This is a genomic window from Martinezella dioscoreae (assembly GCF_009176305.1).
GTDB lineage: Bacteria > Pseudomonadota > Alphaproteobacteria > Rhizobiales > Rhizobiaceae > Rhizobium > Rhizobium dioscoreae.
Genome location: NZ_BLAJ01000003.1, coordinates 617,877 through 732,342 on the forward strand (window position 1 = coordinate 617,877; position 114,466 = coordinate 732,342).

Here is a 114,466-nt window from a genome sequence, read left to right on the forward strand (position 1 = left end):
TGGCTCTTGCCTGGCTGCTGGAGCGTGCCCCCAATATCCTGCTCATTCCCGGTACGTCGTCGCTTACGCATCTCAAGCAGAATATCGCGGCTGCGGAACTCAAGCTGCCGGAGGATGCGATTGCCGAACTCGATCGCATCGCCAGCACCAGCCACGCCTGACGCCCCTTCACCGATCCGAGGGGAATCGAGCAGGCAACTCGAGCCGCGTCTCTATGCCGATATTGTCGAGAAACACCTCATCGTGGCTGACGACCAGAAGCGAGCCGTCATAGGCCCGCAGCCCGGCCTCGACCGCCGCGATCGAATCGATATCGAGATGGTTGGTCGGTTCGTCGAGGATCAACAGCGATGGCGGCACCGTGCCGCCGAGCACGCAGGCAAGCCCGGCGCGCAGAAGCTGGCCGCCGCTCAGACTGGAGGCGGTCTGCAACGCGGCATTAGCCCGGAACATGAAGCGCGCCAGGGCAGCCCGGCAGGCATTTTCATCCGCATAAGGGTTGATCCTGCGGAAATTGTCGCGGATCGAAATCGATGGATCGAGAAGGCTGACCCTTTGGTCCAGTAAAGCGGAATGGACGACCCGCACCGTGCCGCTCCAGGGTTTTAGCGCGCCGGAGACCAGCGCCAGCAGTGTCGTCTTGCCCGAGCCGTTCGGCCCGGTGACGGCAACGCGTTCCGGCCCCGTCATGATGAAATTGAAGTCGCGCAGGATTGGCCGCTCTGGCTCGTAGCCAGCAGTGACGCCTTCCATCTTGAGGACGATCCTGTTTGCTGGCAATCCTGATGTCGGCAGCTTCACGGTCAGCGGCTGTAGAACCTCTATCTTCTCGCGGGCGGCAGCGGCATCCTGCAGAGCCTGGGCGCGGCGGCGTTCGGCGAGCCGCGTATTCTCCGCGCTTGTCATTTCAGCCCGCTCCTTCAAGCCGCCGAGCATGATGCGCGGAATACCGCCCTTGGCCGCCATCTTCCGGCCCGCCTTGTCTCGCCGTGCCTGCCGTTCGATGGCCGCCTGGGCGCTTCTTTCGACTTCGGCGACACGCTTCTCTGCCTCGGTAAAATCATGTTCGGCGGCGGAAAGCTCCAGCGCCTTGCGTTCGCGATACTGCGTCCAGTTGCCGCCGTAACGGGAGGCGCCGAGCGATGTCAGTTCGACAATCGCATCCATGGTGTCGAGCAACTCGCGATCGTGGCTGATGACGATGGCACCTGCCCTCCAGCCCGCAAGCAGATCGATGACAGCTGCGCGGCCGTCGCGATCGAGATTGTTTGTGGGTTCGTCGAGAATGAGAAAATCGGGATCGTCGACGATAAGGGCAGCAAGACCGCAACGGGTGCGCTGTCCCCCCGACAGGGTCACGAGAAGCGTTTCCGGGACGACGTCCAGCCCAACACGATCAAGAGCCGCGGCAATGCGTGACTCGAGCGTCCAGTCAGCCAAGGCGAGTTCATCATTGGTCGCCTCGCCGGCTTCCGCCCGCTTCAGGACAGCAAGGGCTTCGCTTGCACCGACGAGATCGGCGACGGTTTCGTCCGCCTCCACCTGCACGCTCTGGCGCAGGATTCCCAATCGGCCGTTGAACGAGATGCTGCCGGATTGCGGCTGCAGCTCGCCGGAGATCAGCTTGGTCAGCGTCGTCTTGCCGACGCCGTTGCGTCCGACAAGGCCGGTGCGCTCGGCGCCGAAGCTCAGATCGAGATGGGAAAGAAGCGGCCGGCCGTCAGGCGTGGACCACGAGAGATTGGATAGAACGATGGATATGGGCATGAGCAAGAATGTCCTCGATGGCAAGGCTGAACGGCATTGCGGTCGAGATGGAATCCATTGCTGCACACATCCTGTTGGTATCAACGATGCTCATAAATTAGGCGAGCGGCATCATCAGTTCAAGTCCTGCGAGTGAAGATGCAGGCATTTCACGTATTGGCATCGATGGCGCCAAGGAAGTCGATGACACGCTTCCAGGTGAGATCGGCGGCCTGGGCGTTATAATCCGGCAGGCTGGCATCGGTGTATAGGTGGCCGCCGCCCGGATACCGAAAGATTTCTGCCGCGATGCCGGACTTGGTGACGCCTTGCCGCCAGGTGGCAACGTCTTCCTCCGGTTCGAATGGATCGGGATCTGCCAGATGAAGCTGCAGGGGCAGACCCTTGCGGGCATTTTCGGCGATGGAGGCAATGCCATGCAGGAACAGGATGCCGGCGGTCTTTTCCCGCTTGGGCCAGAGGCTGGCGGCGACGGCGGCGCCCATCGAAAAGCCGGCCAGCACGGTCGAGGCCGGCAAACCGGCCAACGCCCATTCGGCGCGCTCGCAGATCGTCGGCCAGCCGATCTCGTCCTTGAATTCGAACCCTTCTTCGATCGACCGGGCGATCAGGCCGTCATAGAGATCCGGCGCGAAAGCCTTGTGGCCTGCCGCCTGCACACGCTCGACCGCCTCATGCTCGAGTGAGCGCAGACCATAGACGGAATGGAAGAAGATCACAGTTGCCATCATCGCTTCCCTATTATCGGATCTGGTCGTTAGATAAGACAGTTGCCGCCGGAAGCAACTTGCCCGCGCATGATCTATGGCGGAAACACGGTCTTCAGAAAGAAAAAACCCGGTGTTGGCCCTTGGGCCGAACACCGGGAAAGAGGCAGGGCTTATTGGCTATCACCCTGCGGGGAAACTATTGTCCGCCATCAGCCTCTTAAGCTGCTGGAGGCAGAGAGGCGCGTGCAGCGACGCGCGGAATTGGTGAGATGGCCGGACGGATCCCCGAAGAAGGTCGAGGTGGTCAGCGCAGCGTTCAGATCCTGCCTGGTGAGGCCGATATCGTGCAGCTGACTGTCGTTCAGCTCATTCAGATATTCGATTTCCTTGCGATTTCGGATTGCGCGCCAGATCGATGCGACATTGCTCAAAGCAAGCATAACCCGTGCCGTCAGCGACAGCGATGGCGTTGCTAGGCCGAGGTCAAGGGTCCGATCTGTCGTGCGCATTTCCGTATTCCTTTTCTTTGGGCACACGCGAGCCCAGCCCCTTTTCGGCGATCCGGAAAAGGGGCGTAGGCCGGGAGGAGTTCGACAGGTGTTTCTGTTCGATTGGTATGCTGAATTGCATTCGGAAGATGCCAAAGGCCTATTGATCAGTCCAACGAATGTTTCTAATGATAACTATCAAACTCCTTTATAGGTGAGCCCATGTCCGCGCCGCTTGATATCGATCAGTTGCAGACCTTCATCGCAATCGTGGATTCCGGAAGCTTCACCAAGGCGGCCGACCGGGTGTTCAAGACACAATCGGCCGTCTCCATGCAGATGCGCCGGCTGGAAGAGCGCGTCGGCAAGCAGCTTTTCATCAAGGATGGACGCGGCAACCGCCTGACGGCGGAAGGCGACAAGCTGCTGAACTATGCCCGCCGCATCATTCGCCTGAACAACGAGGCCATCGCCGCTTTCGATGACAACCGTCTCGAAGGCACGCTGCGCATCGGCACACCGGACGATTATGCCGATCGCTACATGCCCGAAATCATCGGCCGTTTTGCGAAGACGCATCCGAATGTCGAGCTCTACATCGTCTGCGAGCCCTCGGTCGACCTTGCCGAGCGCATGCATCGCGGCGAGCTCGATATCGCGCTCGTCACCCACAATCCGCGCGAACGCATGTCGGACGTCGTTCGAACGGAGCCGCTCTGCTGGGTCGGCTCGGCCAACCATCCGCTGCGCGATGATGCGCCCATTCCGCTCGCCGTCGGCCGTCGCGACTGTCAGTGGCGCCAGCTCGCCTGCTCGGCGCTTGATGCCGGCGGCCGCGACTATCAAATCCTGTTCACCAGCTGGTCCTGCACTGTCGTTGCCGCGGCCGTACTTGCTGGCATGGCGGTTTCGGTCATGCCGGAATCGGCGCTCAGGACCGGCATGAAGGTACTGACCCAAGCCGATGGCTTCCCACCGCTGCCGCCGGTGCAGATCGGCATCATGAAGCGGGCCGGCCTTTCCGTATCGCTGATGAACGCCATCACAGCGCATATCTCCGCCTGCCTCGACAACATCACGCCGGCTGCGGTGGATGACGATCTTGATGGCGAGGTGAAAACCTACACGCGCTTCTATCCGCGACTGCGCGCCGGGCACATTCTACCGGGCTGGTGAGCTCGAAGCGCACCAGCCTGTTACTTTCGAGTGGTTACTGCTCCGGCTCCGCCAGCAGGGTGGCGCGGATCACCTGCTTCCATTCGTGCAACATGCGCTTTGCCATCTCGTCGTCGCTCATGATGGCAAAGCGGACGGATGCGCCGATCAGATGGCTGAACAGCTGCGTGCGCGCCTCGAGGTCGATGCGGCTTTCAGCCGGCAGAAAAGGCCGAATGCTGTCCAGGAAAATTTCGGCGACACGATTGCTGTGTTGAATGTTGAGCTGAAGGATATCCCTGTCGATGTCCGTACCTAGCCAGACGCCGAGATAGGCGGGATCGCTGCGAAACTCGCGATAATACCAATCGATCATGGTGCAGACGAGCTCGATGGCGTGATCGAGCGATGTCACGAAGGCAAAAGCCTCTCCCACCTTTAGCCTGATGCGGCTGGAATGCCGTTCGAGCAAGGCACGGACGATCGCCGCCTTGTCCGGAAAATACTGATAGACGGAGCCGATCGGGATCGCGGCAACCGCAGCCAGCTCGGTCATCTTCATCGCGCTCACCCCCTTCTCGGCGATCAGCGCGGCCGCGACCGACAGAATGGCATCGACACGCTGGATGCTTCGCTCCTGCTGTGGCCTCTTTCGGAACGTAATGCGGTCGGGACTATCCGGATTCATGCTCTTCCCGTTTCATTCTCACACTGAACGGCGCTCAAGCGCGCAGACGCTATGACACCAGACGCGTTCAATGCGCGTAAACGGGAAAAGCTCAATTTTAATCATCACTTAGGAGCCGTAATCAGACTCCGGAAAACGAGGCCGAAACATGGTTTCGCCCTCGTAACCAACCGATCGCCGACACGTCAACGTCGGCGATTTGTGTCGTTCTAGGACACGTATTTCTTCAAGAATTCCACCGTCCTTCCCCAGGCGAGATCGGCTGCCTTCTTGTCGTAACGGGCGGCCGAGGTGTCATTGTTGAAAGCATGATTGACGCCTTCATAGACGAAGATTTCGAAGGTCTTACCGCCTGCCTGCAACTCCTTGCGATAGGCATCGATACCGGCGTTGATGCGATCGTCGAGGCCGGCATAGTGTAGCAATAGGGCCGCCTTGATTTTCGGAACCTCGCCCGCGGGCGGCTGCGCGCCGTAATAGGCAACGCCTGCCTTCAGCTCCGGCGAGATGGTCGCAAAACGGTTGACTAGGCCACCACCCCAGCAGAAGCCGACGGCACCGACCTTGCCGTTGGCGCCATCCGTCTTTGCGAGGTAAGTCAGGCTCGCTTCGGCATTGGCGGCCGTCAATGCCGGATCGAGATTGGTGAACATGTCGCGCGCCTTGTCCTCATCCTCGGGCGTGCCGCCCAGCGGAGACAAGAAATCCGGCGCCAGCGCCACGAAACCTTCCAGCGCTACGCGGCGGGCGACATCGCGGATATGCGGGTTGAGGCCTCGGTTCTCGTGGATGACGATGACACCACCGAGCTTGCCGGCCGCATCTTTCGGGCGGGCGAGATACCCCTTCATCTCGCCCTTGCTGCCGGCAAAGGTCACGTCCTTCGTGTCCAGCCTGCTATCGTCGGCGGCAATGATCTCGGCACTCGCCTTGTTGGCGGCAAGCAGCGGCGCGATGGCGGCGGCGGCCCCGGCCGAGCCTGCGAGCTTGGTCAGCTTTTCCATGAAACCCCGACGATCGAGCGTCAGATGCGTGTATTCGTCATAGGCGTTGATCATCGCCTGCGTCACAACCGGCTTTTCCGTGCTCATGATCCTGTTCTCCCTGTTTCCCCGGCAGCAGGCAACAAACGACCGGCCACCCGCTGACAAGATAGGTCAGCGGATCTCACCGCAATGGGAAAGGAAAAACACAAACGCGTTACCGCAGGTTGCGGCTGCGGTCGTCATCCTGCATCAGGAGAAGGTGAGCCAGATGCCGAGCCAGCCCCACATGCAGACCAGGGCTGCAAAACCAAGGGCGAAGAGCGGACTGCGATAGCGCAGATCGTTGCTGGTCACATGCACGAAGGCATGAGCGTAGCGTGCCGCGACAAAAATCCAGGCGAGGATCACGGCCGCCAGATTATCGGCCTGTGTGGTGTAGAGTACGATGCAGCAGGCATGGAAGAGCAAGGGAAGTTCGAACTGATTGGCGAGGCTGTTTCGCACTACCAAGCTTTCCGCTGGCTCATCGGCTGCATGATTTTCGCGGAATTGCTCTGGCTGAATGCGGCCGGCCTTCACCAGCACACGGCGGCGCCATCCCAGGAGCGCATAGAGGATGAAAACCAGTACCGCATGCGCCACCATGGGCCAGAACATTTCATAGCCTGTCACGCGGCCAACTCCTTTGGAACTTCCGAAAGCTATACAGTAGATCTGAAATGCTGCAGCGACCTTTGCGCGTCGCATATGACGCGCGGCACTGTAGTCGATCAGGACGGTTTGGAACTGTCGCGCGATAGGTAGCGAAAAATCGCAAAACGGACCAGCAGAATCACTGTCACAACCAGCGTCAGAAATTTCAGCCTGATGATGATGGGCAGGAGGGTCGCAAGCAGCGATACCGTGGCATCGGAGGGCATTGCCGGCGGATAGAGCATCAGGCCGGCGATATTCTCGGCATAATCGACAAGCGTATAAAAGATCGGCAGGCAGAAAATGACCGTGGTCCCACCCGGTGGGATCGGCCGGCCGAAGAAAAAACCGCCGGGGCCGACCAGCCGCATCAGGCAAAACAGCAACCCGCCCAGCACCAGCGGGAAGATCAGCTCCGGCCCGAGATACATAGAATGCAGGATCGCGGCCGGATCGGGATGCTCCCGGAGATAGCGCAGCATGGCGATGACATCTTCGCTCTCATAGCCGCCGATGCGCACATCGAGCATCGACTGGCCGGCGGCGGCATCGCTGAATGCTCTTGCGAAGCCGGCATAGATCCAGGCGAAGAGTGCCAGCGAAAGAGCCGCAAGGATCGCCGCCAGGCCCTGTAAGGACCTGGCGTTGCCCGAAGCGCGATCTGCCATCAATCAGCCGCCTGCGCCCGGATAGTTCGGGCTTTCGCGGGTGATCGTGACGTCATGGGCATGGCTTTCGCGCAGGCCCGCGCCGGAGATGCGCACGAAGGTCGCGCGCTCCTGGAAATCCTTGAGGTCGGCACCGCCGACATAGCCCATGGCCGCTTTGAGGCCGCCTGCGAGCTGATGCAGCACGCCGGAGACAGGCCCCTTATAGGGAACCTGGCCTTCGATGCCTTCCGGCACGAGCTTCAACGTGTCGCGGACCTCGGCCTGGAAGTAGCGGTCGGCCGAGCCGCGCGCCATGGCGCCGACGGAGCCCATGCCGCGATAGGCCTTGAAGGAGCGGCCCTGGTAGAGATAAACCTCGCCCGGGCTTTCATCCGTACCGGCAAGCAGCGAGCCGATCATCGCTGCGGAAGCGCCGGCGGCGATCGCCTTTGCCAGGTCGCCGGAGAACTTGATGCCGCCATCGGCGATGACGGGAATGTTCTGAGCCTGCGCAGCCTCGACCGCCGACATGATGGCTGCGAGCTGCGGCACACCAACACCAGCGACGATGCGGGTCGTGCAGATGGAGCCGGGGCCGATACCGACCTTGACGGCGTCAGCGCCGGCATCGATCAACGCCCGCGTGCCGTCATAGGTGGCGACATTGCCGGCCATGATGCGGACGGAGTTGGACAGCTTCTTGACGCGGGTGACGGCATCGAGAACGCGCTGCGAGTGACCATGGGCGGTATCGACGACCAGAAGGTCGACGCCAGCCTCAATCAGGCGTTCGGCACGTTCGAAACCGTCATCGCCGACGCTGATGGCGGCGGCAGCGCGCAGGCGGCCCTGAGCATCCTTCGAAGCGTTCGGGTTCAGCTGCGACTTCTCGATATCCTTGACGGTGATCAAACCGACCAGACGGCTGTCAGCGTCAACGACAAGCAGCTTTTCGATGCGGTGCTTGTGCAGCAGGCGCTTGGCTTCCTGTTGCTGGACGCTTTCTGCGACCGTGACCAGATTTTCGCGGGTCATCAGCTCGAAGATCTTCTGGGAGGGGTCGGAGGCGAAGCGGACGTCGCGATTGGTGAGGATGCCGACGAGGCGGTGCGACTTTTCGACGACCGGGATGCCGGAAATGCCGTGGGCCTTCATCAGAGCAAGCGCTTCGGCAAGCGTGGCGTCGGGGCCGATGGTGACCGGATTGACCACCATGCCGCTTTCGAACTTCTTGACCTGGCGGACCTCTTCGGCCTGCTGCACCGGTGTCAGATTGCGGTGGATAACACCCATGCCGCCGGCTTGGGCCATGGCGATCGCAAGACGGCTTTCCGTGACCGTATCCATGGCGGCGGAGAGGATCGGCAGGTTGAGCTCGATGTCCTGGGCGATGCGGGTGGCGATATTCGTCTGGCCCGGCATGACCTCCGAGTGTCCCGGCTGCAGGAGCACGTCGTCGAATGTGAGGGCATCCAACCCGGTTGACGTTTCAATAATGCGTGCCATGGCCAATTCCTTCGTCTGTGAAAAACAGGAAAGCCCGGAACGAATCGTCTACCGGGCGATCTTGCAAGTGTTGCTTGGAAGTTGGCGAGGGCTGGTAACACGTTCATGACAGGAAGGGAATAGCAAAAAGCGAGGGGCAGATATGCTAAGCCTTGGCTTCAGCGCGGGATTCGGCTGCAATGTTCAGAGATTTTTACGCTAGATGTTGGCGTGGCCATCGACAAAGGCCTCGATGAAGCGGACCCGGTTATTCGGCTCCACGTCGTCGTCAGGCGCTTCCGACAGGGGCAACGGCGGCAGTCTATTCCGGAAAATTGTGCCATGACATATTGTGCCATGACATAAGGTATCACGGTCGGCCGGACGCAGGAGCCCTTGGGCCTGCTTGTTGAAGAAATGGTCTTTCAATGCTCAAAAGCCCGGTTACGTGCGAAGTTCGCTACCGCATCGATCACCATAGAATTTCGGAATTCGAAGCTTACAGCCGGATTTGGATCGAGCTCATCGAACGCCATGGCGGAACGCATCACGGCTACTTCATACCCAGAGACAAGCCGGCGGAGGCGGGAGTGAGCTTTCCGGGCATAGGTGAAGAAGGCCCCGGCGACATAGCGGTCGCACTATTTACATTTCCAGATGAGACAACCTACCTGCAATACCGCGAGCGTGTTGCAGCCGATCCGGACGGAATTGCCGCAAACGAACGCTTCGGTAGGAGTCCACCATTCATCAGCTACGAGCGAACTTTCTTGCGGCCGGTGCTACGGGTAAAGTCTTAAACAGAGGTGACACTCATGGGTTTCTGGATAGCAAGCGTCGCGGGATTGGCGATCGCCTATCTCTTGGGCTCCATACCCACGGGCTATCTGGCGGGGAGACTGCTCAAGGGCGTTGATATTCGGGAACTCGGTTCCAAATCGACTGGCGCAACGAACGTATTGCGGACCCTTGGGAAGTGGCCAGCCTTGGTGGTGCTCCTGGTCGATGTGCTGAAAGGAGCCGCGGCAATCGTCTTTGCCCGTTGGTTCTATCCTTGGCTCCAAACATTGCCATCCATATCGCCGCCGATTGCGCTTGATCAGCAAAACTTCGTTTTGTGGGCGGTTTGCTTAGCGGGACTCGCGGTTCTGCTGGGGCATAGCCGCCCGATCTGGCTGAATTTTAAGGGCGGCAAATCCGTCGCAACGGGACTTGGCCTGTTGCTGGCGATAGCCTGGCCGGTGGGATTAGGTGCAGTGACCGTTTTTGGCATTACGCTGGCTATTTTTCGGATTGTTTCTCTCGGCTCAATCCTGGCAGCTTTGACGGCGATTGCCCTTGTCTGCGGCTTGGAGCAGCCGTTGCCATATCGATTGCTGGTGATTGCCGGTAGCCTTTATGTGATCGTGCGCCATCGTATGAATATTCAGCGACTGCTGACAGGAACGGAACCTCGTCTCGGGCGAAGTGCCGTGATCCGGAATTGAATGCGCGGAGCTTTTGCGAATTTCGGTTGTGACCTGGAGCCGGTTTTGCCATGCTGAAATGCCTCTCGGATGCACCATTGATCGGTAGAGGAATGCCACATGAAGACAGTCACAGCCGGCGTTCTGGAAATCGCTTATCGGGAAAGCGGGCCGCCCGACGGCCAGCCGGTGATCCTTTTGCACGGCTTCCCGTATGACATTCATGCTTACGATCAGGTGGCCGAGCGACTCGCTGGAGATGGATGGCATTGCTTCGTGCCGTTCCTGCGTGGATTCGGCTCGACGCGATTCCTTTCCGACGAAACCTTCCGGTCAGGAGAGCAAGCCGCTCTCGGTTCGGACCTTCTGGCTTTCATGGACGCGCTTGGTATTTCTTCGGCGACGCTTGGCGGCTATGATTGGGGTGGCCGGGCAGCCTGTATTGTCGCTGCCCTTTGGCCCGAGCGTGTTCGCGGTTTGGTAAGCTGCGGGACGGGATACAACATCCAGAACATCACCGCCGCCGGCCAACCCGCGTCGCCCGAAGAGGAATATCGCTATTGGTATCAATATTACTTCCATTCGGAGCGTGGCCGAAGAGGACTGAGCGAGAAACGCTGCGAGCTTTGCCGTTTCATCTGGAAGCTATGGTCTCCCACATGGAGTTTTGTTGACGCAACTTACGAACAGAGCTTTGCGGCATTTGAAAATCCGGATTTTGTGGATGTCGTCATTCATTCCTATCGACATCGGTTCGGCGGTACTCCCGGAGATCCAGAGCTGCAGTCCATAGAGGCAGAACTAGCCAAGCAACCTGATATCGTCGTGCCAACCTTTGTTCTGCAAGGTGCCGACGACGGTGTCGATCCACCTGATGCAATCGACCATGCCGCGCCGCATTTCAAGGCCGCGTTTTACCAACGACGTATTATTGCAGGGGTTGGACACAATCTGCCGCAGGAGGCGCCTGCTGCTTTTGCAGGCGCCATCCGTGCCGTTATGCATCAAGATAATGGTCCCTTTCGCGACCGTTCTTGAGCTTACATCTCGCCATCAAGTCGCTGTCTTCAAACATCGAACTGGTAGCTTTTCGGAATGTAGCGAAAACCTTCCGACTGTTTTTCGACGAAGCCAACGGCGGGGAAAGGCATGTGGAAGCCGAGGAAGGGGATGCGGTCGGCGGCGATCATATCGAAGATGCGGCGGCGGGTTTTCGCGGCCTGCGCCTTGTCCGCATCGAAGCGGACTTCCCAATCCGGGCGGCCGAGCGATAGGACATAATGGTTGGCGGTATCGCCGGTCATGACGAGTTGGCTGCCGCCGGATTCTAGGTGGAAGACGAGATGGCCGGGCGTGTGGCCGGGCGCCAGCATGGCGGTCATGCCGCTGACGATCTGGTCGCCATCCCTAAGGAAGGTCATCTTTTCGGCGAAGGGCACGACATTGGCGAGGACGGCCTTATGGCCGCCTTCCGCCGGTGTTCCCTCACGCGCCGTATCGGTCCAGAACCCATATTCGATCTCGCCGGCAACGTAGCGAGCATTCGGAAAGGCCGGGCCATCCTCCTCCATCAATCCATTGATATGATCGCCGTGCAGATGCGTCAGAGCGACGACCGTGACCTGCTCAGGCGTGTAGCCGACCGCCTTCAGCCCTTCGCGAAAGCGGCCGAGGCCACGAGCGCGACCGGCGGCACCAAAGCCGGTATCGACGACGATCACGTCGGAGCCGGTGTCGATGATGGCGGGCGCATAGCTGTTGACGAATTTTTCCGTCGGCAGGAAATTCTGCTCCAGCAGTTTGCGAACGGTGTCCGGCGTCTGGTTCGAGCCGAAAGTCTCCCAGGGGTTGTCTATGATGTTAGCGCCGTCCTTGACGACGGTGACGGTGCAGGATCCCAATTTGAACCGATGCGTATCCGGGGGCAGGACGGCAGTCATGAACTCACTCCTTATGTTGATGCGCAGCGTAAGCTGCGCCTATCGCAGCCTCCGGTGACGGCGGCCTGGAAGTTGCGCGTCTACGACCGAAAATTTGGTCATGACAACACAATCCAAATCCGCTAATAGACCGGACGACGTTTTATGCGTTTAGCATTTCCATGCTCTTAGCATATGTCAAATCCTGCGTCCCACCCGATGCGGCAGTGGATATCACGAAGACGTGATCCCCAAGCGCTGATGGAGCAAAATCCAGGATTGGCAGCAGCCTCGCATAGGACTACAGAGCGGCTGATCGCACCCTGAGCGGCGGCTTTCCGAAGACAGACCTATCAAGGCGGATGCCCATGAATCGCATCGTTCCATTGATCCTCGCCGTAGCCCTTTTCATGGAACAGATGGATTCCACCGTCATCGCGACAGCGCTGCCGGCCATCGCCAATGATCTGCATGTCGGCCCGATCACGCTAAAGCTGGCGCTGACCTCCTACATGGTATCGCTGGCCGTCTTCATCCCGATCAGCGGCTGGATGGCGGATCGCTTCGGCGCGAAGAACATCTTCCGTGTTGCCATCTGTGTCTTCGTCATCGGCTCCATCATGTGCGCCTTCTCGGGCGGCCTCGTGGAATTCGTCTTCGCCCGCTTCCTGCAGGGTGTCGGCGGCTCGATGATGACGCCGGTCGGGCGCCTTGTGCTGGTGCGCACCACGCAGAAGAGCGATCTGGTGTCAGCGATGGCGCTGCTCTCCATTCCCGCGCTCGTCGGCCCGCTTGCCGGTCCTCCGCTCGGCGGTTTCATCACCACGTATGCCTCCTGGCACTGGATCTTCCTGATCAACGTGCCCGTCGGCATCCTCGGCGTGATCTTGGCGTCAATCTTCCTGCCCGACGTGGAAGCGACAATGCCGCCGAAGCTCGATGTCATCGGTTTCCTGCTGACCTCTTTCGCCGCATCCGGAATCGTCTTCGGCATGTCCGTCATCAGCCTGCCGGCACTGCCGCCCTATATCGGCATCTCCGCCGTCGTCATCGGCTTCGTCTGCGGCTTTCTCTATATCGGCCATGCGCGCCGTCACCCGGCCCCGATCCTCGATCTCACGCTGCTGAAGAACGCCACCTTCCGCGCCTCGGTCACCGGGGGCACGCTGTTCCGCATCTGCATCGGTGCCATGCCCTTCCTGACACCCTTGATGCTGCAGCTCGGCTTCGGCCTCAATCCATTCCAGTCCGGCCTCATCACCTTTGCCGGCGCCATCGGCGCGATCTCGACGAAATTCATCGCTCGCCGGGTCTTTACCGCCGTCGGCTTCAAGACAGCGCTGCTTTCGGCCGCGGCCATCACCACCCTGACGACGATCTGCACCGGCTTCTTCCAGCCCTGGACGCCACACCTCATCATTGTCGGCATCCTGCTGATTGGCGGCTTCTCGCGCTCCTTCTTCTTCACCGGCATCAATGCGCTCGCCTTCGCCGATATCAACGACAAGCAGGCAAGCCAGGCGACATCGATGAGCTCCGTCATGCAGCAGATCAGCCTGGCGCTCGGTGTCGCCGTCGCCGCCATGATCCTGGAAACCTCGACCTTCTTCAGCGGAACGGAACTGCAGGTCCGCGATTTCCATATCGCCTTCTTCTGCATCTCGGTTCTGACCGTACTTGCGACCATCCCCTTCATCCGGATGGATCGCAGTGCCGGTGCCATGGTCTCCGGCCATAAGGCCGGTCTCAAGCGCGTCGCCGCCCTTCAGCCGCAGGTGCAGCAGCCGGCCGCAAAATGACAACACGATCCCTACGCTTGGGCAACGCCGTAGCGTAATCGAGATCTCGCCGATTCATGGATCGAGAGCCGCCGAACTTAACGCACGGCGGCGGCTTCCGCCTCTTCTGTCTCGCCTTCCGGCTTCCGGCCCTTGAAGCCCTTCGCCAGCAGGAACATTTCCACCGACTCGGCTCTGGATGCGCCGGGCTTCACATGGATGACCTGACGGAAATTCTGTTTCAGGAAGGTCAAGAGGTCGCGCTCGGTGCCGCCCTGGAAGGTCTTGGCAAGAAAATGTCCGCCTTCCGCCAGCACCTCGACGGCGAAATGCGCAGCCACTTCGCAAAGATGCATCGTGCGCAGATGGTCGGTGCGGTGATGGCCCGTCGTCGGCGCCGCCATATCGGATATCACGAGATCCGGCGTGCCGCCGACGGCATCGATCAGCCGCTGCGGCGCTGTCGGATCGAGGAAATCGAGCTGCAGGATACTGACGCCGGGTATCGGCGCCATTTCGAGGAAATCGATGGCGGCGACGCGGATATCCTCCTCGGTCGAGTCGGTCACCTTGGCGGCGATCTGTGACCAGCTGCCCGGAGCGGCACCCAGATCGATGATGCGTCGCGCGCCCTTGAGGATCTGATGCTTCTCGTCGATCTCCAGCAGCTTGAAAGCGGCGCGGGCACGATAGCCTTCCAGCTGGGCGCGCTGCACATAGGGATCGTTGATATGGCGCTGCAGCCACTGCCGCGACGAGGCCTTCAGCTTCTTTTTCTTGACGCGCTGACCGAGTTTGCGGCCCGTGCGGTTGCCGGCGATGGTTGGCTTGGTCACGTCTGCGGCCCCTTCATATCCCTCGGTCGATGACCCCGGCGCGAGCGGCCTCGCCGCCAAACGCCGTCGTCTGCCATCATGTCGGTCAGCAGTCCCTCGCGCAGGCCGCGATCAGCAACGCGCATGCGCGGGCTCGGCCAGCGGCGGCGGATCGCCTCTAGAATGGCGCAACCCGCCAGTACCAGATCGGCACGATCCGGCCCGATGCAGGGATTGGCGGCGCGGCCGGCAAAATCCCAGGACAGGAGCTTCGCCTGCATCGCACTCACTTCATCATCCGACAGCCAGACGCCATCGACCCGGCGCCGATCGTAGCGCGGCAGATCGAGATGGACGCCTGCAAGCGTCGTTACCGTGCCGGAAGTCCCGATCAGGTGGAAGTCGCCGCTGTCACGTGCGGCGCCATGAACCGGCGGGCAATCGAAACGCTCGAGCATGCGCTGAACCTCACACACCATCGTCTCGAACAGCTCCGGCGTCACGTCGCGACCGCCATGCCGCTCGGAGAGCGTGACGACACCGACGGGCAGCGAGGTCCAATGGGTGATGTGATTGGCCAGCCGGCTGGAGCGATTCTCGCCGATGCGGATGACGGCAATTTCCGAAGAGCCGCCGCCAATATCGAACAGCACGACCGAGCGCGCTTCCGGCCCCACAAGCGACGAGCAACCGGAAACGGCAAGCCGCGCCTCGGTTTCGCGGTCGATGATTTCGAGCTGCAATCCGGTCTCTTCGGTCACCCTTGCTAGAAACGCTTCGCCGTTGTCAGCGGCGCGGCAGGCTTCGGTCGCGATCAGCCGCATGCGCCGGATCTCGCGGGTCTTCAGCTTAGCCGCGCAGATGCGCAGCGCTTCCACGGCGCGGTCCATGGCATCGCTGGAGAGGCGGCCACTGGCGCCGAGCCCTTCGCCAAGACGCACGATGCGGGAAAATGCATCAACCACTCGGAACTGACCCGGACGAGTCGGCTGTGCGATCAGCAGACGGCAATTGTTGGTGCCGAGATCGAGAGCGGCATAGAGATCGAGCGGACGGGAATCAGCCTCGGCATAATGGTGCTGCCCCTGGCCTTCACGTCGCGGCTGAGGCTGCCGGTTCTGACGGTGATCGTCGTGGGTCGGAGCGTGGACATTCGCCTGCGTATTCGCTGGAGCGACGATCTGCGCCGTCTTCTCATGCACGAGAGGCCGACCCTGCAGGCCGCGCTTGCTGCGATGCTTGCGCCGATTCTTGCCGCTCTTATGCGAGGAGGGATGGCCATGCTCAGTCGAAGCGCGATGCTCCGCCTGTGATGAAAACTGCTGTGTTGACGAAGAAGGCTGCGCGCCACCCTGGGCTGCGCCGCGTGCACGGCGGCGGCGCTTGCGCTTTCTAGCCGGCGAGCCGGCCTCATCCTCTGCTGGGCGCTGCGCCACCTGGCTGGACTTACCTGCCTGGCTAGCCTCCGCAGAATGAGCGTTCGGGCGGCCATGACCGCGCTTACGCTTCGCGCGCCGGGAGGATTTACCCTTCCTGCGCTCTGCTGCCGGCGCCCCGTCTGCCTGCGGCGCTAGGCCGCTTTCGGGGTCACTCACGTATCTTTTCCACCGCACCGCGCAAGGCCTTGGGGGCATGCTGCTGGCGCTCGTTCGATTTTCGTTGGGCAAAGAATACCAGCAGGATGGGTTTTCGCCAAATTCTTTTTGATTCACGCCATTTTAGTCGCGCCGGAAACAGCCCTCAGGCGATGAGGTGCGCCCTAACATCAGCTGCAAGTTGCTGCATCCGATCGATCGGCGCGTGACCGATCAGCATGAAGGCGTGTGTGGCGCTCGACCAATAGACGACATTCATGCCGCGACGATTTTCCATGTCCGGAGCGGCCATACCCCTGGTGGACTGAACGATGCAGAGTGCCATCGGGCCGCTTTCCGGATCGAGATAGGCGATCTGGGCAAGTGGCTTGCTGTCATAATTCAGGATCTGAGCACGCTTGAACTCTATGCCCGGCATGGCAATCGCTTCGGGCGCCAGCGACAGATCCAACTTGGCACCGACCTCATTCAACTGCGCGACCTGCTGCGCATGGTCTCCGGCCGGAGCACTCAGTGTATCCGCCGTATAGAGCGAAAGATATTCCGCCACGACGGCACGCCATTCGGTATCCTCGTCCGGCTTCGAAAGCTTACGGCCGATGCCGATCACCGCGCGGTCGATGGCGATGGCGGCTACGAAACTCGCAGCCATTGCGGCCAGGAAACCGCGGCGGCCAATGCCAGCGGCGCGGACCTTGCTTTCCTTTGACGAGGCAATGGCGGCAAGCATGGCATCCAGCTTCGCAGCCGGCGCCTCGGCGAGCATCGGCTGAAACGCTTCAGAAAAGGGCAGCGTGCTGCGCGACAAAAAATCGAAACGCTCCGCCACGTGCTCGTCGCTGGCGATTAGCCCCTCGATCCTATCGCGGTCGGCAGCATCCAGCTCGCCATCGATGAAGGCGGTGAGCTGTTCGTCCGTAACCATCTGTCCTTTGTTCAATTCACTCATTTCCATTCCCCAGTCGCCCACCTCCGGACGCTTTTCCGTCAGCCGCCACCCCCATGCCATCAGCGAGCTTCGCCCGCGCTGCCGCCAACCGGCTCATGACGGTTCCGATCGGCACATCGAGAATTTCAGCCACTTCACGATAGGAAAGCCCCTCGACATAGGCCAGGAACACGGCAGTGCGCTGTGCTTCCGGCAATGCCTGCACGCGCTGCAAGACCTGCCCGGCGAGAACACGCGTTTCGGTTTCCTGTGCGCCGTCAAATACGAGCGTCTCGTCGGCATCGACGAAGCCCTGCCCCATACGCACACGGCGCGAACGGACCTCGTTCAGCCAGATCGAGTGGAGGATGGCAAACAGCCAGCGGTCGAGCCTCGTGCCGGCGGTAAACTGCGCCGCCCGCTCCAAAGCTCTGACGCAGGTCGCCTGCACGAGATCATCCGCCACGTCGCGCTGGCGCGACAGCACCACGCCGTAGCGCCACAACCGCGTCAGATGCTGGGACAGGCCTGCCCTGATATCCTCTTCGCTCGCTATGACATCCTCCGCGGCATTCGCAGGTCCGGAAACCGCCGACCTTTTCGGCGGCTCCGTTGCTGTCAGACTATAAGCAGAAATAGCACCACGAGCGACCGGCATCACTCCCATATCTCTCGCAAAGCTCCCCGCTTGCCGTCTTTATCACTGACCCGGATCTGCGATCACAGGCTGGACGGATTCATGATCGCGGCGTGGAGATCGCGATACTCCTCGCAGCTCGTATTGCCGCAGAGCGTCTTGATCGTGTTCAGCTGATCCTTGGCGAGGTCCATCTGGCCCTTGATGACGTAGGCTTCGCCGAGATATTCACGAACCAGCGTGTACTTCGGATCCATGGCGACGGACTTCTGGTAATAGGAAATGCCTTCGTCCGTACGGCCGAGCTTGCGGGTAACATAGCCGCGATAGTTCAGCGCTTCTGCCGTATTCGGGTTCTTCATCGTGTCGAGAACCGCCAGGGCTTCCTCGTAGCGATGATCCTTCTTGGCGAGCGAATAGGCGTAGTCGGCGCGGTTTTCGTCGGTGACATTGGCGCTCTGCTGCTTGACGCACTTCTTCGCCTTCTGATCGTAGATCTCGCCCTTCTTGCAGGTCGGCGTCGTGCTGGAATCGTCGCCGGCGGCGAAGACGGGAACGGCGAAAGCGCCGACGGTCAGGCCTGCACCGAGGGCGATGGAAGCCAGGCGAAATGCTTTGGTCGTCATGGAATGTCTCCTTGGCAAAATGAACGTTGCGAGGGGAGAACACACCGTCTGTATATTTTATTCGAACGACCCGAGAATTTTTTCGACGCATCCTATGTCGAGACGCCGTCACTCTTTCGTGACTGCTCCGGCATCGAATAGACCACCTCTATCGCGTGTTTCAACCGACATGCCCCTCAAGGGCACAGGAGAAACTCGTGACCGATACCGTCAAACTTCTAGGCCTTGCCGTCGCAACGCCCGACAACATCATCCTCCAGCCCGACGCTGCCGAGACGGCGGGCCGTCTGTTCTCGGACCGTTTTCAGGATTTCAAGTATCTCGCGCGCGTGTTCGAGAGCACCGGCATTCGCAAGCGTCATGTGGCGCGGCCCCTTTCCTGGTTCGAAGAGCCGCATGGCTGGCAGGATCGCATGGCTGCCTATACGAAGGTGGCCTCGGAGCTTTTCCGCCGTTCCGCAACAGCAGCGGTACAGCGGGCCGGTATCGAGGCCAGAGAGGTCGACTGCATCGTCACGGCTTCGTCCACAGGGCTTGCGACGCCGAGCCTCGAGGCACGGCTTGCCGGCGAAATGGGCTTCCGTAGCGATATCGAGCGCGTGCCGATCTTCGGGCTCGGCTGTGCCGCCGGCGTGTCCGGCCTTGCCGTTGCGACGAAAATGGCAAGAAGCCGGCCAGGCGCCGTCGTGCTCTTCGTCGCGATCGAACTCTGCTCGCTCGCCTTCCGCCTAGACGAACTGACACGGCCCAACATTATAGCCACCGCGCTGTTCGGCGATGGAGCAGCAGCCTGTGTGCTGCGAGCCGGCGAAGGCGGCATTGCGGAAATCGAATCGACAGGCGAACATCTTTTCCCCGACAGCCTCGGCATCATGGGCTGGAAGATCGACGATACCGGTTTTGGCATCATCCTCGAACAATCACTGCCGGTCTTCGCCGAAACGCATCTGAGGCGCGCGGTTGCCGGGATTCTGGAGCGATCCAGGCTTTTGATCTCCGATGTCGACCGCTTCATTTGCCATCCCGGCGGCGCCAAGGTGCTGTCTGCCCTCGAGAAGTCGCTCGGCCTTGAAGAAGGTTCGCTCGATATCGAGCGCGAGGTGATCGGCGACTATGGCAACATGTCCTCTCCCACCGTGCTGTTCGTGCTGGAGCGGGTGATTGCGGCCGGATTGCCGGAGCGTTCCGCCCTACTCGCCATGGGGCCGGGATTTTCGGCAAGCTGCATTACCCTGAGGAGGGTTGCGTGATGCTGTGGCCATCGATCGCGCTTCTGACCTTCGTGACGCTGCAGCGGCTGGCAGAGCTCGTCTATGCCAGGCACAATACCGCGGCGCTCCTTGCCCGCGGCGCTCGGGAACATGCGCCGGAGCATTATCCCTTCATGGTGGCGATGCATACGACATGGCTGATAGGATTGTGGTTGCTCGCCATCGGCCGGTCGGTCGATCCCGCCTGGTTTGTGCTCTTCATGGTGCTGCAGGGACTGCGTCTCTGGGTGCTGGTGACACTCAAGGATCGTTGGACGACACGCATCATCATCCTGCCCCGCGCGGCGCTGGTGACCAAAGGACCCTATCGCTTCCTCAGCCATCCGAACTATGCCGTTGTCGTCGGCGAGATCGCCGTCTTGCCGCTCGCTTTCGGCATGCCGCTTTATGCCGCGATCTTTTCTCTGCTCAACGGCATCATTCTTGCTATCCGCATCCGCGCCGAAAACGCCTGCCTGCGACAGACTGCAAGCTGATCCGCATTTTTCAATTGCGCCACTGAAATTTGGCAGGCATTTTCGATGCTTAGAGCGCGGTCAGGCAATGCGGAACGACCGGGTGGCAATGCAATGAGCATGCGGATAGCAGGGTGAGATGACAAAGAACGCAATCGTTCTCGGTGCTGGTATCGTCGGGGTTTCGACGGCAATCCATCTGCAGCGGCGGGGACGGCAAGTCGTCCTCGTCGATCGGCAGCCACCGGGCCGTGGGACCTCGTTCGGCAATGCCGGCCTTATCCAGCGCGAGGGCGTGGTGCCCTATGGCTTTCCGCAGCAATTCGGCCTGCTGCTGCGCTATGCCTTCAATAACCGCATCGACGCGCATTACCATCTGCGCGCGCTGCCGGCGCAGATCGCCTTCCTCGCGCGCTATTGGTGGAACTCCAATACCAAGCGCCACGAGATGATCTCGCGCGCCTATGCGCCGCTCATCGAACATTCCGTCAGCGAGCACAATGACCTCATCGAAGCCTCGCATGCAGAGGAGCTCATTCGCAAGAATGGCTGGATGGAGCTCTTCCGCTCGAACGAGAAGCGGGATGCCGAGTTTGCCGAGGCGGAGCGCCTCAGCCGCGAATTCGGCATCGGCTATGACGCGCTGAACAGCGCAGAGATCGCAAGTGCCGAGCCGCATCTGAGAGGCAGCTTTGCCGGAGCACTTCGCTGGCGCGATCCCTGGTCGGTGCTGGACCCGCACGGATTGACGGCCGCCTATCGGCAATATTTCGAAAGCATTGGCGGCCGTGTGACGACCGGAGACGCGGTTTCGCTCGGCATGGCAGGTTCGGCCTGGAGAATGGTGACGGCGGAGGGATCGATCGAGGCGGAGGATGTTGTCGTCGCACTCGGCCCCTGGGCCGATATCGTCACGAAACGCTTCGGCTATGCTTTCCCGCTCGGCGTTAAGCGCGGCTACCACATGCATTACGCCGCCGAGGGCAATGCCATCCTCAACAACTGGATGCTGGATGCCGAGCGTGGCTATCTGCTGGCGCCGATGAGCCGGGGCATCCGGCTGACGACCGGCGCCGAATTCGCCCTGCGCGATGCACCGAAGACCCCGGTGCAGCTCGACCGTGCCGAGGCCGTCGCGCGCACCACCTTTCCGCTCGGCGAACGGCTCGATCCGGAACCCTGGATGGGCGCTCGCCCCTGCACGCCCGACATGATGCCGATCATCGGCAAGGCGCCGCGCCACAACGGCCTATGGTTCGCTTTCGGCCATGCCCATCATGGATTGACGCTCGGCCCGGTGACCGGCCGCGTGCTTGCCGAGCTCATCACCGGCGAGACGCCGTTCATCGATATTTCGGCCTATGCTCCTAGCCGATTTGCGCCCTGAGCCTTTGGCTTAGAGCGGTTCAGCTTTTCACGGAATCTCCGAACCGCTCTATCTCTTTGGTTGCACGCAATTCCGGACGGAAAACCGCTACCCACTTTTCCTGGAATTGCTTTAGAGGATTGCCCGGAGACTTTTGACAGAGGCATCGACGATCTCTTCGATCGTGGCGTCGATGTCGACGGTCACGACGCCGGGCTCGCCGGTCGGCACTTCCAAAGTCTGCAGCTGGCTTTCGAGCAGTGACGCCGGCATGAAATGCCCCTTGCGCTCGCCCATGCGCTTCGTCAGCAGCTCCTTCGAGCCTTCGAGATAGATGAAATAGAGATGGCCGCCGGCAGACGCCCGCAGGCGTTCGCGATAGACACGCTTCAGCGCCGAGCAGGTAACGACAACTCCCTCGTTTTTCGCAAGGCTTGCCGATATTTCCTGACCGATCTTTTCGAGCCAGGGCCAACGATCCTCGTCCGTCAGGGGGATGCCCTTGCTCATCTTCTCGACATTGGCGGCCGGATGCAGCGCGTCGCCTTCGATAAAATGGATGCCAAGCTTGGCCGCGACACCCTCACCGATTGAGGATTTGCCACTGCCGCTCACACCCATGACGATGATGGCAAGGGGAACGTCTTGATTATCGTGCATAAGGCCTGTCCGGAATGATTGACTTGAACGGGGCACGACCGGTCTCGCCAGCCGTGCCCGATTCACAACTTGGATCAATCCAGCGGAAAGAAACAGGAAAATTTATGCGTTCCCTCGCCTGCGAGTTCCGGTTCGACCTGCCGGCACTTGTCCTGGGCACGCCAGCAGCGCGGATTGAAGTGACATCCCTTCGGCGGATTGAGCGGGGACGGCAATTCGCCCTGAAGGCGGATACGGTTCTTTTCGCGATCCGGATCGGCGATCGGCGTCGCCGACAGTAGGGCGGCCGTATAGGGATGGCGCGGCCGGGTGAAGACCTCTTCCGCCGTGCCGGTTTCCACCGGGCGTCCGAGATACATAACCATCACATCGTCTGCGATATGACGGACGACGGAGAGGCCATGCGAGATAAAGAGGTAGGCAAGGCCCATCTCTTTCTGCAGGTCCATCAGCAAGTTCAGGACCTGCGCCTGAATCGACAGATCGAGTGCGGACACCGGCTCATCGAGCACCAGCACCTTCGGCCGCAGCATCAGGGCGCGTGCGATGGCGATGCGCTGGCGCTGGCCGCCCGAGAACATATGCGGATAACGATCGTAGTGTTCCGGGCGCAGACCGACGCGCGCCATCATCTCCTCCACCTTGCGGCGGCGTGTGGCGGCATCATCATCCGTGTTGATCTTCAGCGGCTCTTCCAGGATAGAGCCGACCTTCTGACGCGGGTTCAGCGAGCCATAGGGGTTCTGAAACACGATCTGCACGGCGCTGCGCAGGCTGCGGTCGCCGAGTCTGGCGGGCTTGCCGTCGATCAGCAATTCGCCCGCCGTCGGATTTTCGATCATCGTCACCAGACGGGCGAGCGTCGATTTACCGCAGCCGGATTCGCCGACGACAGCGAGCGTGCGGCCCGACTGCAGGCTGAAGCTGACGCCGTTCAGCGCCTTGACGGTCGCTTCCGGTTTGAAGGTGCCGCGCTTGACGGTGTAGAAACGGGCGAGATCGCGCCCTTCGAGAACAGCGCCGGTCATGCGGCACCTCCTGCTTTTTGCGTGGCGGCAATCCCGGGGTGGCCGAGCGGCTTGCCATGTTGCAGCGGATAATTGCATAGGGCTACGCCCAATTCAGGCCCCTGACGCTTGACGCCCTTATCGCATTCCGGCGTGGCAAAGGAACAGCGGGGCGCAAAGAGACAGCCCGTCGGGCGATCATGCTGACCGGGAACGACGCCGGCGATCGATGGCAGGCGCTCGCCGACTTCGGCACGTTCCGGCAGAGCCGAGAGAAGGGCTGCCGTATAGGGATGATGCGGATCGCGGAACAGCGCCTTGACCGGCTGCTCCTCGACCTTCTGGCCGGCATATTGCACCTGCACGCGCTCCGCCGTTTCGGCGACGACGCCCATGTCATGGGTGATGAGCACGAGCGCCATGCCCTGCTCCCGCTGCAGGCGCACGAGCAGGTCGAGGATCTGCGCCTGGATCGTCACGTCGAGCGCGGTCGTGGGCTCATCGGCGATCAGCAGTTTCGGATTGCAGGCGAGCGCCATGGCGATCATGACGCGCTGGCTCATGCCGCCGGACATCTGATGCGGGAAGTTCGACAGCCGATCCTCGGGCGCGGGAATGCCGACAAGATTCAGCAGTTCGATCGAGCGTTCGCGACGCGCCTTGCGGTCAAGCCCCATGTGGATGCGCAGTGTCTCGCCGAGCTGGAAGCCGACCGTGAAGCACGGATTGAGGCTCGACATGGGTTCCTGGAAGATCATTGCCATGTCCTTGCCGATGATCTTACGGCGCTGGCGCGAGGAGATGCCGCGCAGATCCTTGCCATCGAACATCATGCGGTCGGCGGTGATCTTCGCCGTCCAGGGCAGAAGGCCCATCATGGCCAGCATGGAGACGGATTTGCCGGAACCGGATTCGCCGACGATCGAGAGGATTTCTCCCTTGTCGCAGGTGAGCGAAACGCCATCGACCGCCCGGAACAGGCCGGACGAGGTCTGGAATTCAACGGATAGGTTTTCAATATCGAGGAGTGCCATTACGACCTCTTCAGCTTCGGGTCGAACGCATCGCGCAGGCCGTCGCCCATCAGGTTGATGGCGAGCACTGTGATCAGGATGCAGAGACCGGGGAAAGTAACGAGCCAAGGGTTGCTCTGGAAGAATTCACGCGAATCCGCGAGCATCGTACCCCATTCCGGCGTCGGCGGCTGCGCGCCCTGGCCGAGGAAGCCGAGGGCTGCAGCATCGAGAATGGCGGCCGAAAAGGCAAGCGTCGCCTGCACGATCAGCGGACCGAGGCAATTCGGCAGGATCGTCTTGAACATCAGCCGCAGAGGACCGGCGCCGGCAACACGCGAGGCGATGACATATTCCTTGTCGCGCTCGGCCATGACGGAAGCGCGGGTCAGACGAACGAAATGCGGCTGGTTGACGATGGAGATCGCGATCATCGCATTGGTCAGGCCCGGTCCGAGGATTGCCACCAGCACCAGGGCAAGCAGCAATGACGGGATGGCAAGAATGATGTCCATGATGCGCATAATGATCGTATCGATGCGGCCACGGGCGTAGCCGGCGACAAGGCCGATCAGGATGCCGGCGATCGCCGAAAGCGAGGCAACGACGAGGCCGATAAACAGCGAGAAGCGCGTGCCATAGATGAGGCGCGACAGGAGATCGCGACCATTGGCATCGGTGCCGAGTAGGAAACTGCTATTGCTGCCCTCCGCCCAGGCTGGCGGCAGACGCTGCATGTCGCTGCCGTAAGCGGCATCGGGATTGTGAGGCGCCACGACGCCGGCAAAGATTGCCAGAAACAGGACAAAGAGGAAGATCGCAAGGCCGATGACGGCGCCCTTGTTGCGAGAGAAATAATACCAGAACTCCGCAAGAGCGGAAGGACGGTCGGATTTGACACTAACCGTTTTGACGCTAACCGTGCTCATGGGGCCGCTCCTAGTGACGAATGCGTGGGTTGACGAAGCCGTAGAGCAGGTCGACAGCAAGATTGACGAGCATGACGATGCCAGCGATCAACAACAGGCCACCCTGCACCACCGGATAATCGCGCTTGAAGACGGCGTCGATCATCCATTTGCCGATACCGGGCCAGGAGAAGATGCTTTCCGTCAGGATGGCGCCGCCAAGCAGCACGCCGACCTGCAGGCCGATCGTGGTGACGACGGGGATCATCGCATTTCGCAACGCATGCACGGAAACGACGCGCAGTGGCGACAGGCCCTTGGAGCGCGCCGTGCGCACATAATCCTCGCCCAGCACTTCCAGCATGGCGGAGCGCGTCTGGCGCGCAATGACGGCGAGCGGAATGGTGCCGAGCACGATGGTCGGCAGGATCAGCGAATTCAAAGCGGACCAGAAGGCGCCCTTCTGAGCGGAGAGGAGGCTGTCTATCAGCATGAAGCCGGTGATCGGCTTGAAGAAATAGATGAGGCCGATGCGGCCGGAAACCGGCGTCCAGTGCAGATAGCCGTTGAAGACGATGATCAGCAGCAGGCCCCACCAGAAGATCGGCATGGAATAGCCGACAAGAGCCACACCCATGACGCTTTGATCGAACCATGTGCCGCGCTTGACGGCGGCGAAAACGCCGGCCGGAATGCCAAGACAGATCGCAAGGATCATGGCGCAGATCGACAATTCGAGCGTTGCCGGGAAGAAAGTCAGGAAGTCGGTCAGCACATCGCGCTTGGTGGTGATCGAGGTACCGAGGTCGCCATGCAGGGCGTTCCAGATATATCGGCCGTACTGTACCACCATCGGCTGGTCGTAGCCGAGATCGTGGGAGATTTGCGCATGACGTTCCGGCGACATGACGCGTTCGCCCGACAGCAGCATGACGGGATCGCCGGGAAGCAGGCGGATGAAGGAGAAGGCGACGATCGATACGCCGAGAAATGTCGGGATCAGCACCGCTAGCCGGCTGAGAAGAAATCGCAACATGGCAGATGTCCAAATTTTTCCGGCGGTCAGACAGGGTGTCTGACCGCCGGGTCGCCCGGTCTTAGCCGGGCATTCTCACAGATTTTTCGTTATTCGGCGATATCGACGCCATCGAAGCGGTGAACGCCGACCGGATCCTGGAAGTAGCCGGAGACATTCTTCGTCATCGGGATGAACTCTTCCGAATGGTCGATGGTCATCCAGGGAGCTTCGCGCTTGAAGACGACCTGAGCCTGTTCGTAGAGCTTGGTGCGCTCCTTGACGTCGGCTGTCTGCTTGGCCTTCTTCACGAGATCGTCGAATTCCTTGTTGCACCACTGCGCGCGGTTGTTGCCGCCGACGGCATCGCAGCCGAGAAGCGTGTCAAGGAAGTTGTCCGGATCGCCGTTGTCACCCGTCCAACCGAGGATGGCCGCACCGTCGCGGTCCTTGGCGGAAGAGAGCTTCAGGTACTGAGCCCAGTCATAGGTGACGATCTCGACCTTGACGCCGATCTTGGCCAGGTCTGCCTGCATGAGTTCGGCAGCGCGGCGGGCGTTCAGCATGTACGGACGCGAAACCGGCATTGCCCAGATCTTCATGCTCAAATCCTTGACGCCAGCCTTTTCAAGCAGCTTCTTGGCTTCGTCCGGATTGTAGGCGTCGTCCTTCACGTCCTTGTTGTAGGACCACATGGTCGGCGGGATCGGGTTGGTCGCAACCTTGCCGGAACCCTGGAAGACGGCATCAACGATGGCCTGCTTGTTGACGGCCATGTTGATCGCCTTGCGAACTTCGACCTTGTCGAACGGCGCAACGAGCGTGTTGTAGGCAAGGTAGGAAACGTTCAGGCCGGCCTGTTCGAGAACCTTGAGGTTCTTGTCAGCCTTCAGATCCTTGATGTCGGCGGCGTTCGGGTAAGGCATGAGGTTGCATTCGCCGGACTTCAGCTTCTGCGCGCGGACGGATGCATCCGGCGTAATCGCGAAGACGAGATCGTCGATCTTCTCCTTGCCCTTGAAGTAGGTTTCGTTCGCCTTGTAGCGGATGACGGCATCCGGCTGGTAGGCGACGAAGGTGAACGCGCCGGTGCCGAGCGGCTGCTGGTTCATCTGCTCCATCTTCTTGTCGGCCTGCAGCTTGTCTGCATATTCCTTCGACAGGATCGAGGCGAAGTCCATGGCGAGGTCGGCGAGGAACGGAGCTTCCGGACGGTTCAGAACGAACTTGACGGTGAGGTCATCGACCTTGTCGATCGACTTGATGAGCTTGGGGAAGCCCATGCCGTCGGCATATTCATAGGAACCGCCGGCAACATACTTGGCCCACGGATTGTCCGTACCGAGCTGACGGCCGATCGAGAAGATGACGTCGTCGGCATTGAGGTCACGCGTCGGCGTGAAGAAATCGGTCGTCTGGAACTTCACGCCCTTGCGAAGCTTGAAGGTGTATTCCTTGCCGTCGGGGGAAACGGTCCAGCTTTCGGCGAGGCCGGGTTCGATCTCGGTGCTGCCGTGCTTGAATTCGACAAGACGGCTATAAACCGTGCGCGAGGAAGCATCAAATGTGGTGCCGGCGGTATAGATGCCGGGATCGAAACCTTCCGGCGAACCTTCCGAGCAATAGACAAGCGTTTTCGACCAGGCGGACGTCGCCATGACCGAAGCCAAGGCTGTCACTGCCAGCAGGACAGAAATCTTTTTCATGATATCGTTTCCCAGATTTGTTATTCTTTTGAAGCCGTGGACACCACCAGAGGTTCCCATCCGGATCGCGCCGATGGAACTTTATTTTAAGTTTGAAAGCAACAAGCGCCGCCTAAAATTTTTCCAATTTCTATAGTTTGGAAATTTTTGGGCGAAAAAACCTTTGAATTGGTAATTTTCTGGCAAAAAATTACGTGCTTTTGGTTGATTCAGAATGATTTGCCGTTTTCCTCTTTCCATCCGCCAACGGCCTATTGCCCGGATAGGAGGCAATACAAACGAAAATCCGCAGCTACCGGCGGTAACTGCGGACCAAAACATGACCGAACTTCGGATAACCGATTAGGCGGCCGGGGCCGCGACCACCGGCTTCTTCGCAATCGCCTTGTGATCTTTGTCGGTGAGGCCGAGCAGGAAGTTGATCTGCGGGCGGGCCTTGACGAGGTCGTCGATGGAATATTCGGTCAGAACGTCGAAGAAAGCATTGAGCGCCTTGCGCAACGCCGAGTTGAGGCCGCAGCTATCGACTAGCGGGCATTCCACCACCCCATCCTCGAAGCACTCCGCCATGGCGAAACTGTCCTCGGTGACGCGGACAACGTCGAACAGGCTGATATCGGTCGCCGGCTTCGCAAGCCGCACACCGCCATTGCGGCCACGCACAGTTTCAACGAGACCTGCCTTGGTCAGCGGCTGCAGGATCTTGAAGAGGAACAGCTCGGACACGCTGTATGCCTTGGCGATCTCCGGGATGCGGCTGAGATGGCCTTCATTGGCGGCGCAATACATCAGCATGCGCACGGCGTAATTGGTCTGCTTGGTCAAGCGCATGCCGATCTCCTGGAATCAAGGCTGCTTAGGGGCTGACCCCGTATATAGTGGCTTTCTTAGTTTTGAACAATTCCAAAATATGAAATTCATATTCAGCTTATTTAGAAAGCCTGCCCTCCAGCCCCTGCCGACCTCCAATCGGCGATGCCTCGAAGCTCATGGCACGGAAATCCAGACCGCCATTTCGCAGCCGCCCGGCTCGCGGAAATGAAACCGACGGCCGCCCGGAAAATCGAAAGCCGGACGGGTGATGACGCCGCCGGCAAATTCGACGGCGCGCTGTGCGGCCTCCAGATCGGTGGTGCGCACGACGGGCAAAGGCGTGCCGGCCGCCTCCCCCGCATCTCCGTCAATGCCGGCATCTATTCCGGCCGCCTCGATGACATGGTAGGTCGGCCCATAGCTGACGAAGCTCCAGTCGAAGGCTTCCTCGAAGAAGCGGCGGGTCTTCAGGCCATCTTTCGACGGAAATTCGAGATAGTCGATCTGATAGGTCATGGCCATCGCTCAGCCCTCCCGTTGTTCTTGTTTTGTTCTAGATGAAAACAGCGGCCCTGACAAGATGACTCCATCGAAAACAAACGCAATAAAAAAGCCGCCGCCCGAAAATACCGGACGACGGCTGATACGAGCCGGTGATTGCGATGCTTACTTCATCGTCGGCATCACGAATTCCGCACCGTCCTTGATACCCGACGGCCAGCGGGCAGTGATCGTCTTGGTGCGCGTCCAGAACTTAATCGAATCCGTGCCGTGCTGGTTGAGATCGCCGAAGCTCGATGCCTTCCAGCCACCGAAGGAGTGGTAAGCGAGCGGAACCGGGATCGGAACGTTGACGCCGATCATGCCGATATTGATGCGCGAGGCGAAGTCGCGGGCCGCATCGCCGTCGCGGGTGTAGATGGCGACGCCGTTGCCGTATTCGTGCTTCATCGGCAGATCGAGCGCTTCTTCGTAGTTCTTGGCGCGAACGACCGAGAGAACCGGTCCGAAGATCTCGGTCTTGTAGATATCCATGTCCGGCTTGACGTGATCGAACAGCGTGCCGCCGACGAAATAGCCGTCCTCATAGCCCTGCAGCTTGAAGCCGCGACCGTCGACGACCAGCTTGGCACCTTCCTCGACGCCGCGGTCAATCAGGCCATTGACGCGGTTATAGGCATCCTTGGTGACGAGCGGGCCCATGTCGGCCTTGTCATCGGTATAGGGGCCGATGCGCAAGGATTCGATCTTCGGCACCAGCTTCTCGACGAGACGGTTAGCGGTCTCTTCGCCGACCGGAACTGCGACAGAGACCGCCATGCAGCGTTCGCCGGCAGAGCCGTAGCCGGCGCCCATCAGGGCGTTGACGGCCTGGTCCATATCCGCGTCGGGCATGATGATCATGTGGTTCTTGGCGCCGCCGAAGCACTGGGCGCGCTTGCCGTTCATCGCGGCCGTGCCATAGACGTAGCGGGCGATCGGCGTGGAGCCGACGAAGGAAACGGCAGCGATATCCGGATCGGTCAGGATGGCGTCGACAGCGGCCTTGTCGCCGTTGACGACGTTGAGGATGCCGGCAGGCAGGCCGGCTTCGATCATCAGTTCGGCCAGGCGGAGCGGCACGGACGGATCGCGCTCGGACGGCTTCAGGATGAAGGCGTTACCGCAGGCGATTGCCGGGGCGAACATCCACATCGGGATCATGGCCGGGAAGTTGAACGGCGTGATGCCGGCGCCAACGCCGACAGGCTGGCGGATGGAATACATGTCGATCGCCGGGCCGGCGCCTTCGGTAAACTCACCCTTCTGCAGATGCGGAATGCCGCAGACGAATTCGCAGACTTCGAGGCCGCGGACGATATCGCCCTTGGAATCCTCGACCGTCTTGCCGTGCTCCTTGGAAAGAAGCGTCGCCAGCTCATCCATGTTCTGGTTCAGAAGTTCGACGAATTTGAAGAAGACGCGGGCGCGGCGTTGCGGGTTGGTGGCAGCCCATTTCGGCTGAGCGGCCTTGGCATTTTCGACGGCTGCGCGCAGTTCCTCGACGCTGGCGAGCGCGACGGTTGCCTGCACTTCGCCGGTTGCCGGATTGTAGACGTTGCTCGTGCGTCCGCTCGTGCCGGCGACGTGCTTGCCGCCGATGAAATGACCGATCTCACGCATGGATGTGCCTCCTCGTTTTCTTGGATGATGACAGGATCGCACTTCAATTTGCACAAATCAATGAGCTGCTATAAGCAACCGTTGTGCAGAAATTGAAGTCCTTCTTGTGCAAGAGAGGGTGTGTGAATGGATTGGGATGATGTCCGGATGTTTCTGGCTGTGGCCCGCACGGGCCAAATCCTGGCCGCTTCGAAACGGCTCGGCGTCAACCACGCCACCCTCTCCCGTCGCGTGACGACGCTGGAAGAGCGCTTGAAGACGCGGTTGCTCGTGCGCCGCACCAATGGCTGCGATCTGACCGCCGAAGGCGAGATCTTCCTGCACGCGGCGGAGCGCATGGAAACGGAGATGCTGCGCGCGCAGGCGAGCGTCGGCCACCTCGACAGCGCGATCACCGGGACGGTGCGCATCGGCGCGCCTGATGGCTTCGGCGTTTCCTTTCTCGCGCCGCGGCTCGGGCGGCTGATCGCCCGTTATCCGGAGCTGCGTATCCAGCTTGTGCCTGTTCCCCGCTCTTTCTCGCTGTCGCAGCGCGAGGCCGATATCGCCATCACGCTCGAACGTCCCGAGCAAGGTCGCCTGGTCTCATCGAAGCTGACGGATTACACGCTCGGGCTCTATGCTTCCAAAGCCTATCTGGAACAGGCCGGATTGCCCGACAGCGTGGAAGCACTAAAGCTGCATCCGCGCGTGGGCTATGTCGAAGACCTGATCTTTACGGCTTCGCTCAATTTTTCCGGCGAGATCATGCGCAGTTGGGACGCCTCCTTCGAGATATCCACAGCGATTGGCCAAACGGAAGCGGTGCGCTCCGGCGCCGGCATCGGCATCCTGCATGATTACATCGCCAGGCAGTTTCCGGAGCTGACGCGCATCCTGCCCGATATCTCCATTAAGCGTGCCTATTGGACGACCTACCATGAAAGTGCCCGCGACCTGGTGCGTGTGCGCACCGTCGCGGACTTCCTGCAGGAGCTTGTCAGCGAGGAGCGGCGGATCTTCCTGTAAAATGATGCCGATAGACGCGCTTCCTGCTCGCAGGCAGAGGTCACGGCATCAAGCTACACCACCATGACGGCGCATGCGGCGGCTGAGTTTCCGCATGCTTCGGCGGTTCCTCATTCTCATCCGGATTGGGAACGGGAACTTCATCCGGCAGCCTGTCCGGATCCGGCTCCTCGACAGGCGGCTTCGGTGTCCAGCCGGGTTCGGGCATCGGAGGCGTCTCGGGGATCGGCTCGTTCGGTACAGACATGTCCGCTCCTTTCGTCTCGTTGCCGATATGGACACAACGACCAGCAATGCGGACGGTTCCAAGATATTTCGGCATGCGGCCCGCATTTGTGGCGTGGGCGGGTCCGGCACTCCTCCCCGTTCGTCCCTCGCCGCTGGACAAAGGCCGGACGAAGCCTAGTATTTTAGACAGAGATCAGGGAGCCAGGACGATGAGCGACAAGAAGCAGCAGAAACTGGACGAGAAAAAGCACAAGGAACAGGACGATTATCTGGAGGAAGCGCTGGAAGAGACTTTTCCGGCAAGCGATCCGATATCGCCAGGTCACGTGTCCAAGAAGCCTGAAGACAAGAAATAATCCCACAAGGCTAAAGGCGTCGGTATCTTGTAAAGGATGGATCGGGAGAGAATGGTACGGTTGAGTGGGGTCGAACCACTGACCTCAGGTGCCACAAACCTGCGCTCTAACCAACTGAGCTACAACCGCACATGATCGCGTTGCCGCGTCAACGGGGGTCACATACGAGGACTTTGAAATTATTTCAAGTCCTATCTCCCCGCAATATAAAAAAGCTTTGCAGATATCCAAATGATGATGCTGGGCCGGATATCGGCCAAGCCGGCTTGAGCTGCAAATGAAAAGTCCCGCCCCAGGGTTTTCACCTGGGAACGGGACATTCATGCCTTGGGAGGCTTATTGGAAATGATCAGGCCTTGAAGGAGGCCATTGCCTTTTCAGCGGCGTCCTTGGCGGGCTTTGCCAGCTTTTCGGCAACCTTCTTGGTGGTGTCCTGAATGGACTTGGCCTGCTCGACGGTGACTTCGGCCTGCTTGCGGATGAAGGCGGTCTGAAGTTCGAAGAGTTCTGCAACGGACTTGACGCGAAGCAGGGCTTCCATGTGAGCCAGCGAGCTTTCGGCATTGGTGCGCAGAACGTCGATGGCCTTGAGGCCGATTTCGACCGAGCCGGCCTGTGCGGTCTGCACGGTTGCCTCAACCGTCTTGCCGGCTTCCTCGGTGGCAGCCTTCAGCTTGGCAAAGGCTTCCTTGGACTGGGCAGCACCCTTTTCCGCGAAATCGCGGAAGGATTCGGAGAACTTGGACGGATCGAATGCAGCCGTTGAAAAAACGTCGTCTTTCTTTACAGTAGCCATGATTACGCTCCTAAAAGGGCCCTCCCTGAGGCGCCCGTCGTGAACTTGTGTGAGGGGTATATAATATAAAATATTGTGCAGTGCAACATATTTGTGCGCCGCACAATACGTTAACCTTTCCGGCCGAAAAATGGGCCGCTCGCTGGACCGAAAAGCGGGGCGCCGTTATTAATAAACTGTTAAATCACGAGAGGCGATCACGCCCGCAAAACAGGTTGGAAAATGCCCGCAATTCAATATCCGTTCATTGACATTGCCGTGCATCCGCGCGTTCGGGAGCGTTTCGCGCGCGGTGAAGCCATGGTCATGTTCTCGACCGGCATGGATCGCGTGCTCTGGGCCAATGGCGCCGGCGCCAACCTTTTCGGCTATGATGTCATTTACGATTTCGTCGAACAGGGACCGAAGCCAGGCGACGTCTCGTTCCGCCAGATCGAGGCGACGGCGCGCGGCCTTGGTACTATCGGCGATCAGCGCACATTCCTGATCCGCATGGCTTCCGGCTTCCAGCGGGCTGTCGTCAATGCCGCCGTCGAGCTGATCCGCATTCAGGCCGGCGAAGAGGCTGTGCTGTTTTCCTCTCCGGTCTCTTCGAAGCCGCTTTCCTCGGCCGAATGCGCCAAGCGCATGATCGACGGGTTCGACGATCCTGATACCCATATTGCCGTCATCGGCCGCGACGGCGAAATCGTTACCGCCTCTGCTGGCTTCAGAACACTCGGCGTAACGCCGCAGACCGCACGGATGCTGACGACCATGGCCGGCGCCCAGCCGGACCGGCTGATCAAGCGGCCCATCCCGACCGGACGTGGCTATCTGCCTGCCGCCATCGGCAAGCTCTCCGAAATTCCGGCCCTACACCTGCTCTTCGTTGTCGAAACAGTGCTTGGCCATCTCGACCCGACGGGAAGCCTTGCCGAGGAGACCAGCCTTGCCGCCGTCGAGCCGCAGGCGGAGGAAGTCCGTAAGGAGCTGGAGGCAGCGGCGCCGGACGAGGAGCCGAAAGCTGCTCCGGCCGCACCTTTCGGCGATGTTATCGATGCGGTAGCCGGCATCGAAGAGCTGGACGAAACGCCGGAATATCGCGAGGACGAACAAGCGGAGGCGACCCCGGCCAACGGAAGCTCCGGTGAGACCGGAACGGACGCGACCGCCGATGCGGATGGCACGCCCGGCGCAGTTGCCGAGACCGAAGTTCACGCCAATGAGCATCAGCCGGAAACCGTGCCGGATAGCGAAGATAAGGCCGCCTCAGAGACAAAGACGGCAGCGGAACCGCCTCCGCCGGAAACTCACACCAATCCGGAAACCCGCACCGATATTGAAAACACCCCTGCGGAAGGTTTCAGCTTCAAGCACAACGGGCGCGCCACCCGTTTCGTCTGGAAGATCGATGCCGCCGGCCATTTCAGCGAGGTTTCCCGCGAATTTGCCGATGCCGTGGGACCGCATGCCGCCCAGATTGCCGGCACGGCCTTTGCCGATGTCGCCCGCCGCTTCAATCTCGATCCGGACGGCAAGATCGCGGAACTATTGGCGCGGCGCGACACATGGTCCGGCCGCACGATCTACTGGCCGGTGGAGGGCACGAGCCTGACCGTGCCGGTCGATCTCGCCGCTTTGCCGACCTATACCCGCAGCCGCGAATTCGATGGCTTCCGGGGCTTTGGCGTCGTCCGCCTGGCGGATGCCATCGAAGATCCGATGAAGCGCGGCATGACCCTCGGCACCCATGCAGTTGGAGACGCCGCGCCCATCGCCGAATTGCCCCCCGAAGTGGAAACTGCATCCAACGAGCAATCACCCGCTACCGAAGCTGAACTATCCCCAGCGACGGAAGAGATTGAAAATCCGGCTCAGGATAGCGCAGAATCCGCCCCGATCTCGCATTACGAACCGCCGGCACTGCGGATTTCCGAGACGCCGAACCGTCGCGAGTCGGACAAGGTCGTTCGTCTGCACGAGCGTCGGACATTGACGCAGACTGCCCTTTCGCTGAGCGAACAGGCAGCCTTCCGCGAAATCGCACGACAGCTCGAACCTTTCGGCAAGCGCACGGAACCGCCGGCGGAGCAGCCTCACGACGGGCAGCATGAGCATGAGGAGGGTACAGACACTCCTCCACAACCGAATGCGGCCGACGAAATCCTCTCCGAGGCATCCGAAACAACGGACGGACACGGCCATGCCGATGACCAGCCGCCAGCAGCGGCAATTGCGGAAGAGAACGTCGCGACGCCAGTTGTGACATTCGTCGAGGCTGCGGATGATAAGAGCGCAAAAGCGGCTGACGGAGCCGCAGCCGAAGCATCGCCGGCATCGGCCGAGCCGGAGGAGGATTTCGACCCGCTGGATGTCCTGAACAACGCGATTCCGCCGCGCGTGAAGATGCGCACCGGCCTGTCGCCGGACATCATCGACCAGCTGCCGCTCGCGATCCTCATCCACGCCGGGGATCGCCTGATCCACGGCAATCCGGAATTCCTGCGGCTGACCGGCTATGACAGCCTTGATGAGCTCGAGCAGGTCGGCGGACTTGATGCGCTGCTGCAACGCAACGATCTCGAAGGCAAGACCGAGCAGCCCGGCACGATGATGGTCGTGCGCGCCGACGATGCACTGGTGCCGGTGACGGCTCGGCTGCAGTCGATCCGTTGGGAAGACGGCACAGCCTTGATGCTGGCGTTGATGCCGGTGGAAAGAAGCGAGCCGCCAGCACCGCCGCCACAACCAATTCCTGAAGAGGCTCGCCCGGAGCGCATCCTCGAAAAGGTCGCGAAGCTGCAGGTCGAGATCGAGGAACTGCGCTCGACGCTGGAAACGGCGACGGATGGCGTGATCATCATCGGTCAGGACGGCGAGATCCGCTCGATGAACCGCTCGGCGAGCGCCCTCTTCAACTATGACGACCAGGAGACCCGCGGCAAACCCTTCGTCATGCTGTTTGCGCATGAAAGCCAGAAGGCAGTGCTCGACTATCTCGGCGGCCTTTCGGGCCATGGCGTCGCCAGCGTGCTGAACGACGGCCGCGAAGTGATCGGCCGCGAGGCTTCCGGCGGTTTCGTGCCGCTGTTCATGACCATGGGTCGGCTGAATTCCTCGAACGGTTACTGCGCCGTCATCCGCGACATCACGCAATGGAAGCGCACCGAAGAAGAGCTGCGCAACGCCAAGCGTGCCGCCGAAACCGCCAACGCGCACAAGACCGACTTTCTGGCTCGCGTCAGCCATGAAATCCGCACGCCGCTCAACGCCATCATCGGCTTTTCCGACATGATGGCCGGTGAGCGTTTCGGGCCGATCGGCCATTCGCGCTATGTCGAATATGCGACCGATATCGGCCGCTCCGGTCGCCACGTGCTGGACATCGTGAACGACCTTCTCGACATCTCGAAGATTGAAGCCGGCGAGATGGACTTGGATTTCGCATCGGTCGGCCTGAACGAAGCGATCACCGAAGCGGTGTCGCTGGTGCAACCGCAGGCTAACAGCCAGCGCGTCATCATCCGCACCGCACTTTCTCAGGCTGTGCCTAATGTCGTGGCCGATTTGCGCTCGATCAAGCAGATTGCGCTCAACATTCTCTCCAATGCCATCCGCTTCACGCCATCGGGCGGGCAGATCGTCGTGTCGACTGCGTATGAGGGCAATGGCAGCGTCGTGATGCGCATCCGGGATACCGGCGTCGGCATGACACGCTCGGAGCTGGAGCAGGCCATGAAGCCGTTCCGGCAGGTGTCCACCAATTCCCGCAAGCGCGGCGACGGCACCGGCCTCGGCCTGCCACTGACCAAGGCGATGGTCGATGCCAACCGCGCGACCTTCTCGATCAATTCCGCCCCGAACGAGGGCACGCTGGTCGAGATCACCTTCCCCTCGCCGCGGGTGCTGGCAAACTGAGACAGTCTCGGCTCGCCATCAAAACCAAAGATCGCGCACGCATCGTCCGTCGGAAGGAAGATCTTCAAACGTGTCGAGCCCATCGAAATGATCGATCGGGAGGTCGGCAACGAGATCCGGCGGCGCCAGCCGAACATTGACCGCCATGCGCCGGCGGCCATCCTTTTGCAGCCTTAAGCCCCGCCAGCTCACGACGCAGGCGCAGGACGGGCAGAACAGTATTTCGAGAGAGGGCTTGTTCTTGCCGACGCGGGTATAGGAGGCAGTCTGGCCCGTGACGGAGACCCGCTCCTCTTCGTAGTCATAGGCCCACAGCGCACCGTAACGCCGGCAGAGCGTGCAGTTGCAGGCTGTAATTGAGCCTGGATCGCCTTCAAGCGTCCAGCCCGCCTTGCCGCAATGACAGGAGCCGATCAGCATGGGTGCACCACTCCATTCGCTGCCTGGTCGAAGGAGCGGCATTCTGCCTTAGTCACGAGATCCCTGCAAATGCGCGGGAGAACACGAATTCTCACTCCCGGCCACCGACGCGACGAATGCTCGGCTTTCAGGAAACGAGGACAGTCCAGCCAACACCCAAAGCGGCAGATGCCAACAAGGTCGATATTACTGACATCTTCAGGCGAAAAATGGCCATCGCTGCCAACAGGGTCAGCACCAGCGAGGGTAATGAAAGCGACGTCAGGACGGGCACATCCATCGCCCAGGAGCCATAGGTGAAACTCGTGGTCTCACGGAACAGCACATGGAGCCCGAACCAAATCGCGAGATTGAGGATGACGCCCACCACCGCTGCCGTTATTGCCGACATGGCGCCGGTCAGCGCGACATTCCCGCGCATCTTCTCGATGAATGGCGCGCCTGCGAAAATCCAAAGGAAGCTCGGCAGGAAGGTGACCCATGTTGTCAGCACCGCGGCAAAGGTTGCTGCCGCAAGAGGGCTGAGGGTGCCGGGATTACGATAGCCTGCCAGGAAACCAACGAACTGCGTGACCATGATCAGCGGTCCAGGCGTCGTTTCCGCCATCCCTAAACCATCGAGCATCTCGCCCGGCCGCAGCCAGCCCAGCTGCTGCACGGCCTCCTGCGCGACATAGGCCAGCACGGCATAGGCGCCGCCAAAGGTGACAACTGCCATCTCGCTGAAGAATATGCCGATTTTGGAAAAGACGTTATCGGGGCCGAGCGTAACCAGCAGGGCCGCGACTGGAATGAGCCACGCGGCCGCCAGCGCACCTGACGTCTTCAAAGACCAGGCGAGGTTCGGTCGCGCGTGCAAAGGGATCTCCTCGCCAAGAACGGAGTCCTTATCTTCCAGAATTGCCCCGGAGCCCGACTTGTGTCCGCCGCCCATCCTAAAGGCCGCGACCCCTGCCTGGGAGGCCAGGTAGCCGATAAGTCCGGCTCCAACGATGATGACGGGGAATGGAACATGCAGGAAGAAGATCGCCACAAAGGCAGCGGCGGCCAAAGCGACCATAGCCCTGCTTTTGAGGGCTCGACTCCCGATGCGAAAGACCGCCTGGACGACGACCGCCAGCACGGCGCATTTGAGCCCGAAGAACATCCCTTCGATAAAGGTCAGGCTCCCGAACAGGACGTAGACATAACTGAGCGCAAGGATTGCAATGAAGCCCGGCAGGACGAATAGAATGCCGGCGATCATGCCACCCAGCGTCCTGTTCAGCAGCCAGCCGATATAGATAGCGAGCTGATGCGCTTCGGGGCCTGGCAGCAACATGCAGTAGTTCAGGGCATGAAGGAACCTGTGCTCTCCCACCCATTTCTTCTCATCGACGACGATGCGGTGCATGACGGCGATCTGCCCCGCCGGCCCGCCGAAGCTCAAGGCGGCAACGCGGGTCCAGACCTTGACGGCCTCATGAAGGGGGACGATGTCCCGATCAGCCGCGCTTGATCGCTCGGCTGTATTTTTTACGAGATCGGTCATAGTCGGTTATATCTTCCTTGGATTTGGCCAGTTGTGCGTCTCTTCTGTCGCGTCACGACACCAACGATAGAAGGCATCATAGAGCGTCATGCCGGCTTCCAGCTGTTGCAGGTCGTCGTTGAACATTCGCGAAAGGCCAAGCGAGGCCGCAAGCAACCCCGGCACTTCAGGCGCGAGCTCGGGCCGGGCGGTATCGGCTCCCCGAACGATGGTTGCAAGATGAAGGAGAGGTTCAGTGCCGAGACCGAATTCCTCGATCATGACATCGAAGGTGCATAACTCGCCACGATGGCTCCAGAAGACGTCTTCGATATCGAATGGTGTTGCCTTGAAGCGATCGGCAACAGGCGCAACTTCGGTTGCCGGAACGAACAGGAAGATCGCTGACGGATCGATAAAGCGCCGGATCAGCCATGGGCAGGCGATGCGATCGATCTTCGGCCGTGCCCTCGTTACCCATACGGTTCGCCCCTTGGCATCGCGGAGAGGCAGCTTTTCCTCGGCGACCAACATGTACTTCGCGCTGCGCCACGCTTCGAACCCACCTTCAAGGACCTCCGCCTCCTTTCCGACGACACGCAGATGGGCAGCAACTCCGTGAGCGAGTTTCTGTCCTTTCTGGCAGAGTATGATGGCAGGTCCCGCCAGTTCGTTCGCCCAGTCCGCTACCCTTCGATAGTCGCGGCGGATGGAGCCGGGAATAAGACGGGGATCGGCGGCGAAATCCTCGTCATTGCGGACATCGATAATCGTCGGCAAACCGGGCGTGCCGATAATACGATTAAGCTTGTCGGGTGTGATTTCCAGAAATGACGGCATGGCGCGTCCTCCGTTGGCTCGGTTTTAAGGACGCGATTCTTCAGCCGTAGCCTCGTGGGGTGATCGCAACCCCATAATTAATTTTCTGCCTGACGCGTTCCAAATGTCAAGCCGAATAACCGCGTGCTGCACCGGCAGGCATTTTTCGGCTTCTGCAGCCACTTACAGATTACCTATGACGTCGTGGTGTCGCGAAGTTCTGCGGCAACGATGAAAGACCGCGCTGCCGATCAAGAATATCTGATGTACCTCTGAAGTATTATCGACGACAAACTTAAAGTCCGTCGCCTTTTGTGAGATAATTCATCGTTGCGACCGACTATTCCGGTCGGTCATTGGGCACATAAGGGGGGATCCAATGTCAACGACGGCAGTAGAAGCAGACGTAGGCGAAGTTTCACCTAATCTAGTGGTCGATGCGATGTTTGCGTGCCGAAAGACGGCCGCCATCGTAGCCGCCATAGAACTCGATCTTTTTACTCTAATCGGTGACGGCAGCAATGCGGCATCCTTGGCGGCCGCAGCAAATGCAGCCGAAAGAGGCGTGCGCATTCTGTGCGACTATCTTGTTGTGAACGGCTTTCTCACGAAAACAGGCAATCAATACGCTCTGACACCATCCAGCCGGGTCTTCCTCGACCGGCATTCGCCAGCCTATATGGGCGCGGCCATCGAATTCCTGGCCGCACCGGAAATCCTCAAGCAGATCCTAGACAATCCGGCTTCCTATGTCCGCAACGGCGGATCCATTGGATTGGCAAATATGTCTCCGGACAATCCGGTTTGGGTGAAATTTGCTCGCGGCATGGGCTCGTTCACAGGCGGCAGCGCCATCAGCCTCGCTGCCGAAATGTCCAATTTGCCCATGCAGCCAAGGAAAATACTTGATATTGCCGCAGGGCACGGACTTTTCGGGATCGAGATGGCGAAGGCTTTTCCTTCGGCCGAGATCGTTGCGGTCGATTGGGGCTCCGTTCTGGAATTGGCCAAACATAATGCGCAGCAATTTGGCGTCGCCGAGCGCTACAAGGTCATTCCGGGCAGTGCATTCGAAGTCGACTGGGGCACGGATTATGATCTTATCCTGCTGCCGAACTTCCTGCATCACTTCGACCTGGAAACCTGTGCAGGATTGCTGCGGAAGAGCCGAGCCAGCCTGAGCACCGAGGGTAAGGTGGTTGCGGTGGAATTCGTGCCGAACGATGATCTCGTATCCCCGCCCTTCCCCGCCGCTTTCTCATGGGAGATGCTGGCCAGTACGCCAAAAGGCGAGGCCTACCCGCAGAAGGACCTGGCTGAGATGGCTAGGCGTGCCGGTTTTCATAATGTGAGGATAAAGCCACTACCACCGTCGCCGGCAAGCCTGATCTTCTTCGAGTAGCAATGCCGGGAGTACCGGTCTCCTCTTGCCGGCAGATGCGGAGATAGCGCCGAGGGGGCCGCCGCCCCCTTGAACTCGCTGATAGAAGTTAATTGTCCTGCGCCCGCGCGGCCTTGCGCTTGGCCCTCGAATTCGGCTTGCCTGCTGGCGGGCCGTCGTTCTTGGCGAAGCCCGGTTTGCCGGGCTTTTTCGCCCAGGGCTTCTTGTCGGAACGCTCGGAAATGCCGCCCTCGCCCGCATGCGCCCGTTCCGGCTTGCGGTCGGACTTCCATTTCGGCTTGGGCGTGTCGTTCGAGCGGGCGCCCTTGTCGGCAAAAGGCTTCTTCTTTGCGAAGCCGCCTTCCCGCTTGGCCTGGAAATCCGGCACGCCGGCAAGCGGCTTGACACGGATGCCGCGCTCGAGGGTCTTGTCGGGGCCGATGGCCGCGAGGAAGCGCTCGAAACTCTCCTGCGAGAGCTCGACGAAGGTCTCCTCGGGCTGCATCTTGATGGCGCCGATGTCGCGCTTGGTCAGATTGCCATTGCGGCAAAGCATGGGGATCAGCCAGCGCGGTTCGGCATTCTGCTTGCGTCCGACAGAGAGCGATACCCAGAGGCCATCGGTGAAGTCGTTGCGTCCCGCAGACGAGCCCTCATCGCGTGGCGTGACCGGAAAGTCATCCCGACGTGGCTTTCTGCGCTCGCCTTCGGCCGGCACGTCCTGCAGCTCCTCGGGCGCAGAATGGCCGGCGCGATATTGCCGCAGGAATGCAGCTGCCACCTGCTCGGCGCCATGGCGCTCCAGCAGCTGTTGAACGATCGACTGCTCGTCTTCGGCAAGCGGCGCTGTAAAGACCGGATCGGCGAGAAGACGCTCATCATCCCGCTGGCTCACCTCGTCGGCTGACGGCGGCTTTGCCCAGGTGGCGCGGATACGGGCGGCTTCCAGCAGGCGCTCCGTGCGGCGACGGGCGCTCAGCGGCACGATCATGGCGCTGACGCCCTTGTTGCCGGCGCGGCCAGTGCGGCCGCTGCGATGCAGCAGCGTTTCCGGATTGGTCGGCAGATCGGCATGGATGACCAGTTCCAGGCCCGGCAGATCGATGCCGCGGGCCGCGACGTCGGTTGCGATACAGACGCGGGCGCGGCCGTCGCGCATGGCCTGAAGGGCGTGCGTGCGCTCGTTCTGGCTGAGCTCGCCCGAGAGAGCGACAACCGAAAAGCCGCGATTGTTGAAGCGGGCCGTCAGATGATTGACGGCGGCGCGCGTCGAACAGAAGACGATGGCATTGCGCGCCTCATAGTAGCGCAGCACGTTGATGATGGCGTTTTCCCTGTCGCTCGGAACCACGGTCAGCGCGCGATAGTCGATATCGACATGCTGCTTGGCTTCGGAAGCCGTGGCGATGCGGACAGCGTCGCGCTGGTAGTTTTCGGCAAGCTTGGCGATCGAGCGCGGCACCGTGGCGGAAAACATCAGGGTGCGGCGCTCGGAGGGTGCTGCTTCCAGGATGAATTCCAGATCCTCGCGGAAACCGAGATCAAGCATCTCGTCCGCCTCGTCGAGCACAACGGCCTTGAGTTCGGAGATATCGAGCGAGTTGCGGCGGATGTGATCGCAGAGACGGCCGGGTGTGCCGACGACGATATGAGCGCCGCGCTCGAGCGTGCGTCGCTCCGTGCGCATGTCCATGCCGCCGACGCAGGACGCAATGGTCGCACCCGTCAGCCCATAGAGCCATTCCAGCTCGCGCTGCACCTGCAGCGCCAGTTCGCGGGTCGGTGCAATCGCCAGCGCCAGCGGAGCACCTGCGCGGCCAAACCGTTCCGCGCCGTCAAGGAGGCCGGGCGCCAGCGCCAAGCCGAAGGCAACCGTCTTGCCCGAGCCGGTCTGAGCCGAGACAAGCGCATCTTTGCCAGCGAGGCCGGGATCGAGCATGGCCTTTTGCACCGGCGTCAGCGTTTCATACCCGCGCTTCGCCAAAGCCTGGGCGATCGCAGGAGCGATGCCTTCGAATTCAGTCATCATCTGTCTTTCGGAATTCTTCGCACACCATCAGGTGGCGATCATCGTGGTTCGCACGTCGCGAACCTCTTCTTCAGGCGTGCACATACTTGCTCAATGCGTCAATGTACAGAGCAGACACGGATTCGTGACGAGGAAACGAAAAAAAGGCAGCGAACCGCGCTGCCTTTGAAGTTTATGCTGTCGAAAGCAAGCTCGAGTCGGGGAACTTCATGTCTCGGGAGCCGAGAGTGGCTCCAATCCGCTCCAGCTCATGCGAACGGCCTCAAGTTAGCCTTTACTTTTGACCAAGCTTTCTTAACGCGAGGTTAGCAAACGATGGTCATCGTTTGCCCCTCAATTTTAAGGCTCACCTTAACTTTTGAGTTCTTCCAGCCCGGCAAAGAGATCCAGCGCTTCCGGATTGGCGAGCGCCTCCTTGTTCTTGACCGGACGGCCATGCACCACCTCGCGCACCGCAAGCTCGACGATCTTGCCGGATTTCGTGCGGGGGATATCGGCAACGGCGATGATCTTGGCCGGCACATGGCGCGGTGAGGCGCCGGTGCGGATGCGGGTCTTCATCGCCTTGACGAGATCTTCGGTCAGGGAGACGCCGGCGGCAAGGCGAACGAAGAGCACGACGCGGACATCATCATCCCAATCCTGACCGATACAGAGCGCCTCCAGAACCTCGGGAATCTGCTCGACCTGGTTGTAGATCTCGGCCGTGCCGATGCGCACGCCGCCGGGATTGAGCGTGGCGTCGGAGCGGCCGTGAATGATGAGGCCGCCATGCTCTGTCCACTCTGCGAAATCCCCGTGGCACCAGATATTGTCGAAGCGCTCGAAATAGGCAGCCCGATATTTGGCGCGCTCCGGATCATTCCAGAACATGACCGGCATGGAGGGGAAGGCTTTGGTGCAGACAAGCTCGCCCTTCTCGCCGCGCACCGGCTTGCCTTCGTCGTTCCAGACATCGACGGCAAGTCCGAGGCCCGGCCCCTGGATCTCACCGCGCCAGACCGCTTGCAGCGGATTGCCGAGCACGAAACAGGAGACGATATCCGTGCCGCCGGAAATGGAGGCCAGCTGGATATCGTCCTTGATGCCCTCATAGACGAAGGTGAAGCCCTCGGGCGACAGCGGCGAGCCGGTGGAGGTCATCAGCCGCAGGCTCGAAAGATCATGCGAGGTCTTCGGCGTCAGGCCGCTCTTATGGACTGCGTCGATATATTTGGCCGAGGTGCCGAACAGCGCGAATTTCTCTTCTTGCGCATAGTCGAACAAAATGTTGCCATCGGGGGCGAAGGGGGAACCATCGTAAAGGCAGAGCGTCGCGCCGGCGGCAAGGCCGGTCGCCAGCCAGTTCCACATCATCCAGCCGCAGGTGGTGAAATAGAAGACCTTTTCGCCGGGCACGACGCCGCAATGGAGGCGATGCTCCTTGAGGAGCTGCAGCAGCGCGCCTCCGGTGGAGTGCACGATGCATTTCGGAACGCCTGTGGTGCCTGAAGAAAACAGGATGAATAGCGGGTGGGAGAAGGACACGGGCACAAACTCGACCGGCTTCGCCTCGAAGGGCGCGACTAGATCACCAAGGGTCCTCGCGCCCGGTGTCGCTGCCACGACGGCTTCGGCATTGCCGGCATAGGGCACGATTATGGTAGGCGCTTTCAGGCGCTGGGCGATGGCGCTGACCTTTGCTGTGACGTCCTGCAGCTTGCCGCTGTACCAATAGCCGCTGCACGCGATGAAGAGCTTCGGCTCGATCTGGCCGAAACGATCCATGACGCCCTGCTCGCCGAAATCCGGCGAACAGGAGGACCAGATCGCACCGATCGACGCGGCCGCCAGCATGCAGGCGATGGTTTCGGGCATGTTCGGCATCATTGCAGCGATGCGGTCGCCCTTGCCGATACCCTCGGCGCGATAGGCCTGCTGCAGGCGGGAGACCATGGCGGCCAGCCGATCCCACGACCAGCGATCGCGCACCTTGTCCTCGCCCCAGAACACAAGCGCATCGCCCTCGCCGCTTCGCGAGAGCAGGTTTTCCGCGAAATTCAGCTCGGCATCGGGAAAGAAGCGGGCATCCAGCATGACATCGCCATGGATTAACGCCCGTTCACCGCGCTTGCCCTTCACACCGCAGAAATCCCAGACCGCCGACCAGAAGTTCTCACGGTCGGCGATGGACCAGGCGTGGAGGCTGGCAAAGTCGGACAGCGGGAGGTCGAAACGGCGGTTGCATTCCTGCATGAAAGCGAACATCGGACTCTGGCGGCGAAACGTTTCCGATGGTGTCCAGAGCGGCTGCTGATCCTGCATATTTCTCTCCCCGCGTTTCGCTCTATATATAGCGATGTTGCAGCGCATTATAAAACATGGTGTTGTGGGCATTGCCAGTGCGTGACGTTTGCATCCGACAAACATTTCCTATATCCGGCAAACTCAGGCAGATTATCCCTATCAGTTCAAGAGTCTCCTCGGGATCATGAGTGCTTCGAAAAACAACAAGTGGCGGTTGACGATGCGTTCGGCCTCGCGCTGGCTGCCTGCTGTTGCTCGCACGACCGGCATCATTCTTCTCACGATCCTCATCGTGTTCGCTGTCTTCAGAGCGACCGCGCCTTTCCTGATTTCAAGCGGTCTGGTGCGCTCCGGCATCGAGAAGGCATTATCGGACTGGACGGGATATCGAGCCCAGATCGAAGGCGACCCGACGCTCGAATTCTGGCCGACCCCGCGCGTGACGCTCAATCAGGTCACCATCCGTGAGCCGTCGCGAAACGGCAAGGTCCTCGGCCATGTCGACAGCCTCTCCGCGGATTTCTCGCTATGGTCGGCGATCCGCGGGCATGCGCATTTTCACGAATTCCATTTCCTGCGCCCGATCCTCTATATCCGCCGCGACGAGAACGGCCTGATCGACTGGACGAACGAAGGCCGCCTTTCCAAGGCGATCGAACAGGCCGAAACCTCCTCCGGCCAGGGCATGCGGATGAGCAAGGAACAGGATGCCGCCATCGGCATGCTGACTATCGAGGACGGAAGCGTCGAAATGACCGACGAGCGCAGCGGCAGCATCTACAAGCTGAACGCCGTCAATGCCGACATCGCCTGGCCGCGGCTTTCCCAGTCGCTGAGCGCTGTCATTCTTGCCCGCTTCAACGGTCAGGACATCAAGCTGAACTTCGACTCGACGCAGCCCCTGCTCTTCTTCGCCGGCAAGAATGTGAACACCACGACCAGCTTCGTTTCGCCGCTGATCAGCTGGACCTATACAGGCATTACCAGCATATCGGATTTTTCGGCACTTTCGGGCAATCTGGATCTGAGTGTGCCCAACGTGCCCTCCTTCATCGCCTGGAGCGGGCAGCACCTGCCGGCAGCCGACGCCCTTAAGAATATTTCGCTCAGCGCCAATATCGCAGCAATCGATAATGGCCTGCGCTTCAACAACCTCAGCTTCAAAGTCAACGATTCCGCCGCTTCCGGCATCATGGATCTGAACTATACGAAATCGGGCAAGCCGAAGATTTCCGGTACGCTTGCCTTCGACCAGATGAACCTCAATCCGTTCCTGGCCGCCTTCTCCATGCGTCTGGCCGCGGAAACCGCGATTGATGCGCTGTTGAACGGCAATCCGCTGCAGCGGCTCGATCTCGATATGCGGCTGTCGTCGAGCAAGGCAGCTCTCGGCCCCTTCCAGTTCGAGAATATCGGCGCCAGCCTGCTGGTGGCAGGCGGCAAGGCGAAATTCGACATAGGCGACAGCAGCTTCGAGAGCGGTTCGCTGACCGCGCATCTGGAGGTCGCACCAGGCGATTTCGATGGCGGCGGCAAATTGCAGATATCGATCCGCAACGCCGATTTTGGTGGCCTCTTCACGCGCCTGAAGCTGGTAGGCCCGTTGCCGATGCCCTCATCGGCTTCACTGGATCTTTCGCTCAGCACCTCGAAGCCGATCTGGGTTGCCACACTCAGCGACGTCGCCGGCACGCTGCACTTCACCTCGTCGGCAGGATCGTTTCGCCAATTCGATATCTCGACCTTCCGAACGCTCGCCGCCGAGAAGGCTTTCTTCCGGATGAGCGATATCGCCGATTCTTCTTTCGACTTCGATAGCATCAGCGTGGATGCCAGTTTTGCGAAGGGGTCCGCCGAGGTGCAGAACGCAGCCATTGCGGGCCGCAACGAAACGATCAGCTTCAACGGCGTCGTTCCGTTCCGCACCAACGGGCTGGCACTCTCCGGCGCGCTCGAGGCGACCTCGCCCTCCGACGCGGACGAACTGCCGATGCTGCCCTTCTTCATCGGCGGCAGCTGGCCGAATCCGGTGATTTCGCCGGTCGCAACGCTTCTGCAGAAGCCCATGCAACAGCCGTAGTTCTTTCACGCCGTTCAGCCGCAGCACTTCAAGCTGCTGCAGCCGCCTGCTCGTCCCTCTGCCGTTGGACCTCCCGGCGCTTCGTCGCGATGGAGGCGCAGATAACGCCCACGGCGACCACGCCGATCAGGATGGTGCAGATGGCGTTGATTTCCGGCGTCACGCCAAGCTTCACCTGACTATAGATCAGCATCGGCAGGGTCTTGGCGCCGGCACCCGAAGCGAAAGTGGCAATGACCAGATCGTCGAGCGACAGGGTGAGTGCCAGCACCCAGCCGGAGAAGACCGCCGGTGCGATGATCGGCAGCGTCACCTCGAAGAAGGTGCGCACCGGCGGCGCACCGAGATCCATCGCCGCTTCCTCGATCGAGCGATCGAAGGTCAGCAGGCGCGACTGCACGACAACGGCGACGAAGCACATGGTGAGCGTCGTATGCGCCATGACGATCGTCCAGAAGCCGCGATCGACGCCTGACGTGACGAAGAGCAGCAACAGCGACAAGCCGGTGATGACATCTGGCATGACCAGCGGCGCATAGATCATGCCCGAAAACAGAATGCGGCCGCGGAAGCGCGTATAGCGCACAAGGGTAATGGCCGCGAGCGTGCCGAGCACCGTCGCAATCGTCGCCGAGAGCAACGCGATGCGCACTGTAAGCCAGGCGGCGCTCAGCATCGTATCATTGCTGAAGAGGTGCACGTACCATTGCGTCGAGAAGCCGCCCCAGACGGTGACGAGGCGCGAGCTGTTGAATGAATAGATGACCAGCAGCAGGATCGGCAGGTAGAGGAAGGCCAGACCGAGGGTGACCGAGACGATGTTGAAGCGGGACCAGCGGATCATAAGTTATCTCCCCTTCTCATCGGCTTTCGCCTGGAAATGCTGGAAGAAGACGATGGGCACCACCAGCACCAGAAGCAGGATGGTCGCCACCGCCGAGGCGAGCGGCCAGTCTGTATTGCTGTAGAATTCCGTCCAGAGCACCTTGCCGATCATCAGGGTTTGCGAGCCGCCGAGCAGGTCGGGGATGACGAACTCACCGACAGCTGGGATGAAGACCAGCATGCAGCCGGCGATAACACCAGGAACCGAGAGCGGAAAGGTGACGCGCCAGAAGGCGCCGATCGGCGTGCAGCCGAGATCCTGCGCGGCCTCTATCAGCGTGCCGTCCATCTTTTCCAGCGCGGAATAGAGCGGCAGCACCATAAACGGCAGGTAGGAATAGACCATGCCGATATAGACGGCGGTATTGGTGTTCAGGATGACGAGCGGCTCATGGATGATGCCGAGCGCCATCAGCAACTGGTTCAACAGGCCCGTCGTGCTCAGGATCGACATCCAGGAATAGACGCGGATCAGAAAGCTCGTCCAGAAGGGCAGGATGACCAGCATCAGCAAGGTCGGCCGGATCGTGCGCGGCGCCTGCGCCATGCCATAAGCGATCGGATAGGCGATGATCAGCGTCAATAACGTAGAGATGCCGGCGATCTGCAGGCTCTCGATATAGGCGTTCATATAGAGCGGGTCGCCGGCAAGCCATGTGTAATTGTCGAACGACATGGTCTGCAGCTTGTCCCACCAGTCGCTGAAACTGTCGCTCCAGGCGAAGGACGGGTCGTAGGGCGGCACCGACAAGGCCTTCGTCGACAGCGAGATGCGGAAGACGATGAGGAAGGGCGCGAGAAAGAAGATCAGCAACCAAGCATAGGGAACGATGATCACGAGGCGCTGATAGATTAGGGAACCGAGCGCTTTCATGATCAATCCTTCAGCAAGACGCCGGCATTTTCGTCGAAGGAGACCCAGACGTTCTGGTCGTAGGCGAATGGCTCTTCCACGGCGCGGACAGCGTTCAGCGACGAGGCCTTGACCACCTGCCCGCTCTTCAGCTTGACGTGGAAGACGGTCATGTCGCCGAGATAGGCGATATCCCATATCTCGCCTTCGGCCGCATTGACCGAGGCATTGGCCGGCGGGCGCGGCGTCACTCTGAGCTTCTCCGGACGGATGGCGAGGCTGGCTCGGCTTCCCGCCGAGGGCGTGTCTCCGGAAGCCGTGCGCACCGTGAAGCCCGATTCGACCGCTATCTCGACGATGCCGGATTGTGCCGAGGTGACGTTGCCGTCGAGGATGTTCACATCGCCGATGAAGTCTGCAACGAAGCGGCAATTGGGCGCCTCGTAGATCTCGGCCGGCGTTGCCACCTGCACCACCTTGCCGTGGCTCATGACCGCGATGCGGTCGGCCATGGTCATTGCTTCTTCCTGGTCGTGGGTGACGACGACGAAGGTCAGCCCCAGGCTCTGCTGCAGATCCATGAGTTCGAACTGCGTCTCTTCGCGCAGCTTCTTGTCGAGCGCGCCAAGGGGTTCGTCAAGCAGCAGCACTTTCGGGCGCTTTGCAAGCGAGCGGGCCAAGGCCACGCGCTGGCGCTGGCCGCCGGACAGCTGATTGGGCTTGCGCTTGGCGAATTGCTCCAGCTTGACAAGCTTCAGCATCTGCCCGACTCGATCGTCGATCTCAGCTTTCGGCATGCCATCCTGGCGCAAGCCAAAGGCTATGTTCTTTTCCACCGACATATGCGGAAACAGCGCGTAGGACTGGAACATCATGTTGACTGGGCGGCGATAGGGCGGCGTACCGGCGAGATCCTGACCATCGAGCACGATCTCGCCCGTCGTCGGCTGTTCGAAGCCCGCGAGCATGCGCAAAAGCGTAGATTTGCCGCAGCCGGATGCGCCGAGAAGGGCAAAGAATTCACGATTGTAGATATTCAGGGAGAGGTTATCGACGGCGGTGAAATCTCCGAACTTCTTGGTCACGTTCTTGAAGGAAATGTAAGGCTTGGCCGAAGGATCGATCCAAGGAGCAAAAGAACGCCGGATATTACCGAGTGACTTCATTATCTATCCCCAATTGAACGCCATTGTAGCGCGCGTCGCGCCGGCTCTTCCCCATCCCGGCACGCTCGTGATTCCTGACTTTATCCTCATAAGGAAAGGCCCGGACGTTGCCGTCCGGGCCGCTTCGATTTATTGGCCTGTCGTGACCTTTGTCCACAAGCGCGTCGCCAAGCGCTGCGTTTTAGAGTCCCAAGGGGTCAGCGTGTACAGTTTCTCGCGAACCGCATCCGTGGGATAAACGGCCGGATCATCGAGTACATCCTTGCTCACGAACTGCTGCGACGCCTTGTTGCCGTTGGCATAGGCGGTGAAGTTGCTGGCCTTGGCGATGACCTCAGGCTTCATGATGTAGTTGAGGAAGATATGCGCCTCTTCGACATGCGGCGCATCGGCGGGGATCGCCATGACGTCGAACCACATCTGCGCGCCCTTGGTGGGGATCGAATAGGCGATGTTGACGCCGTTCTTCGCTTCGGCGGCACGGTTGCGGGCCTGCAGCACGTCGCCGGAATAACCAAACGCCAGGCAGATATCGCCATTGGCAAGCGCGTTAATGTATTCGGAGGAGTGGAACTTGCGCACGAAGGGACGGATCGCGGTCAGGAGATCCTCGGCCTTCTTGAAGTCCTCCTGCTTTGTCGAATTCGGGTCGAGGCCCAGATAGCGCAGCGCGGCCGGGATGACGTCGGTCGGCGAATCCAGCACGTAAATGCCGCAATCCTTGAACTTGGCGGCGAGCTTCGGATCGAAGATCACGTTGATATCGGGAGCGTCGTCGGTGCCGAGGATCTGCTTCACCTTGTCGACGTTGTAGCCGACACCGCTCGTGCCCCACATATAGTCGATGGCGTATTGGTTACCAGGATCATAGGTGGCGATGCGCTGCTGCACCGTATCCCACATGTTGGAGATATTTGGCAGCTTGGACTTGTCGAGCTTCTGGAAGACGCCGGCCTTGATCTGGCGCTGCAGGAAATAGGCGGTCGGGACGACGATGTCGTAGCCGGTCTTGCCGGCCAGCAGCTTGGTTTCCAGCGTCTCGTTCTGGTCGAAGGTATCGTAGACGACCTTGATGCCGGTTTCCTTAGTGAAATCCTCCAGGATCGAATTGTCGATATAATCCGACCAGTTGTAGATATTGACGACCTTGTCTTCTGCCTGAGCGACCGTTGCCAGCGAAACGACAGCAAACGCCGTTGCTGCAAGCCGTGCGAACATGGACTTCATAGTCTCTCCTGTTTTGTTCAAGGGCATCCAGGCGATACCCAACCCTCTGTTTTTCCCGCTAGACTAGAAAGGAAATCGGAAGGCGACAAGGGAAAAAGCAAGCCGGCATAAGCTTTAGCCGTTTTCCCCGAAAACGATCGATCGCCCCACAAATTAGCAACACCTTTAGCACGCAATCGTGAACTCAAAGCCGGCTTCACACGTGAATACGGAAGCAGGCTTTGCTAACATCGTGACATTCTCGCTGGCGAACATTCTTAAGCCCGCTTCGCCATCCTATCCAGCGGGCAAACTCAAACACACCATCGGAGACCTATCATGCAGTATCAGAAATTCGGCAATACCGGTCTCAGCGTCTCGCGCCTGTGTCTGGGCACGATGACCTTCGGCTTGCAGATCGAGCAGGAAGACATCGCCCATGCCATCCTCGACAAGGCGGCGGATGCGGGCGTCAATTTCATCGACACCGCCGATGTCTACCCGCTCGGCGGCGGCGAGCAGCTTGCCGGCCGCACCGAGGAGATTGTCGGCCGCTGGCTGAAGGGCAAGCGCGACCGCTTCATCGTCGCGACGAAGGCTGTCGGAAAGGTCGGCTCGTCTCCCTGGGATCAGGGCGCGTCGCGCAAGCATCTTCTCGACGCCATCGACGCTTCGCTGCGGCGCCTGGGCACCGATTATGTCGACCTTTACCAGCTGCATTCGGACGATCGCGAGACGCCGATCGACGAGACGCTGGAGGCGCTCGATACCATCGTGCGCTCCGGCAAGGCCCGCTATGTCGGCGTGTCGAACTTCCTCGCCTACCGGCTGGCACTGGCGCTCGGCCGCGCCGATTTCCTGCGCACCGCGCGCTTCGTCTCGGTGCAGCCGCGCTACAATCTCTTGTTCCGCCAGATCGAGCGCGAGCTTCTGCCGCTTGCCGAAGAACAGCACCTCGCCGTCATCCCCTACAACCCGATCGCCGGCGGCCTCCTTACCGGTAAGCACAAGCACGATGTCGCACCGACAGAAGGTCGCTTCAGCGCGCAGCTGCGCAGCGCCGGCAGCAATTATCTGCAGCGCTATTGGCATGAACGCGAATTTGCCACGATCGAGAAGTTGCGCGGCATAGCCGAAGAGGCCGGGCAATCGCTGACCAAGCTTGCCGTCGCCTGGGTTGCCGCCAATCCGGTCATCACGTCAGCCATTATCGGCGCCAGCCGCCCCGAACAGCTCACGGACACGCTGGCCGCCATCGACCTGAAGCTTGATCCGGAACTGAAGGCGAAGCTTGACGAGGCCACGGTCGAATATCGCTGGGGCGACGCAGCTCGGTGACGAAGCACGATCGGCGGTCAATTGCCGCCGGTTTCTTTACAGATAGGTCGGACGCTTGCCGGCAAAGAGCTCGGCGTGGCTTTTCAGCAATTTGGTCATGCGGTCGACCACGGTGCGGATTTCCCGGCGATGACGGTCGGCATTGTTCATGACGATCCACTGCCGATGGCGCAGCTCCGGAATTTCCTCGCCGACCCGCGCCAGCCACGGCTCCTGGTCGCCGACGAAGCAGGGCAGAACGGCAATGCCGGAGCCGGCAAGCACCAGATCGCGTAGCGAACGCGGCCGGCTGACCGTGAAAACGATTTCCTCGCGCTTGTTCTGGTGCGGCCAGCGCAGATAGGCCGAGATCGCCTCCTCCTCCGCTACCGCGATCCAGCGCTGCGGGCCGGAAAAGCGCATGTTGCGGGCCTGATAGGCAGCATAGGCGACATCGCCGATCTTGATGGCGGCGAGATTGGTCTCCTCCGGCTCGAAGGCACGGATGCCGATATCGCTTTCGCGATGGGCGAGGCTGGCGCGGCGTTCGCCGAGATGAAGGTCGATGCCAAACCCGTCACGTTCAGAGCAGATAGTCGGCATGTTCTGGCTGAGCAGCCAGCCGACCCAGGTGCCGGCAGCGATACGCACGATCGATGCACCCTGAGCATCGCGCTGCCAGCTATCGACCTTGCGGGCGGCGGCTTCCATCTCCAGCAGTTGGTCGAACAGCGCCTGGCCATTGCCGGTCAGCGTGTAGCCAGCCTGGCTACGCTCGAACAGCGGGCGTCCGATCTGTCCCTCCAGCTCCAGCATGCGCCGGCCGATCGTCGCCGGGCTCAAGCCGCTGGAAGCAACCGCGCCGGTCAGGCCGCCACCACGGGCGACATCCAGAAAAAGCTGATAGGAATCCCATGTCGTGTTTTTCATAATTGAAAAACATAAGATGATCATGGCTGTTTATAAAGCAAATTCGTATGTGTAGTTGAAGGGATGCCTCACGGAAGGAGACATCTCATGATGGACAGCATGGCCCTGGCGAAAGCCATAGAAATACAGAGCCTGGCGCGCGAAGAGCAATGGCGCTGCGACGAAGATTTATTCTACCTCGACTACGGGCTCGAGCCGCCGCGGCTCTTCATATGGATTGAGCGGATATTTGTCGCTTTGAGCACCCGACTCCAGGCAATGAAAAAGGCGGACCGGCCGGAAATGGGCCGATCCGCCTGCGATAGCAACGCCCGCTGCGGTCAGGCCGCCTGCTCACGCATGTAGTTCGCGCTATAGCCGGTCTCGATCTTAAACTGCAGGATAAGGTGCAGCAGGGCATCGGCCTCGGTGGCGAGCTCGCGGCTCGCCGCCGTGGTTTCTTCTACCATGCCGGCATTCTGTTGGGTCATCTGATCCATGTGATTGACCGAGGAGTTGACCTCCTGCAGCGCGCTTGCCTGATCGTGGCTGGCGCGGGCGATCATCTCCACGTGGTGGCTGATCGTCACGATCTGGCTGCTGATCTGCGCGAGCACCGAACCGGCCTCCTGCACATACTGCGAACCGGAATTGACCTCCTCGGTCGACTTGTTGATGAGCCCCTTGATCTCCTTGGCGGCAGCGGCCGAGCGCTGTGCCAGCTCGCGCACCTCCATGGCGACGACCGCGAAGCCCTTGCCCGCATCGCCTGCGCGGGCGGCTTCGATACCGGCATTGAGCGCAAGAAGGTTGGTCTGGAAAGCGATCTCGTCGATGACGCCGATGATCTGCTCGATCCGGCGCGAGGCGTCCTCGATACGCGACATGGCATCGATGGCGTTGCCGACGACGACAGAGCTGTCATCGGCGCTGCGCTTGGCTTCGCGCACGATTGCATCGGCGTCCTTCGCGCGCTCCGCAGATGAACGGACAGTCGTCGTGATCTGGTCGACGGCAGCGGCGGTCTGCTCCAGCGAAGAAGCCTGCTGCTCGGTGCGCTTGGAGAGATCCTCGGCGGAAGCCGCCATCTGAGCACCGTTGCTCTGGATCATCTCGACATTGCTGCGGACCTGGCTCAGCGTCTGTTGCAGGCGGGATAGCGAACTGTTGAAGTCCTGGCGCAGCTGCTCGAGGCGGCCGATGAAAGGCGTGTCGATCGTCGCCGAGATATCGCCCTGGGCAAGGCGCTCGAGACCGGCGGCAAGCTCGCTGACGGCATAGTCGATCTGACGGTCGAGCTCGCGCTTTTCGGCATCGTTGCGCTGGCGTTCGTGCTCTGCGGCAGCACGCTCCTCGTCGCTCTGCTCCTCGATGCGGATCTTCGAAATGGCGTTTTCCTTGAAGATGCCGAGGGCTCTGGCCATGTCGCCGATTTCGTCCCGGCGCTGCTCGCCGGAGATCGAGGTCTCCAGCATGCCATCGGCGATGCGGCGCATGGCGGCGGTGATCTGCCCGATCGGACGCTGCAGGGTCAGGACGAGCGCGATGCCACCAGCAACCGAGAGGATGATGCCAAGTGCAGTTGCCAGGATGGATATGGAATTTGCCTGGTTGCGCTCGCTGCCGGCGCTCTGCTTCTGCGTCTCGGCGAAAGCTGTCAGCTGGCCCCAGACCTGATCGAGCTGCTGGCGGGCACTGGCATATTCGCCGATCCGCTGATTGATGGTATCGACCAGCTTGCCGCCGGCCTCATCCATGGACTTGATGGCCGGACGAATGGCCGAGTCGATGTCGCCGGCGAAATCCATGCTCTTCGCGCTCTGGTTCAGCGTATCGATATCGCCACCGAGCTTGGAGACTTCCTGGCGCAGGCGGACGAGATTGTCCTTGTTCGTATTGGCGTTGAAATCGGCCAGCACGAGCTGCAGCGAATAGATCGAGTCTTCAAGGCGGCGCGTGTCCTGCAGGACCGAATTGGTCTGTGCGACTCGGGCATCGAGGGAGACGAAGGTCGTGGTCGCCTGGCGCATCAACTGCGTCGCCGTCAGCTGCGTATAGGTCGAGGTCTGGCGGAAGCGCGAAAGCAGCCGGCTGATATTGGTGATCGTATCGTCGGTCGGAATATCCGTGCTTTCGGTGAAGGCAGCAAGATCCTTGATGGTACCCACGAGCGACTGGACAACGCTCTTCTGGTTCTGCGGCAAGGCAAGGTCGATGGAGCGCTGCGCCTTGTTCAGGTCCGGCAGCCGGTCCTTCAGTACCTTGACCTTGTCGGCCGGTGTCGCGGCCTTGTTGAAGTCTTCGGCAACAGAGGCCAGCATATCGCCGCCCTTCAGCAGGCGGTCGGCGGAGCGCAACGTGGAGGTCGCGTCCGCCTGGTCCTGACGCATCCGGTCTTCCAGCTGCTGGCTGTTGAAATTGACGTTGAAGCGGGCACTGATCAAGGCGCGCTGGGCGTCGTCGATCGTCTTGCGCAGCGAGAGTTCCTGTTCGTGCAGAGACCACAGCCTGCCGACGAGGTTGGACATGTCGGCGGTCTTTGCCATCGCGTCGGTCAGATTGTCGCGACCATCCGCATCCGCACCGAGCTGGCCGAGAGTCGCATTCAGCACGCCCTGCTGCGACTTGATGTCCTCATAGAGCTTGTCGCGCTGCTGTGTGTTCGTGATGCGCAGGAAGTCATCCATGGAACCATAGAGGTTCTTGAACCCGGTCAGGGACTGCAGGACGCTGTTGGAGATCTCCATGCGGCCCTGAAGCAGGCCCGACGCATAAAGCCCGGTAAGGCCCACGGCGGAAATGCTGATGACGAACGGCAGGACGAATATCAGAACTTTCGTCTTGATGTTGAAACGCGACAATATCTTGTCAATGAACATTTTGGCCCAGACCTCTCACACACCGCTCCCCCGTCGACGCCGCCTCGGCGCTGACCGGATGTATAATCATCATTCTTGAAATATCAGCAGGCGGGGTTCCCGAGTATAAGTCGGGAAGCAATCATTGCTTCGGCTCCAGCTTGCAGTAGAGCGCCCCAAGAAATCGACAGGGATTGTCGGCGTGATTAATTAATTTTCAGATAAGGATGTAGTGTGACCCGCAGCATACAATCGAACGCTGAAAAGCGGAGGGAGAGATCTATCTCTGTGCGCGAGCCAAGGCTGCCGTTCGACGACGGCCAAGAGCAATGTGGCGGCTGAAATCAGAAGCCGCGTACGGTAAGGTAGGCGATGCAAGCGGCAGTAACGCCGGTCGCCAACATCAACAGTCTTGCCGCCAAAAGCTTGGCATTGTCACGGGTCTGAGCGATTGCAATGGCGCGAGCGCGACGATGTGTTCTGTTCATGAGTATATTCCCATTTTCGCACTGACACGATAACCGGCAAATGGTGCTTTCGGCAACTGCCAATGTATTCACTGATAATGTAGGAAAGGAAAACGCGAGAAACAGAGGCCGGTTCCATTTTCTCAAGGCGCCGACAAGGCCTTGAAACGGCAGTTCAAGCCGCTTCGCCGGCTACATGCCCGGAGGCCCACGCCCATTGGAAATTATAGCCGCCGAGCCAGCCGGTCACGTCGACGCATTCGCCGATGAAGAACAGGCCGGGATTGGTTTTCGCCTGCATCGTCCGCGAATCGAGGCAAGCCGTGTCGATGCCGCCGAGGGTCACTTCGGCGGTGCGATAGCCTTCCGATCCGGAAGGTTTGACCGGCCAGGACTGGATAGAAGCCGCGAGCTGCTGCAGGCGTTTGTCCGACAGATCGGCCATGTTGCCGGAAATGCCCTCGCTCTCGACAATGTGCTGAGCCAACCGTTTCGGCAGGATTTCCGCAAGCGCCGTCTGCGCAGATTGCCGGCCATTGACCTGCTTGGCCTTCTTCAGCAGTGCGAAAATGTCGATATCGGGCTCGATCGCGACGGTGATGTCCTCGCCTTCCCGCCAATAGGAGGAAATCTGCAGAATGGCGGGGCCGCTGAGGCCGCGATGGGTGAAGAGCAGGGCCTCGCGGAATGCCGTCTTGCCGTGGCGGATCTCGGCGGGGGCAGCAATGCCCGACAACGGAGCCAGACGCTGAAGCAATTGCGGATCGAGCGTCAGCGGCACAAGGCCCGGCCGCGTTTCGACGACAGGCACGCCGAATTGCTCGGCAATGCGATAGGCAAAACCTGTCGCGCCCATCTTCGGGATCGACTTGCCGCCCGTGGCGACGACCAGCGAGGATGCTTCGAAGGCGCCTTCGGATGTGCTGACACGATAGCCGCCCGCCTTCTGCTCGATGCCGCTGATCTCCGTTCGCAGTCGCAGTTGCGCACCGGCCACGCGCATCTCGTCGGTCAGCATGCGGATGATATCCTTGGCGCTATCATCGCAGAAGAGTTGGCCGAGCGTCTTTTCATGCCAGCCGATGCCATGGCGCTCGACCATGGCCAGAAAATCGGCAGGCGTGAAACGCGCCAGCGCCGATTTGGCGAAATGCGGATTGGCGGACAGGAAGTTCTTCGGACCGGCATGGATATTGGTGAAATTGCAGCGGCCGCCGCCGGAAATGCGGATCTTTTCGCCGGGTGCGGCGGCATGATCGAGCACGAGAACGGACCGACCGCGCTGGCCGGCGCGGATGGCGCACATCATGCCGGCAGCGCCTGCGCCAAGGACGATCACATCATATCTGCCGGTCACGCTTCAGCCCTTTATTCTTCGCCGCGCTCTCTCGTCATTTTTCCATCATACGGCGAAAGTCCCAGCGGTTTTCCCCCTCGCCAATTGGCAAACTGCAGTTATGATGCACTCACCGATCAACCCAAATACGGTGTTTTATGCCCGCGAGAAAGACCCCGCTGAAAGCTTCCATACCCGTCTCGAAAGCACCAATAGTACCCCCCAGTCTGAGATCGGCACGCGGCGTGGCAAACTGGAAGGAAGCGGCGCAATGGTTACGGGCACGCGGGATCGAGGACATAGAATGCATCACGCCGGACCTTGCCGGCGTGCCGCGCGGCAAGATGATGCCGACCTCGAAATTCACCTCCAACACGTCGCTGGCACTGCCCTCGGCGATCTATCGACACACGATCTCCGGCGAATATCCGGAAGAGACCGAAAGCTTCCGCTATGAGCCGCGCGACAACGACCTGAAGCTGGTCCCCGACCTGTCGACGCTGTCGGTCGTGCCCTGGGAAACGGATCCTACCGCGCAGGTCATCTGCGATATCGTCAATTCCGAGGGACAGGAAGTCTCCTATACGCCGCGCAACGTGCTGAAGCGCATCATGGGGCTCTATCGTAATCGCGGCTGGAAGCCGGTGGTGGCGCCGGAAATCGAATTCTATCTCGTCGCCAAGAATGACGATCCGGATTATCCGTTGCACCCGCCGAAGGGTCGTTCCGGCCGCTCGATCCTCGGCGGCCAGGGCTATTCGATCGCCGGCATCAACGAGTTCGACGAGCTGATCGACGACATCTATCACTTCTCCGAGAAGCAGGGCCTTGAGATCGATACGCTGATCCATGAAGAAGGGCCGGCGCAGCTGGAAATCAACCTGCGCCATGGCGACCCGATCGAGCTTGCCGACCAGGTGTTCATGTTCAAGCGCACGATCCGCGAGGCGGCGCTGAAGCACGGCATCTACGCGACCTTCATGGCCAAACCGATGCAGAGCCAGCCGGGCTCGGCGATGCACATCCATCAGTCTGTCGTGAACATCGAGACGGGCAAGAACGTCTTCACCAATCCGGATGGCAGTCCCTCGCCCGAATTCTTCCATTTCATCGGCGGCATGCAGCGCTTCGTGCCGAATGCGCTCGCCATGCTGGCGCCCTATGTGAACTCCTATCGCCGGCTGGCGCCGAACATGTCCTGCCCTGTCAACAATGCCTGGGGCTACGACAACCGTACCACGGCTTTCCGCGTGCCAATCTCCGATCCGCAGGCGAGACGTGTGGAAAACCGGCTGCCGAGCTCGGATGCCAATCCCTATCTGGCGCTCGCCGCTTCGCTTGCGTCGGGCCTTCTCGGCATTATGAAGCAGGTGGAGCCGACGGCGCCGACCGAGGATTCTGCCAACGAAGGCTCCATCGACCTGCCGCGCGGTCTCCTCGAAGCCATCGCACTGATGGAAGACGAGCCGGCCTTCGAAGAGGTCTTCGGCCAGGATTTCATCGGTATCTATGCCGGCGTGAAACGCGGCGAGTTCGAGACTTTCATGCAGGTGATCAGCCCGTGGGAGCGGGAATTCCTTCTGCTCAACGTGTGAGGGAGATCGCCCATGACATTGCAGGAAACTTGGCAGAGCCCGATTGCTCCAGGCCTTTCCTTCTACCAGGCGACCGTCGGCCAGCGTCCGATCTATCCGAAGCTCGACGGCTCGCGCCGCGCAGATGTCGCGATCATCGGCGGTGGCTATACCGGCCTTCAGGCCGCCTACAACCTCGCCAAAGGCGGTGTCGACATCACTCTGATCGACGCCAACCGCTTCGGCGACGGCGCCTCCGGCCGTAACGGCGGCCAGCTCGGCACCGGCCAGCGCTGGTGGCCCGAAGAGCTCGAAGAGAAGATTGGCTATGAACGCTCCAAGGCCCTCTTCGATCTGGCCGAAGATTCCAAGCGGCATCTTCTCGATTTCGCGTCCGAGCATGGCATCGACATCGATTTCCTGCCCGGCCAGATGAATGTCACGCATAAGCGCAGCTACAAGCGCGACTATATGGACAGTGCGGAGATCGCGGCGACCCGCTACGGCTATCCGCATATGACCTTCATGGATCAGGCCGAAACCCAGGAGAGGTTGGGTTCGCAATTCTATCTCTATGGCGTCCGGGATATGGGCACGGGTCATATCCACCCGCTGAAGCTGCTAATCGGCCTTGCCCGCGTCGCGGCTGAGGCCGGTGCGTCTCTCTTCGAAATGACCAAGGCGAAGGGTTTTCGGCAGGCCGGCGCCAAGACGATCATCGAAACGGATGGCGGCGAGATCACCGCCGACCGCGTGCTGATCGCCTGCAACGGCTACATTGGCAATCTGGAGCCGGTGACGGCAAGTCACGTCATGCCGATCCGCTCCTTCATCGGCGCGACCGAACCGCTCGACCGCTTTCCGCAGGTTCTTCCCGGCAACGAGGCGGTGGCCGATTCGCGATTCGTCGTGCGCTATTTCCGCAAATCGAGGGATGGACGCCTGCTGTTCGGCGGGCGCGAGGCTTATACATCAGACAATCCGCGCGACATAACGCAGCACATCCGCCGGCAAATCACCGAAATCTATCCAGCTCTCGGCGATATCAGGATCGATTATGCCTGGGGCGGTTCGGTCGGCATCACCATGCCGCGCCAGCCCTTCGTGCGCGAAGTCATGCCGGGCGTGACCTCGATCGGCGGCTATTCCGGCCATGGGGTGATGCTGTCAAATTATTGCGGTAAACTCTATGCGAAAACGGTTCTCGGGAATGCGGACGAGCTTCATCTCTTCAAGGAGCTGAACATTCCGCCCTTCCCCGGCGGTGCGCGCATGCGGGCGCCTCTGTTGTTCCTGGCGCTCTCGTGGTTTGCGTTGCGCGACAGGTTTTGAAAACCGGAAGATGATTTCTTCCGCCGGCAATCCGCTCTAAAAAGCGCATCTGAATTTTGCGATGCACACTGGCCTTTTTAAATCGATTAGATTAAAAGGGGCCTCAACCAAGACCGATTGAGAGATAGCTCATGAGCAGCCAGATCATTCCCGTTGAACCATTTGATTATGTCGTTTTCGGCGGCAGCGGCGACCTTGCCGAACGCAAGCTCCTGCCCGCTCTTTACCATCGTCAGGTCGAAGGTCAGTTTTCCGAGCCAACCCGCATCATCGGCGCTTCGCGCAGCGCGCTTTCCAATGAGGAATATCGCAAATTTGCCGACGCCGCCCTCAAGGAACACCTGAAGAAGGGCGAATATGACGACGCCGAGGTCAAGAAGTTCCTCGCTCGTCTGTTCTACGTACCCGTTGACGCCCGCAGCGACGCCGGCTGGGATCAGCTCAAGAAGATCCTGGACGAAGGCAAGGAGCGCGTGCGCGCCTTCTATCTCGCCGTCGCTCCGGGCATCTTCGGCGACATCTCGCAGAAGATCCACGATCACAAGCTGATCACCAAGCAGACCCGTATCGTCGTCGAAAAGCCGATCGGCCGCGACCTTGCATCCGCCCTGCAGCTGAACGACACGATCGGCAAGGTCTTCAAGGAAGAGCAGATTTTCCGCATCGACCACTATCTCGGCAAGGAAACGGTGCAGAACCTGATGGCGCTGCGCTTTGCCAATGCGCTCTACGAGCCGCTATGGAACGCCAATCATATCGACCACGTCCAGATCACCGTCGCTGAATCGGTCGGTCTCGAAGGCCGCGCCGGCTACTACGACACCGCCGGCGCCCTGCGCGACATGGTACAGAACCACATCCTGCAGCTGCTTTGCCTGACCGCGATGGAAATCCCCTCCTCGATGGATTCGGAAGCCGTTCGCGACGAGAAGCTGAAGGTGCTGCGCGCGCTGAAGCCGATCGACGCTTCCAACGTCGAGCAAGCAACGGTTCGCGGTCAGTACCGCGCCGGCGCCTCGGCAGGCGGTCCGGTCAAGGGCTACCTCGACGAACTGGAAGGCGGCGTTTCCAACACCGAAACCTTCGTCGCCATCAAGGCCGAAATCGGCAACTGGCGCTGGGCTGGCGTTCCCTTCTACATCCGCACCGGCAAGCGTCTTGCCGGCCGTATGTCGGAGATCGTCATCACCTTCAAGCACATTCCCCACACCATCTTCGATCAGGCTGCCGGCCGCATCGTCGCCAACCAGCTCATCATCCGCCTGCAGCCGGATGAAGGCGTCAAGCAGTCGCTGATGATCAAGGACCCAGGCCCGGGCGGCATGCGCCTGCGCAACGTCTCACTCGATATGAGCTTCGCGTCTGCCTTCAACGTCCGTAATCCGGATGCCTACGAGCGCCTGCTGATGGACGTCATCCGCTCCAACCAGACGCTGTTCATGCGTCGCGACGAAGTCGAAGCCGCATGGGAATGGGTCGACCCGATCCTCAAGGGTTGGGAAGAAGCCAGCCAGCAGGTGCAGGGCTACACGGCAGGCACCTGGGGTCCGAGCCAGGCTATTGCGCTTATCGAGCGTGACGGCCGCACCTGGCATGACGATATCTAATCTGGGACGATAACGATGACAGCGAATATGCATGCTTTTGCCAATGGTGCCGAACTCGCCGGCAAGCTCGCGGACAAGGTGGCCGAGACCCTCTCGATCGCCGTCGCGACGCGCGGCTCCGCAAGCATCGCGGTCTCCGGTGGCTCGACGCCGAAGGCCTTCTTCCAGGCGCTGTCATCGCGCTCGATCGAATGGGGCAAGGTGACGATCACCCTCGTCGACGAACGCTTCGTGCCGGCGGACAATCCGCGTTCGAACCACCTGCTCGTTCAGGAAAACCTGCTGAAGGACAAGGCGGCAGCCGCCAAGTTCCTTCCGCTCTATCAGGCTGCGGCCTCTGTCGAAGAGGCTGCAGTTATCGCCACGGAAGAAACCAAGGCTATCGGCCATCCCTTCGATGTCGCCATTCTCGGCATGGGCAATGACGGCCACACCGCCTCCTTCTTTCCCGGCGGCAGCAATCTCAAGACCGCACTCGATCCGAACACCCCGCGCGGCATCATCACGATGGAAGCGGAAGGTGCCGGTGAGCCGCGGCTGACATTCACTTTCTCCAGCCTTCAGGATGCCCGATTGCTGGTGCTCCATATCGAGGGAGAAGGAAAGAAAGAGGTTCTCGCCAAAGCCGAAGCGGCGGGCGAGGAAACCGAGATGCCGATCCGCTCCATGCTGCGGCGGGCGGCTTCCCCGGTCGAGATTTATTGGGCTCCCTGACACGGCCGACAGGCCTCGTCATCGAACCCTGAATGACACAGCAACCTATGCTGCGCCATGTGCCCTTGCGGGCGCAGCGACAAAGCATTGACTTTTGGACCCCCCGCGCCACGCCCCCACCGAGATAGATCTTCGGGCATTGCGCAGAACAGACGGAGGCAGATCGACCATGGCCGCTGACGCCCGCATTTCCAAGATCACCGCACGCATCGTCGAGCGCTCGAAGCCGACGCGCGAACGCTATCTGGACCGCCTGCGCAATGCCGCAACGAAGGGCGCGCAGCGCTCCGTGCTTGGCTGCGCCAATCTTGCGCATGGCTTCGCCATCTGTTCCCCCTCCGAGAAGGATGCGCTGGCCGGAGACCGCGTGCCCAATCTCGGGATCATCACCTCCTACAACGATATGCTCTCGGCACATCAGCCCTTTGAGACTTATCCTGCGATCATCCGCGAGGCGGCGGCGCAAGCGGGCGGTATCGCCCAGGTGGCTGGCGGCGTGCCGGCCATGTGCGACGGCGTCACGCAGGGCCAGCCCGGCATGGAGCTCTCGCTCTTCTCGCGGGACCTGATTGCCATGTCGGCTGCCGTCGGCCTGTCGCACAATATGTTCGATGCGGCCGTCTTCCTCGGCGTCTGCGACAAGATCGTTCCCGGCCTCGTCATCGCCGCTCTCTCCTTCGGCCATCTGCCTGCCGTCTTCATCCCGGCCGGCCCGATGACCTCGGGGCTGCCGAACGACGAGAAGTCACGCGTGCGCCAGCTCTATGCCGAAGGTAAGGTCGGCCGCGCCGAACTCCTCGAAGCGGAATCGAAATCTTATCACGGCCCCGGCACCTGCACCTTCTACGGCACGGCCAATTCCAATCAGATGCTGATGGAGATCATGGGCTTCCACATGCCAGGCGCCTCCTTTATCAATCCCGGCACGCCGCTGCGCGAGGCTCTGACGCGCGAGGCGACCAAGCGCGCACTCGCCATCACCGCCATGGGCAATGAATTCACGCCGGCCGGCGAGATGATCGACGAGCGCTCGATCGTCAACGGCGTCGTCGGCCTGCATGCGACCGGCGGCTCGACGAACCACACAATGCACATCGTCGCCATGGCTCGCGCGGCCGGCATCGTGCTCACCTGGCAGGATATTTCCGAGCTTTCCGACATCATCCCGCTGCTTGCCCGCGTCTATCCGAACGGGCTTGCCGACGTGAACCATTTCCATGCTGCCGGCGGTATGGGCTTCCTCATCAAGGAACTTCTGAAGAAGGGGCTGCTGCACGACGACGTGCGCACCGTCTACGGCCACGGCCTCGAGAGCTACTCCATCGACGTCAAGCTCGGTGCTGACGGCAATGTGGTGCGCGAGCCAGCCCCGGACAAAAGCCACGACCCGAAAGTGCTGGCAAGCATCGACACGCCCTTCCAGAGCAATGGCGGCCTGAAGATGCTGCGCGGCAATATCGGCAAGGCGGTCATCAAGATTTCTGCCGTCAAGCCGGAGCGCCACATCATCGAAGCGCCGGCCGTGATCTTCCACGACCAGCTCGAGATGCAGCAGGCCTTCAAGGACGGCAAGCTGAACCGCGATTTCGTCGCCGTCGTCCGCTTCCAGGGACCGAAGGCCAATGGCATGCCCGAGCTGCACAAGCTGACGCCGGCACTCGGCGTGCTGCAGGATCGCGGTTTCCGCGTGGCTCTGTTGACCGACGGCCGCATGTCTGGCGCATCGGGCAAGGTCCCGGCCGCCATTCATGTGACGCCGGAGGCCGTCGACGGCGGCCCGATCGCCCGCATCCGGGAAGGCGACATCATCCGCATCGATGCGATCGCCGGCACGCTGGAAGTCCTCGTCGATGCCGCCGATATGGCGGAGCGGGAGCCCGTGGTCGCCGATCTCTCGGAGAATGAATTCGGCATGGGCCGCGAGCTCTTCGTACCGTTCCGCCACGCCGCGGGGCCGGCGGATCAGGGCGCAAGCGTCCTGTTCCGCCACTGAGATTATCCGCTGGATTTCGGCAGGGCGGCATTGAAGGCTGATCAAGGAGCTTTCGATGCCATATTTCCTGCTTCCGGCGGAGCCTTGTCCGTCCATGCCGGCGGAAGGCCGAGGCGTGCTCCCACAAAGCCCGTTACGCCCGGTGACTTCCCGAACGCCTTGCAGGCCTCATACTTGGGCGCGCGGCCGACGAGGGCCGCCAATTTCGCCTTGGAAGGGAACGAGGGCGCCGCGCCGAACGGCGTCTTGCCCTTGACCAGCATCTTGCTGAAATCGCCGCCGAATTTGGCGGCGAGGCTATAGGCATCCCCTTCCTTGGCGATGGTGCCCGAATCAAAGAATGCGTTCGCGCCACGTCCCCAGATCATGACAGCCTTCTGTACGCCTTGGGGATTGAAAGCCTCCGCCTCGAGCGAGAGGCTGCCCATGCCGATCGGAATACGCGGAACCGGAACCGGTACACCCGGCAGCAATACGCTCTTGCCCACAGACGCAACTTTCGAAACTCCGACGGCGGTGGCATTCGTTGCCCTGACCTGTGTCACGACGGCGCGGACGGTCAAATCCGCTGGCTCGGACAGACCGACGACGGCAAAGCGTTCGCTCAATCCGGAACAAAGCGCCCTGTCGACGGCATTGGTGACGAGATCGCGCTGTTTGGGTGTAAAGGCGGCGTTTTCGGCGCGCATGGAAAAAGCCGTGGGAATGATCTTCACGGTTTTGGCCGCAAAAACATCGTCCTTGCTCACCCTCAGAAGCGAGTGTGCGACCAACCCGTCCGATCGGGCCAGGCCATCATAAGATCGCAGGGATCCCGCCCGATCCAGCGGCGCGGCGGCACAGCCCCCTAGCACGCTCAACAGCAGAGCCATCGAGCAAATATCGCGCCTCCGACGGCTTTCGGCGGCATATGGACCACAGGTCTTACTTCCATCGTGATTTGAGATTGCATTGGCTGCCATGGATGTTTGTGCTCCTGCACCGGGTTATGAACATCAGCATCAACATTAAATATCGCACTGAGTGTAATATTAATATCGGCCGATTTGCGGCAATCGGGGAGCGAAGCGGAGAATTTATTTCACCAGAGATTGAGACCACAGAGAAGGAGCCACGGGGCATGCGCCAGATTTGAGCGGCGTTGCGACTCATGCCAAAATGATCCAATGCACGATGCACCATCCAAGCCGGAAGGCCTGCGCCAACAGAAGCGCCGCGTGACCTTTCAACGCATAGCGGACGTCGGAATGAAATCCTTTCTTGAGAAAGGTTATCAGGAAACGACAATCGAGGAGATTGCGGCAGCAGCCGGGATTTCCCGCCGGACTTTCTTTTATTACTTCAAGAGCAAGGACGATATTCTTCTGGCGCATCAACGCCGATATATGGATGCGCTGCGGACTGGCATCATGGAGAGTGCCTCAGCCGGGCGCCCCCTAGAGGTCGTCCATCAAGCCACCCTGGGACTTGTGGTCCGTATCGAGGCGGAAGCGCCTCGGCTTCTGGAGACTGCCAAGCTTTTACGTCAAAGCGAGATCTTGCGCGCCCGCGCACGAGGCAACTCTTTGGAGCTCGAGCAAATCGCCTACCAAGCCCTGTGCGAATTGTTTCCGACGAAGGACCCAGACGGTCTACGGCTGGTTTCGATGATCGCAGTCAGTCCGCTGCGCCTGTCGGTCGACAAATGGTTGCGGGAAAATGGCAGACTGCCGCTGATCAAATATCTTGAGGATGCGCTCGAAAAATGGCGGACGGAAATCTGAACCGTCTGCCGTACGGATCGCTATGCCCGTTTCTTGTGGCCGTCGATCAGGCGCGGATATCGAGCACGCGGTTCTTATGGGCCGGATGCGTGCTGTAGACGAAGATCTTGTTCATTTCCTTCTCGGTGAGAAGACGCAGGAAACGAACTTCGACGGTGTTGTTGGAGAAGACCTTCATCAACACGCAGCCGATCTTGGTAATGCGCGCGTCGGGGATATCCAGATAGAATTGCTTCGGCAGATTATACTGGGTGAGGATCGCGAGAACCGCACTGCTCTGCGAGATACGAATAATATCGCAGCGGCGGGACGCAAGGTTCATCACACCCTTTTCGGTGTATTCGAGGCGCGCCGCATTCATCGTATCTTCCATGCGGAACCGCACCTCGCGGTCATACATGAAGGATTCTTCTTTGTTGAGGAAATGCTGACCCGAATTAGCTCTGCCGAACGCGGCCATCTTAGTAGACCCCTGAAGTATATTATGGAGGGAGACTATCAGTCGGTCTTTAACAGAAGGTTTGAACGCGCCGGCCCAAGATGAATTTTGTTATTCACCTTTGTTTGAGCCGGCGACGCTCCCGTAAGCCACTACTTGCGATAGGAATGGCCGCTGGCATCGAACAGATGCAGCTTCTGCCGGTCGGCCGTAAAGCGCATCTTCTGCCCGCGATGAATATCGGCAATGCCGGGAATCTTGACGATAATCGGCTCTCCATCGACCAGACCTTCGAGATAGAGCTGGGTCACTTCGCCGAGCGCCTCGACAATGGAAACCTCGCCTTCGAAGAGATAGTCGTCACCGGTCGCGACACGCAGGTCTTCCGGACGCACCCCGAAGCTCGCCGTCTTGCCCTTCTCGTCGGCCGTCGTCGGAACATCCAGCGTCACGGCCTTGCCGCCCGTCAGCGTCACGGTGGTCGTCGAGCCGGTTTCGGTTACCGTCGCCGGGATGATGTTCATGGCGGGCGAGCCGATGAACTTGGCGACGAACAGATTGGCCGGGCGCTCGTAAAGCTCGAGCGGTGCACCGACCTGTTCGACGCGGCCGGCTGACAGCACCACGATGCGATCGGCCAGCGTCATGGCCTCCACCTGGTCGTGGGTGACGTAAATCATCGTCGTCTCTGGCATCGACTGGCTGAGCTTGGCGATCTCGATGCGGGTCGCGACACGGAGCGCGGCGTCGAGGTTCGACAGCGGCTCGTCGAACAGGAAGACCTTCGGATTGCGGCAGATGGCGCGGCCGATGGCGACGCGCTGGCGCTGACCACCCGAAAGTGCCTTCGGCAGACGCTCCAGATATTGCGTGAGTTGCAGGCTCGCTGCCGCCGCCCTCACGCGACGGTCGATCTCCTGCTTGCTTTCGCCGGCGATGCGCATGCCGAAGGCCATGTTGTCGTAGACCGTCATATGCGGGTAGAGCGCGTAGGACTGGAAGACCATGGCAATGCCGCGCCGCGACGGCGGCACCTCATTCACCTTCTGCCCGGCGATCATCATATCCCCGGCCGTGATGCTCTCCAGGCCGGCGATCATCCTGAGCAAGGTGGACTTGCCGCAGCCGGAGGGGCCGACGAAGACGATGAATTCGCCTTCGTTGATCTCCAGATCGATGCCGTGCAGCACATGCACGCTGCCGTAGGATTTCTTGATATCCTTCAGAACAAGTCCCGTCATTATGCTTCCTCCTCCCAAAGGTCAGGCAAGACGCGCGAAGTAGGCGCCCCAGGCCGGAATATCGATCTTGTTGCCGTAGTTGTTGCTGGTAAATCCGTGTCCCGTCAACGCCTGCCAATTGCCATCAGGCAGGGCTGCCAGCGTTTCGACAGGGCTCATGTTGAAGACGCAGAGAATGGTCTCACCGGCATAAGTGCGGGTGTAGATCAGCACGTCGCCCTGCGGCTCCGAAAAGGCAATCTCGCCCTTGGCGAAGGCCGGATGCTGCTTCCGGAAGGCGAGGAAGCGACGGTACTGCTCCAGCACCGAATTTTCATCGCCCTGCTGGACGCTGACGGCGCGCAGAATATGCTCGACCGGCACCGGCAGCCAAGGTTTGACGGTGGAAAAGCCTCCCTGCGCCACCTGGCTGTCCCAGACCATCGGCGTACGGCAACCATCTCGCCCCTTGAATTCCGGCCAGAACTGGATGCCATAGGGGTCCTGCAGGTCCTGATAGGCGAGATCGGCTTCCGTCAGCGCCAGTTCCTCACCCTGATAGAGGCAGACGGAGCCGCGCAGGGTCAGCAGCAGCGCCGCATAGAGCTTGGCGAAAGCATCGCGGTCCGCCACCAGATTGCCCCAGCGGCTGACATGGCGCACGACGTCGTGGTTGGAGAAGGCCCAGCACGCCCAGCCTTCTGGAGCAGCCGTGTCGAAGTCGTTCATCACCTCTTCGACGCGATCCGGCGACAGTGCATCCGGCGCCAGGAATTCGAAGGCGTAGCACATATGCATCTTGTCGCCGCCGGAGGTGTATTCGCCGACGATTTCGAGGCCACGCTGGCTGTCGCCCACTTCGCCGACGGCGGCAATCGCCGGATATTCGTCGAGGACGGCACGGAAGCGCTTCAGGAATTCCAGGTTCTCGGGACGATTCTTGTCGTAGAGATGCTCCTGGAAGTTATAGGGATTGACCGCCGGCGCGGTGGAGGCGTTGCGGCGCGAGGGCTCCAGCGCCGGGTTGTCGCGCAATTCCTTGTCGTGGAAGTAAAAATTGATGGTGTCAAGGCGGAAGCCATCGACGCCGCGATCGAGCCAGAAACGTACGACGTCAAGCAAGCGATCCTGCACCTCGGGATTATGCAGGTTCATATCCGGCTGCGAGGTCAGGAAGTTGTGCAGGTAATATTGCATGCGGGTCGGATCCCACGCCCAGGCCGAGCCGCCGAAGATCGACAGCCAGTTGTTGGGCGGCGTGCCGTCCGGCTTGGCATCGGCCCAGACGTACCAGTCGGCCTTGGGGTTATTCTTGCTCGAACGGCTCTCGACGAACCAGGGATGGCGATCCGAGCTGTGCGACAGCACCAGATCGATCATCACCTTGATGCCGAGACGATGAGCTTCCGTCACCATCGCATCGAAATCGGCGAGCGAACCGAAGATCGGATCGACGTCCTCGTAATTGGAGACGTCATAGCCGAAATCGCGCATCGGCGACGTGAAGAACGGCGAAATCCAGATCGCATCGACGCCAAGCGATGCGACATGCGGCAGGCGGACGGCGATGCCCTTGAGATCGCCGATGCCGTCGCCGTTGGAGTCCTGATAGGAACGCGGATAGATCTGATAGATCACGGCGCCGCGCCACCAGTCCTTGTCAACTTCCGAAGCCGATTGAAGAGCAATGCTCATGCTGAATGGGTCCTGTAGTAAGTACGTGTTTTTGAATCAGCCCCCCTTCACCGACCCGGCAAGCAGACCGCGCACGAGATAGCGCTGCAGACCAAAGAAGACGAGGAGTGGGATAAGGATGGTGACGAAGGCCGAGGCCGTCAGGATTTCCCAGTTGCCGCCGCGCGAGCCGAGCAGCGCGTTGAGGGCGGCCGTGAGCACGAGGTGATCCTTGTCGGTGCCGAGGAAGACCATCGCGATCAGAAGGTCGTTCCACACCCAGAGAAACTGGAAGATCGCGAAGGAGGCCAGTGCCGGGAATGACAGCGGCAAGATAATCTTGACAAAAATGTCGAAATCGCTGGCGCCATCGACGCGGGCGGATTCGATGATTTCCTTCGGCAGGCCGGCAATGTAATTGCGCAGGAGATAGATGGCGAGCGGCAGACCGAAGGCCGTGTGCGCCAGCCAGATGCCTGGATAGGTCTTCGACGGCACGCCGAACATCTGGCCGATCTCGTTATAGATGCGCAGGAGCGGAATCAGCGACATCTGCAGCGGCACGACGATCAGGCCGACGACGAGCGCAATCAGAATCGCGCGACCTGGAAACTCCATCCAGGCAAGCGCATAGGCCGCAAAGGCAGCGATCAGGATCGGAATGACCGTCGCGGGAATCGTTACCGTCAGCGAGTTGATGAAGGACTGGCCGATACCCTCGCCGCCCAGCACGTTGCGATAGTTGTCGAGCGTGAATTGCGGCGGCGTGGCGACCGTCAAATAGACGCGCTTCGCCCGCGCATCAGCTTCGAACGGGCCATTCTTCTGATAGCGATAGCTTCCGTCGGAGTTGATCGTCAGCGTCTCACCATTTTCCAGCGCGGCGGGAGCGCCAGCCTTGTAGGCTGCCGGCTCCTGTACGCGCAGGCCGAAAGACTGGATCTTGCCGCCGCCTTCGACGGCGAGCGTGCCTGATATCACGAAATTTGCGCCGTCCGGCTTTGCCTTATCCGGACCGTCGAGGCGGGCTGCCGTGGTGCGCGACGAGCCGGCAAAGGCCGTCCACCAGCCGGAAGCGACGATCTGATCCTTGTCGCGCAGTGCCGTGACGAAGATGCCGAGCGTCGGCAACAGCCAGATAAGGACGATGAGCAATACCGCGGCGTGAACGAAGATGCGGGCGGGGCCGATGCGACCGAGATTTCCAATCATGTCAGCGCCCCTTCGTTTCTGCGTTTGCACGGCGAATGTTCCAGATCATGATCGGCGTGACCGCGATCATGATGACCAACGCGATGACGGCGCTTCGACCACTGTCGCCGCCGCCGCGGAACATCCAGTTGAACATCAGGTTGGCGAGCACCATCGTGTTCCATTGACCGTTGGTCATGGTGAGCACGATGTCGAACACCTTGAGGACAAGGATGGTGATCGTGGTCCAAACCGTGGCAATCGTGCCCCAGACCTGTGGCACCATGATCTTCCAGAAGATCTGCCAGCCATTGGCGCCATCGATGACGGCCGCTTCGATCGTCTCCTCCGGAATGCCGCGCAGGGCCGCCGAAAGGATGACCATGGCAAAACCGGTCTGGATCCAGATCAGCATGACCATCAGGAAGAAGTTGTTCCAGAACGGAATGGTGATCCAGACCTCCGGCGTGCCGCCGAACAACTGGACGATGGCATTCAGTAGGCCGATCTGCGCGTCGGTGCCGCCACGATATTCATAGATGAATTTCCAGATGACCGAGGCGCCGACGAAGGAAATCGCCATCGGCATGAAGATGACGGCCTTGGCGATGTTGCCCCACCAGATGCGGTCGGTCATGACGGCGATGACGAGGCCGAAGAAGGTGCAGGCGGCCGGAACCACGGCCAACCAGAGAATGTTGTTGAAGATCGACTGGCGGAATTCGGTGTCGTTGAGCGCCCAGAGATAGTTGGCGCCGCCGACGAATTTGCTGCCGTCCGGCCCGTAGAAGGACAGGATGAAGGTCGCGACGACCGGATAGACGAGATAGACGATGAGTAGGAGCAGTGCCGGCCCCAAAAACAGCCAGGGGCGGATGAGGCCACGGCGGCGAAGATTGACAGCCGCCTGATGGACGTCGTCACCCTCCCGCGCCGGGAAAATCACGTCCAGAAACTTGTTGGAGAACCAAAAATAAGCGGCGCAAATGGCAACGCCGAATATCATGGCGCCAATCGCCGATACGATCTGCGAAAACATCCCTTCCCTCCCCGAATTCTTTGCTTTTGTCCATCAGTCGGGCATCGGCCGCGCTGAAGGGCGCGTCGTTATATGCAGTATGGCGCCGCCGGCGAAATGCCGGCGACGGCAGGGCTATGATGTCTTACTTGATGGCGTCCCAGGACTTCTGGATACCGTCGGCTACATCCTGAGCGGACTTGCCGCCGACGAAATCCACCATGCCCGTCCAGAACGAGCCTGCGCCGATCTTACCCGGCATCAGGTCGGAACCGTCGAAGCGGAAGGTGGTCGCCGTGGTCAGAATTTCGCCTTCCTTACGCAGCGTGTCGTTGGCGTAGGCAGCCGTGTTGACGGACTTGTAGGGCGTCAGGAAGCCGGACTGGGCCATCCAGACTTCCTGGGCGATCGGCGTCTGCAGGAACTGGATAAAGGCGCGAGCGGCCTTCGAATCCTTGGTGATGGCTGCCAGCGTGCCGGCACCGAGAACCGGCTTACCGAGTTCAGGATGCGCGGCGCTGGGCGGGAAGTAGAAGAAGTCCGCATCCTGGCCGAGCTTGGTGCCTTCCGGGAAGAAGGACGGGATGAAGGATGCCTGCTTGTGAAGGTAGCACTTCGGTGGGACCGTGAAGAGGCCCTTCGGGCTGTCACGGAAGTCGGTCGAGGCAACGGCCGCAACACCGCCGGCAACATATTTCGGATTCTTTGCAAACTTGCCGAATTCATCGATCGCCGCAACGACCTTCGGATCATTGAACTTCAGCGAGTTATCGACCCAGTGATCATAATCCTGCGGCGTATTCAGACGCAGCATCAGATCTTCCACCCAGTCGGTTGCCGGCCAGCCGGTCGCACCGCCAGAACCGAGGCCGATGCACCAGGGGGTACCGCCATCCTTGACGATCTGATCCGAAAGCTTGATCAGGTCCTCCATGGTCGTCGGAACCTTGTAGCCGGCTTCCTCGAAATTCTCAGGCACATACCAGACCAGCGACTTCAGGTCGGCCTTGTAGGGGAAGGCATAGAAGGCGTCCTTGCCGTCCTTGCCCTTGTAGGTGCCGTAGCCGACCCAGCTGTCGCCGGCGCCGTAATTGGTCTTGACCCAGGACGAGAGATCATCACCGAGCGGCGTTAGATAGCCCTTGCTGGCAAGGTTGGCGAGCAGGCCCGGTTGCGGGAGAATGGCGACATTCGGCGGCGACCCCGCCTGCGTGTCGATGACGATCTGCTGCTCGTAGTTTTCCGAGGACGAATATTTGGCGTTTACGCCGGTCGCTTCGGTGAAGTAGTTCAGGACGCTGGTGAAGAGAGCCTCGTCCTCGCCGCGCCAGGGGCCGAAGATGGTCAGCGTCTCGCCCTTCAGGTCGGCATGCGCCGCCTTGAAGTCGTCATAGCTCTTCCAGTTGAACTTGGAGTCCTGGCCCGGCTGGAACTTCAGATCGGCAGCCATCGCCGTACCGGCCACCAGAGCGGCGGCAGCGACGGTCATCAGAAACATTTTCTTCATGCGGTTGTCCTCCCTAATAACGAAACCCATGAGCCCGGCACAGTTTTGTGCTGCGCGCCCCATTCCTCAAAGCGCTTTGGCTACTCCTGTCATCCATTGAGAGCGGGATAAAGTCAAGCGATTTTCAGATTTCAGCCAGTATACACAGCAATTCTCGCGTTGCAGCATAGAATGCATGTCGATTTTTCACTAATTATCTTGTTTCCCACGCTTCTGCTGCTACATAATTGAAAGCGCTTTGAAAGCCTGAGACTTTTCGGGAGGTTGTCTCGGCATCGTGGCGGCATGCAGTTGGAGGAGCCGAAATACCGTGAATCTGAAACAGCTATCGCACATGCTCGGGCTGTCGCAGACGACAGTCAGCCGGGCATTGAACGGATATCCGGAGGTCAATCGCGAGACTCGCGAGCGCGTTCTCAAAGCGGTTCGGGAAACCGGCTACCGACCGAACAAGGCGGCCCAGAGACTAGCGACCGGCAAAGCCGGCTCAATCGGGCTCGTCATGCCGACCTCACCCGGAAATTCCTCGGATGTGCACTTCTCGGAGTTTCTGACCGGCCTTGGCGAAGAAGCCTTGCGGCACGACTTCCATTTCGTATTGACTCCGGCGGATCCGAATGATGAGGTCGGCGCCTTGCGGCGGCTGGCCGCCAGCGGCAATGTCGACGCGCTGTTCGTCAACTATATGCGCGGCCACGACCCCCGCCTGGAAATGCTGAAGTCGCTCTCCATGCCCTTCCTCGTGCATGGACGATCGATCGGCTCCGAGCCGGACTATCCCTTCCTGGATCTCGACAACGAAGCCGCTTTCTACGATGCCACGAAGCTGCTGCTGCAGCTCGGCCATCGGCGCTTTGCTCTTCTGAACGGCCCGATCTACCTCGATTTCGCCATTCGCCGGAAGAACGGCGTGGATGCGGCCCTCGCCGAACGTGGCCTGGCGCTTGAGGAGGCCTGCACCAGCCATACGCCGATGACGGACGAACAGGGCCTGCTCGCCATGGAACGCATTCTGCAGATGGAAAAAGACAAGCGCCCGACGGCCGTGCTTTGCTCGAGTACGGTGCTGGCGCTCGGCGCCGTTCGCGCCATTAATCAGGCAAAGCTCAGGCTTGGCGAGGACATCTCGATGATTGCCCACGACGACGTGCTGACCTTGCTCAAGCCGGAAAACTTCACCGTGCCGCTGACGACCACGCGCTCGTCCCTGCGAGCCGCCGGTGTGCGCATCGCCGAGCGGCTGATCGGGGAAATCAAGCATACCGAAACATTTCCTGCGCAGGAATTGTGGAAGGCGGAACTGATCGTACGCGCATCGACCGGCGTTGCGCCGGCCGACTGATATCTGTTTAGAATTTCGGCGGCTTCTTACCCGCGGCGCGATGGGCAGCGATGACGGTATTGGCCATCAGCATGGCGATGGTCATCGGTCCGACACCGCCGGGAACCGGCGTGATCGCGGCGGCGACATTCGAGGCTTCACCATAGGCGACATCGCCGACCAGCCGGCTCTTGCCTTCGCCGCGCTCGGGTGCATCGATCCGGTTGATGCCGACATCGATGACGGTGGCACCGGGCTTCACCCAATCGGCCTTGACCATCTCGGGACGGCCGACGGCTGCCACCAGAATATCGGCACCCTTTGCGACGGAGGAGAGATCCTTCGTGCGCGAATGCGCCGTCGTGACAGTCGCATTGGCAGACAGCAGCAATTGCGCCATCGGCTTACCGAACAGGTTGGAGCGGCCAATGACCACCGCATTCAGACCCGACAGGTCCTCGCCATGGATGGAGCGTACCAAAAGCATGGCGCCGGCCGGCGTACAGGAGATCAGCCCGGTTTCGAGATCGCCGGTCGCAAGCTTGCCGGCATTGACCACATGCAAGCCATCGACATCCTTCTCCGGCTTGATCGACTGAATGATGTCATCCGAATTCAGATGCTTCGGCAGCGGCAGCTGTACGAGAATGCCGTGGATGGAGGCATCGTCGTTCAGCGAGGCCACGAGCTTCGCTAGTTCTTCCTGCGTCGTCTCCGCCGGCAGCGTGTGCTGGATGGACTTGAAGCCGCACTCCTTGGCCATCTTGCTCTTGGAGTTCACATAGGCGTGGCTGGCCGGATCGTCGCCGACGATGACGACCGCAAGCCCGGTCTTCACACCGGCCTCCGCCTCAAGTTCCGCCGCCGCAGCCTTCACGGCCTCGATCACCGAAGCTGCTGCTTGTTTCCCGTCGATCACTGTCGTCACGCTCGTCTCCCGATCATGAATTCGCTGGCAATCTACAGGCCATCCGCCCGAGGGAGTTGCCTGCCAACGCCCTATGGTGTCTGAAAGCGGTAATTGCAAGGGAAAACGATGCAGCGCTCAGCCGCGATCCTGATGCCGGCGCACCGCGTAGGTTTCGACTTTGGCACGGAGGGACGCAAGTTCCTGCTGGATGCGGACCCACTCGTCCGCCATATCGAGCTGATCTGCACCATCGGAAACAAAAGCAGCCGATGGCTCCGGCGCGATCGCCGGCAATGATGGGAGCTCCATATCATCGTCATGATGCAAAGCGTGAGCCATCGGCATGATGCTCTCCTCGTCCGCTTGGTCTTCTGCCAGTTCCGCGCTGGCCAGCCACTTGCGCAGGAATATGGCGCAAAGTGCCAGGCCAAACCCCGCGAGGAAGCCGGCAGCCTGATTGCTCGCAAGATGATCATCCAGCGGCGCGGCGGAAGCGACCGCCTGGGACAATACCGTCAGCGGTGGCTTGGCTTCCGACACCGTCATGGCGGCATTCTGCTGGTCCGCCTCATAGTGGCTCTGCGCTGTCGCGACGGCATTCTGGAGCTGTGCGAGACGGCCGAGATCGACATCGCTCCCCGCCTGACTGACGGCAGTCATTTGCGAAGAGAGAGAAGCCTGTTTCTCAAGAGCCGCTTTCACGTCCGCTTCGCTGCTGACGGCCAGACGTTGTAGCTGGCTGCGCATATTGGCCGCAAGATCATCGACGGTGGCCTGCTGTGCAAGCAGGCGAGGATGGCGCGGGCCGAGCTGCACCGAGAGCTGGGTCAGCTGTGATTTGGCGGCGTTGTAACGGCTGCGCAGATCATCAAGTCCCGGCGACGAAAGATCGCCTGACAATGCACCGGTCAGCACCGATGCCAGCGTGGCCGATTTGACGGCCGCGAGACGGGCCTTGGCCGTGCGTACCGCCAGATCGGCTGCCTTTATCTGCGCATCCAGCTGCTGACGCTGCTGCCGGAGCGCTTCCGCCGCAGCAATCCTGTCTTCGCCATAGCGCGCCTTGAATTCGGCAAGGGCGGCGGCGGCGCGATCGAGCTCCTTTCGGCTGCGATCAGCCGCCGTTTCGACCCCAAGCGACGTACCGGCCGCCTTTGCAACAGCGGGATCATAAAGGGAAGCGATAACAAGCCGGTTGGCAATATCGGCCGATCTGGCAGGATCGCCCGACGTAACGCTCAGGCGCAGCAGACCCGTCTGATTATCGATATCGACGGCAATGTCTTTGCGCAGCGTTGCCTGCGCGCGTGACGGCGCGTCGGATGCGTTGCCGCTGCCGGAAAGCAGCTCGACGGCAACCCCGAGAGCGCCTGCGCGACTGCCGGTAAATTCCGGATCGCGGTCAAGCTTCATCCTGGCGACAATGTCGGACAATACGGCTGGCGCGACGAGACGCGTCGCCGCGACATCCAGCAGGGCCTGACGCCCGCGACCTTCGCCCTCCGCATGCAAAACAGCCTGCGACACATAGAGCGGCGGCGGGGCAAGCAGGGTGGGAATAGCCGCCCCCATCAGCGCGGCCGCGGCAATGAAACAGACAGCGCCAAAGCTGAGGGACCAGCGTCCGGCCCGAGATACTTGTTCAACGACAACCGGAGCGGGGGCGACCTGCCGCGGAAGCTCCCCTATGCCTTCAAGCAGATCGGGCACGAATTCCAGCAAATCGGGCGTAGGCTCCGATGCCTGCTCGGATATTTCGCGGCGTTCCGGGCGGTAGACGTGCGAGACATCTTCCGTCTGCTCAGCCGCCGTTCCGATCTCCGGCGATCGTCCTCGACCGGACACCGGATAGGGATCGCCATTCAACCGTCTGCGCAGGATGGCGCGCAGTTCCGCATCGCGCGGGTCGTCGGAGTTGGCAGCGCGTAAGTTCACCGCGCTACCCAAGCCATCATCTTCATCGTAAGGGGAGATATGCCGGACGGATCGCCGCGAAACCTTTTGGGTTTCCGCATCGTCGGGGTGGAATCCGGTCCTGGCTTTGCTTTCAAACATGGAGGGTTATCTCGCGCACATGGTCCGAGACCAATGCAAATGGTTAACCCACTCTAAAATTTCATGCCAAAGAAAGAGTTAACGCCAAGCCCGCAAATACTAGCTTGCTAATTTATTCGGCGGGGCAATACGCCGCTGCGGCAAAGGATGCGGCTCTGCGCGAAGGACGCGCTCCTTGCGACCAAACTGATGCCTGACAACCTGATAGAAGAATAACGGTATGCCCAGCATGTAACGCCGCCAGAGCCTATTCGGCTCCAACACCAGACGAAACAGCCACTCGCTGCGCATCGCACGCACGAGCCTCGGCGCCCGCGGCACCGTCTCGGAAATGAAATCGAACAAGGCGCCGACGGTCAGGACGAGGCGTGCATGCTGCGGCCCGACATGTTCGGCAACCCATTTTTCCTGCAGCGGCGTGCCCATTCCGACGATCAGCACGTCGATCTTCTGGCGGCTGATTTCCGCGGTCACTGCATTGCTCCGCGCCGGATCGAAGAAACCGTCCGATACGACGATGAACTGGTGCCACGGGGCGTGCTGGCGAAATTTCTCCGCTGCCTTCTCGACGACGGAGCGCTTGCCGCCCAAGAGACCGATCCGCCTCGGCCGCTCCATGAATGTCAGCAGCGCGGGCACGAAATCCGTGCCGTTCAGATTGGCCGGGAAAGGTTCGCCATGAGCGACGCGCGATGCGATGTCGAGGCCAACGCCATCGGGAAGAACCAGATTATGCTCAAGGACATTGCGGTAGCTGTCATCGCGCAGCATGACCAGCATGTTATGAGCATTGACGAAGGAGATCGAGGTCTGCCCGACCGGCAGGGATGCAAGCTCGTTGACGAACGTCAGCGCGTCATCCCAGCCCAGATCGCATACCGGCAGATCGAAGATCATGCGGCGCGACGCGACGACGGCAAAATCGGCTACCTGGTTCAATCCAACACCCTCCTGCCCGGCATCGTTAATGCGCATGATGCCGGTACGCATAAAGCCCATGCCCCTCACCGTTCATCGGTGCGGCGACTGGGAGGCATGGCTTGGAGGAGTTTATAGCAAGACAAATCCAACTTTCCGTTAGGAAGGAAGGTTGGATTTGCCGGAAATCAGCAGGGATCTGTTAAGCATATCTGCAGAATGTAAGACATTGCTTACATTCTTGCGTGAATCGACATCTTGCGGCCGGGAAATATCACTCGACCGGCACCTTGTCCTTGGCCGCATCCTGCACGATCTTGACAGGCTTGACCGTTCTCTTGCCCACGCTTTCCCCACCGTGGGTTTCTTCCTTGGAGAGATAGTCAAGCTGTTCGATCAGCACGTCGGCGACGTAATCACCGCCGAGCCGCTCGTTCATCCGCTTCTTCAGATCGGCGCGGAAGGCGGCAACGTCGAAATTCTGTGCATGCGAAATATCGATCGTCTTGTTGCCGATCAACAGCGAAAAGAGCTCATCGGTCGTCAACTCCGGCAGAGGTATCTGAAACGCATTCGCCTTGCCCTTCTCCATCATGAAGGAAATGCGCGTCAGGAAATAGCCGGTCACCTGGCCGTTGGAGATAACGGGGACGTTGATCGACTCGCCCTTGACGAGCTCCTGCTGCGCCTTCTTGGCGTCATCAGGACTGATCGCGGGCGCCGTCGCCACCTGCACCGAAAAATAGACCGAGGCCAATGTTACGACGCAGACCCACAGGCCGATGATAACGAGCTTGATCATCCGGCCTCACGGACGCGGAATTGCTCCTGCGAGTAGGTGCCGTCCGCATCGACATTCTGCACGGCATTCTTCAAAATCTCGGCGACGGCGCGCACGGCCTCGAGATGAGCCTCGACGCGGCGGGCGTTCAGAACCAGCTTCTTCTTCAGATCATGCAGCTGCTCGATATGGGCGGCGGCAAGATCGGCCGGATCGGTATCGCGAAACAGCATCGACAATTCGTAAAGGCAGCGGCTCTTGTGAGCGTTCGATACCTTGAGATCGAATTCCGGGTCTGTGCCGATCCGGTTGTTCTCATTGTCGATGATCATCTCCAGGCGGCCAAGGACAGACTTGATCCGATAGTCCTGCGACATCATTTCCATGTTTGTTACCTCGCTCATGCTTTCTGGGACGTCAACGAATTCTGGTTGGTGATGCTGTTGTTGCCGTCATTATCGGCATCGGCGGCGGCCAGCGTCTTGCGCTGAAAATCGGTAATCGCACTAAGCGCCATCTTCTTGTCATTCTCATCGGTCGCGGAGTGGATGGCGCCGGTATTGCGCATCTTGTCGACCTGCTCCTTGTACATTTTCTCAGCGATGCCCACGCCGCCATTCTTGGAGATCGTGTCGCCCAACTGCTCGGCCATCATGCCCTTCCAGATTTCGCCGGCGGAACCCTTGCCGTAGAGCGTCTCGCTGCTCGGCAGCATGTTCTTCACGAAGTTCTGCAGCACCATGGACTCGAACTTGCGATAGGCCTGCGGGACCTTGGTCCCAGCCACATGCGTATTGGCGTTGGCGAGGCCCGCCTGGGTGGCGGCGCTGTTCATCGCATCCACCGTCGCGCCGAAGCCATTGCCGTTTTCGGCCAGGCTGGTGGCGGCGAAAGCGGCCCGATTGGCAGCAAGCTTGGCCTGCGCGGCCTCGACATCGGCGGGATTTGCCGCCTTGACGACATCGAGGACCAAATCACTCGGAGGCGAAATAGCCACGTCACGTCTCCTTCTGCTCTCGCATATCCGGAAAATGCGCAGCTCAGCGCCTATCTCAGGACATGTCGAATCAAACTGTTAGAGCAGGTCGGCAACCCAACGCTGCGAATCCCGCTCCATGATCGCGACGATTATTATTTTTGAACCTTGCTGGAGGCTGGCGTTGCGCCGGCGAAACGCTGATCGATGATATCGTAGACGGCATTGTCGTCCGATTCTCGCAATTCGAGCTCGCGCGCATCCTTCATGTGCTCTTCCAGCCTGTCGGCCTTGGTGCGCTCCTGCTGGACCTTCATCTGAATGAGCGTCTGGATGCTTTCCAGCTGCTGATCCCGGATCATCAGGCGGCCGTAACGCTCGGCGTAATGGATCGAGAACGCCATGTGCACCGGATCGACCGAACCGATGGCAACCATGACCCGCTCCATCGCTTCCGTCACTTCGGCGCGCTGCCGGGTCGTATCGGCAAGCTCGTTTTCCGCCATCCGTTCCAGATGGCGCTGCACTGCGACCAGGCGCTTCAGTTTTTCGGAGCGGCTTTTCTCCGCCATCGTCTACCTACCCGCCGGCTGCTTTTGCCGGCCCTGCCCGAATCGGGCTTCTTCATCTGTCCGCCTACGGGCTAATGCCCGTTAAAGACGGTGAGGAACGCACTGGAAAACTGACTGACCAGGGCCGCGATGCTGAGATAGAGCATGAACAGCCCTCCCATCAGCAGATACGGCGTGGAAATGAAATAGATCGGTATCTGCGGTGCCAGCTTGTTGATGAAGCCGATCGAAATCTGGAACATCAGGCCGTAGAGCACGAAGGGGCTTGCCAGCCGCAGCATGATGAAGAAGGTCGTCTCCAGCGTATCCGTAATCGAGATCAGCGCGGCGCGCGGCTCAATGTGGCCACCGAAGGGGATGACCGAATAGGAATCGACCAGCGCCTGCAAAACATAATGGTGAAAATCCATAATGAAGAGAATCATCAGCCCGCAAAAGCTGACGAGGCTGGTGAGCGATGTTTCGTTCGATTCCTCGATGATGTCGGCGCCGCCGGGCGCGTTGAATCCGATCATCATCGATATGACCGTGCCGGTGAATTGCAGGCCCAGCGTATAGATCCTGGCCATCATTCCATACATCAATCCAATGACGGTTTCGGTAAAGATGAGGCCGATATAGTTCGCATCGCCCTTCGACACCTGCGGATAGATCGTGTTCCAGAGCAGCGGCAGGATCGCCATCGTCAGTGCTGCGGAAAGAAGCAGCCTGATCTGCGGGGGAACGCGACCGGAGGAAAATCCCGGGAGGACCATCATGCAGCCGCCGATGCGGCAGAAGGCGACGAACAGCGCCAGAATGGTCCCCTGCGGGTCTGAAATCATGAAATCGAACCTAGAATCTTGATCTCGATCCCCTTGGCCAATTCCACATGCGACAGAACCGGAAGCGTCGCGAACAGGCGTTCGATGATCATGCGTACATAGGAGCGCGTTTCCGGCGACGTGACAAGAACGAAGGGCATGCCCCGGTCCATGTATTCACGGATAACTTTTCCGGCCTGCTCGCTGAACTCTTCCAGGCTGCGCGGGTCGATGTCGAATTCGACGATTTCGCCCTTCTGGTCGCGCTTCAGCGCCTGGTGGAAAATCAGATCCCATTTGCTGCCGAGTCTGAGGACGCGCAGCACGCCGTTATCGGCCAGATCGCCGCAGAGTTGCTGCGCCATGCGTACGCGCACGTGCTCGACGATCTGCTCGGTCTTGCGCACATGCGGCGCGAGTTCGGCGACCGCTTCGAGAATGAGATGCAGGTTGCGGATCGAGACGCGTTCGGCAAGCAACAGCTTCAGCACGGCCTGCAGGCCGGAATAGGACATGTGCGACGAGCAGATTTCGTCGGCGAGCTTCTTGTATTCCGGATCGAGACGTTCGATCAGGATCTTGACGTCCTTGTAGGACAGCAATGCCGGCAGGTTGTTGCGGATGACTTCGCTCATATGGGTGAGCACGACGGAGACGTTGTCGATCGGCTGGAAACCCTCGCGCTTCAGATCCTCGGTAAAGGCTTCGAGAACGGAGACGGCGGGCATGCCGAAAGCGGGTTCGCGAATCTCGTCGCCCGGAACGGTCGGCTTGCGGCCAGAACCGGTGACGACAAGCACTTCGCCGACACGCAGCATGTTGGAGGCGATCGTCGTGCCGTGGATGCGAATCTGATACGACTTGTCGGCAATCGCCATGTCGTCGATCACCTTGATCTCCGGCACGACGAAGCCGTATTGCGTCGCGAACTTCTTACGCATCTTGCCGACGCGGAAGGCGAGCTCCTGGTGAGCGCCGAGCAGGCGGGTGGAGACGATCTTGCCGAGCGCCAGTTCGATTTCGGCAGTCTTCAGAACCGACTTGACCGAATCCTTTTCCATTTCCTTCGTCTGCATCACCTTCTGCTCTTCAGCATCGCGGCGAAGCTTGTTCTCGGCTTCGATCTGGCGCGGAATAAACCAGGCGCCGGCGGCCATCAGGCCGCCAAGGAAAACGAAGGGAAGGAAGGGCATGCCAGGCATGATGGCCAGGATGCCCATGAGAACCGCCGAGACGGCGAGCGCGCGCGGATAGCCGCTCAGCTGATTGACGACGGCCTGGTCGGTAGAGCCGGAGGTGCCGCCGCGCGAAACGAGAAGGCCGGCCGCGAGAGAGACGATGAGCGCCGGCATCTGCGAAACCAGACCGTCGCCGACGGAGAGCTTCACGAAAACGTCGGCCGCCTGTCCGATCGGCATGCCATGACGGAAATAGCCGATAATGATGCCGCCGAAGACGTTGATGCAGGTAATCAGAAGGCCGGCAACCGCGTCACCGCGTACGAATTTGGAGGCACCGTCCATCGCGCCGAAGAAGGAGCTTTCCTCTTCCAGTTCGCGGCGGCGGCGCTGCGCTTCCTTCTCATCGATGAGGCCGGCGGAAAGATCGGCGTCGATCGCCATCTGCTTGCCGGGGATGGCATCGAGAGTGAAGCGGGCGCCCACTTCGGCGATACGGGTCGCACCCTTGGTGATGACGATGAAGTTGATGGTGATGAGGATCAGGAAGACGATCAGACCGATGACGAAATCGCCGGACATGACCAGGCTGGAAAAGCCGGCGATGACGCCGCCGGCGGCATCGTGCCCTTCATAGCCGTGCGAAAGGATGACGCGGGTCGTGGCGATGTTCAGCGCCAGACGCGTCATCGTCGCGATCAGCAGGATCGTCGGGAAAGACGAGAATTCCAGCGGCTTCTTGATCCAGAGCGCCACCATGAGGATCAGCACGGAGAACGCGATCGAGAAAGCCAGTCCAAGGTCGATCAGAAACGGCGGGATCGGCAGGAACAGCACGCACAGGATGACCATGATACCGAGGGCAAACCCGATATCGCGTATGCTGGGATTGGCTTTGGGAAGTGCTATTGCGGGTGGTTGTGCCATCGACCGGTTCCGTCTCTTCATGAGAGGTGGCAAACGGCTGACCCGCCTGCCCTATTGGAACCGACCTCTAAAGGTCGAAGCTTGCGCGAGCATGGCCGTTGCCATTGATGCGCGCGATCCGGAGGCCGAAATGGCCTTCAGACTTATCTTAGAAACCCGATTGGATGCGGGAGAAGACGAGATTGGTGAAGATCGAAATCTGCGCGCCGACGAACGGTGCCGAGATGCCGATCGTGACCATGACGGCGACGATCTTCGGCACGAACGTCAAGGTCGCTTCCTGCACCTGGGTCAGCGCCTGGATCAGGGCGATCACCAGACCGACGACCATGGCGGCGACGACAGCCGGACCGGAAGCCACAAGTACCGTCCAGATCGCAGCCTGGAAAATATCCAAGGCATCGGCTTCATTCATGGCATGTCCACTCCCGGTTCAGCGGCTCCTCATGAGCTGCTGGTCGAATCCGTGCTCGACGAATCGCTGCTGGTGCTACTATCGCTCGACGTGGCCGGCGGATCAATGGTCGTGCCTGCCGGAGCGATCGTAACGCCGGCCTGGATCAGGATCTTGTCGCCGGCATCGGTCTGGGCGATGATGCCGTCCGTGTAGACGGTCACTTCCTTGATCGTGCCCGTCGTCTTACCATCGGCGCTCATGATCTGCTTGCCGATATAGTCCGACGCCTGCGAGATCCATTGGTTCTGCAACACCGTTTCCAGATGCGAGTTCGTCTGGATCTGTTGTTCGACCTGAGAGAAGCTCGCCAGCTGAGAAATCTGCTGGCTGGCATCCATCGGGTCGGTCGGATCCTGGTTCTGCATCTGCGCGATGAGAAGCTGCAGGAAGTCGTTATAATTCAGGTTGGCGCTCGCCGATGCGGCAGCAGCAGTCTTCGAGGAGCTGCTGCTCGTGCTGCTGTTGACGGCGTCTACCGTTGCCATGGAGCAATCTCCCGACGGATGTGCTCGATCGTCGCCGCCGGCATTTCCTGATTATTCAGAATATTGTCTTCGACCGGGTAGAGACCGCGGATCGCCTTCAGCGCATCGAAGGCGCGGCCGGTGGCAACGAGGCCGTCGATGCGCTTCAGCTCGGCCAGCACTTCCTCATTGTGGAAGCACGACAGCAGCATGACGATCGACTTGCGGAACATCGCCGTCGACTGTTCCTTGCCTTCCGGATTGATGAGAATCATCTGCGCGATGAAATAGAGCTGACGCAAGGGCGTCGTTGCGTCCTCCGGCTGGAGCACGTGGTTCTCGAGCAGGAATGTCACATCATTCAGGAATTCCAGAGCAACCTTGCGATCGACGCGCAGGACGGCCCCGTTGATAAAGATCTTTTCCCCGGCTTTAAGCGATATGCGAAGCGTACTTTTCATTTAAGTCCATCCCTGATGATGGTGGTGACATCGATGATGCCTTGATAGTTTTCCGACTGGCGCCGCCTGATCCGTTCGCATTCCTTTAATATCCAGATGGCGATCGAAATCAGATTGGCGCGCAGCTCGACGTTGAGCTGGTTCTCCGGGCTTTTGAGGTCCTCGACAAAGCTTACCCATAGGCGTCGCGTATAGAAGAGAGCCTCGATCGCTTCACGGCCGTATTTCCCCGCATCACGGGCCGCAGAGAGAAGAGCTATCGACCGGTCCAGAACTTGTCGTTCTCGTTCCTTGGCGTCGGCCACTGCATCCTGCATGACTTCCGCATATGAGAACTGATACATTCATGCATCCTTCCTGGTCATTACTTCCCTTTGATCATCAAAGGTAATTTACAAGGCTTAACTGCTGGATCTTTGAAACAATCGTGTAAGCCGTTTCGAGCTGGGTCTCGAGACTGTTGACCTTGGTCGATGCCTCATAAGGATCGACTCCGGTCAAGTCACCGATACTGGTGTTGAGAATAGTCTTCTGGGCATTCAGCGTCGTATTCGCGTCCGACAGTCGCGACTGCGAGAGACCGAGCTGACTTGCCTGGCTGTTCAACCCGTCGATCGACTGGCGCGTATAGCTGATGGCCTGCTGTGTGACGGCATTCACCGCACTTTGATTGAGGCCTGGCGGCGTACCCATCAGCGCATTGGTCACGCTGGTCGCGAGTGCCAGATACCGCATGCCGGACGAATTCGAGTTCGTCGAGGTTTCGATGACTTCCGAATTATTGATGCGGCTCGTCATATTCTGATCGGACGCACTCGACCAGCTCGACCAGCTGCTGTCTGATGTGAACATCGGCGCGACGGTATTGGTGATGAAATCCGTTATCTGGTCGGCTGATATGGTATCTGCAGTTACCCGCGGTGACTGATTTGCCATGTAAGTCGCAAGCTGCGCCTGAATATCCGAGTTCGTTGCCGAGGAATTATCCGTCATCGGCTGGACGTCGGTATTGGTTCCGGCAAAGAGATACTCGCCATTCACCATCGTATTGGCCGATGCAATGACGCTCGACAGGGTCGAGCTCGCCGTCTGCTGCGCCAGGGCAACGCTGCTGCCATCGGTGTTGCCGCTCAGCGCCACAAGCTGGTCCATCAGGTTCTGTGCCTGCGTGCCCATGCCGGTCAAGGCGGTTTGCGACGTCGTCATACGCTGGTTCGCAATGGAATTGCTGCTGAGAATGGAATCGATGCGCGACACTTCCCGCGTCAGATTCACATTGAGCGACGTGCTGCTGCCAAGCGCCACGCCGATGTCGGCATAGACGCCCGTGGTCGCCTCCGTCGAAGCACTCGTCATCTCATTCTGCGCCTGACGAATCGTCTGACGCATGGCGTTCTGAATGGCCGTGCTCGAAATGAAAGAAAGTTTCATGGCTTAGCTCGCAATATCCAGTACAGATTGAAGCATTTCATTGACTGCGTTCAATATCTTCGTTCCAGCCTTGTAGGACTGTTCGATATCCATCATCAGCGTCAGTTCTTCATCGAGATTGACGCCCGTCGCGTTCGAATAGGCGCTCGAGGAGCGCGAGAGAGCAGCAGAGGTATTTTCCCCCGCCGTCGTTGCCGTGCTGCGCTGGCCCTCGAGCCAACCGATGGAGCTCGCCGAATAATCCATGAGCGTGGCATTGGTGTCGGAGCCAGCGGCAGGATCGAACGCCATCTTCGTATTCATGGCAGTGATAAATCCATCAAGCTGGGTGGAATATCCACTGTCGCCGCTGGTATTTACGGTATAGCCGTTATGCACGACACCGCTGCTGTCTTTGAAATTATTGATACCACCATCACGCAACAATGTCGGGTCGCCGCCTTGGGATGTGATTAATTTCGGATTAACAGTTATCGAGCCTGCCATCCCCGCGACCGCGGAAGAGCCCGTTGGAACGCTGCCATCGCTCCAGGTGAACAAGCCTGGTTTGGTCGGCTCGCTGGAGTCGCTATACTTTTCCGCGAAAATCGTGACCAGCCCTCGAGCCATTTCATCAAGCTGTTTCTGGTAGGTCGGCGCAACATCATCGCGGATCTGAAGCGCTGCCTGAAGGGTACCCTGCGCGGTCGTGTTCGCGCCTTGGCCGGGGGTCAGCGCAACGCCGTCGATATAGACACTGTTGCCTGGCCCGGAAGCGTCTGCCGTGTAGGTACTTGTCGGCTGGAACGTCACCGAGCGCGGAATGGTCTCGAACAGGGTCGTCCCGCTCGTGGTGTAAAGCGCCATATCGTTGTTGCCGCGCGTCACGGTTGTCACGCCGACGATCTTCGAAATCTGGTTCAGGATCGAATCGCGCTGGTCCATCGCGTCGGCAAGGGCGCTCGATGTCGGGCCAGCCGTGGTCGTTGCCGATTTCACCGCGTCGTTGGCGGTCTGGAACTGCTTCAGCAGGCTGTTCAGCGTATCGACGTCGGAGCTGATCTGCTTTTCGGCGTCGGTACGGGCGCTCTGCACTGCCGCCGTGGCATTGTTGAGCGATGTCGCCAGGCTCTGGGCCGCATTGATCGCAGATTGCGCCGCCGTCGCATTGGATGGCGATCCCGCATAGTTCTGCATTGCATCCTGAAATGCCGACAGATAAGTCGCCGGCGCGATCTCGTTGTCGTTGCCGCCAAGCGTGGCCGACTGAAGGTTGCTGTAGGCATTCAGCAGCAGCTGCTGTGCCGAATCCGACGAGGCCGAGCTGAGATAGGCCTTCTGTAATGCCGGTTCGCTGCTGCGGGCAATCTGCACCACCTGAGCACCAGCCATATTGGTCGTCACCACCGCCTGACGACGCGAATAATTCGTGTTGTTGGCATTGGCGATATTGTTCGATACGACGCTGCTCTGCGTGCCGGTATTGTTGAATATTGCCTGCGCGTTATTGAGAGCTGTTGTGAGCGACATGACTGACTCGATACCCTATTCGTTTTAGCGCGGCAGATTGGCCGAAGGCGCGCAGGAAGTGTCGGAATAGCCTGTCGGAGCAAGGCCGGCGAAATAGACCAGATTTTCATTGGCAGATGGACGACCACTGGAACGAACCGGAGCCCCCCTCCCGCAAACATGGCGCAAGACGAGAGCACCGTCGCCTGCAGAGATAGCACGGCGAACCGGCGTCACACCGACACAGCCGCCAAAAGCGGCGCCGAGGCGAAGCGCCTGCGCATCCACTTCCGCAAGTGCAGTCTTCATGCTGCCGAAATTCCTCATCTGGAATCCTCGTTATCCTTCATACGACTGAGAGTAGGTGGCGGGCCTTGCGTGAAGCTGTCTGAGAGGACGAAAAACCGATCATCGCGAAAAGCTTCGTCAAGAGCGCCATCGGGCGATCATGCTACGGACTGCTGTGCACCGAAATGGTAAGGAATAACGTACCTTCCGGCGCCGTGCCGATCAGGCAGCCGAAAAGGAACAGGCCCGAGAATCAGCTGATTCTCGGGCCTGTTCATGAGTTTAGTACGGGGATGTACGACCGGAACATCAGCTCCAGTCGATGCAGTAGCCGAGGAAGCGCTTCGAATCGACCGGGTCGAAGCCGAGCTTCTTGCGCAGCTTCTTGCGCAGCTTCGAAATATGGCTTTCGACGACGTTCTCTTCGACTTCCTCGTCGAAGATGCCGTAGATGGCGTTGAAGATCTGGGTCTTCGTCACACGGCGACCGCGATTGGCGATCAAATATTCGAGGATGCGGCGCTCGCGGCGCGGCAAGGCGAATACGGAACCGTTGATTTCCGGATCGCGGCCATCTGCGAAGACGCGAATGGGGCCGATATCGGTATAGTTGCTGATTGCCTTCAAGCGGCGGCGGATCGCCGCGGCCCTGGCAAGAATTTCGCGAGGATGCACCGGCTTGCGCACGACATCGTCGACGCCACAATCGAAAAGTGCAAGCGTGGCTTCCAGCGAGGGCTGGTCGCTCACCGCGATAACAGGTGCTGCCGTCCGGTCGCGAATCGCCCTTGGAAGCTCATGCACCTGCTGACCCTGTCCGATCAGAAAGGCTTCCACCGCAGCAATATCGCCCTCTGCTGCCGTCGTCACCCATTCGCCGAATTCACGCGGATCAAATCCCGTCGAAGGGATGCCCTCGCGTCCAAACAGTGATGTATATCCGTCCTTAACGAGCTCTCGCTCATCAACCACTACGATCATTCGTCCGCCTCCGAATCAGTGTGGTGTTTCGATGATCTATGGGTACGAATCGGGCGAATCACGAACAACTGTCGGAAATGAGTGGCAGAAATTAATAATTGATTAACTTTGTAGGGGCGATTTGCACTAGATATAGTAGGTGGTCGGCATTTTACACCGATAAAAAAGTTGTTAGCGGACGTATTATTAACATGCGCATTTTAGGCAAATCGACGGCAGTCAACCGCTTCGATTGGGTTAGCGCCGGCTAACCGGAGAGCACATACAACCTGTAATTGCTTACTCCCGGCAGAACATCGCCGCATTGGGCGTCCATTTTCCGTAGCCTGTGGCGACCAGATTGGCGATCACCCGGCAGACATAGACCTTCTGGGCGGGGTCATTGTTCGGGCCAGCATGGTATCTAGCTACCGCCATCGTCCAGGTCTCATGCCTGTCATGCAGATTGCGGAGAAACTTTGCGGCATACTCGACATTGCTACGCGGGTCGAACATGGCGTTGACGGATGTAAAGTTTTCGCCGTGGAAATACTGATTGATCTGCATGCAGCCGACATCGATAAGCTTCGCCCCGTTCTGCCGTGCCGCAGCGAATATCTGCAGGGCGGCGTCCTCGGATGGTGGAAAGATCGGCCGCCCCTCGACATTGAGAGCGTAGGGATAGAGCGATCCCTTGCGACCCGTTTCCGTTAGACCCACCGAATAAAGAATCCCTTCCGGTATTCCGTATTTCGCGGCGGCAGACTGGATTTCGCGTTCGCAAAGACCGGCTGCACCATTGTCAGGCGGTGCCGGATTGCCCGACGCATGCGCCTCAGAGGTAAACCGCCCCAGAGCGAGAACGCTGCACGCCACCAGCAGCGCCGTCCTCAACACCGCGCTCACCCAAACTGCGATTGCCATCGTTTCCATTTGCCTGCTGCCCTGAATAGTTCTGGCCTCTCGGGCGTGCGTCGCCCCCCTGTCCCTGGTTCAAAAGGGACTGTTGCTGTGGCTGGTTCGATCCGGAATTGCGGCCGCTATCCGACTGCTGGTCGGCGTTGGACGCCATGGAGACGGTGATATTGTCGACCTGATAGCCTTGTGCGCGCAATGCATCGACCATGCGGCTTTGATCGGCGTGAAGCTGCCTGTAGGCTTCGCTCGTCTGAACCTTCAGATCGACGCTCAGCTGGTCTCCGGAGAGCCGCATGGTTGCCGTCACGTCGCCGAGATTGTCGGGGCGCAGCTGGATCTTCAGCGTATTGACGACCTTGCCGGTGCTGGTCAGGTTCGCGGCGTTGGAGAGCGCCGAGCCTGGCTGCATCGCCGCCGACCATTCGTGGTCGCCCGCCAGGGTTCCAGCAACGAGTGCCGAGTTGGAATTGGCGGCAAGCCCGAGATAGCGGCGCGAATCCAGCACGGTGACCGCCACCGCATCGCCGCCTGTAGCAGCACCGACTTTGACATCGGCAACGTCATCGCCGCTCTTGCTGATCGACAGGTCGAGCGCGCTGCCACGGCCATCCGCCCGCGTCAGGCGGAATGTTTGCGCAACATCCGCTCCCTTGCCGTCGTCTGGCAGCGTCAAGGCCGTGTCCGAGGCATCCGCGAGGGCAGCTTTGCCTGATGGCAATGTCTGGACCTTGGCATCGTCTGTTGTCTTGCCCGCCAGCGTCGTGCTGACCTGGGTTGTGCTGGCCTGGGTCGTGCTAACCTGCGTCACCGCGATGGGCTGCGCAACGTTCAGCAGCGACAATGCATCGGAAATCGTATTGGCCGGCTGGCTGCCTTGCGTCGATGCAGGCTTACCGTCATCCGTGGACTGGACATCCTTTCCATCCTTCACCGCGGGCATCTTACCGTCGCCCTTGATCGGCGTCGTCTGACCGTCAGTCGTCGCGACATCGGCCAGTTGCTGCGCGATCTCGGCCAGCTGATCGAGCGCCGTCGGAGGCACCTGCACCTTGCCGGCGTCACTCGTCGGCGTGGTGGGATCGGCGGCTGCGGCCGGCTGATCGCCATCAACAGGGGCAGCCTCGCCTTCGGCAGCCGCGGAGGCTGCCTTCTGCAACTCGATCAGCGATTTCGAGAGCGAGGCGACACCGGCGGGCTGCGAAGCTTTCGTGCCCTTGGCAAGGCCGGCGGGATTGGCGAGATTGGCTCCGGACGTATCGATCATTCCAACTCCGGCATTGGCGCTGTCATCGACGGTAAGGGTTATCGCGGCGAGATTGCTCGCTGCCGTCTTCACCGCGCCAGTGTCGTCATCCGCATTGTCACCAGTTGTCGTGTTGGCGTCCGTCGCCACATCGGTTCCGGTATTCGAACCGGCAGATTTGCGTCCATTGCCGAGCGAACTGGTCAGAGCATCGATAAAACCCTTGCCGTCATCCTGCTTTGTTGAGCGAGTGCCTTTGGCAACAGCAAGAATATCCGCCCCCGATGAGGCGCCAGACACACCGATGTCGTTCATATCAATGACTTTCCTGCTTCAACAGGCCGTCGATGGCATCCAGCTTCGAGCGGCTCGTCGTGACGAATGCGTTGAACGAAGAGTCGGCCTCCTGCCGCCCTCCTTTCGGGGCGGGAGCCGCGTTTGGCGGGGCTCCCTGCTCAACACCCGCCGTGCCGGGAGATTGGCCTCCCGATTGATTCGTCACAGCAGCATCGTGTTCAGTCTTCTGTTGGTTGGGCAGGTTAGGAACATTGCCTTGCCCGAGGCTTGCAGCGTCGGGCGTGCGCAGTATCTCTGCCGCCACAGCCTTTGCGGCGTCGCGCAGAGCCCGGTCGCGCGCATTCAGTTCGCCCGCCGGCATCTGGTTCACATCGTTGATCGCCGACTTCCATTCGGGCGTGGATATGCCCGCCACGCCGCCATAGAAGTTCGCCAGCGCGCCAAAGGCATCGCCGCCGTCATTGGAGATCGCCTGGGCACGGTTGGCTGCGAGCGCGGCAAGATCGGCCTTTCCGGCGATTGCGGCACGGCGTGCCATGCGCAGATAGATCTCCCGCTGTCTCGGCGGGTCCATGAAGGACAGGATGTCGATGATGTCCTGTTGCTTGACATCGGAATCGTGATCCACCACCAGCTGCACAAAAAGATCCGCAAACTGGCTGGCGTAGGGCGAATGCAGGAAGCGCCGCGTATAACGCTGCGCATAATCGAGCCCTTGCGGCACCATGCCCGCATCGGCGCAGAGAGCCAGCGAGCGGCGTAGCGCCGATTCCTCGACGATCGTGCCGGGCGCCATCAGCCGCGCCCAGTCGTAAAGCGGCAAGGCGGCCTTGGCGTTCTTGCCCGACATGACATTGCCGGCAACCAACGAGAGGTAGGGACCGATCGGCTTGTCGCGATATTCCTTGGAGATATCGACAAGCGTGTTGACGACGAGCAGACCCTTGCCGTTCAGGTACTTCCTCAGAACATCCGCAACGCGATTGTCGAAATTGCCATTGACGTCACGCGACATCAGATATTCGAGCGTTTCGGGATTACCGCCGCTCATGGCGTAGATCAGTGCCGCGTCGACGTTACGGTTGTCCTCGAATACGGATTTGTCCGCATTGCGCAAGCGCTCGTCTATGGTGGCGAGCAGAAAGCGCTGCATCTCTCCGGCGGAACTATCGCCGGCAACAACGGAATCCTGGACGAATTCGAGCGAGCGCAGCATCTTGTAGAGCGGCAGGGTGTCCTGCCCCTCAGCGCTTGCGCCCCCCGGCATCAACATGCCGAGGGTAAGCGTGAGCGCAAGGTGATGACGATGCTGTTTGCGCGCCATGGACTATCCCTGCTTGCCTTGGCTCGACTTGCTCTTGCCCGAAGCGGGCTTCGCAGGAGCCTGCGTTCCCGAAGCCGCGGGATCCGTCGCTGCCTGATTCGAGGGGTTGGCGATCAGGATCTCGATACGGCGGTTGGCATCGTTAAAGGGATCGTTGGGCAGTTTCAGACGCCTGTCCGCAAAACCGGACACTTGAACGATCCGCTTCTCGTCCAGCCCGCCGCTCGTCAGCATGTAATAGGCGCTCTGGGCACGATCGAGCGACAGGCGCCAGTTGTCATTGCGACCGCCGACCATATAAGGGCGTCCGTCGGTATGGCCGCGGATCAGGATCGATCCATTGCGTTCCGCCAGGATCTTTCCGATCTTTTCCATCGCCAGCACCATCTCGCGCCGGGGAACCGCCGAACCGATATTGAACATCGGATCGTTTGTCTGATCGGAGATCGTTACGAGCACGCCGCCTTCCGCGGCGCTGACCTGCAGCCCTTCGGCCAGCTGACCGGCAACGCCCTTGATTTCGGCCTGAATTGCCTGCTGCAGATCCTTGGCCTCCTGCTGCTGCGCCTTCGTCGGCTGAACATCCTTGTTCTCCGCCAAAGCGGCATTGTCCTCAGGCGCGGATGCATCGCTCTGCATAGTGGCCTTGGCAACCTGCTGAGCCTGCGTCGGCTTTTCCGGCGCCTTGCCGGCCGCTTGCTGCTCGCTCACCGTCGGCTGTTGTTCAGGCGTTTGCGGCTGATCGGCCGGCTGACCCGTATCCGCAGCTGTCGCCCTCGACAGAGCGATGACCTCACCCTTGGGCGATTGATCCGACTTGGCCGACTGTTCCTCGTTCGCCTTCTTCGACGCACTGGAAACCTGAACCTGCTTGGTCCAGAAATCCGGATCGAACGGATCGCGATAGGCCTGGCCGCCATCGGCACCGGTCGCTGGACCTGACTGAGCCGCCCCACCCTCACCCTTGGCGCTGACATTGGCCTGCTGACCGACTTCCTGTGCGATCTCGGCCAGGACCGAATAGGGATTCTCGAAGAAATCCGCTTCGGAATAGTTCGTCTGATCGCCCGATGTCGAGGTCAGGTCCTCGCCGGTCTTAGCCGATTTGCCATCATTCGGCTTTTCCTGCGGCTTGTCGGACTTCTGCTGATTCTTTTCGCCCTGGGCCTGATCGACGGGCTTCTTGAGGCCCTTTTCCGTCGGTTTCTCGTCGGCAAGCTTGATGGGATTGAAATAGGAGGCGACCGAGGCCTTCGTCTCTTCATTGGCAGCGTTCACCAGCCACATGACCAGGAAGAAGGCCATCATGGCCGTCATGAAGTCGGCATAGGCGATTTTCCACGCGCCGCCATGGCCGCCTTCGTGATCGCCGCCGCCGTGGCGCTTGACGATGATGATCTCGTGCTTGCCGTGATTTTGATCGCCGTCGCTCATTTCAGGATCTCTTTCAGGCTAGCGGCCCAGGCGGACATACGGGTCACGAGAACGCTCTCGCCGATCGCAACGGTGAGATCGACATCGTCGGCCTCGACATGGCGCAATAACGCTCCGTCATCGCCGAGATGATCGTGAAGGACCTCGAAAAGATGACGCGGTCCGCTGACCGAGATCGGCCCGGCGCTGCCGTCGAGGATCGCGGCCCTGACCAGTTCGGCAAGATCGGCGACAGCCTTGGCAGTCAGCGTCTCGGTCATGATCGGCGCAAGAATGGCGGCGGCTTCGGTGCTGATCGCCTGCCCGAGCATCGTGGCGATGCGCGTCATATCCGCAGCGATCTTGTCCGCCGCCTGCTCTTCGTAGCGTATCCGCAGCGCATCCATTTCGGCGCGAAACGACTGGGCCATGGCATCGATCTCGGCCTGATGCCTTTGCGTCAGTTCCTGCGTCGCCGCCTCATGCCCTTCCGCATAGGCGACACGGCGCTCGGCCTCGACATCAACGGGCGGCTCGAGCGGGCTTTCGGCAAACTCGACCGGTTCCGCAAACGCCATATCCTCGACATGGGGCGGCGGGGCCTGTTCGGCGCTGAAATCCTTGAGATATCGGGACAGTGTCAAGCTCACGCGCGCATCTCCCCATTCGCGCCGCAGAGACGCTGCAAGTCGATGCCGACAGCCGGTCGATCCATTCCCATTCTCAAAACGTCGATCATCACGCTTCCGGTTTCCGTCCTCAGGCAGCACCTTCCGGGACCAATGTCACCGGCACATTGTGCAGCCAAGCCACTGCGAAGGACCGTAGGCAGCCAAACTTGTGCGAGGATGAATGCGATGCGGTATTGCCGATCGGACGGCGGCACCCGGCAATCATTTCGACTGGAGAATAATCAGCACCTTGCTCGCCATGCTATTGGCGATCGACAATGCCTGCACACCCATCTGCTGCGCCGTCTGCAGGGCGCTCTGCCGCGCAGAGGCCTCTTCCATATTCGTATCGACGAGATCGCCGACGCTGCTCTTGATGGCATCGCTGAGCTTGGAAATATAATCCGACTGATCGTCGATGTTCGACTTCATCAGGCCCAATGTCGAATCCGCCGATGTTGCCGACTTCAGGAGCGAGTTGGTAACATTGATCATATCGGTCAGTTCGTCATCGGTCGTGCTGCTCGATAGGGCGATCTCGGTTCCGCCCGTCGGCGTCGTGCCGCCGGTGGCGGAGAGGAGGTAATAATTGCGAGGCGTGCTGCTGCCGCTGCTCGAAGCATCGAAGGTGCTTGCATCAACATTCTTCGTCAACAAACCCCGCTCGGGTTTGACAGTATCGACCATCAAGGTCTGGGAACTGTTATAGCTGATCGTCGTGAAGCTGATCTGGCCGCCCGTTCCACGCGTGAAGTTGCTGATCACCGACTGCTGGGTGGAGGGTTGCTGCTCCGTATTATAGAGCCAGTTCTCGCCGGAAAAGGATGCCGACTGGGTGACGGATTGCAGCTGGTTCTTGAGCTGCTGGATGTCGGAGTTGATAGCGTTCTTGTCGGTGCCTGGTTCCTTTGCCGAGACCAGCTTGGACTGAATCTGGGTCAGAAGGCTGACGACCGTATCCATGGCGGTGGATGCGGTATCGACCTTGGACGCACCGAGGCCCAGCGCGTCCGTAATCGTGGAAAGGCTGCTCTGGTCCGAGCGCATGGTGGTCGCCATAGACCAATAGGTGGGATCGTCGCTCGCCGTCTGGATGCGGTAACCGGACGAGACCTGCTGCTGCACGACATCGAGATCTTTGTTGATACCGCGCAACACTGTCAGCGCCGCCGACGTGGTGGGATTCGTCGTCACATTGCTCATCTGAAAATCCGTAGTTCCATTGGGACTGGCAAGCCGGACCGATCCGGCAGCAACGATTGGCCTCATGCCCACCAGCGGGAGATATCCCAGCGCGGCCCGTCGCTAAAGCGCGATCCGGCAATCGCTTGGAAGGAGAACGGAGCCGGATCTGCGCAGAGACTGCAAATCAATTAGCGGCAACGTTAACAAAAGCTTATACGCGGCGACAAGAGGGAAAAGCCGCCGCGCCATTTCAACGCAAGCTCCAGTCAAGGCTCACTTGAAGAGAGCAAGAACATTCTGCGCGCTCGTGTTGGCAATCTGCAGCGACTGGATGGCCAGCTGCTGCTGGGTCTGCAGCGCCGAGAGCCTGCTCGATTCTTCTTCCATATCCGCGTCGACGAGCTTGCCGACGCCGGAATCGATGGTATCGCGCAGGGTGGAGACGAAGCTCGTCTGCAGATCGATGCGGGTCGAGAGAGAGCCGAGCTGCGACGCCGTGCTGTTCATGGCGTTGAGCGCGCCCTGCACCAGGTTCATCGCCAAACCGATATCGCCGCTCGTCATGTTGGTGATATCGAGGCTGAAGACGGAATAGTCGTTGCCGTTGATGGTCTGCTTGCTGCCGAGGATGCCCGAGCTCGTATCGATCGTCCCGCTGCTGTTCGCGCCGAACAGGACGTTGCCCTGCGAGCTGGTGTCGAAGGCGTAGCTGGTGCTGTTGACGGAAACCGTACCGTCATTGTTGCGCACGAAGGAGGAGACGACGGAGGCCGAGGCGCCATTGACCGCATACATCCAGTTCTGCCCGGAGAAGGATGCGGATTGCGCAATGCTCTCCAGCTGTTGTTGCAGCTGCGTGACCTCTTCCTGGACGTCGGCCTTCGACACGCTGTTTTCCGTTGCCGCGACGAGCTTGTCCTTGATCTGCTGAACGACCGTGATGGCGTTGTCCATCGCCGTATAGGCGGTGTCGACCTTTGCCGCGCCCAGGCCCAATGCGTCCGAAACGGCTGAAAGCGCGCTATTGTCGGACCGCATGGTGGTCGCGATCGACCAATAGGCGGCATTGTCGGCTGCCTTGGCCACCTTGTAGCCCGAGGAAACGCGGCTCTGCGTATCCTGCAGGTTCGTGTTGATGGAGCGCAGGGTCTGGAGGGCGGACATCGCCGCGTCGTTGGTGAGAATGCTGGTCATCGAAAAGTGCCCCTTATGGCTGAATTTGGAAGGGACATTCCGGTCTGCGGCCGGGAACGGCAATCAGCCTCATGCCTGTTAACCGCCTCTTAGGGGAGGTTAACCAACCGTTGCGCTAGCTGCAACTGACAGGAATAGGGTTAATAAAAGATTAATGCCGACCACAAAAGTTAACGGAATCATCCTTTCCGTTAAATGGCCGTCAGGCAACGTGGCATCGCCTGCGCCACCTTTCATTGAATCCGAGGGAGGCCTATCCGCGCAGCGCGTGTCGACATGCCGCTTTCCAGCCGGATATCATCGTTTGACGCGCAGCAAGTACCGCAAGTCAGCCTCGCGCCACCTTCGGCATCGTAGATAGCCGCTATCAGTCCAATGTCGGACGAAGACGGCCGTCTTCTCCAGCGTCCCGGCGATGATGCCGGCACCAGCGGCCATATGTGAGGTTGAGATGTTCAGTTTGCAGGACGCCGGATGGGCGGCGGTTGATCGCCAAGAGCGAACAAGCCTCGACCCCGACGACTGGCAGGCTCTGCGCAGGCAGGGTCACCAGATGCTCGACGACATGTTCGATCATCTCCAGACACTCGGAACAAAGCCGGTCTGGCAACACGCTCCCTCCTCCGCCCGTGCCCTGTTCGATGCGCCGCTGCCGGTCGAAGCCAGCGATCTGGCCGAAGTCCACACCATTTTTCGGGAAAATATCCTCCCCTATGGCAGCGGCAATATTCACCCGGGTTTCATGGGCTGGGTCCAGGGCGGCGGCACGGTTACCGGCATGCTGGCCGAAATGCTCGCCGGCGGGTTGAATGCCAATCTCGGCGGACGCGACCATATGCCGATCGAAGTCGAGCGCCAGATCATCCGCTGGACGCGCGAGATCTTCTCCTTTCCGGAGACGGCAGGCGGTATTTTCCTCACCGGCGCATCGCAGGCCAATTTCGTCGCGGTGCAGATCGCCAGATGCCGGAAGCTCGGCCGCGATGTGCGCGCAACCGGTCTATCCGACGAATCCCGGCTCGTCGCCTATGCATCGAACGAGGTTCATGGCTGTGTTCCCCGCGCGTTCGAAATGTCCGGTATCGGCAGCGCTCAGCTCCGGCGCATTGCCGTCAATAACCTTGGCCAGATCGATATCGGCGCGCTGGAAGAGGCGATCCTTCGCGACAAACGGGAAGGTCTTGTGCCGTTCCTCGTCATCGGCAGTGCGGGAACGGTCAATACCGGTGCCGTCGATGACCTCGCCGGTTTGCGGCATATCGCCGACAGTTACGATCTTCATTTTCACGTCGACGGCGCGCTGGGCGCCCTCGGCGTGTTGAGCCCCGACCTTGCGCATCTGTTCGCAGGGATCGACAGTTGCGATTCGCTCGCTTTCGATTTCCACAAATGGGGCCAGGTGCCATACGATGCCGGCTTCCTGCTCGTGCGCGACAGTGAATGGCAGCGGCAGACCTTTGCCTCGGACGCCGCCTATCTCAGTCGGGCAGCCACCGGGCTTGCAGGCGGAGACTGGTGGCCCTGCGACTACGGTCCGGATCTGTCGCGCGGCTTCAGGGCGCTGAAGACCTGGTTCACGCTGAAAACCTACGGCGTCAAAGCTCTCGGAGACGCCATAAGCGCCAACTGCCGGCTGGCCCGCAGGTTGGCCGAGAGCATCGAACAGGAACCTCGGCTGACATTGCTCGCACCGGTCGCGCTCAATATCGTCTGCTTCGCCTATGTCGGCGAGGATGGAACTGTACCTGCATCCGTCAACTCCCAGATCGTCGAGCGGCTGCACGCCGAAGGCCGCGTCGCTCCATCCCTGACCCATCTGAACGGACAACCGGCAATCCGCGCCGCGATCGTGAACCATCGCACGCGACGGGCGGATATCGACGAGCTCGTTCATAGCGTTTTGACAATCGGCCCCCGACAGGATTTCCCCCAATGCTGATGACCAAAGCCCCAGGCATCGAACCGGCTTCGACCAATATGCCGGACGCCTCCCGAATTCTCGGCATGCAGAGAATCGTCTCGCTCGTCTATGCCGGCCGCGACGTAACGCCGCTATGGAACGAGCTCATGCAGCGTGTGACGGCCGATTCGGCCGATGCGGCCGCACTCATGGACCTGGCGATCATCCTGCAAACGCTCGGCCGCACCGAAGAGGCACGCCAGATCCTGAAGAACGCCGTGCAGCTGCGGCGGGACTTCCGCGTCGTCCACGGCAACGGAACCGGACCGCGCCTCTTGGCCTTCGTCACCGAAGGCGATTTCATGGCCAACACGCCGCTGGATTTTCTGCTGGCGGGCAGCGATTGCGTACTATGGCTGCGCTATGTCGACCTGCAAACCTCTGCACTCATCGGTCTGCCGGAGCATGACGTCGCCTTCATGGCAATCGGAGAGTCAACTGAAAACGCGCCCCTGCTCGCCCATATGCGGGGGCTTCTTGCGAAGTTCGACGGTCTCGTGATGAACCGCAACCCGGAACTGATCGCGAGGCTTACGCGCGACGGAGTGAGCGGAATGCTGGCAAACGAACCGTCGATCCTCTCCCCTACCACCCATCGCGTATCGCGCGACGATCTCGCAGCCGTCGGCGCTGGCACCAAGCAGCTGAAAGACTGCGCCCCAGGCCTGGCCTTCCCGCTGGTCGTGCGCCCGCTCAGCACACATGCCGGTAATGGAATGGAGCGCGTCTCCGATCCGGCTGAACTGGCAGCCTTTCTCGCAGCACAGCCGGCATCCGAGCTTTACGTGGCACCCTTCATCGATTTCCGCGGGGCCGACGGCTATTACAACAAGCAGCGCGTCGTATTCATCGACGGCAAGGCCTTCGCCAGCCACATGGCGCTCTCGGACCACTGGATCGTGCACTATCTGAGTGCCGGGATGGGTCAGAGTGCCGCAAAACGAGCTGTCGAACAGGCATGGATGGAAGATTTCGACTGCGATTTCGCCGTCCGCCACGAAGAGAGTTTTGCAGCACTCTGCCGTCATATCAAACTCGACTATTTCGGCATCGACTGCGCGGAGCTTCCTGACGGTCGTCTGTTGGTATTCGAGCTCGATGTGGCAATGGTGGTCCACAATATGGATGACCCTGTCGTCTATCCCTACAAGCAGGTTGCCATGCGCAAGCTGTTCGATGGCTTCGTCGATGCCATCAGGCGAAGGGCGAATAGTGCGCTTTAGAGCAATTCCAGGAAAAGTGCGCAGCGGTTTTCCGTCCGGAATTGCGAGACAACAAAGAGATAGAGCGGCTCAGAGATTCTGTGAAAAACTGAACCGCTCCAGGCTCGCAGCCGGATTGCGACGTCGCGCAAAACGAAAACCGCGCCTTCCGGAGAAGGCGCGGCAAGGTCGTATCCTGTTTGGCCAACGTGTGCTGGCGCTTCCTATTAACGGAAGAGCGACAGGATCTGCTGGGTCGAGGAGTTGGCGATCGACAGGGACTGAACAGCCAGCTGCTGCTGCGTCTGCAGAGCAGACAGCTTGCTCGATTCTTCTTCCATGTCGGCGTCAACCAGCTTGCCAACGCCCGACTGGATCGAGTCGGAGAGCGAGGAAGCGAAGCTCGTCTGCAGGTCGATACGGCTGGAGATGGAGCCGAGCTTCGAACCCAGGCTGGTGAGCGAGTTCAGAGCGGTCTGAACCATGTTGAGCGCGCTGGAGATCTGGCCGCCCGTCATGTTGGTGATGTCGAGGCTGAAGACCGAAGCGCCGACGGTGCTGTCCTTCGTGCCGAGGATGCCCGAAGCCGTGTCGATCGTGCCGGCTGCATTGGCGCCGAACAGAACGTTGCCGGTTGCGCCGGTGTTGAAGGCGTAGGAGGTCGAGCTGACCGAAACGGTGCCGTTGGTGCCGCGGATGAACGAGGAAACAACCGAAGCCGAGTCGTTGTTTGCGGCCATGACCCAGTTTTCGCCGTTGAACGAAGCGGACTGGGCAACGCTCTGAAGCTGCTGCTGCAGCTGCGTGATTTCTTCCTGAACAGACTTCTTGTCGACCGACGGTTCCATCGCGGTTGCAAGCTTGTCCTTGATCTGGCCGACGACGTCGATCGCGCTGGTGACGGCCGTCGATGCGGTGTCAACCTTGGCAGCGCCGAGGCCGAGAGCGTCGGAAACGGCGCCGATGGCGCTGTTGTCGGACTTCATGCTGGTGGCGATCGACCAGTAGGCAGCGTTGTCGGAAGCCTTGGAGATGCGCAGGCCAGAAGAAACGGCGTTCTGCGTGTCCTGCAGGTTCGAGCCGATGGTACGCAGCGTCTGGAGAGCAGCCATTGCGGCGTTGTTGGTAAGAATGCTCGTCATGATATTTGCCCCTTTGGCAGTGGTTGAATAAGGGACATTCCGGACCTAAAACCGGTAACGGCATTCAGCATCATGCCTATTAACCAAATTCGTTAAGGTTAACTCGCCGCTTCGATGGTCCTAAGAAACAGCAATATAGTTAAGAAAAGCTGAACCGCGTTTGGCCAAAAAATATAAAAAAAACCGCGCCTTAGATAGGCGCGGTTAACTTGTTGTTTAGGATTTTCGACCAACGCGCCGCGTTGGCGCTTCCTATTAACGGAAGAGCGACAGGATCGACTGGGTCGAGGAGTTGGCGATCGACAGGGACTGGATAGCCAGCTGCTGCTGCGTCTGCAGAGCAGACAGCTTGCTGGATTCCTGTTCCATGTCGGCGTCAACCAGCTTGCCAACGCCCGACTGGATCGAGTCGGAGAGCGACGAAGCGAAGCTCGTCTGCAGGTCGATACGGCTGGAGATGGAGCCGAGCTTCGAACCCAGGCTGGTCATGGAGTTCAGAGCAGTCTGAACCATGTTGAGCGCGCTGGAGATCTGGCCGGAAGTCATGCTGCTGATGTCGAGGCTGAAGACCGAAGCGCCGACGGTGCTGTCCTTCGTGCCGAGGATGCCCGAAGCCGTGTCGATCGTGCCGGCTGCATTGGCGCCGAACAGAACGTTGCCGGTTGCGCCGGTGTTGAAGGCGTAGGAGGTCGTGCTGACCGAAACGGTGCCGTTGGTGCCGCGGATGAACGAGGAAACAACCGAAGCCGAGCCGTTGTTTGCAGCCATGACCCAGTTTTCGCCGTTGAACGAAGCCGACTGGGCAACGCTCTGAAGCTGCTGCTGCAGCTGGCCGATTTCTTCCTGAACGGACTTCTTGTCGACCGAGCCTTCCATGGCGGTTGCAAGCTTGTCCTTGATCTGGCCGACGATGTCGATCGCGCTGGTGACGGCCGTCGATGCGGTGTCAACCTTGGCAGCGCCGAGGCCGAGAGCGTCGGAAACGGCGCCGATGGCGCTGTTGTCGGACTTCATGCTCGTGGCGATCGACCAGTAAGCAGCGTTGTCGGAAGCCTTGGAGATGCGCAAGCCGGAAGAAACGGCGTTCTGCGTGTCCTGCAGGTTGCTGCTGATGTTCTGCAGCGTCTGGAGGGCGGCCATTGCGGAATTGTTGGTGATAATGCTGGTCATAGGAGTGTCCCCTGGAAACTGGATACAAAAGGAGGACATACCGGACTGGAAATACCGGCGATGACGGAGCAGCTTCATGCCCCTCGATCCATTTTCCTAGAGGACCAAACCCGTCATGTCGCGAGAAAGTTCGCATCCATTGCTTGCCAATTTCTTAAATCCGGGACCAGTGGACACCGCCTCTCTGGAACGTGGCTAAGAATCCGTAAAGGCAATTTCGACCGGTGCTTCGGTTTCAGGCAAGCTCCGTGAGGGATCATGAAGCGAATCCATGATGCCGGCCCTCGCCCTTCGGCGGGAGCCAGTCAACATATCGCTCGGAGTTCTCGCTCGTGAATACAAAAAATGCCTTTGTGACAGCGTCCGGCTTCTACCAGAAGGGCCAATATACACGCGCACTCGAAACGCTGAACGAGCTGCTGAACATCGACAGATCGCCCAAGACCTATGCGCTGCTGGCAAAGACGCTGCTGAAACTCGGCTTCCGATCGGATGCGGCAAGCGCCTACGAGCTAGCCGGCCGGCAAAAGCCACAGCGCGACGACTATCTTCGGGAAGCTCTGCTGCTGCACGGCGACTGCGGCAACGACGATCAGGCTCTCGCGATCGGAAGTCTGATCCTGCCCCTGGCATTCAAGGATCCGGACCTTGCCTTCGTCCTCAGCCGCATCTTTCTCGCCCGTCAGCAAAAGGATTTGCTGACGGGCTTCAAGACGGTGCTCGTCGAAGGACCGGAACTCAAGCATCGCCAGATGGCCGCAAGGCTGCTGACCGACGATCTCTATGACGAAAGCAACCGGCACATCGTCACAACCCTGTTCAAGAAGCATCCCGACCATGTCATTTTCCGCGCGCTCTACCTGATCTTCGCGCGCGAGGTGTCCGATCTGGCCGCCGTCGAAAAACATATGGCCCCGGTCCTGGCATCGCTTGCACAGGGCAAGCTCGAGCATGTCATTCCGGACAATCCCTTCTTCCATCTCCATTGGTGCGGCGACGAGGCGCTTAACAAGCTCGCGGTCCACGACACCGATCCATTGCCGGCGGGCCATGCGGAAGCCCGCCGCAAGCTGCCGCATACATGGGGCGGCAAGATCCGCATCGGCTATCTCTCCTCCGATTTCTGGCCGGGACACGCGACGATGAAGCTAATGCAGCGCGTCCTCGAGTTGCACGACAAGGATCGGTTCGAAATCACCCTTTTCGACCACTCGGAGACGGCTCACCAGAAAGAGGAGGCTTTCGACTATTCGGCAATGGGGACCACGGTCGACATTCGCGGCCTTTCCAACCAGGCTGCAGCAGAAGCGATCCGCGCCCGTGGAATCGACATTCTCGTCGATCTCAAGGGGCATACAAAGGGAAGTCGCGCTTTTATCCTCAACTACATGCCCGCTCCGATCCATGTCGCCTGGCTGGGCTTTCCCGGCACAACCGTCAACATCGACCTCGACTACATCATCGGCGACCATTACGTCCTGCCGGATCAGTCGAAGGCGCATTTCTACGAAAAATATTGTCGCCTGCCCGAATGCTACCAGCCGAATGATCCGCTCAACCGCCCGAAGCCGCGGCCGACAACGCGTGCGGAGCACGGGCTGCCCGAGGACGCTTTCGTTTACGCTTCCTTCAACGGCAACCGCAAGATCACACCGCAGATGGTCGACGTATGGTGCAATATTCTCAAGCGCAGCAAGAACAGCGTGCTCTGGCTGCTGTGCAACGGCCCTCGCGCGGAGGCCAATATCTGGTCGCGCCTGGAAGCCCGCGGCGTCAACCGCAAGCGGGTCGTCTTTACCAGCCGCATTCGCTACGAGGACCATATCGACCGCCAGCAGCTTGCCGATCTCGGCCTCGATACCTTCCCCGTCAACGGCCATACGACGACCTCGGAACAGCTCTGGGGCGGCCTGCCGGTTCTCACCATCAAGGGCACCAATTTCGCTTCGCGCGTCAGCGAAAGCCTGCTGAATGCCATCGGCCTGCCGGAATTGGTGGCCGACGACGTCCAGGCCTATGAAGACATGGCCGTGCAGCTCGCCGGCCAGCCGGAGCGGATTGCCAAGTTCAAGGAAACGCTAGCGGCCAATCGCTACATCAAGCCGCTCTTCGATGCCGAACGCTTCACGCATCATCTGGAGACGGCCTTTGAGATGATGGCAGCGCGGGCCAAGCAGGGGCTTGCACCCGATCACATGGACGTGCCGGCACTGCCGCCGCGGGCGGAACCGTTCATGGAAGACGACCGGAATTCGGCGGCAATCGCGGCCGAATAAGTTTCAGCGATCATCGGGGCAAGAGCTCCGGTGATCGCCTTCCGCTCATAATATCAGTGGAAAGAGCGGACCAGGCTGCCGACCAGAAGGTTCCAGCCGTCGATCAGCACAAAAAAGAGAATCTTGAACGGCAGAGAGATCGAGGTTGGCGGCAGCATCATCATGCCCATCGCCATGACGATGGTCGAAACGATCAGGTCGATGACCAGAAACGGCAGGACCACAAGGAAACCGATTTCGAAGCCTCGGCGAATTTCCGAGATCATGAAGGCCGGGATCAGCACGCGATAATCGATCTTGTTGTCGACCACCGTCGTCTGGCCGCGTTCCTGTGCGAGGTCGACGAAAAGCTTCAGGTCCTTGTCGCGCGTATTGTTGGACATGAAGGTGCGGAAGGGCTCGGCGATGCGCTGCACTGCGTCCGCTTCCGAAATCTGATTGGCCAGCAGCGGCTGCACGCCATCCTTCCAGGCCTGATCGAAGGTCGGCGACATGACGTAGAAGGTCATGAAAAGGGCGAGGCTCAGCAGGATCATGTTCGACGGCGTCGTCGCAAGGCCCATGCCGGTGCGCAGGATCGAAAAGGCGATGATGAAGCGCGGAAAGCTCGTCACCATGATCAGGATACCCGGCGCGATCGACAGGATCGTCAGAAGCCCGAAGGTACGGATGATCCAGGCGGCAACCGAGCCGTTGACCGGCGCGTTCAGAAGATCGGTCGGAAGCTGCTGCGACAATTGCTGCGCCGCCGCCAGCTCAGGCGACAAGACAGCAATCACGAATATAAATAGAGCAAGTGCTGGTCGACTCATTCGATCACGAAAGTTCTGAAGATAACTTTCGATACTCGTCCTTCCGAGCGCAGGTCAACACGCTCCTGAATGTCATCCCTAAGATATTGCAGGCCCCGTGCACCTTCGATCTGCTGCAAGGAAACCGTGCGGATATAAGCCAGGATATCCTGATGGATCGCCTGGGCGAGCTGTGCGTCCGGCGGCCCCTTGAAAACCAGCGCAAGCTCCAGCCTGATCCAGCTCTGCGAGGGATAAGCGAGATTGGTGGTGATCGGATCGAGCGCAACGATGCCGTTTGCCTGGGCGGCTGCCGCAGCCTGCTTGCTGTCGCCGCCGGCCTTTGCAATCGCCTGCACGGCCGCAGTGGCCTCCTTGATCCGCGGCGCCACCATGGTTCCCAGGACCCAGCCGCCGCCGCCGCCGAGCACGGTCAGCACCAGTAGCCCGACAATCATCATGATCATCGGCGATCCCTTGCCCTTTGCCGGTTCGTCTGCGGCTGCTGCCATATTCCCTATCCGTTCACTGTCAAATCAGAGCGGCGAGAGCAGGTCGACGGCCTGCTGCCCCCTCGGCGGCTGCTGTATTTCCGTCAGGCGGCCACGGCCGCCATAGGAGATGCGCGCCTCGGCGATCTTGTCGTAGGAAATGGTATTCTCGGAGGTGACGTCTTGCGGCCGGACGATGCCGGCGACGTTGAGAATGCGGATTTCCTGGTTCATGCGCACTTCCTGCGAACCGCTGATCATCAGGTTGCCGTTTTCGAGAATGCCCGTTACGACAGCTGCGACCAGAAGGTTGATCTGCTCGGAACGCTGCATCTTGCCTTTGCTGTCGGTGCTGGTGTCAGAGCCTGAAGTCGCGTCAGCATTGGTGCTTGGCTGCCAGCCAAAGATCTTGGCGGTGATGTTCCAGTTCATATCGCTCTTGTTCGTGCGATTGCGATTGGTCTCGTTATCCCAATTCGCCTTGTCATTGATCTGGATCGTAACAGTCAGGATGTCGCCGACATTGAGTGCACGCGCATCCTTGAACAGGGCGGCCTGCGAATCATTCCAGAGCGAATAGCCCTGCGCGACTTGATGGGGCCGCTTCGGATACTGCGACATCTGCGGCGTCTGCGCATATTGCAGGCCGCTGCCGATCGGACTCATGGCAGGCGCCCTGCCGATTTCCTTGAGGGCCTGCGACTGGCAACCGGCGAGGAAGACGACGATTGCGCAGGCGGCCGTAAGACGCGTGTTCATGAGGGGTCCTTCGACTTCGATGTATTCGGGTCGGATGCGCTGGCGATGATATTGGTGATCATGGCCGCCTTCTTCGCATCCATTTCCGCCAGGATCAGGCTCGACTGGCGCGCAGAAAGCTTCATGATGATGGCTGCGGCAGTTACGGTCCTGACATCGTTGAGGCTTGCCGCTGCGGCATCCGGCTTCATGTTCTTGTAGATATCGACCAGGCCGAGATCGGCCGTCTTGAGGAAGTCGTCGCGCTTTTTCAGCCAATCCTCATATTCGGCCTTGCGCTTGTCCATGGTGGCAATGCGCTGATCGACATCCGCCTGCAGCTTTTCCAATTCCTGCTTTTGCAGCAGATAGCGCTGGTCTCGAGCCGGATCGGCGATATTGGTGCAGAACTGGCGGATCTCGTCCTGGCTCGAAGCTGGATCGGCGACCGGCTTCGGCGCCTCTTGCGCCGCGGCCGTCGTCAGCGACAACAGCGCGGCGAGGCTGGCGGTGATCAGCATTTTTCTGGCAATGGCGGTCGAGATCATTGCAATACGAGCTCCGCTTGCAGGGCGCCGGCCGACTTGATGCCTTGCAGGATGGCGATGATGCCGTCCGGCTTGACGCCGATATTGTTGAGGCCGGAGACCAGCGTCTTCAGATCAGGCCCTTCCAGCACGGCCACGCGGCCGCCGCTCTTGGTGGCAGTGATATCGGTCTGATCCTGGATCGCCGTCTGGCCGTCCGAGAAGGGTTCCGGCTGGATCACCTGCGGGTTCTCGCTCACCTGCACGGTCAGCGTTCCGTAGCTGACGGCGACCGGCGAGACGCGGACATCGGCACCAATGACGATCGTTCCGGTGCGCTCGTTGATGACGACCTTGGCCGGCGTATCGGTCTGAACGTTGAGATTTTCGATGTCGGCCATCAGCCGCGTCAGATCCGCCATCTTCGGCTTGGCGATCGTCACCTCCTGTGAATCCTTGGCTTCTGCGATCGGCGCACCGAAACGCGAGGTCGCCCAGGTATTGACCGTATCGGCGATGCGAATCGAGGTGGAGAAGTCCGGATTGCGCAGTTGCAGGACCAGGTTAACGGAATCCTTGAAGCGCGACGGCAGTTCGCGCTCGATGATGGCGCCGCCGGGCACGCGGCCAGCCGTCGTGACACCTTCGGTCACCGTGGCGGCGGCGCCCTGCGCCTGGAAACCGGATACGATGACCGAGCCCTGCGCCACGGCATAGATCTGCCCGTCGGCGCCGCTCAGAGAAGTCATGATCAGCGTGCCGCCGCGCAGCGACGTCGCATCGCCGAGCGAGCTGACCGTCACGTCGATGCGACTGCCCGGGCTTGCAAAGGGCGGCAGGTTCGCCGTCACCATGACGGCGGCGGTGTTCTTGGCGGCAGACTGGCCACCCTGCGTCGAGATGCCGAGGTTCTGCAGCATCGCGCGCATAGACTGTTCGGTGAATGGCGAGGAACGCAGACCGTCGCCGGTCCCCTGGAGACCGACGATCAGGCCGTAGCCGATCAGCTGATTGTCGCGGCCGGATTGCAGCGAGGCAATATCCTTGATGCGCGATTGCATCGCGAGAGCCGGATCGGCCGCGATCAGGCTCGGCAATGCGAACAGGATTGCGAGTAGTTGACGAAGCCGTTTCATTTCGCGACCACGCGGATCGTACCGTTTTGCAGGACCGTGCCGTTGACGATGATGCCGGAGTCCATGTTGCGGGCGCGGACGTTATCGCCGACGGCGCCATCATCCAGCGGCGTGCCGGCCGCCGTGATCGTCATGGTACCCATGCTCATCACCAGACGGACATTGGAGCCGCGCGTTACCGCATAGGGCTGGCGCAGCGCGGAGATGGAAATCGTGCGGCCGGGAAGAAGCGTGCGCTTCGACACCAGACCGGTGACCTCGCGGAGCCGCTTGGCATAGTCGCCGCTCAGGTTTGGATTGGTGACCTCGACCTCCTCGAGCTGGCCGCTGCTGATGATATCGCCCGGATAGATCGTCTCGGTCGGCACCACGGCAGTTCCGAGGCTGGAGCCGTCGGCACTCATTGCGCCGGCCGGCGCAGCCGACGCGAATACGACGGAGAGGCTCGCTGCGGCGAACCATGCCATTGCCAAGCTTTTCATCCGGCGAAACCTCATGTTCGGCCCGTCCCTCTTGCTACTTCAGGTTCTTGCTGACGATCTGCGCCATTTCGTCGGCCGTCGTAATGACCTTCGAATTCATCTCGTAGGCGCGTTGCGCAGTGATCAGATCGGTGATTTCCTTGACCGGATCGACATTCGACGATTCCAGATAGTTTTGCTTCAGATAGGCAAAGCCGTTCTGGTTCGGATCGGAGACGACGGGATCGCCGGAGGCAGGCGTCTGCGTAAAGAGGTTACTGCCCATCGGCTGCAGGCCGGCTTCATTGACGAAATTGGCGATCTGCAGCTGGCCGAGTACAGTCGGCGTGGTCGCCGTGCCGATGATCGCCGACACCTGGCCGGATTGGCTGATGGTGAGGCTGCTGGCATTGTTCGGGATCGTGATGCCAGGCTCCAATACGTTGCCATCGGGGGTGACGATCTGGCCGGTGTCGCTCTTGTTGAAGGAGCCGGCGCGGGTATATGCGGTCGTGCCGTCGGGCATCTGGATCTGGAACCAGCCGCGACCGACGAGGGCTACGTCGAGCTCGTTCTGGGTCTGCGACAGCTCGCCCTGCACCTGGATGTTGCGCACGGCTACGGTCTGAACGCCAAGGCCGATGTTAGCGCCTTCCGGCACGACTGCCTGGTTCGGCCTGTTGGCGATGCCCTTGGCGCGCTCGGTTTGGTAGAGAAGGTCGGAAAACTCGGCGCGCGAGCGCTTGTAACCCGTCGTATTGATGTTCGCGATGTTGTTCGCGATCACTTCGAGATTGGTCTGCTGGGCGTCCATGCCCGTCGCGGCAATTGCGAGCGCTCTCATGCTTTCGTCCTTCGAGCCAGGGCGGAACCTTCGAAACCGCGAAGCGGCCTGCGAACAACTCACGCCAAATCAATTAATTAGAGCGGGAAACCCCGCGCTAGATCTGCATCTTCGTAATATCGAGGAACGCCGAGACCACCTTGTCGCGCAGTGCGATCGCGGTCTGCAGGGTCTGATCGGCCTGCATGACCTTGTCGACGACTTCGCGGGTACTCATCGTGCCCTTGATGCCGGCGAAGGAGGCGTTTTCGGCGTCCTTCAGCGAGTTGATGGAATCCTTCGCGACATTCGACATGACCGACGCGAAGCTCATTCCGGCATCCGCGCCCGCAGCGACGGCCGGCGAGGCATTCAGGGCGCTGGAAGCGGCGGAGGTCAGATCCGTGGCGATGCTGCCGAGGCCGCGGGTCGCCGAAAGAGAGGCTACATTCTTAACCGAGTCGATCATTGGTTCTTCAGCAAATCAATAGTGGAGGAAATGAGATCACGGGCCTGTCTGACCGTCTGCAGATTGGCCTCGTAGGAACGGTTGGCCTCCCGCATATCGGCCATCTCGACGAGAATGTTGACGTTGGGCATCTTGACGTAGCCCTTCTGGTCGGCGGCCGGATTACTGGGATCGTATTCTTCGACGAATTTGCCCGTGTCCTCGCCGAGCTTCTTGACGCCGACCGTGGTGACGCCGTTGGCGCGATCCATCTCGGCGCCGAAGGTCACGGTCTTGCGCCGATAGGGATCGGCACCCGGCGTATCGCCCGTCGAACGGGCGTTGGCGATATTTTCGGAGACAATGCGCAGACGAGTCGATTGAGCCTCCAGGCCGGAGCCCGCAATCTTCAATGCGGCTGATAAAGGGTCCATGACATCTTCACTTCATCTATTGTTTTACGGTCATCAACATCATGCGATGAAAGGAGCCGACGAGAGCGGTGTTCAAGCTGTACTGGCGCTTGATTTCACCGGCCTTGGCGAGCTCGTCTTCCAGGCCGACGGTGTTACCCGACTCCTGGACACCAATTTCCTGATTGAGCGGCGCTTCCTCCACGTTGACGTTGCCGCTCGTGCTGAATTCGCTGCCCGAAAGATGCGCGGGATTGGTCCGGACCATACCAACGTTCTGGTTGTCCAGAACGGCCTGGAACGGCGTGACATCCTTGGCGTGAAACTTCGGCGTATTGGCATTGGCGATATTGCCGGCAACAACCTGCTGACGTACCTGGAGCCACTCGGCTTGCCGCGAGGCCAGGTCAAAGAGCTGAATGGGTTGCATGGGCTTCTCTCCGTTCTTACACTGTGAATCTAGCGGGATAATCTTGCGTGGGACTTGCGAGAAATGCGTTCCTGTAAAGTCTTCGAAGTGCCTGAAATCCAGGCGATTCCGGCTTTTCCTCAATTGTTGCCGTAGACATCGCCCGTCGAGGTGACGATGACCCATTTTCCCTCTCGCTGTTCGATCGAGGCCAACCGGCTGTTGTCGGGCAAAAGCGATCCGACGCGCACGACATACATGCCGGTGTCGTCCTCGATCAGCGCGCGGCCATTGGCGACATGCAGCAGCTGGAAGGCGGACTTGCCGGGGAACGGCTGCTGATCGGCCGGCGGCCCCTTGTCCTCCTCACGGCCGGCATTGCTGACCGTCGCCGTCGTCAGCGGATCGGGAATCAAATCTTTCGGCTCGGAGGGATTCTTGTTCACCATGGCGAGCGGCGACACGCTGACGATGGTGCGGCCAGGCCAGTTCGGAAGATCGCGGGTGCGATCGCCTTCGGCCACCTGAATGCCGAACTTGTCCGGGTTCAGAAAGACGTACCAGGGGAAGAAGGCAGAGGCACCGGCAAGCGCCAGTCCAGTAAAGGCCAGAGCCTTGTCCGTAACGGTTCGCCTTCTCGCCGATTTCGGCGGGGCGACCGGTTCGTCAGCGTCGGATTCTTTCACTTCTGGTCCCTTTTTAGGCATGACATTCGGCGATATCCGGCAGACTGCGGACAAGGAGAAATCGAGGTAGTGCTGTGCCCGACCATCACTTGGCTCTGGCGGGGACACCGCTCGAAGCGTTTCTGAGAGCCGTCGCAAGATCGGTGAAGGCATCCGCCGACGGCTCTTCGCCCGGGGTCTGCTTCAGTATGTCGTAGATGATCGGCACCTGACGCACGGCGATGTCGAGATCGGCGTCGCTGCCCTGGCGATAGCCGCCGATCAGGCGCAGATCGCGCGTTTCCTCGTAGCGGTGCACCAGCGCCTTCAGGCGCGACACAAGCTTTTCCTGGTCGGAAGTCCAGGCCTTGCGGGCAAGACGCGATACGGATGCCAATGGATCGATCGGCGGATAGCGCCCCTCTTCGGCAAGGCTGCGCTGCAGGACGATGTGACCGTCGAGAATGCCACGGGTGGAATCGGCGATCGGATCGTTGTGGTTGTCGCCATCGACGAGAATGGAGATGATCGCGGTGATGGTGCCGGTGCCTTCCGGTCCGGGGCCTGCCCGCTCGAGAAGGCGCGGCAATTCGGTGAAGACGGACGCTGGATATCCGCGTGCGATCGGCGGCTCGCCGGAGGCAGTCGCCACTTCGCGGATGGCATGGGCGAAACGGGTGACGCTGTCGACGATCAGGAGAACGTTGTCGCCCTTGTCGCGGAAATGTTCGGCGATTGTGATGGCCGAAAGCGGCGCCATCTTGCGCAGCATCGGGCTCTCGTCGCTGGTCGCAACGACGGCGACCGACTTCTGCATGTGGGAACCGAGCGTATCCTCGATGAACTCACGCACTTCGCGGCCGCGTTCGCCGACGAGCGCAATCACCACCTTGTCGAAGGCTTCGGCCCTCGCCAGCATCGACAGCAGCGTCGACTTGCCGACGCCGGAGCCGGCAAAGATGCCGAGGCGTTGT

General features: G+C 60.1%; 110 protein-coding genes and 1 tRNA gene (2 of these 111 only partly in view). 27 read left to right on the forward strand and 84 right to left on the reverse strand.

The window, feature by feature from the left end:
* On the forward strand, positions 1-161 hold the final stretch of the coding sequence (locus GDN47_RS14875; RefSeq protein ID WP_152093677.1) for an aldo/keto reductase family oxidoreductase. It extends 718 nt beyond the left edge of the window; only the last 161 of its 879 coding nucleotides appear in the window; its start codon lies off the left edge, out of view; the stop codon is at positions 159-161.
* 7 nt (positions 162-168) lie between these two features.
* On the opposite strand, the gene GDN47_RS14880 is transcribed toward GDN47_RS14875, so the two are convergent.
* Positions 169-1,767, reverse strand: a complete 1,599-nt coding sequence (locus tag GDN47_RS14880) for an ABC-F family ATP-binding cassette domain-containing protein (protein WP_152093678.1) — start codon at positions 1,765-1,767, stop codon at positions 169-171.
* Here GDN47_RS14880 and GDN47_RS32015 point away from each other — a divergent pair.
* Entirely contained in the window at positions 1,766-1,903 is a 138-nt protein-coding gene (locus GDN47_RS32015; protein WP_162746318.1) for a hypothetical protein, read from the forward strand. The genes GDN47_RS14880 and GDN47_RS32015 overlap by 2 nt on opposite strands.
* A 13-nt stretch (positions 1,904-1,916) precedes the next feature.
* Here GDN47_RS32015 and GDN47_RS14885 read toward each other — a convergent pair whose 3' ends face one another.
* Together GDN47_RS14885 and GDN47_RS14890 are read right to left on the reverse strand one after the other, a co-directional pair.
* Complete coding sequence (locus tag GDN47_RS14885) at positions 1,917-2,495, reverse strand: dienelactone hydrolase family protein (protein ID WP_113390242.1); 579 nt, start codon at positions 2,493-2,495, stop codon at positions 1,917-1,919.
* 191 nt (positions 2,496-2,686) lie between these two features.
* Positions 2,687-2,986 (reverse strand): YjiS-like domain-containing protein, encoded by a 300-nt coding sequence (locus GDN47_RS14890; protein ID WP_113390243.1) that lies wholly within the window; start codon positions 2,984-2,986, stop codon positions 2,687-2,689.
* A gap of 201 nt (positions 2,987-3,187) precedes the next feature.
* Here GDN47_RS14890 and GDN47_RS14895 point away from each other — a divergent pair, with 201 nt between their 5' ends.
* A complete protein-coding gene (locus GDN47_RS14895; RefSeq protein WP_069612360.1) occupies positions 3,188-4,141 on the forward strand; it encodes a LysR substrate-binding domain-containing protein in 954 nt (317 codons plus the stop codon).
* Between the two features lie 34 nt (positions 4,142-4,175).
* Here the strand turns inward: GDN47_RS14895 and GDN47_RS14900 are convergent, their stop codons facing one another.
* The 5 genes from GDN47_RS14900 to guaB form a co-directional block, all read right to left on the reverse strand.
* Positions 4,176-4,808: a TetR/AcrR family transcriptional regulator gene (locus GDN47_RS14900; protein ID WP_069612359.1), complete on the reverse strand. Its 633-nt coding sequence runs from the start codon at positions 4,806-4,808 to the stop codon at positions 4,176-4,178.
* Positions 4,809-5,017: 209 nt separating this feature from the next.
* The gene (locus GDN47_RS14905) at positions 5,018-5,899 is read right to left on the reverse strand and encodes a dienelactone hydrolase family protein (RefSeq protein ID WP_152093679.1); all 882 of its coding nucleotides are present in this window, start codon (positions 5,897-5,899) and stop codon (positions 5,018-5,020) included.
* A gap of 144 nt (positions 5,900-6,043) precedes the next feature.
* Complete coding sequence (locus GDN47_RS14910) at positions 6,044-6,466, reverse strand: MAPEG family protein (RefSeq protein WP_113353810.1); 423 nt, start codon at positions 6,464-6,466, stop codon at positions 6,044-6,046.
* Positions 6,467-6,564: 98 nt separating this feature from the next.
* Positions 6,565-7,155: a hypothetical protein gene (locus GDN47_RS14915; protein ID WP_152093680.1), complete on the reverse strand. Its 591-nt coding sequence runs from the start codon at positions 7,153-7,155 to the stop codon at positions 6,565-6,567.
* Between the two features lie 3 nt (positions 7,156-7,158).
* Positions 7,159-8,643 (reverse strand): IMP dehydrogenase, encoded by a 1,485-nt coding sequence (gene guaB, locus GDN47_RS14920; RefSeq protein WP_113353808.1) that lies wholly within the window; start codon positions 8,641-8,643, stop codon positions 7,159-7,161.
* A 407-nt stretch (positions 8,644-9,050) separates the two neighbouring features.
* On the opposite strand from guaB, the gene GDN47_RS14925 reads away from it, so the two are divergent.
* The 3 genes from GDN47_RS14925 to GDN47_RS14935 all read left to right on the forward strand — a co-directional run bounded on the left by GDN47_RS14925 (position 9,051) and on the right by GDN47_RS14935 (position 11,126).
* A complete protein-coding gene (locus tag GDN47_RS14925) occupies positions 9,051-9,422 on the forward strand; it encodes an NIPSNAP family protein (RefSeq protein WP_152093681.1) in 372 nt (123 codons plus the stop codon).
* Between the two features lie 15 nt (positions 9,423-9,437).
* A complete protein-coding gene (gene plsY, locus GDN47_RS14930) occupies positions 9,438-10,109 on the forward strand; it encodes a glycerol-3-phosphate 1-O-acyltransferase PlsY (protein ID WP_152093682.1) in 672 nt (223 codons plus the stop codon).
* Positions 10,110-10,208: 99 nt separating this feature from the next.
* Positions 10,209-11,126, forward strand: coding sequence for an alpha/beta fold hydrolase (locus GDN47_RS14935; protein WP_152093683.1), 918 nt, complete (start codon positions 10,209-10,211; stop codon positions 11,124-11,126).
* A 29-nt stretch (positions 11,127-11,155) separates the two neighbouring features.
* Here the strand turns inward: GDN47_RS14935 and GDN47_RS14940 are convergent, their stop codons facing one another.
* Positions 11,156-12,028, reverse strand: a complete 873-nt coding sequence (locus GDN47_RS14940) for an MBL fold metallo-hydrolase (RefSeq protein WP_152093684.1) — start codon at positions 12,026-12,028, stop codon at positions 11,156-11,158.
* Between the two features lie 347 nt (positions 12,029-12,375).
* Between GDN47_RS14940 and GDN47_RS14945 the strand changes: the two genes are divergently transcribed.
* Positions 12,376-13,806 carry an MFS transporter gene (locus GDN47_RS14945; protein WP_113353804.1) on the forward strand — a complete coding sequence of 477 codons (1,431 nt, stop codon included), beginning with the start codon at positions 12,376-12,378 and terminating at the stop codon, positions 13,804-13,806.
* 77 nt (positions 13,807-13,883) lie between these two features.
* Here the strand turns inward: GDN47_RS14945 and GDN47_RS14950 are convergent, their stop codons facing one another.
* From GDN47_RS14950 to GDN47_RS14970, 5 genes are all read right to left on the reverse strand, one after another.
* On the reverse strand, positions 13,884-14,621 hold the full coding sequence (locus GDN47_RS14950) for an RlmE family RNA methyltransferase (protein WP_145322554.1): 738 nt from the start codon (positions 14,619-14,621) through the stop codon (positions 13,884-13,886).
* Complete coding sequence (locus GDN47_RS14955) at positions 14,618-16,195, reverse strand: Ppx/GppA phosphatase family protein (RefSeq protein WP_113330115.1); 1,578 nt, start codon at positions 16,193-16,195, stop codon at positions 14,618-14,620. The genes GDN47_RS14950 and GDN47_RS14955 overlap by 4 nt, the downstream gene beginning before the upstream one ends.
* A 145-nt stretch (positions 16,196-16,340) precedes the next feature.
* Positions 16,341-17,144, reverse strand: coding sequence for an anti-sigma factor family protein (locus GDN47_RS14960; protein WP_233788600.1), 804 nt, complete (start codon positions 17,142-17,144; stop codon positions 16,341-16,343).
* The gene (locus GDN47_RS14965) at positions 17,137-17,781 is read right to left on the reverse strand and encodes an RNA polymerase sigma factor (protein WP_152093685.1); all 645 of its coding nucleotides are present in this window, start codon (positions 17,779-17,781) and stop codon (positions 17,137-17,139) included. Before GDN47_RS14965 ends, GDN47_RS14960 begins: the two co-directional genes overlap by 8 nt.
* Before the next feature lie 62 nt (positions 17,782-17,843).
* Complete coding sequence (locus tag GDN47_RS14970; protein ID WP_152093686.1) at positions 17,844-18,386, reverse strand: tetratricopeptide repeat protein; 543 nt, start codon at positions 18,384-18,386, stop codon at positions 17,844-17,846.
* A 197-nt stretch (positions 18,387-18,583) separates the two neighbouring features.
* Between GDN47_RS14970 and GDN47_RS14975 the strand changes: the two genes are divergently transcribed.
* The 3 genes from GDN47_RS14975 (at position 18,584) to GDN47_RS14985 (ending at position 21,499) form a co-directional block, all read left to right on the forward strand.
* Complete coding sequence (locus GDN47_RS14975) at positions 18,584-19,636, forward strand: type III polyketide synthase (RefSeq protein WP_152093687.1); 1,053 nt, start codon at positions 18,584-18,586, stop codon at positions 19,634-19,636.
* Positions 19,636-20,133, forward strand: coding sequence for an isoprenylcysteine carboxyl methyltransferase family protein (locus tag GDN47_RS14980; RefSeq protein WP_113353801.1), 498 nt, complete (start codon positions 19,636-19,638; stop codon positions 20,131-20,133). The genes GDN47_RS14975 and GDN47_RS14980 overlap by 1 nt, the downstream gene beginning before the upstream one ends.
* A 118-nt stretch (positions 20,134-20,251) precedes the next feature.
* Positions 20,252-21,499 carry an NAD(P)/FAD-dependent oxidoreductase gene (locus GDN47_RS14985; protein WP_152093688.1) on the forward strand — a complete coding sequence of 416 codons (1,248 nt, stop codon included), beginning with the start codon at positions 20,252-20,254 and terminating at the stop codon, positions 21,497-21,499.
* A gap of 111 nt (positions 21,500-21,610) precedes the next feature.
* Here the strand turns inward: GDN47_RS14985 and GDN47_RS14990 are convergent, their stop codons facing one another.
* The 9 genes from GDN47_RS14990 to GDN47_RS15030 form a co-directional block, all read right to left on the reverse strand.
* Positions 21,611-22,138, reverse strand: a complete 528-nt coding sequence (locus tag GDN47_RS14990; protein WP_152093689.1) for a gluconokinase — start codon at positions 22,136-22,138, stop codon at positions 21,611-21,613.
* Positions 22,139-22,212: 74 nt separating this feature from the next.
* The gene (locus GDN47_RS14995) at positions 22,213-23,166 is read right to left on the reverse strand and encodes a peptide ABC transporter ATP-binding protein (RefSeq protein WP_145322539.1); all 954 of its coding nucleotides are present in this window, start codon (positions 23,164-23,166) and stop codon (positions 22,213-22,215) included.
* Positions 23,163-24,179 carry an ABC transporter ATP-binding protein gene (locus GDN47_RS15000; RefSeq protein ID WP_152093690.1) on the reverse strand — a complete coding sequence of 339 codons (1,017 nt, stop codon included), beginning with the start codon at positions 24,177-24,179 and terminating at the stop codon, positions 23,163-23,165. Before GDN47_RS15000 ends, GDN47_RS14995 begins: the two co-directional genes overlap by 4 nt.
* Entirely contained in the window at positions 24,179-25,087 is a 909-nt protein-coding gene (locus GDN47_RS15005) for an ABC transporter permease subunit (protein ID WP_113330107.1), read from the reverse strand. The genes GDN47_RS15000 and GDN47_RS15005 overlap by 1 nt, the downstream gene beginning before the upstream one ends.
* Positions 25,088-25,097: 10 nt before the next feature.
* Complete coding sequence (locus GDN47_RS15010) at positions 25,098-26,102, reverse strand: ABC transporter permease subunit (RefSeq protein ID WP_152093691.1); 1,005 nt, start codon at positions 26,100-26,102, stop codon at positions 25,098-25,100.
* 89 nt (positions 26,103-26,191) lie between these two features.
* On the reverse strand, positions 26,192-27,787 hold the full coding sequence (locus GDN47_RS15015; RefSeq protein ID WP_113330106.1) for an ABC transporter substrate-binding protein: 1,596 nt from the start codon (positions 27,785-27,787) through the stop codon (positions 26,192-26,194).
* Positions 27,788-28,129: 342 nt separating this feature from the next.
* Positions 28,130-28,618, reverse strand: a complete 489-nt coding sequence (gene rirA, locus GDN47_RS15020) for an iron-responsive transcriptional regulator RirA (protein ID WP_113330105.1) — start codon at positions 28,616-28,618, stop codon at positions 28,130-28,132.
* Positions 28,619-28,774: 156 nt separating this feature from the next.
* Positions 28,775-29,122, reverse strand: coding sequence for a VOC family protein (locus tag GDN47_RS15025; protein ID WP_106996675.1), 348 nt, complete (start codon positions 29,120-29,122; stop codon positions 28,775-28,777).
* A gap of 144 nt (positions 29,123-29,266) precedes the next feature.
* Positions 29,267-30,763, reverse strand: a complete 1,497-nt coding sequence (locus tag GDN47_RS15030) for a CoA-acylating methylmalonate-semialdehyde dehydrogenase (protein WP_152093692.1) — start codon at positions 30,761-30,763, stop codon at positions 29,267-29,269.
* 126 nt (positions 30,764-30,889) lie between these two features.
* Here GDN47_RS15030 and GDN47_RS15035 point away from each other — a divergent pair, with 126 nt between their 5' ends.
* Entirely contained in the window at positions 30,890-31,771 is an 882-nt protein-coding gene (locus tag GDN47_RS15035; RefSeq protein ID WP_113330102.1) for a LysR family transcriptional regulator, read from the forward strand.
* Positions 31,772-31,811: 40 nt separating this feature from the next.
* Here GDN47_RS15035 and GDN47_RS15040 read toward each other — a convergent pair whose 3' ends face one another.
* Positions 31,812-32,018 (reverse strand): hypothetical protein, encoded by a 207-nt coding sequence (locus tag GDN47_RS15040; protein ID WP_145322533.1) that lies wholly within the window; start codon positions 32,016-32,018, stop codon positions 31,812-31,814.
* A gap of 190 nt (positions 32,019-32,208) precedes the next feature.
* Here GDN47_RS15040 and GDN47_RS32020 point away from each other — a divergent pair, with 190 nt between their 5' ends.
* Positions 32,209-32,355, forward strand: coding sequence for a hypothetical protein (locus GDN47_RS32020; protein WP_167078186.1), 147 nt, complete (start codon positions 32,209-32,211; stop codon positions 32,353-32,355).
* 52 nt (positions 32,356-32,407) lie between these two features.
* Here GDN47_RS32020 and GDN47_RS15045 read toward each other — a convergent pair.
* Together GDN47_RS15045 and GDN47_RS15050 are read right to left on the reverse strand one after the other, a co-directional pair.
* A tRNA-His gene (locus GDN47_RS15045) sits at positions 32,408-32,484 on the reverse strand.
* A 220-nt stretch (positions 32,485-32,704) separates the two neighbouring features.
* A complete protein-coding gene (locus GDN47_RS15050; protein WP_069612335.1) occupies positions 32,705-33,151 on the reverse strand; it encodes a phasin in 447 nt (148 codons plus the stop codon).
* A gap of 222 nt (positions 33,152-33,373) precedes the next feature.
* On the opposite strand from GDN47_RS15050, the gene GDN47_RS15055 reads away from it, so the two are divergent.
* A complete protein-coding gene (locus GDN47_RS15055; protein WP_145633258.1) occupies positions 33,374-37,051 on the forward strand; it encodes an ATP-binding protein in 3,678 nt (1,225 codons plus the stop codon).
* 18 nt (positions 37,052-37,069) lie between these two features.
* Here the strand turns inward: GDN47_RS15055 and GDN47_RS15060 are convergent, their stop codons facing one another.
* The 3 genes from GDN47_RS15060 to GDN47_RS15070 form a co-directional block, all read right to left on the reverse strand.
* The gene (locus GDN47_RS15060; protein WP_145633260.1) at positions 37,070-37,471 is read right to left on the reverse strand and encodes a GFA family protein; all 402 of its coding nucleotides are present in this window, start codon (positions 37,469-37,471) and stop codon (positions 37,070-37,072) included.
* A 127-nt stretch (positions 37,472-37,598) separates the two neighbouring features.
* On the reverse strand, positions 37,599-39,002 hold the full coding sequence (chrA, locus tag GDN47_RS15065; RefSeq protein WP_152093693.1) for a chromate efflux transporter: 1,404 nt from the start codon (positions 39,000-39,002) through the stop codon (positions 37,599-37,601).
* A 6-nt stretch (positions 39,003-39,008) separates the two neighbouring features.
* Positions 39,009-39,821 carry a chromate resistance protein ChrB domain-containing protein gene (locus GDN47_RS15070; protein ID WP_145633264.1) on the reverse strand — a complete coding sequence of 271 codons (813 nt, stop codon included), beginning with the start codon at positions 39,819-39,821 and terminating at the stop codon, positions 39,009-39,011.
* A 358-nt stretch (positions 39,822-40,179) separates the two neighbouring features.
* Here GDN47_RS15070 and GDN47_RS15075 point away from each other — a divergent pair, with 358 nt between their 5' ends.
* Positions 40,180-41,202 (forward strand): class I SAM-dependent methyltransferase, encoded by a 1,023-nt coding sequence (locus tag GDN47_RS15075; RefSeq protein ID WP_145633266.1) that lies wholly within the window; start codon positions 40,180-40,182, stop codon positions 41,200-41,202.
* An 88-nt stretch (positions 41,203-41,290) separates the two neighbouring features.
* Here the strand turns inward: GDN47_RS15075 and GDN47_RS15080 are convergent, their stop codons facing one another.
* Positions 41,291-43,207: a DEAD/DEAH box helicase gene (locus GDN47_RS15080; protein WP_145633916.1), complete on the reverse strand. Its 1,917-nt coding sequence runs from the start codon at positions 43,205-43,207 to the stop codon at positions 41,291-41,293.
* Between the two features lie 354 nt (positions 43,208-43,561).
* Complete coding sequence (locus tag GDN47_RS15085) at positions 43,562-45,514, reverse strand: acetoacetate--CoA ligase (RefSeq protein ID WP_113353791.1); 1,953 nt, start codon at positions 45,512-45,514, stop codon at positions 43,562-43,564.
* A gap of 166 nt (positions 45,515-45,680) precedes the next feature.
* Between GDN47_RS15085 and GDN47_RS15090 the strand changes: the two genes are divergently transcribed.
* The gene (locus tag GDN47_RS15090; RefSeq protein ID WP_145633270.1) at positions 45,681-47,576 is read left to right on the forward strand and encodes an AsmA family protein; all 1,896 of its coding nucleotides are present in this window, start codon (positions 45,681-45,683) and stop codon (positions 47,574-47,576) included.
* A 28-nt stretch (positions 47,577-47,604) separates the two neighbouring features.
* Here the strand turns inward: GDN47_RS15090 and GDN47_RS15095 are convergent, their stop codons facing one another.
* From GDN47_RS15095 to GDN47_RS15110, 4 genes are all read right to left on the reverse strand, one after another.
* Positions 47,605-48,420, reverse strand: coding sequence for an ABC transporter permease subunit (locus GDN47_RS15095; protein WP_113330093.1), 816 nt, complete (start codon positions 48,418-48,420; stop codon positions 47,605-47,607).
* Between the two features lie 3 nt (positions 48,421-48,423).
* Complete coding sequence (locus GDN47_RS15100; protein WP_113330092.1) at positions 48,424-49,335, reverse strand: ABC transporter permease subunit; 912 nt, start codon at positions 49,333-49,335, stop codon at positions 48,424-48,426.
* Positions 49,336-49,337: 2 nt separating this feature from the next.
* Positions 49,338-50,480 (reverse strand): ABC transporter ATP-binding protein, encoded by a 1,143-nt coding sequence (locus tag GDN47_RS15105; RefSeq protein ID WP_113353788.1) that lies wholly within the window; start codon positions 50,478-50,480, stop codon positions 49,338-49,340.
* Positions 50,481-50,609: 129 nt separating this feature from the next.
* The gene (locus tag GDN47_RS15110) at positions 50,610-51,698 is read right to left on the reverse strand and encodes a polyamine ABC transporter substrate-binding protein (RefSeq protein ID WP_233788612.1); all 1,089 of its coding nucleotides are present in this window, start codon (positions 51,696-51,698) and stop codon (positions 50,610-50,612) included.
* Positions 51,699-52,025: 327 nt separating this feature from the next.
* Between GDN47_RS15110 and GDN47_RS15115 the strand changes: the two genes are divergently transcribed.
* The gene (locus GDN47_RS15115; RefSeq protein WP_152093694.1) at positions 52,026-53,024 is read left to right on the forward strand and encodes an aldo/keto reductase; all 999 of its coding nucleotides are present in this window, start codon (positions 52,026-52,028) and stop codon (positions 53,022-53,024) included.
* Between the two features lie 36 nt (positions 53,025-53,060).
* On the opposite strand, the gene GDN47_RS15120 is transcribed toward GDN47_RS15115, so the two are convergent.
* Positions 53,061-53,933, reverse strand: a complete 873-nt coding sequence (locus GDN47_RS15120; protein WP_145633272.1) for a LysR family transcriptional regulator — start codon at positions 53,931-53,933, stop codon at positions 53,061-53,063.
* A gap of 87 nt (positions 53,934-54,020) precedes the next feature.
* Between GDN47_RS15120 and GDN47_RS15125 the strand changes: the two genes are divergently transcribed.
* Positions 54,021-54,278: a hypothetical protein gene (locus tag GDN47_RS15125; RefSeq protein WP_113330087.1), complete on the forward strand. Its 258-nt coding sequence runs from the start codon at positions 54,021-54,023 to the stop codon at positions 54,276-54,278.
* On the opposite strand, the gene GDN47_RS15130 is transcribed toward GDN47_RS15125, so the two are convergent.
* The 3 genes from GDN47_RS15130 to GDN47_RS15135 all read right to left on the reverse strand — a co-directional run bounded on the left by GDN47_RS15130 (position 54,254) and on the right by GDN47_RS15135 (position 58,594).
* Positions 54,254-56,791: a methyl-accepting chemotaxis protein gene (locus GDN47_RS15130; RefSeq protein WP_152093695.1), complete on the reverse strand. Its 2,538-nt coding sequence runs from the start codon at positions 56,789-56,791 to the stop codon at positions 54,254-54,256. The two genes, GDN47_RS15125 and GDN47_RS15130, sit on opposite strands and share 25 nt — an antisense overlap.
* 323 nt (positions 56,792-57,114) lie before the next feature.
* The gene (locus GDN47_RS32025) at positions 57,115-57,258 is read right to left on the reverse strand and encodes a hypothetical protein (protein WP_173002499.1); all 144 of its coding nucleotides are present in this window, start codon (positions 57,256-57,258) and stop codon (positions 57,115-57,117) included.
* 154 nt (positions 57,259-57,412) lie between these two features.
* Positions 57,413-58,594 carry a BaiN/RdsA family NAD(P)/FAD-dependent oxidoreductase gene (locus tag GDN47_RS15135; RefSeq protein ID WP_152093696.1) on the reverse strand — a complete coding sequence of 394 codons (1,182 nt, stop codon included), beginning with the start codon at positions 58,592-58,594 and terminating at the stop codon, positions 57,413-57,415.
* Between the two features lie 137 nt (positions 58,595-58,731).
* Here GDN47_RS15135 and GDN47_RS15140 point away from each other — a divergent pair, with 137 nt between their 5' ends.
* The 5 genes from GDN47_RS15140 to edd all read left to right on the forward strand — a co-directional run bounded on the left by GDN47_RS15140 (position 58,732) and on the right by edd (position 65,793).
* Positions 58,732-60,168 (forward strand): glutamine synthetase family protein, encoded by a 1,437-nt coding sequence (locus GDN47_RS15140; RefSeq protein WP_152093697.1) that lies wholly within the window; start codon positions 58,732-58,734, stop codon positions 60,166-60,168.
* Positions 60,169-60,180: 12 nt separating this feature from the next.
* Positions 60,181-61,479: an NAD(P)/FAD-dependent oxidoreductase gene (locus tag GDN47_RS15145; protein WP_152093698.1), complete on the forward strand. Its 1,299-nt coding sequence runs from the start codon at positions 60,181-60,183 to the stop codon at positions 61,477-61,479.
* 131 nt (positions 61,480-61,610) lie between these two features.
* Positions 61,611-63,086, forward strand: a complete 1,476-nt coding sequence (gene zwf, locus GDN47_RS15150) for a glucose-6-phosphate dehydrogenase (RefSeq protein WP_095433980.1) — start codon at positions 61,611-61,613, stop codon at positions 63,084-63,086.
* A gap of 15 nt (positions 63,087-63,101) precedes the next feature.
* Complete coding sequence (gene pgl, locus GDN47_RS15155) at positions 63,102-63,800, forward strand: 6-phosphogluconolactonase (RefSeq protein WP_152093699.1); 699 nt, start codon at positions 63,102-63,104, stop codon at positions 63,798-63,800.
* Between the two features lie 169 nt (positions 63,801-63,969).
* Positions 63,970-65,793 (forward strand): phosphogluconate dehydratase, encoded by a 1,824-nt coding sequence (gene edd / locus GDN47_RS15160; protein WP_152093700.1) that lies wholly within the window; start codon positions 63,970-63,972, stop codon positions 65,791-65,793.
* Between the two features lie 41 nt (positions 65,794-65,834).
* On the opposite strand, the gene GDN47_RS15165 is transcribed toward edd, so the two are convergent.
* On the reverse strand, positions 65,835-66,665 hold the full coding sequence (locus GDN47_RS15165; protein ID WP_233789936.1) for a DUF3313 domain-containing protein: 831 nt from the start codon (positions 66,663-66,665) through the stop codon (positions 65,835-65,837).
* 294 nt (positions 66,666-66,959) lie between these two features.
* Here GDN47_RS15165 and GDN47_RS15170 point away from each other — a divergent pair, with 294 nt between their 5' ends.
* A complete protein-coding gene (locus GDN47_RS15170; protein WP_145322779.1) occupies positions 66,960-67,556 on the forward strand; it encodes a TetR/AcrR family transcriptional regulator in 597 nt (198 codons plus the stop codon).
* A 46-nt stretch (positions 67,557-67,602) separates the two neighbouring features.
* On the opposite strand, the gene GDN47_RS15175 is transcribed toward GDN47_RS15170, so the two are convergent.
* The 6 genes from GDN47_RS15175 to GDN47_RS15200 form a co-directional block, all read right to left on the reverse strand.
* Positions 67,603-67,956 carry a hypothetical protein gene (locus GDN47_RS15175; protein WP_113330160.1) on the reverse strand — a complete coding sequence of 118 codons (354 nt, stop codon included), beginning with the start codon at positions 67,954-67,956 and terminating at the stop codon, positions 67,603-67,605.
* Positions 67,957-68,147: 191 nt separating this feature from the next.
* A complete protein-coding gene (locus GDN47_RS15180) occupies positions 68,148-69,236 on the reverse strand; it encodes an ABC transporter ATP-binding protein (RefSeq protein ID WP_113330078.1) in 1,089 nt (362 codons plus the stop codon).
* A 21-nt stretch (positions 69,237-69,257) separates the two neighbouring features.
* Complete coding sequence (gene bglA / locus GDN47_RS15185; RefSeq protein ID WP_113353777.1) at positions 69,258-70,910, reverse strand: beta-galactosidase BglA; 1,653 nt, start codon at positions 70,908-70,910, stop codon at positions 69,258-69,260.
* Between the two features lie 36 nt (positions 70,911-70,946).
* Entirely contained in the window at positions 70,947-72,101 is a 1,155-nt protein-coding gene (locus tag GDN47_RS15190) for a carbohydrate ABC transporter permease (RefSeq protein WP_113330076.1), read from the reverse strand.
* A gap of 1 nt (position 72,102) precedes the next feature.
* Positions 72,103-73,119 (reverse strand): carbohydrate ABC transporter permease, encoded by a 1,017-nt coding sequence (locus tag GDN47_RS15195; protein ID WP_113353776.1) that lies wholly within the window; start codon positions 73,117-73,119, stop codon positions 72,103-72,105.
* 124 nt (positions 73,120-73,243) lie between these two features.
* Positions 73,244-74,605 carry an ABC transporter substrate-binding protein gene (locus tag GDN47_RS15200; RefSeq protein ID WP_113353775.1) on the reverse strand — a complete coding sequence of 454 codons (1,362 nt, stop codon included), beginning with the start codon at positions 74,603-74,605 and terminating at the stop codon, positions 73,244-73,246.
* Positions 74,606-74,915: 310 nt separating this feature from the next.
* On the opposite strand from GDN47_RS15200, the gene GDN47_RS15205 reads away from it, so the two are divergent.
* Positions 74,916-75,947, forward strand: coding sequence for a substrate-binding domain-containing protein (locus tag GDN47_RS15205; protein ID WP_152093701.1), 1,032 nt, complete (start codon positions 74,916-74,918; stop codon positions 75,945-75,947).
* A gap of 7 nt (positions 75,948-75,954) precedes the next feature.
* Here GDN47_RS15205 and folD read toward each other — a convergent pair whose 3' ends face one another.
* The 24 genes from folD to GDN47_RS15325 form a co-directional block, all read right to left on the reverse strand.
* Positions 75,955-76,854, reverse strand: a complete 900-nt coding sequence (folD, locus tag GDN47_RS15210) for a bifunctional methylenetetrahydrofolate dehydrogenase/methenyltetrahydrofolate cyclohydrolase FolD (protein WP_152093702.1) — start codon at positions 76,852-76,854, stop codon at positions 75,955-75,957.
* Positions 76,855-76,971: 117 nt separating this feature from the next.
* Positions 76,972-78,771 (reverse strand): GumC domain-containing protein, encoded by a 1,800-nt coding sequence (locus GDN47_RS15215; protein WP_233789938.1) that lies wholly within the window; start codon positions 78,769-78,771, stop codon positions 76,972-76,974.
* Between the two features lie 219 nt (positions 78,772-78,990).
* A complete protein-coding gene (locus GDN47_RS15220) occupies positions 78,991-79,830 on the reverse strand; it encodes a WecB/TagA/CpsF family glycosyltransferase (RefSeq protein ID WP_113355693.1) in 840 nt (279 codons plus the stop codon).
* A 253-nt stretch (positions 79,831-80,083) separates the two neighbouring features.
* On the reverse strand, positions 80,084-80,611 hold the full coding sequence (locus tag GDN47_RS15225; RefSeq protein WP_152093704.1) for a hypothetical protein: 528 nt from the start codon (positions 80,609-80,611) through the stop codon (positions 80,084-80,086).
* Complete coding sequence (locus tag GDN47_RS15230) at positions 80,608-80,976, reverse strand: hypothetical protein (RefSeq protein WP_152093880.1); 369 nt, start codon at positions 80,974-80,976, stop codon at positions 80,608-80,610. Before GDN47_RS15230 ends, GDN47_RS15225 begins: the two co-directional genes overlap by 4 nt.
* 14 nt (positions 80,977-80,990) lie before the next feature.
* Complete coding sequence (locus GDN47_RS15235) at positions 80,991-81,587, reverse strand: rod-binding protein (protein ID WP_145322483.1); 597 nt, start codon at positions 81,585-81,587, stop codon at positions 80,991-80,993.
* Between the two features lie 134 nt (positions 81,588-81,721).
* The gene (locus tag GDN47_RS15240; protein ID WP_095433966.1) at positions 81,722-82,138 is read right to left on the reverse strand and encodes a hypothetical protein; all 417 of its coding nucleotides are present in this window, start codon (positions 82,136-82,138) and stop codon (positions 81,722-81,724) included.
* Positions 82,139-82,209: 71 nt separating this feature from the next.
* Entirely contained in the window at positions 82,210-82,962 is a 753-nt protein-coding gene (gene fliR, locus GDN47_RS15245; RefSeq protein WP_069611338.1) for a flagellar biosynthetic protein FliR, read from the reverse strand.
* Positions 82,959-85,046, reverse strand: coding sequence for a flagellar biosynthesis protein FlhA (gene flhA, locus GDN47_RS15250; protein WP_069611337.1), 2,088 nt, complete (start codon positions 85,044-85,046; stop codon positions 82,959-82,961). The genes fliR and flhA overlap by 4 nt, the downstream gene beginning before the upstream one ends.
* A gap of 148 nt (positions 85,047-85,194) precedes the next feature.
* Positions 85,195-85,461 (reverse strand): flagellar biosynthesis protein FliQ, encoded by a 267-nt coding sequence (fliQ, locus tag GDN47_RS15255; protein ID WP_075855152.1) that lies wholly within the window; start codon positions 85,459-85,461, stop codon positions 85,195-85,197.
* A gap of 29 nt (positions 85,462-85,490) precedes the next feature.
* Positions 85,491-85,988 (reverse strand): flagellar hook assembly protein FlgD, encoded by a 498-nt coding sequence (flgD, locus tag GDN47_RS15260; RefSeq protein ID WP_113355681.1) that lies wholly within the window; start codon positions 85,986-85,988, stop codon positions 85,491-85,493.
* Entirely contained in the window at positions 85,976-86,428 is a 453-nt protein-coding gene (gene flbT, locus GDN47_RS15265) for a flagellar biosynthesis repressor FlbT (RefSeq protein WP_095433964.1), read from the reverse strand. Before flbT ends, flgD begins: the two co-directional genes overlap by 13 nt.
* A complete protein-coding gene (gene flaF / locus GDN47_RS15270) occupies positions 86,425-86,772 on the reverse strand; it encodes a flagellar biosynthesis regulator FlaF (RefSeq protein WP_113330066.1) in 348 nt (115 codons plus the stop codon). Before flaF ends, flbT begins: the two co-directional genes overlap by 4 nt.
* Before the next feature lie 37 nt (positions 86,773-86,809).
* Entirely contained in the window at positions 86,810-87,859 is a 1,050-nt protein-coding gene (locus GDN47_RS15275; protein ID WP_113330065.1) for a flagellar hook-associated family protein, read from the reverse strand.
* Positions 87,860-87,862: 3 nt separating this feature from the next.
* Entirely contained in the window at positions 87,863-89,368 is a 1,506-nt protein-coding gene (gene flgK, locus GDN47_RS15280) for a flagellar hook-associated protein FlgK (RefSeq protein ID WP_152093705.1), read from the reverse strand.
* Between the two features lie 24 nt (positions 89,369-89,392).
* Positions 89,393-89,656 carry a hypothetical protein gene (locus tag GDN47_RS15285; RefSeq protein ID WP_152093706.1) on the reverse strand — a complete coding sequence of 88 codons (264 nt, stop codon included), beginning with the start codon at positions 89,654-89,656 and terminating at the stop codon, positions 89,393-89,395.
* 288 nt (positions 89,657-89,944) lie between these two features.
* The gene (gene rem, locus GDN47_RS15290) at positions 89,945-90,616 is read right to left on the reverse strand and encodes a transcriptional activator Rem (RefSeq protein WP_069611329.1); all 672 of its coding nucleotides are present in this window, start codon (positions 90,614-90,616) and stop codon (positions 89,945-89,947) included.
* A 279-nt stretch (positions 90,617-90,895) separates the two neighbouring features.
* Positions 90,896-91,519 carry a lytic transglycosylase domain-containing protein gene (locus tag GDN47_RS15295; protein ID WP_371865505.1) on the reverse strand — a complete coding sequence of 208 codons (624 nt, stop codon included), beginning with the start codon at positions 91,517-91,519 and terminating at the stop codon, positions 90,896-90,898.
* On the reverse strand, positions 91,431-93,071 hold the full coding sequence (locus GDN47_RS15300) for a flagellar hook-length control protein FliK (protein ID WP_152093707.1): 1,641 nt from the start codon (positions 93,069-93,071) through the stop codon (positions 91,431-91,433). Before GDN47_RS15300 ends, GDN47_RS15295 begins: the two co-directional genes overlap by 89 nt.
* A 1-nt stretch (position 93,072) precedes the next feature.
* A complete protein-coding gene (gene motC / locus GDN47_RS15305) occupies positions 93,073-94,377 on the reverse strand; it encodes a chemotaxis protein MotC (protein WP_152093708.1) in 1,305 nt (434 codons plus the stop codon).
* Positions 94,378-94,380: 3 nt separating this feature from the next.
* On the reverse strand, positions 94,381-95,811 hold the full coding sequence (locus GDN47_RS15310; RefSeq protein WP_152093709.1) for a MotB family protein: 1,431 nt from the start codon (positions 95,809-95,811) through the stop codon (positions 94,381-94,383).
* Positions 95,808-96,440, reverse strand: a complete 633-nt coding sequence (locus GDN47_RS15315; RefSeq protein WP_152093710.1) for a hypothetical protein — start codon at positions 96,438-96,440, stop codon at positions 95,808-95,810. Before GDN47_RS15315 ends, GDN47_RS15310 begins: the two co-directional genes overlap by 4 nt.
* 243 nt (positions 96,441-96,683) lie before the next feature.
* Positions 96,684-97,664 carry a flagellin N-terminal helical domain-containing protein gene (locus GDN47_RS15320; RefSeq protein WP_113355689.1) on the reverse strand — a complete coding sequence of 327 codons (981 nt, stop codon included), beginning with the start codon at positions 97,662-97,664 and terminating at the stop codon, positions 96,684-96,686.
* 255 nt (positions 97,665-97,919) lie between these two features.
* A complete protein-coding gene (locus GDN47_RS15325; RefSeq protein WP_113330056.1) occupies positions 97,920-98,840 on the reverse strand; it encodes a flagellin N-terminal helical domain-containing protein in 921 nt (306 codons plus the stop codon).
* 451 nt (positions 98,841-99,291) lie between these two features.
* Between GDN47_RS15325 and GDN47_RS15330 the strand changes: the two genes are divergently transcribed.
* Positions 99,292-100,779 carry a pyridoxal phosphate-dependent decarboxylase family protein gene (locus GDN47_RS15330; RefSeq protein WP_113330055.1) on the forward strand — a complete coding sequence of 496 codons (1,488 nt, stop codon included), beginning with the start codon at positions 99,292-99,294 and terminating at the stop codon, positions 100,777-100,779.
* Positions 100,773-102,023, forward strand: coding sequence for an ATP-grasp domain-containing protein (locus GDN47_RS15335; RefSeq protein WP_152093711.1), 1,251 nt, complete (start codon positions 100,773-100,775; stop codon positions 102,021-102,023). The genes GDN47_RS15330 and GDN47_RS15335 overlap by 7 nt, the downstream gene beginning before the upstream one ends.
* Positions 102,024-102,229: 206 nt before the next feature.
* Here GDN47_RS15335 and GDN47_RS15340 read toward each other — a convergent pair whose 3' ends face one another.
* Both GDN47_RS15340 and GDN47_RS15345 read right to left on the reverse strand, forming a co-directional pair.
* The gene (locus tag GDN47_RS15340) at positions 102,230-103,144 is read right to left on the reverse strand and encodes a flagellin N-terminal helical domain-containing protein (protein ID WP_145633327.1); all 915 of its coding nucleotides are present in this window, start codon (positions 103,142-103,144) and stop codon (positions 102,230-102,232) included.
* 255 nt (positions 103,145-103,399) lie between these two features.
* The gene (locus GDN47_RS15345) at positions 103,400-104,314 is read right to left on the reverse strand and encodes a flagellin N-terminal helical domain-containing protein (RefSeq protein ID WP_152093712.1); all 915 of its coding nucleotides are present in this window, start codon (positions 104,312-104,314) and stop codon (positions 103,400-103,402) included.
* Between the two features lie 332 nt (positions 104,315-104,646).
* Here GDN47_RS15345 and GDN47_RS15350 point away from each other — a divergent pair, with 332 nt between their 5' ends.
* The gene (locus tag GDN47_RS15350; protein WP_152093713.1) at positions 104,647-106,590 is read left to right on the forward strand and encodes an O-linked N-acetylglucosamine transferase, SPINDLY family protein; all 1,944 of its coding nucleotides are present in this window, start codon (positions 104,647-104,649) and stop codon (positions 106,588-106,590) included.
* 53 nt (positions 106,591-106,643) lie between these two features.
* Here the strand turns inward: GDN47_RS15350 and fliP are convergent, their stop codons facing one another.
* The 12 genes from fliP to fliI all read right to left on the reverse strand — a co-directional run.
* Complete coding sequence (gene fliP, locus GDN47_RS15355) at positions 106,644-107,402, reverse strand: flagellar type III secretion system pore protein FliP (protein WP_162748776.1); 759 nt, start codon at positions 107,400-107,402, stop codon at positions 106,644-106,646.
* Positions 107,399-107,893: a flagellar basal body-associated FliL family protein gene (locus GDN47_RS15360; protein ID WP_113332083.1), complete on the reverse strand. Its 495-nt coding sequence runs from the start codon at positions 107,891-107,893 to the stop codon at positions 107,399-107,401. The genes fliP and GDN47_RS15360 overlap by 4 nt, the downstream gene beginning before the upstream one ends.
* 24 nt (positions 107,894-107,917) lie before the next feature.
* Positions 107,918-108,631 (reverse strand): flagellar basal body L-ring protein FlgH, encoded by a 714-nt coding sequence (gene flgH, locus GDN47_RS15365; protein ID WP_092709116.1) that lies wholly within the window; start codon positions 108,629-108,631, stop codon positions 107,918-107,920.
* Entirely contained in the window at positions 108,628-109,158 is a 531-nt protein-coding gene (locus GDN47_RS15370; protein WP_113332082.1) for a MotE family protein, read from the reverse strand. Before GDN47_RS15370 ends, flgH begins: the two co-directional genes overlap by 4 nt.
* On the reverse strand, positions 109,155-110,273 hold the full coding sequence (locus GDN47_RS15375; protein ID WP_069611314.1) for a flagellar basal body P-ring protein FlgI: 1,119 nt from the start codon (positions 110,271-110,273) through the stop codon (positions 109,155-109,157). The genes GDN47_RS15370 and GDN47_RS15375 overlap by 4 nt, the downstream gene beginning before the upstream one ends.
* Positions 110,270-110,755: a flagellar basal body P-ring formation chaperone FlgA gene (gene flgA / locus GDN47_RS15380; RefSeq protein ID WP_371865506.1), complete on the reverse strand. Its 486-nt coding sequence runs from the start codon at positions 110,753-110,755 to the stop codon at positions 110,270-110,272. Before flgA ends, GDN47_RS15375 begins: the two co-directional genes overlap by 4 nt.
* A gap of 34 nt (positions 110,756-110,789) precedes the next feature.
* Positions 110,790-111,578 (reverse strand): flagellar basal-body rod protein FlgG, encoded by a 789-nt coding sequence (gene flgG / locus GDN47_RS15385; RefSeq protein ID WP_092709105.1) that lies wholly within the window; start codon positions 111,576-111,578, stop codon positions 110,790-110,792.
* 97 nt (positions 111,579-111,675) lie between these two features.
* The gene (gene fliE, locus GDN47_RS15390; RefSeq protein WP_113332081.1) at positions 111,676-112,026 is read right to left on the reverse strand and encodes a flagellar hook-basal body complex protein FliE; all 351 of its coding nucleotides are present in this window, start codon (positions 112,024-112,026) and stop codon (positions 111,676-111,678) included.
* Positions 112,023-112,439, reverse strand: coding sequence for a flagellar basal body rod protein FlgC (flgC, locus tag GDN47_RS15395; RefSeq protein WP_069611310.1), 417 nt, complete (start codon positions 112,437-112,439; stop codon positions 112,023-112,025). The genes fliE and flgC overlap by 4 nt, the downstream gene beginning before the upstream one ends.
* Before the next feature lie 16 nt (positions 112,440-112,455).
* A complete protein-coding gene (gene flgB, locus GDN47_RS15400; protein ID WP_069611309.1) occupies positions 112,456-112,848 on the reverse strand; it encodes a flagellar basal body rod protein FlgB in 393 nt (130 codons plus the stop codon).
* A 119-nt stretch (positions 112,849-112,967) separates the two neighbouring features.
* Positions 112,968-113,513 (reverse strand): flagellar protein, encoded by a 546-nt coding sequence (locus GDN47_RS15405; protein WP_145322454.1) that lies wholly within the window; start codon positions 113,511-113,513, stop codon positions 112,968-112,970.
* A gap of 85 nt (positions 113,514-113,598) precedes the next feature.
* A protein-coding gene (fliI, locus tag GDN47_RS15410) for a flagellar protein export ATPase FliI (protein ID WP_113332079.1) crosses the window boundary here: on the reverse strand, positions 113,599-114,466 show its 3' portion. 518 nt of this gene lie beyond the right edge of the window; only the last 868 of its 1,386 coding nucleotides appear in the window; its start codon lies off the right edge, out of view; its stop codon occupies positions 113,599-113,601.

Coding starts and splice junctions, on each gene's coding strand:
- GDN47_RS15030 (WP_152093692.1), bottom strand. CDS start 30,763: ATGCGTGAGATCGGTCATTTCATCGGCGGCAAGCACGTCGCCGGCACG.
- GDN47_RS15240 (WP_095433966.1), bottom strand. CDS start 82,138: ATGGCGGAGAAAAGCCGCTCCGAAAAACTGAAGCGCCTGGTCGCAGTG.
- GDN47_RS15275 (WP_113330065.1), bottom strand. CDS start 87,859: ATGAAACTTTCTTTCATTTCGAGCACGGCCATTCAGAACGCCATGCGT.
- GDN47_RS15175 (WP_113330160.1), bottom strand. CDS start 67,956: ATGTATGACCGCGAGGTGCGGTTCCGCATGGAAGATACGATGAATGCG.
- motC (WP_152093708.1), bottom strand. CDS start 94,377: ATGGCGCGCAAACAGCATCGTCATCACCTTGCGCTCACGCTTACCCTC.
- GDN47_RS15055 (WP_145633258.1), top strand. CDS start 33,374: ATGCCCGCAATTCAATATCCGTTCATTGACATTGCCGTGCATCCGCGC.
- GDN47_RS15360 (WP_113332083.1), bottom strand. CDS start 107,893: ATGGCAGCAGCCGCAGACGAACCGGCAAAGGGCAAGGGATCGCCGATG.
- GDN47_RS15320 (WP_113355689.1), bottom strand. CDS start 97,664: ATGAGCAATGTGACGACGAATCCCACCACGTCGGCGGCGCTGACAGTG.
- GDN47_RS15040 (WP_145322533.1), bottom strand. CDS start 32,018: ATGTCTGTACCGAACGAGCCGATCCCCGAGACGCCTCCGATGCCCGAA.
- GDN47_RS15295 (WP_371865505.1), bottom strand. CDS start 91,519: ATGGCAATCGCAGTTTGGGTGAGCGCGGTGTTGAGGACGGCGCTGCTG.
- GDN47_RS15325 (WP_113330056.1), bottom strand. CDS start 98,840: ATGACCAGCATTCTCACCAACGACGCGGCGATGTCCGCCCTCCAGACC.
- GDN47_RS14880 (WP_152093678.1), bottom strand. CDS start 1,767: ATGCCCATATCCATCGTTCTATCCAATCTCTCGTGGTCCACGCCTGAC.
- GDN47_RS15165 (WP_233789936.1), bottom strand. CDS start 66,665: ATGGCTCTGCTGTTGAGCGTGCTAGGGGGCTGTGCCGCCGCGCCGCTG.
- flhA (WP_069611337.1), bottom strand. CDS start 85,046: ATGGCACAACCACCCGCAATAGCACTTCCCAAAGCCAATCCCAGCATA.
- fliR (WP_069611338.1), bottom strand. CDS start 82,962: ATGATTTCAGACCCGCAGGGGACCATTCTGGCGCTGTTCGTCGCCTTC.
- GDN47_RS15010 (WP_152093691.1), bottom strand. CDS start 26,102: ATGTTGCGATTTCTTCTCAGCCGGCTAGCGGTGCTGATCCCGACATTT.
- fliP (WP_162748776.1), bottom strand. CDS start 107,402: ATGAGTCGACCAGCACTTGCTCTATTTATATTCGTGATTGCTGTCTTG.
- bglA (WP_113353777.1), bottom strand. CDS start 70,910: ATGAGCATTGCTCTTCAATCGGCTTCGGAAGTTGACAAGGACTGGTGG.
- GDN47_RS15095 (WP_113330093.1), bottom strand. CDS start 48,420: ATGATCCGCTGGTCCCGCTTCAACATCGTCTCGGTCACCCTCGGTCTG.
- GDN47_RS15130 (WP_152093695.1), bottom strand. CDS start 56,791: ATGTTCATTGACAAGATATTGTCGCGTTTCAACATCAAGACGAAAGTT.
- GDN47_RS15195 (WP_113353776.1), bottom strand. CDS start 73,119: ATGTTTTCGCAGATCGTATCGGCGATTGGCGCCATGATATTCGGCGTT.
- pgl (WP_152093699.1), top strand. CDS start 63,102: ATGACAGCGAATATGCATGCTTTTGCCAATGGTGCCGAACTCGCCGGC.
- GDN47_RS15100 (WP_113330092.1), bottom strand. CDS start 49,335: ATGAAAGCGCTCGGTTCCCTAATCTATCAGCGCCTCGTGATCATCGTT.
- GDN47_RS15125 (WP_113330087.1), top strand. CDS start 54,021: ATGATGGACAGCATGGCCCTGGCGAAAGCCATAGAAATACAGAGCCTG.
- flgC (WP_069611310.1), bottom strand. CDS start 112,439: ATGGACCCTTTATCAGCCGCATTGAAGATTGCGGGCTCCGGCCTGGAG.
- GDN47_RS15050 (WP_069612335.1), bottom strand. CDS start 33,151: ATGGCTACTGTAAAGAAAGACGACGTTTTTTCAACGGCTGCATTCGAT.
- GDN47_RS15120 (WP_145633272.1), bottom strand. CDS start 53,933: ATGAAAAACACGACATGGGATTCCTATCAGCTTTTTCTGGATGTCGCC.
- GDN47_RS15330 (WP_113330055.1), top strand. CDS start 99,292: ATGTTCAGTTTGCAGGACGCCGGATGGGCGGCGGTTGATCGCCAAGAG.
- plsY (WP_152093682.1), top strand. CDS start 9,438: ATGGGTTTCTGGATAGCAAGCGTCGCGGGATTGGCGATCGCCTATCTC.
- GDN47_RS32015 (WP_162746318.1), top strand. CDS start 1,766: ATGAGCAAGAATGTCCTCGATGGCAAGGCTGAACGGCATTGCGGTCGA.
- GDN47_RS15080 (WP_145633916.1), bottom strand. CDS start 43,207: ATGACTGAATTCGAAGGCATCGCTCCTGCGATCGCCCAGGCTTTGGCG.
- GDN47_RS15200 (WP_113353775.1), bottom strand. CDS start 74,605: ATGAAGAAAATGTTTCTGATGACCGTCGCTGCCGCCGCTCTGGTGGCC.
- GDN47_RS32020 (WP_167078186.1), top strand. CDS start 32,209: ATGAGCGACAAGAAGCAGCAGAAACTGGACGAGAAAAAGCACAAGGAA.
- flgD (WP_113355681.1), bottom strand. CDS start 85,988: ATGGCAACGGTAGACGCCGTCAACAGCAGCACGAGCAGCAGCTCCTCG.
- GDN47_RS14985 (WP_152093688.1), top strand. CDS start 20,252: ATGACAAAGAACGCAATCGTTCTCGGTGCTGGTATCGTCGGGGTTTCG.
- GDN47_RS14980 (WP_113353801.1), top strand. CDS start 19,636: ATGCTGTGGCCATCGATCGCGCTTCTGACCTTCGTGACGCTGCAGCGG.
- GDN47_RS14965 (WP_152093685.1), bottom strand. CDS start 17,781: ATGCCGGTCGCTCGTGGTGCTATTTCTGCTTATAGTCTGACAGCAACG.
- flbT (WP_095433964.1), bottom strand. CDS start 86,428: ATGAAAAGTACGCTTCGCATATCGCTTAAAGCCGGGGAAAAGATCTTT.
- GDN47_RS15180 (WP_113330078.1), bottom strand. CDS start 69,236: ATGACGGGACTTGTTCTGAAGGATATCAAGAAATCCTACGGCAGCGTG.
- flgH (WP_092709116.1), bottom strand. CDS start 108,631: ATGAACACGCGTCTTACGGCCGCCTGCGCAATCGTCGTCTTCCTCGCC.
- GDN47_RS14940 (WP_152093684.1), bottom strand. CDS start 12,028: ATGACTGCCGTCCTGCCCCCGGATACGCATCGGTTCAAATTGGGATCC.
- GDN47_RS15110 (WP_233788612.1), bottom strand. CDS start 51,698: ATGTTCGCACGGCTTGCAGCAACGGCGTTTGCTGTCGTTTCGCTGGCA.
- GDN47_RS14960 (WP_233788600.1), bottom strand. CDS start 17,144: ATGAGTGAATTGAACAAAGGACAGATGGTTACGGACGAACAGCTCACC.
- flgK (WP_152093705.1), bottom strand. CDS start 89,368: ATGTCGCTCACAACAGCTCTCAATAACGCGCAGGCAATATTCAACAAT.
- GDN47_RS15025 (WP_106996675.1), bottom strand. CDS start 29,122: ATGGCCATGACCTATCAGATCGACTATCTCGAATTTCCGTCGAAAGAT.
- GDN47_RS15340 (WP_145633327.1), bottom strand. CDS start 103,144: ATGACGAGCATTCTTACCAACAACGCCGCAATGGCTGCTCTCCAGACG.
- rem (WP_069611329.1), bottom strand. CDS start 90,616: ATGATCGTAGTGGTTGATGAGCGAGAGCTCGTTAAGGACGGATATACA.
- GDN47_RS15170 (WP_145322779.1), top strand. CDS start 66,960: ATGCACGATGCACCATCCAAGCCGGAAGGCCTGCGCCAACAGAAGCGC.
- GDN47_RS32025 (WP_173002499.1), bottom strand. CDS start 57,258: ATGAACAGAACACATCGTCGCGCTCGCGCCATTGCAATCGCTCAGACC.
- edd (WP_152093700.1), top strand. CDS start 63,970: ATGGCCGCTGACGCCCGCATTTCCAAGATCACCGCACGCATCGTCGAG.
- GDN47_RS15285 (WP_152093706.1), bottom strand. CDS start 89,656: ATGAAGACTGCACTTGCGGAAGTGGATGCGCAGGCGCTTCGCCTCGGC.
- rirA (WP_113330105.1), bottom strand. CDS start 28,618: ATGCGCTTGACCAAGCAGACCAATTACGCCGTGCGCATGCTGATGTAT.
- GDN47_RS15345 (WP_152093712.1), bottom strand. CDS start 104,314: ATGACCAGCATTATCACCAACAATTCCGCAATGGCCGCCCTCCAGACG.
- GDN47_RS14925 (WP_152093681.1), top strand. CDS start 9,051: ATGCTCAAAAGCCCGGTTACGTGCGAAGTTCGCTACCGCATCGATCAC.
- GDN47_RS15105 (WP_113353788.1), bottom strand. CDS start 50,480: ATGAAGTCACTCGGTAATATCCGGCGTTCTTTTGCTCCTTGGATCGAT.
- flgB (WP_069611309.1), bottom strand. CDS start 112,848: ATGCAACCCATTCAGCTCTTTGACCTGGCCTCGCGGCAAGCCGAGTGG.
- GDN47_RS15070 (WP_145633264.1), bottom strand. CDS start 39,821: ATGCCGTCATTTCTGGAAATCACACCCGACAAGCTTAATCGTATTATC.
- GDN47_RS14885 (WP_113390242.1), bottom strand. CDS start 2,495: ATGGCAACTGTGATCTTCTTCCATTCCGTCTATGGTCTGCGCTCACTC.
- GDN47_RS14890 (WP_113390243.1), bottom strand. CDS start 2,986: ATGCGCACGACAGATCGGACCCTTGACCTCGGCCTAGCAACGCCATCG.
- GDN47_RS15230 (WP_152093880.1), bottom strand. CDS start 80,976: ATGGAAATGATGTCGCAGGACTATCGGATCAAGTCTGTCCTTGGCCGC.
- GDN47_RS14915 (WP_152093680.1), bottom strand. CDS start 7,155: ATGGCAGATCGCGCTTCGGGCAACGCCAGGTCCTTACAGGGCCTGGCG.
- flgA (WP_371865506.1), bottom strand. CDS start 110,755: ATGAAAAGCTTGGCAATGGCATGGTTCGCCGCAGCGAGCCTCTCCGTC.
- GDN47_RS15005 (WP_113330107.1), bottom strand. CDS start 25,087: ATGAGCACGGTTAGCGTCAAAACGGTTAGTGTCAAATCCGACCGTCCT.
- GDN47_RS14905 (WP_152093679.1), bottom strand. CDS start 5,899: ATGAGCACGGAAAAGCCGGTTGTGACGCAGGCGATGATCAACGCCTAT.
- GDN47_RS15370 (WP_113332082.1), bottom strand. CDS start 109,158: ATGATCTCGACCGCCATTGCCAGAAAAATGCTGATCACCGCCAGCCTC.
- GDN47_RS14990 (WP_152093689.1), bottom strand. CDS start 22,138: ATGCACGATAATCAAGACGTTCCCCTTGCCATCATCGTCATGGGTGTG.
- GDN47_RS15140 (WP_152093697.1), top strand. CDS start 58,732: ATGCCCGCGAGAAAGACCCCGCTGAAAGCTTCCATACCCGTCTCGAAA.
- fliE (WP_113332081.1), bottom strand. CDS start 112,026: ATGATCGACTCGGTTAAGAATGTAGCCTCTCTTTCGGCGACCCGCGGC.
- GDN47_RS15335 (WP_152093711.1), top strand. CDS start 100,773: ATGCTGATGACCAAAGCCCCAGGCATCGAACCGGCTTCGACCAATATG.
- GDN47_RS15375 (WP_069611314.1), bottom strand. CDS start 110,273: ATGAAACGGCTTCGTCAACTACTCGCAATCCTGTTCGCATTGCCGAGC.
- GDN47_RS14895 (WP_069612360.1), top strand. CDS start 3,188: ATGTCCGCGCCGCTTGATATCGATCAGTTGCAGACCTTCATCGCAATC.
- flgG (WP_092709105.1), bottom strand. CDS start 111,578: ATGAGAGCGCTCGCAATTGCCGCGACGGGCATGGACGCCCAGCAGACC.
- fliQ (WP_075855152.1), bottom strand. CDS start 85,461: ATGAATGAAGCCGATGCCTTGGATATTTTCCAGGCTGCGATCTGGACG.
- GDN47_RS15225 (WP_152093704.1), bottom strand. CDS start 80,611: ATGATCAAGCTCGTTATCATCGGCCTGTGGGTCTGCGTCGTAACATTG.
- GDN47_RS14970 (WP_152093686.1), bottom strand. CDS start 18,386: ATGACGACCAAAGCATTTCGCCTGGCTTCCATCGCCCTCGGTGCAGGC.
- GDN47_RS14995 (WP_145322539.1), bottom strand. CDS start 23,166: ATGACCGGCGCTGTTCTCGAAGGGCGCGATCTCGCCCGTTTCTACACC.
- guaB (WP_113353808.1), bottom strand. CDS start 8,643: ATGGCACGCATTATTGAAACGTCAACCGGGTTGGATGCCCTCACATTC.
- GDN47_RS15090 (WP_145633270.1), top strand. CDS start 45,681: ATGAGTGCTTCGAAAAACAACAAGTGGCGGTTGACGATGCGTTCGGCC.
- GDN47_RS14935 (WP_152093683.1), top strand. CDS start 10,209: ATGAAGACAGTCACAGCCGGCGTTCTGGAAATCGCTTATCGGGAAAGC.
- flaF (WP_113330066.1), bottom strand. CDS start 86,772: ATGTATCAGTTCTCATATGCGGAAGTCATGCAGGATGCAGTGGCCGAC.
- GDN47_RS15085 (WP_113353791.1), bottom strand. CDS start 45,514: ATGCAGGATCAGCAGCCGCTCTGGACACCATCGGAAACGTTTCGCCGC.
- GDN47_RS15145 (WP_152093698.1), top strand. CDS start 60,181: ATGACATTGCAGGAAACTTGGCAGAGCCCGATTGCTCCAGGCCTTTCC.
- GDN47_RS15075 (WP_145633266.1), top strand. CDS start 40,180: ATGTCAACGACGGCAGTAGAAGCAGACGTAGGCGAAGTTTCACCTAAT.
- zwf (WP_095433980.1), top strand. CDS start 61,611: ATGAGCAGCCAGATCATTCCCGTTGAACCATTTGATTATGTCGTTTTC.
- GDN47_RS14945 (WP_113353804.1), top strand. CDS start 12,376: ATGAATCGCATCGTTCCATTGATCCTCGCCGTAGCCCTTTTCATGGAA.
- GDN47_RS15300 (WP_152093707.1), bottom strand. CDS start 93,071: ATGAACGACATCGGTGTGTCTGGCGCCTCATCGGGGGCGGATATTCTT.
- chrA (WP_152093693.1), bottom strand. CDS start 39,002: ATGACCGATCTCGTAAAAAATACAGCCGAGCGATCAAGCGCGGCTGAT.
- GDN47_RS15310 (WP_152093709.1), bottom strand. CDS start 95,811: ATGAGCGACGGCGATCAAAATCACGGCAAGCACGAGATCATCATCGTC.
- GDN47_RS15115 (WP_152093694.1), top strand. CDS start 52,026: ATGCAGTATCAGAAATTCGGCAATACCGGTCTCAGCGTCTCGCGCCTG.
- GDN47_RS15190 (WP_113330076.1), bottom strand. CDS start 72,101: ATGATTGGAAATCTCGGTCGCATCGGCCCCGCCCGCATCTTCGTTCAC.
- GDN47_RS15015 (WP_113330106.1), bottom strand. CDS start 27,787: ATGAAAAAGATTTCTGTCCTGCTGGCAGTGACAGCCTTGGCTTCGGTC.
- GDN47_RS15060 (WP_145633260.1), bottom strand. CDS start 37,471: ATGCTGATCGGCTCCTGTCATTGCGGCAAGGCGGGCTGGACGCTTGAA.
- GDN47_RS15000 (WP_152093690.1), bottom strand. CDS start 24,179: ATGGCACTCCTCGATATTGAAAACCTATCCGTTGAATTCCAGACCTCG.
- GDN47_RS14900 (WP_069612359.1), bottom strand. CDS start 4,808: ATGAATCCGGATAGTCCCGACCGCATTACGTTCCGAAAGAGGCCACAG.
- GDN47_RS15035 (WP_113330102.1), top strand. CDS start 30,890: ATGGATTGGGATGATGTCCGGATGTTTCTGGCTGTGGCCCGCACGGGC.